This is a genomic window from Alphaproteobacteria bacterium, from assembly GCA_037146715.1.
In the GTDB taxonomy this organism is placed as follows: domain Bacteria; phylum Pseudomonadota; class Alphaproteobacteria; order UBA7879; family UBA5542; genus JBAWWO01.
On record JBAWWO010000001.1, the window covers coordinates 57,672 to 170,957 of the forward strand.

Genomic DNA, 113,286 nt, shown 5'->3' on the forward strand with positions numbered 1-113,286 from the left:
TCTTCCTCTAAAAGCAACACAGTTTTCGTGAATCATTCCCCAGGGGGTGTGCAGGACTTGGCTCAACAAATTCGTGAGACTATGTTTGCGACGGCTTTGAAAGATGAGCAATAAGCTGGATCCCGACGTCGGCCTTATGGCCTCCTCTGGATGACGGGAGGGGTTGGATTTTGTCTATTTTTTAACAGAAGAAATCACGTCCAGCAAAAATCTTGCCGTTTGAGCCCAGAATATGGTAGATAATAGGCAGTCAAATACAAGGAATTCTAAATGCGCGCAGAAATTCAGCAAGTTGTTCAATCAATCGAAGATTCGTTAACCTCGCTGCGGAGGTTTCTTTGATCTGGACCATCTGCGCAGCCGTATTCAAGAAATAGATCAGCTGACGGAAGCCTCTAACTTTTGGTCGGATGGCCAAAAGGCCCAGACGTTGATGCAAGAACGCAACCAATCTGTTGAAAAAATTGAAAGTTTCGAGGCCTTCCATAGGGAACTAGAAGACAATCTGTTGCTGCTTGAAATGGCGGAATCTGAGAAGGATGAGCTTGCTATAGGTGAAGCGGAAGGCGCTCTTATATCCCTGCAAAAGAAAACTTTCAAGAGTCAAATTGATAGCCTTTTGTCGGGGGAGGCAGACGAATCTGAGTGTTTCTTGGAAGTGCACGCGGGGGCCGGGGGAACGGAAGCCCAAGATTGGGCAGAAATGCTAATGCGTATGTACCTGCGATGGGCGGAAGACCATGGGTACAAGGTAGATTGCTTGGATGAAACCCCTGGGGAAGAAGCGGGAATTAAGTCAGTGACTTTGCAGGTTAAGGGTCCGCGGGCTTATGGATGGCTGAAAACGGAAAGTGGCGTTCATCGGTTGGTGCGTATTTCCCCCTTTGATTCAAACGCGAAACGGCACACTAGTTTTGCTTCAATCTGGGTCTATCCCGTTCTGGACGATACCATCTCTATCGAAATTTTAGACAAAGACCTGCGGATTGATACCTATAGGGCGTCCGGGGCAGGGGGGCAACACGTAAACAAGACGGACAGTGCCATTCGCATCACCCACTTGCCTACAGGGATTGTGGTGCAGTGCCAGAATGATAGGTCTCAACATCGCAACCGAGCCCAGGCTTTTGATATGCTGCGTTCCCGTCTTTATGAACTAGAGCTTCAAAAACGAGCCCAGGAAGTGCAGGCTCAATCAGATAGCAAAACGGATATCGGTTGGGGTCACCAAATTAGATCCTATGTGCTGCATCCCTATCAAATGGTCAAAGATCTGCGCACAGGCGTTGAAAAGGGTAATGCTCAAGCTGTTCTAGATGGCAAAATCGATGACTTTCTAGAGGCATCTTTATCCCAGCGGATTGGAATTAAGTAAGTTTTTCCAACACTCTTTTTGCCAAAGGAATTGTGATCTTTTCACGCCGCTCAAGGGCAAGTACGTTTATTTGCTCTAGGGTGTTCAGCAGGTGTTGAATAGATCGATCTGAGTGAGTCATTAGGTAAGCTGCAACTTTGGGGTCCAAAGTGATTTGTAGGTCGGATGCATGTTTATGCAACACACTTTCCAGTAAGCTATCATCTGGTTTTTCTAGCTCGACTGAGAGAAAGCGAGACAGGCGTGATTGCAGGTCAGACAGTTTCAGAGACCATTGAAGGAGAGGCTTATGGGCAGTCATAAGCAGTTTACTGTTTCTTTCATGCAATAAATTCAGCAAATGAAATAATTCGGTTTCGTGCTGGGTATAAAAATCTATAGATTGGTCTAAAATATAATAGGTTTCTGGCTTGACCAAATCTTGGATTTTTAAAGATTCTATGCTTTCCTCAGAATAAAATTCACCCCCATGAGTATGTTGAAAGATATGGGCTAAATGGGTTTTTCCTGTTTTCTCAGCTCCCCACAAAATAATGCCATGAGGCCATTGATCAGCTTGAGCGATCATTTCGTAAGCTTTTTGATTGCAGGGGGCTTGCAGAAAGTCATTCATAGAATAAGTCGGCGCCCCTGCCAGCCTTAATGTAAGTTGTTGTGACATGGGAATAGATATACTAAAAATGTTCGCTTATTTCTAGCACCAAAAAAACAATTGATAATATGGCCTTTCTGTTTTAGAAATAAGACATGTCTTCTGCAAAAGAAAAAGTGTTTTCCTATTATTGCTCCCCCATACGGGAAGGGGTTGATTCTCCCTGCGCTTTTGAGGGATGTAGAGAGCAAGGGCTGCATAAAGCCATAAAGAATCCAAAGATGCCACAACATATGGTTTTACTGTGTGAAGATCATATTCGTATTCATAATCAGGGCCTAGATTATTTTAAGGGCATGTCATCTGCTGATATTGAAAAGGAAATTCAGGCAGATTTTTCATGGCGGCGACCCACATGGCCCCTAGGTAAACAGCGTGAAAAGCTTTCTTTTTATTTTGAGGACCCTTTGGATATTCAAAAGCGTGTAAGGGCAGTCAGAAGTCAACATGCAGACAGAATGCATAAAGCTCACCTTAAAATGCCAGCTAATGTGCAAGAGGCGGTGGAGTGCTTAGGTATCACCTTGCCAATAACTTTGGTAGCTTTGAAAAAAGTTTATAAAACTAAGGTCAAGCTGTTTCATCCGGATGTTAATAAAGGGTCAAAAGCAGCTGAAGAAAAATTCAAACAAGTAAACGAGGCTTATAAGCTTCTAACAAGTTACCTATTCTAATGTTAACTCAGAAACACTATATTCTGTTGGGGCTGTCAATTTTCGTTGGACTCTTTTTGGGGCTGACCTCCTATGGAATTCTAAATAACAACGAAGGACTGTATGCTCAAATTGGCTGGGAAACTTTGAATGATAACCACTGGATTATTCCGCACCTGAATGGTTTGCCTTATATTGAAAAGCCTCCTCTTCTTTACTGGATTTTAGCTTTTTCTTTTAAAATATTTGGCAAAAGCCTTTTTGCGGCCCGTCTTGTGCCGACAATTTTCGGGGCAGGGACCATTTTGTCTTGGATATGGTTTGGATGTCAGATTCAAAAGAAAAATCTGGGATTTTGGTCGGCCTTTCTTTTAAGCACGTCTATTGGGTTTTTGCTATTTTCCCGTATGGTTTTCTTTGATATTGTGCTGACTTTTTTTATGACAGCTGCCCTATTTCATTTTTATCTTTTTTACAAAAAAAAATCCCAAAAAAATCTTATTCTAATGTGGGTTTTTCTAGCTGGCGCCCTTATGACCAAAGGGTTTGTCGCCTTGGTTTTGGCGGGTGGCGTGATAGGTCTTTTCTTGATTGTAGAACAAAAATGGTCTTACTTTCTTAAAGTTCTGGGTCCCTTAGGTCTTGCGCTATTTTTAGCTCTTACGGTCCCCTGGCATTGGTTGGCTGTTTGTGAAAATCCTTATTTCACTTGGTTTTATTTTGTAAATGAACATGTGTTGCGGTTTTTGGATTTGCGCATTCCTAAAGATTATTACACAGGGTCTGTCTTTTATTATGTTCCCCGTTTGATGGCTTATTTGCTGCCCTGGAGTTTGCTATTACCTGTTCTATTTTATAAAAACTTATCCAGTATTTTTACAAAAAAAACCAATTTTTTTGAAGCGTTCAAAACTGGGGACTCTTTGCTTAAATTTCTTGGCCTATGGTTCTTTGTATTTTTTGCATTCTTTTCTGTGTCCCGAGCAAAAGCCAACTATTATCTAATTATTGCAGTTCCTCCCCTATGTGGGATGTTGGCATGGTTTGTGCAGGATAAACTTTCAAAATGGATCCCTTGGTCAGTACTTGCGTTTAATGGGTTGGTTATAGGTTCTACCATATTCATAATTCCAAAATATGAATCTTTGGTATCCACACAGCCGTATTTTAAGCAACATCCTTACCCTGAGAAATTTTATTATTTTAGGCGATTTGAAGAGTTATCTTCTTTTCTATTTTATGCGCCAGGATCTATGCCGATTATTGAAAATGCCAGCCGGGATTTTTGGTTTGCCGAGCAGCATGGCTATGGGAAGAATATTTTCCTGAAGGAATTGCCAATGCAAGTTGGGGCTAACGTGGTTGTTTTAAAAAGAGACTGGGATGATTTTGAAACGAGTTATGGGAAGGTGACAGAGCCTTTTTATGAAGGCACTGGTTATAAGGTTTTTAAAGTTGTAGGATAGGGAAAAAGGATAAAAACATGAACCTTCTAACCCTCTATTTAAAACCAAGGCTTCTGGTAATTCTTTGTTTGGGGTTTTCAAGTGGGTTGCCGCTTTTGCTAACTCTTTCTACTATGTCTTTCTGGTTTGCCAGTGTGGGGGTTGATAAAACCACTATTGGTCTATTTGCCTTAGTTGGCGCGCCCTATGCCTGGAAATTTTTGTGGGCACCCGTGCTGGATAGTACTTCAATCCCATTTCTTTCAAACATTATGGGGCATCGGCGCAGTTGGATGTTAATTGTTCAAGTTCTATTGGCTGGGGCGATTTTTTGGATGGGACATAGCAATCCTGCAGATAATCTTTTTCTAACAGCATGTGCTGCCCTTTCGGTGGCATTTTTTTCAGCTACCCAAGATATTTTGATTGATGCATATCGGATTGAGTCTTTGGATCCGTCAGAATATGCAGCGGGGGGAGGGGCCGAAGTTTTCGGATACCGCCTTGGAATGATCATAGCGGGAGGCATTGCCCTTATGCTATCGGATATATACACATGGAAAACAGTTTATTCGATTATGGCTCTGTGCATGGGGTTGGGGATTGTGACAACCTTGCTCTGTAAGGAGCCCCAATCTATCAAGTGTCAGGTTGACAAGATGCTCTCCTTTTCTAAGCGGGCCAGGCATGCCCTGATTGATCCTTTCTTAGATTTTATTCAAAAGCCTAATTGGGGATTTATCTTATTATTCATTCTGCTATATCGGTTTGGCGATAATCTGATTGGACAAATGTCGACAGTTTTTTATAAGGAATTGGGATTTTCTGGCACAGAAATTGGGATGATCACAAAAGCTTTTGGTGTGTGGATGACAATTCTGGGGGGGCTGCTTGGGGGCGTTATTGCCTTTAGAATAGGCACCATGAAGGCTTTAATGGTGGGGGGTATTATTCATATTTTATGCAATGGATTCTTCATTCTGCTTGCTATTCATGGTCATTCCATTGGATATCTTTATGGAACGGTTATCAGTGAGAACCTTTCCGGGGGATTTATGGCTGCGGCCTTTGTGGCTTATTTGTCGCAGCTTTGTAACAAGGAATTCACAGCGACCCAGTATGCCTGGTTTTCAAGCACTATGGCCATTACACGTGTATTCGTTCAAACTTCTTCAGGGTTTTTAGCAGCAACTTTTGGCTGGATTCCCTTCTTTGTTTTGGCGAGCTTGGGAGCGGTGCCGAGTTTGTTGATTTTGTGGTATTTGATCCGGTCTGAGCGTCGTGGATCACGGACTGCGTAGTTGCCTAGTGTGCCAATAACTCTAACAAATCTTCCATAACCTGTGTGCGTACAGTGTCATGAATGCTCTCTACCATTAGGCGCACAAGAGGTTCCGTGCCCGAGGGCCTAACCACAATGCGTCCGCCCTTAGCCGTTATATAATCTTCAATCTTTTTCAATGCTTTCTTCACAGGGGCTGTTTCCAAAACTGACTTATCTTTCAGGATGATATTTTGATGAAGTTGGGGTACTTTGGTAAAAACTTGCATCAAAACACTGGCTGGCTTCTTAGAGTGTTGCAAAATAGCAAGTACTTGAAGGGCGGCGATCAAACCATCCCCCGTTGTACCATAGTTACGCAAAATAATATGACCAGAGGGTTCTCCCCCGATGTTGCATCCTCTTTTTTCCATTTCAAGGGAAACATAGCGGTCCCCCACGGAGGTGCGATAGACTTCAATTTCCTTGTCTTTCAGATAGTGTTCTAGCCCCAAATTAGACATAATCGTAACGACAACACCATCTGCCTGAAGAAGTTCCCATTTTTTCCACCAGGTGGCAATTAGCGCGATGATTTGGTCACCATCAATCACATTTCCTTTTTCATCCACCACGATCAGACGGTCGGCATCTCCATCAAGAGCGATACCAATATGGGCTCCATGTTCCAAAACAGCCTTTGAGAGGGCCTCAGGTGCCGTTGCTCCACATTCTTTATTAATATTGCAGCCGTCTGGGCTGACACCAATTGCAATAATTTCAGCGCCCAATTCCCATAGGACAGTGGGGGCGATTTTATAAGCAGATCCATTTGCGCAATCGATAACAATTTTCATGCCTTCCAGACGCAGGTGCTTGGGGAATGTTGCTTTGGCGAATTCAATGTAACGGCCAGGGGCGTCATCCAATCTTTTTGCTCGTCCTAATCTTTCAGCAGGAACCAAAAATTCATCCTTAAAATTCTCCATATTCTTTTCAATTTCAAGCTCTAGATCATCGGAAAGTTTATTCCCATTGGGGCCAAACAGTTTAATTCCATTGTCATTGTAGGGGTTATGAGAGGCGGAAATCATAACGCCCAGGTCAGCTCGTAGAGAACTGGTTAACATAGCAATAGCAGGGGTTGGCAGGGGGCCCAACAAAACTACATCCATTCCGACAGAAATAAATCCAGCGGTTAAGGCCGGTTCAATCATATAGCCGGATAGGCGGGTATCTTTTCCAATAACCACTAGGTGGCGATGGGGCCCCCGTTGAAATTTTTGTCCAGTGGCTTGGGCAATTTTTAAAACCATTTGAGGCGTCATAGGCCCTACATTAGCGCGTCCCCGAATGCCGTCTGTACCAAATATTTTTCTGGTCATGCGGGGATCTCACTAGGTTCTGTGGGTTCGGGCAAAATAGGAAGTTCTTCCACAGCTTTTTCTTTGGAGGCGGGTAAAGAAGATGTTTTTGGTTTTCGGGGTGCCTTAGGGGTGGGGCGATCTATTTTCTTGCCTTTGATAAGGGCGTGAATTTCTTCTCCTGTTATGGTTTCAAATTCCAACAAAGCTTGGGCAATCCTTTCCAGGGCTTTTGCATTTTTTGTCAAAATAGATGTAGCTTTTTTGTGGGCTTCATCGATTAACGTCCGAACCTCAACGTCCACCTCTTTCATGGTCGCGCTTGATATGGTTTGTGTTTGGGTGACGGCATGACCCAAGAACACTTCCCTTTCGGGGGCTCCATAAGATAAAAGCCCTAGCTTTTTGCTGAATCCCCATTGAGTAATCATACTGCGGGCCAGGCGGCTCGCCATTTCTATATCAGAGGAAGCGCCCGATGTAATATTTTCCCACCCAAAGATTTTTTCTTCGGCAATTCTGCCGCCCAAAGCGATGGCTAGATCGGACTTGTATTGGGCAAGACTTCTGGAAATTTCACTTGAGGGTAATCGCATGACCATTCCTAAAGCCCGTCCTCGCGGAATAATAGTGGCCTTATGGATAGGGTCTGCGTCTTTCAGAGAGCAAGCAACAAGAGCGTGTCCAGCCTCGTGATAGGCAGTGACTTTCTTTTCTTTTTCGCTCATCACCTGTGAGCGTCTTTCAGCCCCCATCATGACTTTGTCTTTAGCTTCTTCTAATTCGGTCATGCTTACAAATCTGCGACCTTTGCGAGCAGCTAACAGGGCACTTTCATTCACAAGACTTGCCAATTCCGCGCCAGAAAATCCAGGCGTTCCCTTTGCAAGCGTTAAGGCATCAAGATCTGAGGCTGTTGTGATTTTTTTCAAGTGGACATTCAAAATCTGTTGGCGGCCTTTTACATCGGGTAAAGGGACAACAACCTGTCGATCAAAGCGACCGGGACGCAACAAGGCTGAATCTAAAACATCAGGTCGGTTGGTAGCTGCAATCAAAATAATAGTTTCTGAGCTTGAAAAGCCATCCATTTCCACCAAAAGTTGGTTAAGGGTTTGCTCTCTTTCGTCATTTCCGCCCCCCATGCCTGCGCCGCGGTGACGGCCAACGGCATCAATTTCATCAATAAACAAAATACAGGGAACGTTTTTCCGGGCTTGCTCAAACATATCGCGGACACGGCTGGCCCCAACACCCACAAACATTTCCACAAAGTCAGATCCTGAAATGCTGAAAAACGGCACGCTGGCTTCGCCGGCAATAGCCTTTGCAAGCAAAGTTTTTCCGGTACCGGGGGGGCCAATTAACAAAACACCCTTGGGAATTTTTCCGCCCAATCGTTGAAATTTTTGGGGATCTTTTAAGAATTCAATGATTTCTTGAACTTCTTCTTTGGCTTCATCCACACCAGCAACATCTTTGAAGGTTACCTTGGTAGCGCTATCCATCAGCAATTTCGCTTTTGATTTACCAAAACCAAAGGTTTTTCCACTTCCTGCCTGCATTTGACGATAAGAATAAAACATAAGACCAATCAGTAACAAGTAAGGGCCAAAAGATAAAAAGATCGCCCAGAAAGAAGGTTTTCCGTCATCAACGGTGACAGCTTCTACTTGCACACCCTGTTGAGATAAGGCGTTAGCTACGTCTGTATGTTCTGGAACTTGGGTTATGAAAGAGGTACCATCGATCTTTTTGCCCTCAATCATATTTCTTTTCATAATGACGCCTGTAACCTGCTTATCAACAACTGCTTGCTGGAAAGAAGTGTAGGGAATAAGTTGTCCTTTAGTCTGATCTATGCGATCGTTAAATATATTATAGATATATACCAGAACAATAACAGTTCCAATCAAAAGCAAAATATTTTTAGTATGCGTATTCATTTAGAGGCAGGCTCCTTTACATCTAGCGCTATAAATCGTTGACCTAACATAGCATTCAAAGGCTGAAAGTGCAAATAAACTAATGGGCTTTTTTGGTGCAGAATACCTAAGTAAGGAATTTCAATTGCTTTTCCATTCTGCCAAAGGGTAGGTAAGGTTAAGATGCTTTCCCGAAAGAAAGGTTCTGAGATTTTGTCTTTGATTTGAAGCCAGCCTTTTGTCCCCAAGATCCCCAAAGAGATATCTTGGGTTAAAGCTGCGGGGGCAAGAGCAGAGACCCAAAAACGATTATCCCACAAAAAGGGGATTTTGTTTGTTAGGGAAACCGCTGTGACCCGGCCATATTCTCGCAGGGCAACATAGGTGTTATTTCTTTTTAAAATGGTACAGCCGCCGCAGGTTGTTTTTGTAAAATCTGGATTTTTTAAAGATTTAAACAAGGTCTCAATCTGTGTTTGGCTAGGCAGATAATATTTGCCTCCGATTGATCTTAAAACATGGGCCCAGAGGAGATGGTTTTGAAGGGTTGAAGTGTCAATGGATGCCCACCCACTTTCGCTTAAAGTCACTTTTGTGGCCAAATCAACGGCCAAATTAGCTTCCATTAATGGACGCAGGACTGGATCCTTTGGCAAAAGATCTTCCGGGGGGGCAGTCCTTAATCGTGCCCGATGGAATTTGAGATTTTCATTGCTGGGGTCTTGCAGGTAGGGATGATTCTCCAGGACTGATAAAAGTTCATCCTTCGTGAAATTTAACAGGGGTCTTAAGATGCGCAGAAAAGGTTTTTCCAAACAGGCAGAAATTCCAGCCATACCAAAGGGGCCGCTTTTTTTGTCATGCCGCATTTGTAGAGTTTCTTGCTCATCTTGTTTATGGTGGGCCACAAGAAGGTGAAGGACCCCCTGTTCTTTGCAAGAATCTTCTAGCAATGTATAGCGAGCCTTGCGCGCTTGTTCTTGCAGTTTTGTGGTAAGGGTAGAGTGCTTCCACGTCAGAATGTGGCATTTGATGCCCCAATCATCACACCACTTTTTGACTTGTTTAGCTTCACTCGTGGATTCTGGACGCAGTTTATGATCAACGTGCAGGGCTAACACGGTTCCCCCGTGGTCTTTGGTCCATTCAGCAGTTAGTTTTAATAAAGCTAGGCTATCAGGCCCACCAGACAGGGCAACCGCAAGAGTGGGTTTTTTTTCAAAGGGAGCAAACTGGTTTAAATAAAAGAAAAATTTCTTTTTGAGAGAGTGGGGGACATCACGCACATTTAATCTCAACTTTCAGGGCTTCAGCCAAGGTTTTAAATTCGGGTTTCAAATCGGGGGAGACAAGCAACTTTGCCACAACGCTACAGGCCTCGACATCTTTATTCATTTTGTGGAGGACATTTGCCATTTTTAATAAGGCCTGTTGGGCCTCAGCGCTTTGGGGGTCTTTCTTGTAAATATCCATGGCAAAAGCAGCAGCTTCTGGAAATTTTCCTTCATTGTCCATTAGAATAACAAGATCTAGGGTAGCTTGTTTAAAAACAGAGCTTTCTGGGTGGTTGTTGTGAATAGTTGTTAGCAATTTCTCAGCCTCTTCTTTCTTGCCTTCTTTCAGAAGAATTTGCGCTTTTTCGTAAAGTTGTTCGGGTGGCAAGGTTGTTTCAGCCTGATTTTGGGCAGACTTGTGGTGGTCTTCCAGTTGTTTTAAACGATCTTCCAAAAGTTTTTTGTCAGCAAGGGCTTCTTTTTCCAATTGATTTAGTTTTGCTTCAAATTCTTCAAATCGGGAAACAAGCTTGCTGATTTGGGATTGAAAAGACATGAGTTTGTCAAACATTAAGGAAGCTGCATCTTTAGGCATTTCCCTAAGAGCATCTAGAGGGGATTCTTCGCTGCCCAAATGTTTGTAAACGAAGGCTTGCAGGCCTTGCAGGTCGCGCTCTATGCGGCGAAAATTTGATCCTTCTTGCTCAACGGGGGCAGGGGTGTCTTCTGCAGAAGAGAGCAAGCTGACTGTCAAAAGACAGATGGTTAACAGACATTTGATATGGTTGCTCATGTGAGACTCCTTTGCTTATTGTGTACCTGAAAAGCATGGGCTTGGGAAGGTACATTTTCGTCTTCGCGAGCCCCGCAGGGGCGTGGCGATCCAGCTTATTTCTGGGCAGACTATTCGCCCTGGTTGCTTCGCAACAGCTGGATTGCTTCGTCGGGGCTATGCCCCATCCTTGCAAAGACGTTAAAAATTAACCCTTTTTCTTAGGGCTAGCTTTCTTTTTCGCAGGTTTTTTAGCTGCAGAGACTTTCTTAGGAGTCGCCTTCTTGGGCGCTGCTTTTTTCACAACTTTCTTTGCTGCTGTTTTAGGGGCAGGTTTTGCTGCGGGTTTAGCATGAATAACGGCTTTTTTAACGGCTGCTTTCTTGGCTTTTGCAGCGGGCGCAGCTTTGATTGCTTGCGCTGGGGCTTTTTTTGCTTGGGAGGAACTCATTTTTCCCATTAATTCAGCAACTTTTTCTGCTTCCCAATTTTTGTTGATAAAGGGAAGTTTGTTCCGAAATTCAGCGGCCATGTCATAGTAGTTATGACTGATAATGTGAAGTTTAGAAGCTTTCAAAAACAAAAAAACGCCCCATGTTGAAACAACATATAAAAGCCAAGCGGAATCACCACTGGAAAGGTTATACATAACCAGGGCCAAAGCAGCCACCAGAACAAATAGGATCAATTCTACATAGAAATTCTTCGATTTGTGCACGTAACGTTCAACGTCAACTTTTCTTTCTAAATGAATCATGGTGTCTCTCCCTGTTAGACTTTCAGTATATAGCAAGAGTTAGGGGTTCTTCAAGGACAAAAACACAAGGTTTTTCAAGTCGTTGGTCAAACTATGTTTTTTTCGCATGGGGCTTAGGACCTTATTGCCCTAGCGAAGGCATTACTTACGCGCTAAGTATCGGGCTAGTTCATCTATGGAATGTAGATGATGGAGATAAAACATGAATGAGGATAATAAAATGAACAAATTTCTAAAAGCCACTTCTTTTTATGCAGTTGCTTGTATTGCAAGTAACCTGATAGCCGCGGAACCCAAAGCAGAAAATGCTTTTGAAGGAGTATCCCTGAATGCCCTGATTGGCTATGGTCAAGTAGATGCTAAGCATCGGACGGTTTATGGGACTTCTGGTGGTCGTTATCAAGGGACTTTTTCTGGAGGTGCTTTAAATGTTAAGGCGGGTTTGGGGTACGGAAAAAATCTTCGAGATTCTTATAACTGGGGCGCGGAATTATATGGATTCTATAATCCTTTAAGGACAGAAACTTTCTTAGCCAATCCTATTGCTAATGCCATTATAGGGCGGAATTTTGGGGGCGGGGTTAAAACAACTATCGGGTATTTCCTAGCTCAAAGTACATTAGGATATGTGGGGGTTGGGGCGGAAGGATCTGTTTTCAATTTTAAGATGAAAACTCAAAACTTTAATCAGTTAACTAATTCTAGGTTTTTATGGGCTACGGGTCCTGTTGCAGGCGTGAAAGTTGCTCTTTCTTCCGCCACTAGTTTGGTGGTTGAAGGAAACTATATGTTCTATCAAGCGATGCGTATTAGTGGTTTAAATGGGATAAGCCCATTGAGTAGCCGTATCAGTCCCCGAGTTCTTTCGTTGAATCTGGGTCTTTCTATTAACCTGTAATCAGGAGGTTCTATGAAATTCCGTAGAAATAGTTTAATTAGTGTTTTAGGTCTTATTTGTTCTTCGTCAATAGTAATGGCTGCTGCTAAAGGGACTGATGAGTTCTATTCGCCTCTTAGTTCCTCTGAGATGAGATCAATCAGAGAGTATGCTGATCCATGTTCAGTCCATGCAGTTGTTAAGTTAGAACGTTTAAATGATGAATATGCTAGTCTTGTAAAGAGGTATGGACAAGAAGCTACCTTGACAACTCAAATTCATTCTCTGGAAGCTAGAAGTAAGGCTGCAGAAGAAACCCTAGCTGGTGAAAAAGCTAGAAATGCTGCTTTGAAAACAGAAAAGGAGCAAAAAGATATTCTTCTTTTAAAAGTCCAAACTTCCAAGATAAGCCTAGATGCTCAATTAGCTGAATTGACAAAAATACAGGCTGCCAAAGAATCTGAAATTGAGTCTCTTAAAGCACAAGTCGCCCAGAAAGAAACAGAAGCCCAAGGCTTTGCAACTGCAAAAAGTGCATTGAATACTCGATTAGCAGAAACGGAAGAACAACTTACTTCTGCTGAGCGTAAGGTTATAGCCCTTGAGGGGGATCTTTCAAGCTTAAGGAAAGAGATGGCTCTGCTTAAAACTGAGAACGAAATTTTGAACAGTAAGTTAGAAAAGCAGCAAGCAGAACATAATGAAGCAATTAACCTTATGCATAGGCAAACAGCTGACATTATGGATGCCTTAACAGTTCTACAGAAGGAATATGATGCCCTGAAAAAAACAAAGGGTATTTTTTCTACAAGAACTCCACTTCAGGACATAACAGGTGAATCAAAAGGGAAAAAAATAAATCATAAAAACTACAAAGGAGATGCAGAAGAAACAGCTTCTTTGTTTGAGGAAATTGACTTGGATGAAGGTAAAGTAGCTGCGCAAAAAAGTAAGATAGCTGAAGAAGCTCGGGCTGTTGCAGAGAATACAAATGTTACTACAATTGGCAGATTCTTTAGATCTTTCGGTAGTCTTTTCAGAAAGAAAGTGAAGTAGCATACCCTCTCAGGGATTTCCTCGGGCTTGAGCCGAGGGTCCACGGTGCGGTGTGCGCCCCCGTCAGGCTGTGCCCTGCCGTAAGTAAGTCGTGGGTCCTCGGGTCAAGCCCGAGGAAATCAGTTATGGGGTGCCAAGACCGGGGAAGACACTGGGGAATCTTTCTGCCCCACTCGCTCCACCCGTAAAATGCGGTGGCTGATGGATTTAATAACTTCCCTATCGTGGCTGATAAAAACATAGGATGTTTTATAGCGTTGTTGTAGATTCTTTAAAATTTGCAGAATATGGGCCTGGACGGATAGGTCAAGGGCTGAGGTTGGTTCATCCAGAATAATCAACTTAGGTTTCAAGATTAAAGAACGCGCCATGGCCACCCGCTGCCGTTGTCCACCGGATAATTCATGGGGGTAGTGAGAGAGTAGGCTCTCGGGCAAATCCACATCTTTCAAAGCTTTTTTGATGAGTCTCAGCTTGTCTTGAGGCGTGGAGGATAGTTTGTGAACACTAAGCCCTTCTCCCACGATTTCTTGTACTGTTAACTTGGGATTCAAAGAACTGAAAGGATCTTGAAACACAATCTGGATCTCGCGCCGTATTTGGCGCAGTTGTTTTGTGGGTAAGGTTTTTAAATCAACGCCTTCAAATAGCACAGTTCCTTGATAAGAGATCAGCTGAGCTAATACATGCGCGAGGGTTGATTTACCTGATCCACTTTCTCCCACAACTCCCAAAGTTTCACCCTGGTATACCTCCAAGTTTAAATTCTGCAGGATCGATGTTTTTTCTCGTTTAAAAAACGTAGAACTTTTTGAGGGAACCTGCACAGAAATGTTTTCCGCCTTTAACAATAGGGCAGGGGTTTTTGCCAGGGGAACGGGGTCTCCTGAAGGGGCGGAATCCAATAACTTCTGCGTATATTCATGTTGGGGGTCTCGGAATAATTTTGAAACAGAGGCCTGTTCAACAATATGCCCTTTTTGCATGACGGCCACATCATCAGCAATTTTTCGGACTGTATTCAGGTCATGGGTGATCAGCAGCAAAGACATACCCATTTTTGTTTTTAAATCGTTTAGAATCTTCAAAATCTGGGATTGAGTGGTGCTGTCCAGGGCCGTTGTGGGCTCATCCGCAATTAAGATTTCAGGATTATTGGCAATGGCCATGGCAATCATGACCCGCTGGCGTTCGCCGCCGGAAAGTTCAAAGGGATAGGAATGAATTTTTTGCTGGGGGTTTTGAATTTGGGTAGCGTCCATTAGCATCAAAGCCGTTTCAAAGGCCTGTTTTTTTGAAACCCGTTGGTGAATCAAGATCATTTCCTGAATCTGATGGCCCACTGTGTGGAGGGGGTTTAGGGATGAAAGGGGCTCTTGAAAAATCATGCTGATCCTGTCCCCCCGCAGACGTCGCAATTGGGACCCGGGAAATTGGAAAATATCATCCCCATTAAACAAAATTTTGCCCGAGGGATGGGTGGCATGAGGATAAGGGAGCAAGCGTAAAATCGATAAAGCTGTCAAAGTCTTTCCTGACCCACTTTCCCCCACGATTGCAAGGGTTTTTCCTTTGTGAAGATCAAAAGAAATAGAGTGCACCACAGGTTCATTATTGAAAGCAACGGATAGGTTTTGAACAGAAAGAATGGGGGGCGTATTTTTCATAAGCCCTCCATCGGTTGAGGGGTTTGGGTGCGGAAGCCATCGCGGATGCCCTCTCCAATGAAAATAAGGTTGCAGAGCAACAAGGAAAGGGTCGTAAAGCCGGAAATACCAATCCATGGGGCATGAAGGTTGTTCTTGCCCTGATGCAGAATCTCACCCAAAGAAGGTGACCCAAGGGGAAGCCCTATTCCCAAAAAATCTAGGGTGGTTAATAAGCTAATGCTTAGGGTCAGCATAAAAGGAATCAGGCTTAAGGGCGCTCCAATAATGTTCGGTAGAATATGGCCCAAGATAATGGTCAAGGACGGAATGCCCATGGCTTTCGCAGCTTTCACATATTCAAAATTTCGGGTTTTTAAAAATTCTACCCGCACAATGGGAACCAAAATCATCCATTGAAATAGGCTGATAATCAGCAAAAGCCACCCAAAGGTGGGGGCTGTTAAACTAGACAAGATAATCAGAATAAATAGAACAGGAAGGCCCGACCAAATTTCCATGAATCGTTGCAGAATAAGATCAACATAGCCGCCAAAATATCCCTGAACAGCGCCCATAAAAAAGCCAATCAGAGCACTGATGACAATAACAGACAAACCAAAGAAAATGGAAAACTGGGTTCCATAGATAAGGCGAGCCAAAAGGTCGCGCCCCTGGTCATCTGTGCCCAACCAATTGTCAGTGGTTGGAGCTGAGGGGGCTGGCCGATCTAACTCATAATTTACCGTATCGTAACTATAGGGAATAGGGGCCCACAGCATCCATCCTTTTGATTGGATCAGATTTTTTACATGGGGATCTCGGTAATTTGCTTCCGTTTCAAAATCACCCCCAAATTCTTGTTCAGAATAGCTGAAAAACAAAGGGGAATAGAGTTTCTGTTTATAAGACACTAGCAATGGTTTATCGTTCGCAATGAATTTGGCCAAAAGGCTGATGATCAGCAAAAAGGAAAAAATCCACAAACCCCAGACGCTGCGTTTGTTGCTTTTAAACCGGGCTGTGTTGAACTGAATATTCATTGGGCTTTAAAATTAATGCGGGGGTCTAAAACACTGTACAAAATGTCACCCACCAGGTGTAAAAACAGGCTCAGCAAGGTAAATAAATACAAACTACCAAACATAACAGGGTAGTCTCGATTATAGGCTGCGTCAAAGCCAAGAAGACCTAATCCGTCCAGAGAAAACATAATTTCAATCAGTAAATTGCTGCCCAAAATAATCTGCATAAAGGCATGGGGAAACTTGGCAAACAGAGGGATGGACGCATTTCTGAAGATATGTCTATACAGAATCTGTTTGCGGGTCAGCCCCTTTGACCGGGCTGTCACCACGTATTGCTTGCTGATTTCATCCAAAAATGAATTTTTAGTCAGCAAAGTAATACTGGCCAGACCCGTCAAGACAATTGCTGAAATGGGTAATACAATATGCCACAGGTAATCTGTTATTTTATGGAATAGGGAAAAGGACTCCCAGTCTTCTGAAACGAGGCCCCGCAAGGGAAACCAATCAAAATAATTGCCGCCTGCAAAAAACACAATAAACATAATCCCCACTAAAAAACTGGGAATTGCATAAAGGATAATCAAAATGGTGCTGCTGGCCACATCAAAAAGATCGCCGTCTTTCAGGGCCTTCCGAATACCCAGGGGGATGCTAAGGGCATAGATTAGGAAGATAGACCAAAAGCCTAAGGTCAAAGAGGTAGGAAGCTTTGAAAAAATCAAATCTGAGACAGGGACTTCCCGAAAATAACTTTTGCCCAGATTAAAGGTCATATAATCTTTCATCATTTTCCAAAAACGGCTCAAAAAAGGTTGATCAAAGCCATATTGTTTTTCAAGATCGCGAATAAACTCGGGTGGCAATCCCTTTCCCACGGCATATTTTTTGTACAAATCTGCATCTGCTTGAGGAGTTGATTCCTGGGGGTGGTCGGACGTAAAGTTTTCGTCTGCCATACCACGCGTTCTAGCAATCATTTGTTCAATGGGCCCACCAGGGGTCATTTGCACTAACAGGAAGTTAATAAAAAGAACACCCAGCAGGGTGGGGAAAATTAAGAGAAGCCGTTTTAGAATATAGGGAATCACGGGGCCATCCACCAAGTTGTATATTTATAGCGCGCCGCATTTTTTCTTGTTTTCAAAAGATCGACTTGTTTGCAGATAGGATGATCAAGAAAGTCCATGGGGCTGTCTTTGGAAAATTCCGGATATTTAAATTTGCTCCAAAAGGCCACGTTCACGTGCTTGGGGGCCCATAGAGGAATGATATAGGCACTGGATAGAATAATTTTGTCTAACTGATGAGCATACTGTTTTAAAAGATTCTTTGGGGGCATGGCCGCAATTTTATCAACCAAATCATCAACCTTAGGGTCGTGAACACCGGCTATGTTTAGAGTTCCCGGGTCTTTATAGGTTTTGCTGGACCAAAATGTGGTTTGTTCTTCTCCCGGGTTTAGCAGGTGAGGGTGGTAGTGCAAAATCAAATCAAAATCAAAGTTTTCGTACTTATCAGAATAGCTTTGCGTGTTCCCCACAAAAATTGAGGCATCAATTCCGATGTTTTTCAGGGTTTTTATATAATTCTGATAAAGTTTCCCATAGTTTTGAGAAAAGACGACAAGGTTTAAGGTTAAAGGCCCCTTTTTATGAAGCAATGTATCGGTATCTGAATCGAACACAAACCCAGCTTTTCTTAACAGGGCCAGGGCGCATTTTTTGCGGTCCCGTGGTGTTAGCTTTTGCTGTGCTTTCATCGGACAAAAGGCTGTGTCTGAAAAGGTGGGGCCTCCATAAGGAGAATTGGTAAAGATGCTGGTAAGCCGTACATACTGATTATGAAAATATGTTTTATTAATTTGATCAAAGTCAAACAAAACGGTTAAAGCCTTGCGAACTCGGGCGTCATCATAGGGCCACTTTCGTGTGTTGAAAAACAAGGCGGCTAAACCATGGGGATAGACTTTTTCAAACTCAATTCGTTTGATTTTTTTCTGCAGAACAGCGGGGAAGTCGTAGTTTTGAATCCAGCTGCTGATGCGTTGATCAATCCACAGGTCTAATTGCCCCTTTTTGAAGGCTTCAAAGGCGGTCTGCACATTCGCGTAATAGGTGTAGTGAACCTTGTCAAAGTTATAGAACCCTTGGGTTACGGGCAGGTTTTGCCCCCACCAATTTTCAAGGCGCTTATAAGCCACAAAGGTGGGGCGCTGGAACTTGGAGACTGCATAAGGGCCACTGCTAAGGGGTACAAAAAAAGGCTTTGATTCTGAGAAGTTTCTCTTGTAATCAGCATGGGAAAATACAGGCAAAGTGCCTAAGGTCTGTACAAAAGATTTTGAAGGAGTATAGAAAGAAAACTTAATTTTGTCAGGAGCTAAAACGGTAACAGACTTCACGTTTTGAAAAATCAGCTTATAGGTGGATGTTTTGGATTGAATTAAATTAAAGGAAAATTTCACGTCTTCCGCTGTGATGGGGCTGTCGTCTGAAAAAGTTGCATTTGGATTTAAGGTAAAGGTAACTTCTGAAAAATCAGTGCTCGGAAGGGCTTTAAGGGCTACATAGGGAAAAGATTCATCCAAATTGGTTATAGGCGTTTTCATAAGGGTTGCGAACAGAAGGTCACTGCCGTCAGCAGCCGTCCCTTGAATGCCATAGGGAAAAAAGGAGTCGAATTTTTTTAAGGTATGAAGATGAACAGATCCCCCTTTAGGTGCTTTGGGATTCACATAAGAAAATACTTTGCTGGGTGTGGCAAAGGCAGCAGATGTCCAGAGGAACAAAAAACAAATACCCCATCCGCACAAAGACGGTCTATTTTTTAAACAACTCAAATTATTCCCAATTTCTTAGTGGCTTTTAAGAAAATTTACCACATTTAGCAATAATTTTGTACAGCTTTGTTAAGAATTAAACGGTCGTTTCAAAGTCTTCAGAGCGTTGCCTGTTTGGAGTGGCTTCATTAGAGGCATCTACCGAGTTTTGTCCGACAAAAGTGGGAAATTTTTCCATTTGTTCGTGGAGTTCTTTTTTTGTCTTTGTTACAGCTGCCAAAAAAGAAGCTAGCACTTGGTTCAATGAATCGTCTGCCCGTAAAAGGTCATCATAAGATGGGTTAGGTGGCAAATTGAATAGTTCAGCAAACGCTCTTTCAAACATTTCAGTTTCGGGCGGCGGTGTGTGACGTTCTGGTTCTAATTGTTCGTAAGTTGGAGAAAGAGCTCGTTCATTTACAGGCGAGTAAAAGGCGGGGCTAGAGGATTTTTCAGGAGATCCTGAGTCTTTAGAAAAGTTAGGGCCCCATGCGCTGAACGACAAAGGGACGCTGATTGCTAGGGTAAGAAAAACGGCAAGTGTTGTTGTGTGTTTTTTCATAAGATGTCTCCTGACGACACTATCATAGCATTATATGGGTTTAGGGGTAAATCGTTCAATTTGCGTTTGAAGGAATTTCTTTTGATCCTCAAGACATTGTAAGATCTCTGTAGGGCATCCAACTTGTCTCCATACCTCTAATTCTCTTGCAGCAATAGAATAGCGGCCTTTTAAAAAGTCTAGGGTTGAGTGAGAGAGTATCCTTTCCTGTAAAAATAGGGCCATTTCCTTAGAAAGTCGGGGGCCCTCAGAGGTGTCATCTTCACCTTTGGTTGCACCTTGACACGAGAGAAACACTATCAACATGAATAGAATAATCTTAAAAATTTTCATCACGAGTGCTTTCTAAAAAAAACGGCTGAAAGTCTTTCAACTTTCAACCGTTTCAGTGATTCTTATGCCACACATATGGCAAAGAAAAGTTTTTTAGTTAGTTGCTGGTACAACGTCTGTTGACACTGGTGTTGCATCTGGCGCTGGAACAGGTGCAGGTGCAGGTGCAGGTGTTGCAGCTGCTATGGCCGCTGCTACGATTGATGAAACACTAGATAACGCTGTGTTTATCGTTGCGACTTCACCCTGTACAAGTACGGCTTTAGCTTGTTCTGCAGTTAGGGCAGTTTGATAATCAGTTACTGCAGAGTTGAAATTTTGTAAAGCTGACATTTGTCCGCTTACAAATGTAAGAAGTCCTTGCAAAAATGGTTCAGCAAGAGAGTCTGGAACAGATAGAGTTAATTGTTCTGTGCCTAAAAGAGTTGTTATGCTTGAGTTAACAGCAAGTGCTTTAGCGCCAACGGCATCATCTTGATCTAAATCAGTTACAGGAAGAACAATGCTTCCGGTTGCAGGTGCTGAAACAGAGGAAGGTGTAAGTGTGGGCAAAATAGCTGTTACAGCTGCTGAAATGCTAGACAAAACAGCATCTGTTGTTGTGATTTGGCCTTGCAAAAATGTAGATTTAACACCTTCTGCTTGCAATTGAGTAGTGTAATCAGTGAGAGAGCTAACGACATCTTGAAGAGCTGCTGTGCTAGCGGCAACATAATTGCTTAGTCCATTAAAAACAGGAAGAGCAATTTGGTCTGGCAAAGATAGGCCTGCAGCATTTAGAAAAAGGGCTTCACAAGCTACATGAACTTTTTCTGATGCTGTGCTCATAATATCGTTTGCATCTAAATCAGTTGGCAGTGTTGCTGCTAGAACTGAAGGGGCAGCGATTGGGTCTGTTTCATCAATTGCCGCTGCTTGTGCAGTAGCCATGAAGCCAGCTGTTAGTAAAAGTGCAGTTAACGTTCTATTGAATAATTTCATGGTATTTTTTCTCCTGTTGTATAAGATTTTTTATTAGTATGAAAAAATTCTAAGGGATAATTTTGTAAAAAACAAGCTAGAAAAATATTATTTTAACTTCTTCTCTTTAGGAGTAATAACACCCGTAGAAATAACCATTTTCAAACCTTCTTCAACAGACATTTGCAGGATTTCAATATCTTTTTTGGGAACAAAAAGCAAAAAACCTGAGGTTGGATTCGGCGTGGTGGGAATAAATACGTTGACCATGGGTTCTTTAAAACAGCCTTTAACTTCCCCCTCTGTTTGGCCCGTGATAAAGCACAGACACCAGGTATCTTTGCGAGGATATTCAATCAGGCCTACCTCTTTAAAGGAGGAGGACTCTTTATCAAGGACCGCTTGAGATAGCTGTTTAATGGTGCTGTACAGTCCGCGCACAATGGGCATTTTCTCTAACAATTGTTCGCCGTGACGAATAATATAGCGACCCAAAAAACCTTTGGCTAACAAGCCCACTAGGGTTGAGCCTATAAGCAAAATGACAAGCCCATAACCAGGAATGTATTGATGAAAAACTATCCATTCAGAGGGGAATAAGGGGCGCACTAAGCTGTCAGTCATGTCAATAAACCAGACGACTAAATAGAGAGTAAGAATTAGAGGAGTTAGTAATAACAGTCCAGAAAAGAAATATCGCTGCACGCGGGAAAGTAAAGAACGGGGTGGAGTGGTAGCTGTCAAATCATTCATGTCTTTTTCTTAGAAGGTTTAGGGTGCAATACCACCTCGGCCCCAGGGTATAGGTTTGCAATCTTTTTTTCAAGGGATTTTAAAAGGGTGTGGGAATCTTCTATGGTGGTTTTGGCGGGCAGCACAATACTTGCATAAATGTAGTGTTGTTCGCCAGAGGTGCGGGTTTTAAGAGAAAACACCTCACCAACCTGGGGATGATCCTCTAGTATCTTATAGATGGCCTCTCGTTCGTCAGAAGGGATTTCTGCGTCCAATAAAATACGGAAAGATTTGTGCGAAATTGAATAGGCTGCCCAAAAGATATACAAAGCCACCAAACAACCCACCAAGCTATCTAAAAAAGCCCATCCAAGCCATGAATACATGCCCAGGGCAATCAAGCCACCACCATTTAAAAAGATGTCAGATTGGTAGTGGGCGGAATCTGCAATAACAGAAAGGGAGCCTGTCTTTTCAATGACTTGCTTTTGAAATAAAACCAGAACGATGGTGATGCCCAGGGAAAAGATCAGAACTACAATGCCAAGGTTAGGATTTTCTATAGGGGCGGGGTTAAAAAGGCGGTCAACGGATGCTTTCAGAATAAAAATCCCAGAAATAACAATAACAAATGCTTGGGCAATGGCCCCTAGGGATTCAAGCTTCCCAAGGCCAAATTTAAATTCTTCACTAGGGGGGCGCCCCGCATGATATACTGCGCCTAAGGTTATCAGGGACGCTGCTAAGTCTAAGGTAGAATCTGTCAGCGTTGATAAAATACTGATAGAATGAGTGTGGGTCCAGGCAAAGGCTTTGATAAGAATTAAAAGAGTAGCTACAAGAACTGACGCGCAGGTGGCTTTCTTTTTTAAAGCCCTGTTATTTTCTGCTATCATAGCGTTGTCGGATTTTTGGCTTATGACTGACCTCTTTTTCTTTAGTTTGGCCTAAATTTTGATGGAATAGCAAGGAAAATATTAATCGAAGTTTTAAATAAGAGTATACATATGGCTGATTTTCTAACAATTACTGTGAAGGTAAGGCCCAAGTCTCACGAGAATGCAGTGGTCGAAGATGAATTGGATTTATTTCAAGAAAGAACGCTTAAGGTAAAAACAACTCAGCCTCCTGAAGACGGGAAGGCCAATGAAGCCGTTATCAAAATTCTAGCAGATTATTTTAACGTCAAAAAAAGAGATGTTGAGATTTTGTCGGGATTTAAATCAGGTACGAAAATTGTAAGAGTTAAAACATAGGGTCCAAAAATCCAGGTTTTTTCGGTCATTGTGAGGAAAGCTGCAAGAAGTAAGGCGTGGGTCCTCGGGTCAAGCCCGAGGAAAGCAATGGTGAGAGAAGGTCCAAGGGGCGCTGAAAAAAAGGGGTAGATTTTTGCCCTTTTTCATGGGTGGGACCACCTCGGGCCGAAGCCCGAGGGAATCAATAGGGAGGGGATAGTTAAGATTAACGTTTTGAGAACTGGAATCTACGACGAGCCTTCGCACGACCGTATTTCTTACGTTCAACAACGCGGCTGTCGCGGGTCAGGAATCCGCCTGCTTTCAAAACAGCGCGCAACTCTGGGTCGAAATAAGTAATAGCCCGGCTGATGCCATGACGCAAAGCGCCTGCTTGGCCAGATAGTCCGCCACCTGTTACAGTGCAGTGAATATCAAAGGTTCCTTCCCGACCAGCGGCAGTGAAAGGTTGGTTGATGATCATCCGCAGGGTAGGGCGGGCGAAATAAGTGGTGAATTCCCGATCATTAACAATGATTTTTCCAGAGCCAGACTTCAACCAAACCCGGGCAATAGAATTCTTTCTTTTTCCCGTTGCATAAACACGACCATGTTTATCCATTGTTTTCTTTGATTCCCCTTGAACCGCTTTATGGGCCTTTGGGGTAATGTCTTTAATAGACTCTTTTAATTCAGTCAATTCGATTGATTTTGTCATTTGTTAGTCCCTTTTATTTTTGGGGTTCATAGATGCAATATCTAAAACTGCAGGTTGTTGCGCTTCATGAGGGTGATTTGGACCCGCATAAACGAAAAGGTGGCTCATCTGTTGGCGTCCAAGGGGGCCCCGTGTAATCATACGTTGAATAGCTTTAATCACAACGTTTTGAGGACTTTTTCCTGATAGAATTTGCTTCATGTTGCGTTCTTTAATACCGCCAACATAACCTGTGTGGTAGTAGAAAATCTTATCCTGCAACTTATTCCCGGTTAATTTAATTTTCTCAGCATTAATAATGATAATATAGTCACCACAATCCATGTGGGGTGTAAATTCTGGTTTATGTTTTCCGCGCAAATAATTCGCAACGATTGTTGACATGCGCCCAAGAACCAGACCTTCAGCATCAATAATATGCCAGTTCTTCTGGATTTCAGAGGCTTTCATCGAATATGTTTTCATTTTCTTTCACTCAATATTTTTAATTCCTAAAGGTTTCTATAAGATTTTCCGCATAAAATCAAGCAGTTTTTTATGTGGTATTATTATACCGTACTCTTTTTCCTTTTCCTCTTGTTGTTTTTATGGAAAGTGCTATAAACCTAAATGGGGTTGGCCATGGACAAATTGGTTGTGAAGCCGGTCAGATTCGGAAGAAAGCAGCCGTAGCAGTTTTAATTTGGGTCATGCGTCCAGCCTCACTCGTTAATCAAGTATACGTGATGAAATGACGCAACAAGCATCTTCTTATAAAGTACTCGCGCGGACTAAGCGCCCCCTGAAGTTTTCTGAGCTTTTGGGACAGGAGGTTCTGGTTCAAACCATCAAGAATGGTCTTGAGCAAGATCGCTTGCCCCATGCCTTTATTTTGACAGGCATTCGAGGGGTGGGTAAAACCACCACTGCCAGGCTGATTGCGCGCTCTTTAAATTGCACCGGACCAGATGGTAAGGGGGGCATTACGATGGAACCCTGTGGTGTGTGTGAATCGTGCATTTCTATTTCCGAAGACCGCCATATGGATGTGATTGAGGTTGACGCGGCTAGCCGTACGGGCGTGGATGATATGCGGGAACTTATGGAAGGACTTTCCTATAGGCCGGTTATGGGCCGCTATAAGGTTTACATCATCGACGAAGTGCATATGTTGTCTAAGAATGCTTTTAACGCTTTGCTTAAAACATTGGAAGAACCCCCAACCCATGTGAAATTTATTTTTGCCACCACAGAAATTGGTAAAGTTCCCGTAACTATTTTATCGCGCTGCCAACGATTTGACCTGCGTCGCTTTGATGGACATGAAATCACAGAGTATTTTTCCAAACTTTTAAGGGAAGAGAAGATTAAGTTTGAGCTTGAGGCCCTGGAGGTCATTGCTAAGTCCTCAGAAGGATCTATGCGGGATGCTCTTTCTTTGTTAGAGCAAGCTATAACAGTTTCTAATGGAAATTTAACGGAAAAAGCCGTGCGAGACATGTTGGGCTTGGCTGATCAAAGCAAGTTACTAACTTTGTTTGGGCACTTAATGAAAGGCCAGATTGTGGAATCCTTAGCTTTGTCTAGGGAAATTTGCAGCGCTGGGGGAGAGCCTGAAGCGTTAGTTCAAGACCTGATGCGACTGATTCATGAGCTGATGATTATAAAGACAACTCAAAAATCAGTTAAAGACCCCCAGAAAAAAGAGTTGTCTGAAAAGACCTCCGTTCCAGATCTTAGCCAGGCTTGGCAGATTTTGATGAGGGGGCTAGAGGAAATGAAGCTGTCTTCTTTGCCTTTTGAAATGATGGATATTGTTTTGATTCGGGTGGCCTATGTGCAAGAGATGGTGGCTGAAGCTGAAAATATTAAGTCTGAACCTGTTGTAAAGGCTGCGACGGTGGGTGCAGCTGCCCCAAAAACAAAAACGGACCTGAAGAGTTTTGAAGAGGTTGTTTCCTGGTGCGAAGCACAGAAAGAACCCTTAATGGCTGCTTATTTAAAAGAACATGTTAGTTTGATTGAATTTAAACCCAGCTTTATGAAATTGTCTTTGTTAAAGGCAGCGGATACTAATATTCCCCTGAAATTAAAGAAGTTTTTGGTGGAAACTACGGGGGCATCCTGGATTATCGAAACAAGTGCTGTTGCCGGGCAAGAGCCCCTTTTGGCTCAAGAGCAAAAAAAACGACAGAAAGAACTTGAAAAAGTTATGGAAAATCCCGATATTCAAGCAGTAACAGAGATGTTTCCTGGCGCAAAAGTTCAGATAAAGTAAAGGAGCAAACTATGAAAAATTTTGGAAACTTATTGAAACAAGCACAGCAAATGCAAGCCAAAATGGCGGATGCTCAAGCTCAACTTGATGTGTTGGAAATTGAAGGTGCGTCAGGTGGTGGAAAAATTCAGGTGATGCTGAATGGCCATGGGGCCCTAAAAGGCATTAAAATAGACCCATCTTTGATTACACCCGATGATCCAGAAATGCTGGAAGATTTGATTATTGCAGCCTTTAACGATGCTAAGAAAAAGGTGGATGATACATCTAGCAGTCTGATGGGAAAAGTGACGGGTGGCATGGGATTGCCCGGCGGACTTAAACTTCCTTTTTAGGTTTATTCGTTGCATAGTCCAGCCATTCATAGACTGATTCAAATTCTTTCTAAACTCCCTGGTTTAGGGCCTCGATCTGGGAGGCGCCTTAGCCTGCACTTGATTCAAAACAGGAGAACGATTTTGGATCCTTTGATGGTCTCTTTGAAAGACGTCATGGAAACTGTTAAATCTTGTCAAGAATGTGGGAACTTGGACACAGAGGAAGTTTGTACCATCTGTAAGTCTTATGATCGAGACAAAAAAACTCTGTGTGTGTTGGCCGGCGTGGATGATTTGTGGGCCCTTGAGCGAGCAGGGGTCTATAAGGGCCTTTACCATGTGTTGGGGGGTGTTTTATCAGCTCTCGATGGGATGGGGCCAGACCAGCTGCGTATGAAAGAGTTATGCGAGCGCCTGAAAAAAGAGCAAATTGACGAAATTATTATTGCCTTAAGTGCCACCTTAGAAGGGCAAACGACGGCTCATTATCTTGCTGATATGGTGCGCCCCTATGGGGTAAAGGTTACTCGCCTTGCCCATGGGCTGCCCGTGGGGGGGGAATTGGATTATTTAGATGAAGGGACTATTTCTGCAGCTTTGCAAGCCAGAAGTCTTTTTGGAGCATAAAAACAGGGGGTATTTTGACTATAAAAATTTTCTTTTTAATATTGATCACAGTCGTTGCGGGGACTGAATCTAAATCAGATTGCCATGGTGTTAAGTGTGAACAATTCTGCAACATGCGCCCCCCTTGTAAATGGACAAGCTGGGGGTGCGTAGTAGGTAAACGGCCCAATGATGCAGAAACAAGCATTCTAAGCAATTGGGGGATTCATGGTATTGAAATGCCGGCCCCTGAGGAGGACAAGGACAAATGATAGACGTTCTATTTGACCAAAAAAATCATGGGGGCATTATTACTCTGAACCGCCCTCAGGCTTTGAATTCTTTAAGCCATGCTATGATTTTGGCTATTCGCAATCAGCTCCTTAAATGGCGGGAAGATCCCAAAATAAAATTTATTATTCTGAAAAGTAGTGATGACAGAGCCTTTTGTGCGGGAGGAGATCTTAAAGAGTTATATGCTTTGCATCAGCAGAAGCGTATTACGGAATTGGAAAAATTTTTCAAAGATGAATATGAACTCAATAAGCTGATTTTTAACTATCCTAAACCTTATATTTCTTTAATCCATGGTATTAATATGGGTGGGGGTATGGGGGTTTCTATTCATGGGGCTTTTCGAATTGTCTCAGAAAAGGCAACCTTGGCCATGCCAGAGGTTCATATTGGACTGTTCCCAGATGCGGCGGCGGCCCATTTCTTTTGCCAATGTCCAGGAGCGTTAGGATTGTTCTTGAGCTTGACGGGCTATTACATGAATAGCGCAGATGCTTTGTATGCAGGTATTGCAACCCACTATGTGCCCCGCGAAAATTTTGACTTGTTGGCAGAAACTTTAGTCAATGCGCCTCTGTCGGACGACTTTAGGGAAGTTGTTTACGAGGTGATTGAAATGTTTTCAACAGGAGAGCCCCCAGTTTTGTCAGAGGTAGCGCAACATCGTGATTTGATTGAAAAAGTCTTTAGTCAAGGTTTAGATGATGTTTTGACAGAAATGATGCTGACAAAAAATTCTTGGCTTAAGAATGTAGGGCGAAAATTGGCTGAGGCCAGCCCTTTTAGCTTAAAAATTACTTTTAAAATGATCAAAGAATCATATGGCAAAAGCTTTGAAGATATTTTCCAACAAGATTTAAAGTTGGCCCAGTATTTTTCCATGAAACCAGATTTTTATGAGGGAATTCGGGCTGCGTTAATTGACCGGGATTCTAACCCTGCTTGGCAGTTTTCTTCTGTGGATGAAGTGCCGGATGTTGTCGTCTCAAAAGCCTTTAAAGGATAAAAACCCAGATTTTGGGCTAATTTCCCGACCTACGGTCTTTTCAAGAATGAGGGGAGATTTAGAAAAACACTGTTTTTCGTCATTGCCCACAATAGAGGATCTTCAAGACGCCAGCCGGTTTCTGAGTCTGCACCAAGGCTGATTGTAAAAAATTGGGCAGATCTTAAATTCTCTTTTAAAAATCGTAAAAAATTTACGCCCAGGTATGATCCTATAATCCCACTGGTTTCCTGGTGAATTTCTTGCGAATCATTCTGACTTTTCTGAAAAAACACATTGGTTTTGGGCAAAAAAGCCATCATTTTATCCAGGTGGGGCCACAGAACGGCCGTGGGCTTCGACAAAATTTTCTTGGGCATGCCCTGCAAAAAATTAAAAGCGGCCGCACTTTCGTTTTCTTCCAGCATCAGAAAAACACTAGATGAATAAGACATTTTGTCTATATGGGGTGCATCATAGGTATGAACAGAAAATCGTATCCAAAGGCACTTCTTTCCCTGGGCTAATAAAAAGGCCTGTTGTTCGGGGACTTCTTGGACCAAAGTCCAGGAATCTAATCCAAATGTTTTAATGTAATTCGTAAGTTTTTGAACATAGCTTTCGGCCTGTTCTGTTGAAGGCGCTACCAGGCTGATCAAATGAGAAGGGGCTTTGAAATAATCCTTTAGCAAAGGTTGATGACAATGGGGGCATATTTGTTGAGAAGTCTCATAGCAACAATGGGCGCAATTGGCTGCCACATGATTTTTCAAAAGGCTTTTTGAAAAGGCAAGGGGACTTAAAAGGGCAGGGGTCTTGCTTGTGCACACCAAAGCAGGCGAACCGCAAACCAAAGGCGCTTCCCAAAGGCGAAAAACCTTAAAGCAATGGGAACAGGTATGTTTTTTAAAAAAATTAAGCCGCATGGGCTTAGTATATCATGATTTTGGGGGAAGAATATAATTCTTGACAAATATTTGGTGAAGGGTTCAGTTTTAAAGAAGATAATAATGAAATGGAGACTTTGCGAAATGACTATATATAAAAAAACACCCATTCTTTTAGTTGCCTTGTGTGCTTTATTGCCCTTATCTGGGTATGGGGCAGGGCCTGCACCTGCGTCAAAAGGAACCTCAATACAGGAAATTTGGGGTGAACAAATTAAGGGCGGAGATGCTTCAGAGCAAGACAGATATGCTAAAAGATTGGCCAAAATTTCTCAACTTGATTCACAGTCTGGTGAAAAAGATAGTTTTCTTGGTGCTAAAGGGTTTAGACCTCTTTGTTATAAGAATAACCAAGGAGCACCTGTTTCAGACTTGGGTAACATGAGTGGGTTTGATTGTGGAGAGATCGTAAAAATTCTTACAAACAAGGACTATTTTCCAGAAGACATGGATCCTAAAGAAAGGAAAGAAAGAAGAGAAAGTTTAGTTAAGGGTGTTTTAGCTTTAAGGCCTGAGGCCACGAAAGATAATGTAAAGACTATCGTAGAGGCAACTCAATATCTTTTGAAGGAGTTGTTGACTGTTCCTGATGCAGATAGAGCTTCTGTTGTTCATTTTGCATCTGAATGCGCTAAAGCAGCACCTGATCTTATGATGACCGAACGCGAGACATTGGTGGAAATTTTTAGAGATATGGCTCCTGATCTAAGAGAGGCGCGTACTCTTAAGTTCATCAAAGCAGTGAAAGGCCATCCCGACAGACAGCATTCTAGTTTTGATGTGTTGAAAGGAGTACAAGGCGCCCCGCCAGTTGCTTCACGCAGTAAGTAATTAATTTAAAAAGGGATGCCTATAGTAAATTGGCATCCCTTTTTTTTTGCTCTTTTTCCCTCTAGCATAAAAAAATAACTTGTGAAATAATGGCGCAGATTTTAGATTAGGCGACATGAAAAACAAAATAGATATTTTCAACAACCAATCCAAAAAAGAACTTTTGGCATTGTACCATGATATGCTTTTGATTCGGCGTTTTGAAGAAAAGGCGGGCCAATTGTATGGGATGGGTTTGATTGGGGGGTTCTGCCATTTGTACATTGGGCAAGAAGCTGTTGTGGTAGGGCTAAATTCTGTTCAACAAAAACAAGACAGCGTTGTGGCGGCTTACCGAGAGCACGGACATATGATTGCTTGCGGTATGGATCCCAAGGGGATCATGGCGGAATTGACGGGCCGTATTGATGGTTTTTCCAAAGGTAAGGGCGGCTCAATGCACATGTTCAGCCGGGAAAAGAATTTCTTTGGGGGGCATGGTATTGTGGGGGCCTCTGGGTCAATTGGCACAGGATTAGCCTTTGCCCATCAGTACACCAAAGATGAAGGCGTTGCTATTTCCTATATTGGAGATGGGGCTGCCAACCAAGGTCAAGTTGCTGAATCCTACAATATGGCTGCTTTGTGGAAGTTGCCCGTTCTTTATGTGATTGAGAATAACCAATACTCTATGGGAACAGCATTAAAACGTCATGCCATTAATACCCGTTTATACGAGCGTGGGGCGCCCTATGAAATTCCGGGTGAGTTGGTCGATGGAATGGATGTTCTAGCTGTGCAGAGGGCTGCTAAAAAGGCCTTAGACTATGTGCGTTCTGGTAAGGGGCCCTATATTCTGCAGATGGAAACGTACAGGTATCGAGGGCATTCCATGTCTGACCCTGCGAAATATCGTACAAAAGACGAAGTTGAAAAATACAAATTGGATGATCCTTTAACCAATTTGAAAAATATGATTCTTAAGGAAGAAATGGCCAAAGAAGCTGATTTTGAGCACATTGAAGACAAAGTAAAAGAAGTAGTTAGGGAAGCGGCAGAATTTGCCCAAGCCTCCCCGGAACCTGAACCGTCAGAACTGTACACGGATGTACTTGTGGAGGGAGCGTAAATGGCACTGATGACCGTACGTGAAGCCTTGCGTGATGCAATGGCTGAGGAAATGCGCTTAGACCCAAAAGTCTTTGTTATGGGAGAAGAAGTGGCAGAATACCAAGGGGCCTATAAGGTAACTCAAGGGTTGCTGCAAGAATTTGGCCCCCAGCGGGTTATTGATACCCCCATTACAGAATATGGTTTTGCTGGCGTTGGGATTGGAGCGGCCTTTATGGGACTAAAGCCCATCATTGAGTTCATGACCTTTAACTTTTCCATGCAGGCTATTGATCACATTGTGAACTCAGCGGCTAAAACCCTTTATATGTCTGGCGGTCAAATGGGGTCACCTATGGTGTTTCGGGGGCCCAACGGGGCGGCTTCTCGCGTAGGGGCCCAGCATTCTCAATGCTTTGCCAGCTGGTATTCCCATTGCCCAGGGTTGAAAGTTGTAACCCCATACACAGCAGCAGATGCGAAAGGGTTGTTAAAGTCAGCCATTAGGGACCCAAACCCTGTTGTTTTCTTGGAAAATGAGCTTTTGTATGGCCAGTCTTTTGAGGTGCCAGAGGGTGAATACCTAACCCCCATCGGCAAAGGAAGAATCGCCCGAGAAGGGACAGACGTGACTATTACTGCCTTTTCTATCATGGTTGGAAAATCTTTGCAGGCTGCCGAAATTTTGGCGGCTGAGGGTATTGATGCGGAGGTTATTGACCTGCGCACCATGCGCCCTCTAGATACAGATATTATTGTGAACTCTGTTCAAAAAACGAATCGCTTGGTTTCTGTGGAAGAGGGATGGCCCACAAGTGGTATAGGATCAGAAATAGCAGCCCTGATGATGGAACACGCCTTTGACTATTTAGATGCCCCTGTGTTGCGCGTAACGGCCAAAGATGTGCCGCTACCCTATGCAGCAAACCTTGAAAAACTTGCCCTGCCACAGGTAGAGGATATTGTAGCCGCTGTGAAAAAAGTAACTTATAAATAAGAGGGAACCCCATGCCAATTGCCATTTTAATGCCTGCTTTATCGCCAACAATGACCGAGGGCAATCTGCTCAAGTGGCATAAAAAGGTAGGGGACTCTGTGAAAGCCGGTGAGGTGCTAGCAGAAATTGAGACGGATAAAGCCACCATGGAGGTTGAAGCTGTTGATGAAGGCACTCTGGGTAGAATTTTGGTCGAAGAAAAGACTGAAGGCGTTAAAGTAAATACGCCCATTGCAGTGTTGTTGGAAAAAGGCGAAAAACCTGCTGACTTAGATTCCTTTAAGGTAGCTTCAGTAGGTCCAGCGCCAACGCAAGAGGCCGCTCCGCATGTGCCAGAGCCCGTGGCAACACATGAAATTCATGCGCCTGTTTCCTCTCAGGAACGGGTATTTGCATCTCCGTTGGCCAAAAGATTGGCTCAGGAAAAATCCTTAGATTTGCATAGTATCCAAGGGTCCGGTCCCCATGGGCGCATCGTTAAGAAAGATGTTGAGGGTTTTTCGGGGGCAGGGGGACGAAGCTTTGGCAGCTCAACCAGAACCGCAGCCACTGGTCCTGAGTTTCGAGATGTGGCCTTAAGCTCAATGCGTAAAGTGATAGCCAAGCGGTTGCTGGAATCAAAGCAAACCGTTCCCCATTTCTATTTAACAGCCGATTGCCATTTGGATAGCTTAATGGCCATTCGCAAGTCTTTAAATGAATCCATTGAGGGCATCAAACTAACGGTGAACGACTTTATCATCAAGGCGTCGGCCCTGGCGTTGCAAGATGTGCCTGCGGCTAATGCTACCTGGATGGGCGATAGTATTCGTTATTACCGTGATTCAGATGTGGCTGTGGCTGTTGCTTTAGAGGATGGATTGATTACGCCCATTTTGCGCCAAGCCCATGTGAAATCTGTCTTTGATATTTCATCCGAAATGAAGCAACTGGCCAAGAAAGCCAAGGAAAACAAGCTAAGACCCGATGAATTCCAAGGGGGATCTTTCAGCATTTCCAACCTGGGTATGTACAATATTCCCCAATTCGGGGCCATCATTAACCCACCCCAGGCCGGTATTTTGGCTGTGGGGGCAGGGCAACAACGTCCTGTTGTAGAAGATGGTGAGATTTTTGTGGCAACCGTCATGACCTGTACGCTTTCCGTTGATCACCGCGTCATTGATGGCAAAACAGGGGCTGATTTCCTGAATGCCATCAAGAACTATTTGGAAAACCCAGCCCTTATGCTGATATAGGAGCCCACTTTATGACACAAGCTTTTGATTTAATTGTAATAGGGGCGGGCCCAGGGGGCTATGTAGCTGCTATTCGTGGGGCTCAACTGGGTATGAAAGTTGCCATGGTTGAAAAGGAAGCCTTGGGCGGTGTTTGTTTGAATTGGGGCTGTATTCCCACAAAAGCATTGCTGAAAACGGCTGAGGTTTATCACACCCTCCACCGATTGGAAGAATTCGGTCTAAAAGCTACAGGCATTGGCTTTGATCTAGAAAAGATCGTAAAACGTTCTAGAGATGTTTCTAAAAAACTGTCTTCTGGCATCGAACATCTGATGAAAAAAAATAAGGTGACGGTCCTGATGGGCACGGCAAAGTTGTTGGGGCAGAAAAAAGTAGAAGTTTCCGGCGTTGGTACTATAACGGCACCCCATATTATTTTGGCGACGGGTGCGCGCCCTCGTATTCTGCAGGGGTTTGAGCCAGATCATAAGTTTATTTGGACATCCAAAGAAGCCATGGTCCCCGATATTTTCCCTAAACGCCTACTGGTTGTAGGGTCTGGGGCCATTGGGATTGAGTTTGCCAGCTTCTATCGCACCATGGGCGGGGAAGTTACGGTTGTTGAAATACAAGACCGCATTTTGCCCGTTGAGGATGCGGAAATTTCAGCTCTCGCGCGGAAATCCTTTGAAAAGCAAGGTTTTAAAATATATACGTCTGCTAAAATCGAATCCCTGACTAAGGGTTCAAAGGAAGTAACAATTGTATTGTTGGCTGATGGTCAGAAAAAGACTCTGGTCGTTGATCGAGTGTTGGTGGCGGCGGGTATTCAGGGAAATGTGGAGAATTTGGGACTTGAAAACACAAAATGCCGCACGGAAAAAAGCCAGATTCAAACGAACGAATGGTCTGCGACCGATGAACCCGGCCTTTACGCCATTGGTGATGTGGCGGGGGCGCCCTGGCTTGCTCACAAGGCTAGCCATGAAGCCAGTATCTGTGTTGAGAAAATTAAGGGGCTACCTCATGTGCAACCCCTGGACAAAAGTTCTATCCCAGGCTGCACCTATTCCATGCCCCAAATTGCCAGCGTGGGCCTAACAGAAGAAGCTGCTAAAGCAAAAGGGCTGCCCATAAAAGTAGGGCATTTTCCTTATATGGCGAACGGAAAGGCTATTGCCTTGGGTGAAACAGAAGGACTGATAAAAACCATTTTTCATGAAAAAACTGGCGAATTGTTGGGGGCTCATATGATTGGCGCTGAGGTCACTGAATTGGTTCAAGGTTTCACGATCGCCAAAACCTTGGAAACAACGGAAGCTGAGTTGATGCACACGGTTTTCCCCCATCCGACCTTGTCAGAAATGATGCATGAATCCGTTTTGGATGCCTATAAACAAGCCATTCATTTTTAATGACAAAAATAGATCCAAAGCCCTCGTGGATACGCGTAAAAGCCCCAAATTCTAAGGTTTATGAGTCAACCCGTGATTTGATACGGGATGCCAAACTCAACACGGTTTGCGAAGAAGCTGCTTGTCCCAACATCGGGGAATGCTGGGCTAAGAAGCACGCAACCATCATGATTTTGGGGAGTGTCTGTACCCGAGCCTGTGCTTTTTGTAATATCAAAACTGGGCGTCCAGACTTGCTGGACCCCCACGAACCGGAGCGGGTCGCTAGGGCCCTGAAAGACTTGGGGTTGAAGCATGTGGTGATTACCTCTGTTGATCGGGATGATCTGCCTGACGGGGGTGCTCAGCATTTTGCTGAAACGATTCAGGCCATTCGTCAGTCGTCTCCCTCTACTACCATCGAAATTTTAACCCCAGATTTCTTGAGGAAACCAGGGGCCATTGAAACCGTCGTTTATGCGCGGCCTGATGTGTATAACCATAATTTAGAAACTGTGCCGCGGCTTTATGCTTCCGTGCGTCCTGGGGCCCGCTATTTCCATTCTCTGCATTTGCTGAAGAAAGTAAAAGAACTGGACCCCAAAATTTTCACAAAATCAGGCTTGATGGTGGGATTGGGAGAGGATAAATCTGAAATATATCAGGTAATGGATGACTTACGGGCCGCAGACGTTGATTTTCTGACCATCGGTCAATATTTGCGTCCTACACCCACTCATCACGAAGTGGTGCGTTACGTGACGCCAGATGAATTCCAAGATTACGAAAAAATGGCACGGGGGAAGGGGTTTCTAATGGTTTCCGCGTCCCCCCTAACCCGATCTTCCTATCACGCAGGCGATGCCTTTGAGCAGCTGCAAAAGGCGCGGGAAGGCTGTTAACCTCGCCCGCACTCTTTGGGTGAGTTTTCCGACGCTTTACTCAGAATCAGAACTATTAGCGCCTGGATTTTGATCTTTGGAATTTTTGGGCTTGTTTCTATGGGTGCGCCATTTCCACTGATCTTTCGCATGCTCAGCATGGGTGACAGAGTCCATATGCGGACAGCTTGAAACTGGCAATTCTACCAGCCCTGTTGTTTTTCCTTGGAACAATGAGCTTGATTGGTTAAGTACAGGCCAATTCCATGGTTGTGTTGGGGCGGGCGTGCATGATGCTTTGTGATGAGAAACTGGAGGAGTTTCGGATTGTTCTCCAAAGGTTAGATTTTCAAAAAGCGCATCAAGGTCAAAAGGAGAGATATCTTGTTTCGTCTGTTTTTTTACTGATGCAGATTTTCTTTCTGTCGTAGGGAGTACTAAAGGAGGCTCGGGCTTTAGGTAAGAGAATCCTTCTGAAACATAATAGGTATTATGTGCGTCAGGCTTCATGTAAAATTCTTTAGTATCTTTTTCAGAGATGTGACTGCCCCAGGTTGTCTTTTGTTCTGCTGGGTCTTTTTTAGACTTAGAAGCGCCCTCTTGTTCTTGGGGTTCTTGTACTTGTGTGAAACCCCCATCATCTGGATCGTCTTCATATCCATCTTTGTTACGAAAAACGGCATTTGCGTTCAATGTGCTTAGGGCCACAAGGGCGAGTAGGGGTATAAAACTTATCTTCATTTTTGGTCTCCTTTGCAGGAGAATATAGGTATGTGTTTTGCATATTGCAAGGGCAACGATGCTTTTAATTCTGAAGCTTTCCTTATCCCGAACTTCTGAAACAAGTTCAGGATAATCGGAACGAATGGTTTTCAGGGATTTTTTAGCGTTTATAGACTAGAGGGCAAGGCCGAATGAGACGTTGCCCAGCTTCAAAATTCTTCCAACAAAACCTGAAGTGCCTTCAAATCTGGAGGAAGATCCGTTTCAAAATGCATTTCTTCCTCTGTGATGGGGTGAATGAACCGCAATTTTTTGGCGTGCAGGGCGTGACGGTCCTTGGGCCAATTTTTTTCAGCCAACAGACGTACCATGATGGGGTGATGGGCATGACTTTTGCCGTATAAAATATCGCCAATAAGAGGGTGACCGATTGAGGCGAGATGGACCCGAATCTGATGGGTGCGGCCCGTTTCAAGATTACACTCTAACAGGGCTGCTAAGGCCAATTTTTTTCCGTATTTTTCCAGGGTTTTGTAGTGGGTAATGGCTTCGCGACCGCCCTGTTGTACCGACATTTTGACGCGATTTCTTAAGCTGCGGCCAATGTTTTTATGAATGGTTCCCAGGGGAGGCAAAGGAACACCCAACACAAATGCCCAATAAGTGCGGCTTAAAAGACGATCCGCAAACTGGGCGGCTAGGCCCTGGTGGGCTTCATCTGTTTTGGCGACCACCATCAGTCCGCTGGTTTCCTTATCAAGCCGATGAACGATACCGGGGCGAATACCTTCTGGTTGGGATAAATCCGTTCCATAATGATGAATCAGGGCGTTCACTAAGGTTCCTGTGTAGTTGCCGGGGGCAGGGTGTACCACCAAGCCCGCTGGCTTATCAATCACAATCAAATATTCATCTTCATACACAACCGTCAGACTAATATCTTCCCCTTGGGGCAGGGGGTCGTCCCGCAACACTGTATCGGGCAACTGAAAAACGTCCCCCAGGGTGACTGTATGGTTGGGGTCAGTTATGGGCGTTTTGCGCAACCACACTTTACCTTCCATGATCAGGGCTTTTAGGCGGCTGCGGGAAACTGTTGGGCATTTCAGCGCCAAGGCCTTGTCTAGTCTTAAACCATGTTCTGTTTCTTCGATTAAAATGTTCATGGCTGATATTTGAAAAGGGCTGCAATTTCAGCTTGAAGTTCAGGAATGCCGTCTCCATCCCGTGAGGAGGTCATCAGGATCAGGGGAAGGCCTGCGATGTAGGATTCTAAGGTTTTCTGGGTGTTTTTTAAAACGGTTTCTTTCTCAGCAGCAGAGATTTTATCGGTTTTTGTTAAGACGACCTGATAGCTAACTGCGGCTTTGTCGAGGGTTTCAAAAATCTCAAGATCCAGCTTTTTCAAGCCATGGCGCGAATCAATCAACACAAAAACTCGCTGCAGAATAGATCTGCCCTTCAAATAGCTTTGAATCAAATTATTCCAGTTTAGGATTTTTTCTTTTGAGGCTGACGCATAGCCATATCCTGGAAGATCAACTAATATCCCCTGATTCGCTAACTTGAAAAAATTCAGGGTTTGGGTGCGTCCTGGAGTGTTTGAGGTGCGCGCGAGCTTTAAATGGTTGGTTAGTTTGTTGATCAGGGACGACTTCCCCACATTTGAGCGCCCAGCGAAAGCAACCTCAGGCAAGGTTTGAGGAGGCAATTCTTCCAAACGAACAGCAGCCCAATAAAAAGTACAGGGGCGGGCAAACAGGCTTTTCCCCTTTTGAAGCCATTCTTCTTGTTGAGAGGGAAAAAGATTGTTTGCCGTCATCCTATTTTTTTCGCATAGAGGGGATAAAATCCGTCATCACCCATTGTTGAGCCATAGAAAAGATGTTGGTGCAAGTCCAGTACAACACCAAGCCAGCAGGGAACTGGGCAAGCATATAGGTAAACAGAATTGGCATCACCAGAAACATCTTAGCCTGAATAGGATCAACAGGTTGTGGATTCATTTTTTGTTGCAAGAACATGGTGAGCCCCATCAAAAGGGGTAGGGCACCAATCATCAAGAAACTTGGAGGCGCCCAAGGAATCAAGCCAAACAAGTTGAAAATGGTCGTATAGTCTGGGGCGGATAGGTCATGAATCCAGCCAAAGAAGGGAGCATGACGCATTTCAATGCTGATCAGCAAAACCTTGTAGATGGCAAAGAAAACTGGAATCTGCAAGACCATGGGCAGGCACCCTGAAACGGGGTTCACTTTTTCGCGCTTATAAAAGGCCATCATTTCCTGGTTAAACTTCATCTTGTCATCGCCACACTCTTCTTTAATGCGAGCCAGTTCAGGTTGAATAGACTTCATCTTAGCCATAGATTTGAATGATTTGTTGGCCAAGGGGAACATGAGCAGACGAATCAAAAGAGTCAGCAGAATAATCGCAATACCCAGGTTTCCACACAAGTTGTAAAGCCATTTTAGAACGAAGAACAAGGGTTTTGTAATGAAATAGAACCAGCCAAAATCAACGGCCAAATCAAAGTGGGGCACGCCTTCTTTTACTTCGTAGGTATCCAAAATTTCAACAGACTTGGGTCCCGCAAAAAAGCGGAAAGTTTCTTCTGTTTCAGCACCGGATTGAAGAATTTTCGCTGGCGCTAAAAAGTCAGCTTGAAATTTAGGGTCTTGTTCGGTTCCTACAGATCTATAATTTGCCACAATGTTTTCTTTTTGATCGGGCAAGATGGCCGCAAGCCAATATTTACTTTCTGTTATGCCAAGCCATCCACCAGTGCTCTGGAAGGATTTTTTAGCAGAATCGTCTAAATCTTTGAATTTTGTTTCCTCAAGAGATCCGGCTAGATACCCCACCATTCCCTCGTGCAGGGCATAGCTGGTGCTGGCCACATCTGGGCTTGATCGGCTGATCAGGGCATAAAAGGCCAAAGAAAGGGGTTGAGCAGATTTGTTTTTGACCCGATCTTTAATGTAGAACATATAGTTGTCATCCACACTAATGTGGCGTTCAAACAAAACACCTTCTGGGCTTGTCCAGGTCAAAACTAAGGGGGTTTCTGGGGTTAACTTTGTATCAATAGGGGCGCTCCACATGGTTTGAGAAGAGGGCAGTGTCAAGCCGGTTTGAGCAGATACCCAGCCAAAGTCACAGTAATAGGCCTTTTGATTTCCCTTGGGGGCGAGCAAGGTCACATCAGGGCTGGTTGCATCCGTTGTTTCCTTATAGCTTTTCAGGATAAGATCATCGATGCGACCGCCGCGCAGATTCAAAGACCCCTTTAAAGTTGGAGTTTCAATAGAAATGCGGGCATCTTGACTAGTATTCTCAGCTTCAACGACTACGGGTTGTGGCATTGGTAGAATTTCTGTGGCGGGGGCAACAACTGTTGCAGTTTTTCCCTGCTGTTCTTGAACAGCTTGTTCTAGCCGAGGTTTGTCGTAGAAAAAGTGAAAGCCCACCATAATGGCTATAGAGGCCGCAACGGCTAACATTAAATTTCTTTTTTCTGAATCCATTTTTCTTTCCTTTTTACTTAGGGCACTGGATCGTGCCAAGAATGCTTACTGTAGGGATGGCATCTTAGAATTCGTTTTACGGTTAAAGCCGTTCCCTTCCAGGGGCCGTGCTTTTTTAACGCTTCCAAACCATATACAGAACATGTCGGAATATACCGACATTTATCTGATAAGACAATGGAAAAGGTATAGCGATAAAGCTGAATCAAGCTTTGCAGGATAAAAATGACAATCCTATTCTTTTTTTTGGGCATTTTGGTTGCGCGTTTCAGCTTTTTTTAGGGAATAAAGAATGGTTTCTGTAATGGCGGGAAAGGGTTCTGTAATCAAAGTAGGCTTTGCAATAATGACGTAGTGGCCTTGGAAAGGGGTTGTTGTATCAGCTAAAGCATCCAGAGCGCCCCGTAAGCGTCTTTTAATGCGATTGCGCACCACAGCATTCCCCATCTTTTTTGTGACCGTAAGACCAAAATGGGGCGGAGAATCATTTTTGTAGTGGAGGAGGGTAAATAAAGGGGTGTGAACACGCACCCCCCTTGAAGCAGCTTCCATGAAATGGAAACGCTTTTTAAGGTGCAGAAAGCCCATGGCTATGCTGAAAGTTTCTGACGTCCCTTTGAACGGCGGTTGCTCAAAACTTTGCGGCCGCCAACGGTTTGCATACGGCTTCTGAAACCGTGTCTGCGCTTACGAACTAACTTACTTGGTTGATACGTACGTTTCATAATAAACTCTTTTCATTAAAAATCTAATACCTGTATAAGGCCTCTTGGAGGCCGTCGTCAACAAAAAAATCATCTTTTTTGAAGATTTTAGAGAGAATCCGGCTGATTTTGGTAAGATGTTTCTATATCTTCTTTAATCTTCGCACACTAGATGGCTTCGACCCGAAGGCCCATTCCTTAGTCAGCAGGACCAGCACCTTCATTTTGTTTGCGTCTTATTTATGGCAGGGCGGAAGCCTAAAGCAGCTGGATCGCCACGCCCCTGCGGGGCTCGCGAAGACGATTAATTTTACCGTCCTTGCGAGCAGGGACACAGTCCTGACGAAGAAATCCAACTATTCTTCCTTGAAAACCTTCTTAGGCCTTGGCGCAACAGGAGGAGCTTTTTTACGAGGTTTCATCTTCGCAAACTCGGCGGCCAGTGCAGGTTTCAAATGACTGTCTGCATCATCTAAGTCTCCTTCGATTAGTTCGGCAAAAGCATCAGCTTGTCCTTCAAAAGTTTTATTATGCTCCAATCCATATTCTTTTAAAGTCTTTTCCAAGAAAGCCTTGTACAGTTGCCCCATTTCTTCAGGGGTTGTTTGCGGGGTTGCCCCTAATTCCACTAACTTTTTAGCCATCCAGGTTGCATGCTTGGCGCTTTCTCGAAAATTAGATTGGGCCAACAGTATTGTCATTGAGGCGGGGCCCTCAGCTTGACCAAAAAGTTTATCTAGCTCTGGGTCAATTCCGCGCAGGCCGATTACAATACGTTCTGTGATGCCCTTGGTGCAGCTTGCGGCGTTGACTCCATAAGCCGTGATGGATTCCCCTATAAACTGCTTGGCCCATAGCTGTAGTCGAGCCGGGTGGAAATGCCGCACAAAGGCATAGACTTGACACAATTCCCTTTGAGCAGGCCCATTGTCCAATCCTCTGGCTATAGCCGCCTTGGCGGTTGTGAGTTCTTGACCTGTGTAAAGTTTTGCGGCTAAAGCGTTCACTGCTGCAAAAGATCTGGAAAATTCCAGAGTTTTTACTTTGCCGCGTGCAAGTCTTGCTTGTATAGCCTCCAAAACCGCCTCATTGAGTCGTTTAGGAGACTCACATCGCGCCCCGTCAGAAGGCCCTCCATCGGCTGGCCCTGCTACTTGAGTGTCCGCATAGTTGTGCACTTCAAATGCCCGTCCAGAGATGGCAATAGCGGGATGGGAATTAGGTCGTCGATAGACGCCGTTAATCAGGTCTACCATCACGGAAGATTCTGCTCCTTGCGTTTCTCCTCGCGCTTGAGCTTCTCTGTAAAGACGAAGAACTTCCGTGACATGAGTGTTTCTCTGAACAGCAGGTATACGTGCGAGGAAGTATAGTATGTCAGTACGCCTCTCATTATCCGGTATTGCCATCTCAAAGAGTCTTTGAGCCTCGCTAATAAGGTCACCCCTCTCAGAAGCAGGCACAGGTGCGAGAGTCTGTATTAATTGTTTGCTAGGATTTTTCGAAATGCTAACGCTTTGAACATCTCTAATAAAGTCATTCATCTCAGAAGCAGGCACAAGTGAGAGACTTTGTCTCATCCAACCACTTAAATGGCCCCCCGCACTAGGGAAAAACATGTGGCTAGCAACAACCATATGCCTCTCAGAAGCAGGCACAGTGGCGAGATGTTTTATTATAAGGCCACGGCCATCTCCAGACATTTCAGGGGTGATGAGTCTTCGAGCATAATCGCAAACACTTACCCTATCCTGCGCAGAAATTCTATCAATGGAATCAACGATATCTTGACATTCGGCTTTTTTTAAGCCCTTACACAAAGGCTCAGCCAATTCTTGAACAGAAGGCTGATGAGAGTTATCATCCCTATGCGCTGCAAACGCAACGGGCGCGTCCACTAGAATTCCACTTATCAAAATAAAAAATATTTGTCTGAATTTTGTCATTGTTCTACCTTCTTTTTTTTATCTTTGCATTTTTTATAAAGGATGTCAAAAAATTAATTTGAATTGTTTCCCAAAGCCTTATACTATGAAACATAAGGTCAACATGGATGCATAACGTATAATGATAATGCTTAAAGGAATTCTTTTCTTTTTTCTGCTTATGCCCTTGTTTTGCCTAAATACTCAGGCATCGGCTGGGGCGGCTAGGGCAACGGCTGGTCAAACATCGGCTGTTACAGAAAAACTTTTGCCTGATGAAACGGGGCTTGCTGCTTTGGCTTCTAAGCTAGACGCTGAAAAAAAGACTCCCCTTGTTTCTCCTGACACTTATCGAAAGCCAGTTCAGAAAGCTGAGGACACTCCTCTGTTTACCCTAAAAACGGTTACCATTATTGGAAACAGAACTATTCGAGCAAAAGAGCTGTTGCCTTGTTGGGCACATTACGTAGGCCAAAAGATTGGCTTTAATGAGCTATCTGATATTGCCTATTGCATGACTAAAGCTTATCGGAAGGAAGGGTATTTTTTAAGCTATGCTGTTATTCCCGTCCAAGATATTGACACCAATGTGGGGCAAGTCACTTTCAAAGTGATTGAAGGATACGTTGATCAAATTGAAATTCAGAAACAAGATCATAAGGAAATTTCGCCCCGCATACGGGCTCTTTCAGAGTATTTTAGGGGCCTTCCTTTGCGCATGGATAATTTTGAGCGGGGACTTCTTTTGGTTCGGGATTTGTATCCCAACGCCAAGGCTTTTTTTGAGCCGTCCCCCGTCAACGCTGAGGGCGCCACGCGTGTTAGGCTTGTGATCCCACCCAAACAAGCACTGCAGGGCTTAGCTGGCGTTAATAACTATGGTACTGATGCAGTTGGTCCCATCACCTATAACGTTGGCATGTCTTGGGCGCCTAAATGGCAAGAAGAACACAAAGTAGATTTGTCCTACCAACAGTCTCTTTTGCCTAGGGAATTAAAAGCTGCTGTGGCGGGTTATACAGCGCCCATTGGGAATGATGGTATTACAGTCTCATTACAGGGGATTGTTTTGGCGTCTCATCCTACTACAACATTAAAAATCGATAAACATCAGGCAACCATAATAGGAACTCTTTTAGACCCATTGATACGCTCACAAGAGCTTAATCTTTATGGGGGGGTAGAGCTACGATATGCGAACCAAAAACAAACTGTGGCTGATTTTTCGCAACTTATAAGAGAACGAGTTCGCCAGGTGAAGGTATTGGCTTTAGTGGATTGGGCTGATGGGTGGGCGGGGCAGAACTCTTTTCAATTTAAGGGAACATCTGGGTTGAATGTGTTGAATCCCATATCAAAAAATGACCCTCACAAAAGTCGGGCTTTTGGCAGTGGTGTGCCCCTTTATTTTGAGGTGAACTTTACAAGACTTCAAAGGCTTATGGGGCCATTTTCTGTGAAGTTTCAGGCCGACACTCAATATGCAGCTAGAGAGCTTTTGGCCATTGATAGGTTCTATTCCAATGGCCCCCCCATGGACGGAGCGTACCCAGCAGCGTCCATGTCAGGAGACAGTGGATTTGAAGGTAAAATCGAATTGATTTATCACTTGGAAGCGCTACTAGGGTTACAAGATATTCAATTCTTTACATACATGTCGAAGATCAATATTTGGAACCGCAGCCCTATCCTAGGAGTTGAGACTTTCTCAGCCACAGGCCGTGGTGCAGGTATAGGTGTGCGAGCCAACTACAGAAACCTGACGGGATCCTTGGAATATGGCTACCCCATTCTTCATCCCGTTTGTGGCAACAGCGTAACACCGCAGATTCTATTTAGTGTGATGGGTCGAGTTTAGGGAGCTTAACGCTTTGGGGGAATGCCCGAGAGGGAAGGCACCGGAGAGGAATCTACCGCTGCATATACCAATACAAAGGCATACCGAGTGCAATAAGGCCAATACCCAAAAGGGCGCTTTCCCAACCAACGCCGATGATGGCCAGAACTGTGTAGGAAAGGGCAAGCAGGCTGATCGCAAGGGGCAGAATGAATTTCTTAAAGTCTCGCGCAGGCTGTTTTAAAAGTAATCGTAATTCTGCCAAACTGCATCCAAAATAAGGGAGTAAAATGGAAAAGGACGTTAGGTTGATGATTAGGGTGAATTGATTGACCAAACTGGACTGATAATTCATGAAAACTAGGCCACTCATTAGAATCGTTGAGGTCAACAGGGCAAAAACAGGGGCCCCTTTTTTAGTGACTTTCCCGAATATTTTGGGCAGCAACCCATCACGAGCGGCCGCCATCGGAAGTTGCCCCTGAAGAAGCATCCAGCCATTTAAGGTGCTGAAAGTTGCAAAGGCAGCAATGATCGCAATGAGGGTGCCGACCTGATCACCAAATATCTTGCTGGCAGCTTGAGCGAAGGGGGCGGGGGATGTGGCCAGGGTTTCTGTTCCTAAAATTCCCATAATGACTAGGTGGATCCACATATAAATAACGGCGGCAATAGATGTTCCTAAAATAGTGGCGAGTGCAATTACTTTTTTGGGATTTTTTATGTTTTCTGAGGGGATTGTGGCAGATTCAATGCCAATGAATGAAAAAATACTTAAAGAAATAGTCGAAAGAATGACAGTTTTAACTGAATAACCCGCGCTTATTTGAAAAGGGTAAACATTATTCCAATCCACATAAAAAATGCCCACAGCCCCAATAAAAATTAAAGGAATGATTTTGGCCAGAGTCATCAACACTTGTAGCCTGGCAAAGATCGCGAGCCCTAAACAATTCAAAAGCATCACAAGCCAGATACAGCCAAGAGATATTAAAAATCCATACAAAGGGGTTTCTGCGATTTCAGGAAAAACAGTTGATAAATAGCTTACAAAGGCAATCGCGATACCGATATTGCTGATTGTGTTCGCAAGCCAATAAATCCAAGCGGTTTGAAAGCCTGCAAATTTTCCAAAAACTTCTTTGACATAAGTATAGGGGCCACCAGTTTTAGTAAAGTGTTGACTTAAGCTGGCAAATACAAGCCCTAACATGATAGCCCCTAGGGAAGTTATCATCCACCCAAAAATACCGAAACTTCCATAAACTGCCAAAGAAGCAGGCAACATCAGAATGCCAGCTCCTACAACATTTCCAACAACCAAAGATGTGGATTGTATTAGGCTAAATTTATACTTCATCAAAACGTACTATTTAGGAGCGTTAGTCTTTTTCAAGCGTTCAGAAGCCAATGTCTTTTTGATCGTTTCCAAGTCAATAGCCCCAGGAAGCAAGGTTCCCCCAATGATAAAGCAGGGGGTGCCGGAAATTTCTAAGGATTCTCCGAGCGCTAAGTTGTCTTTCAGTTCCTTTTCAATGGCAGGACTATTCATATCTTTCACGAATTTTGCCCCATCCATACCCAAAGAACGCGCCAAACCTACCAGAGAGTCTTCTGAAAGATTAGCCTCAGCATTCATCAAAGACGTATGGAATTCTTTATATTTCTTTTGCTTATTGGCAGCTAAAGCCGCTTTTGCAAGGGTGGCATCCCCAAAGATTGGATATTCTTTGAATACGATGCGCACTGAATGATCTGTTTTCAAAAGCTCTTCAATGATGGGGTCAACCTTGCGGCAATATCCACAATGGTAGTCAAAAAATTGGGTGATAACCATGTCTCCATTAGGGTTTCCAATAAAAGGGGAAACAGAATTGGTTTCAAGTTCTGCTTGTTTTTCCTTTATTTTCTTTTGCTTACGCACTAAATCAGCATTTTCCGCCTTTTGCTGAAGATTTCTCATCCCCTGTACGGTAATTTCTGCAATAACTTCGGGCTTTTTGTTGAATTCTTCTAGGATAGTTTCCATCAACCGTTCGGATGAAGGACCAACGGACGCACGCCACAAAGCAACACAGGATAGAGCAAAGCTTGCCAAAACAATGATGATAAAAGATTTATTCCACATTTTTACTACCTTATAATAGTTAAGAGACCATCCTAACAAAAAAAAATAAATTTTCTATCACTTTATCGTAATTTATGAAAAATTATTTTTTTCTTAAAAAATTATCGACTTAAATCCCTTAATTTGGTATACAGGCGTCGGTGGGGCACTTAGCTCAGTTGGTAGAGCAGCTGACTCTTAATCAGCGGGCCACAGGTTCGAGCCCTGTAGTGCCCACCAGTTTTACAGCCAATTTCTGAGAAATCATAAAATCTCATTTTTCCTCCGTGCTACCCTGGTGCTACCTTTAGAGGGAGATGCCATAATCTAGGTTCTTCTTAGATTGTGTTGTTTTTTGAAGACAATCAAATTTTAATCCATAGTTCGACTAAGATAGGTTGCACAGAACTCTACAGTAGGTTATTCTAAGTGTAACCTAATGCGGAGTGGTTAGTTTATGCAGCCCATGAGAATTTTAAGTAACTGGCTTCAACAAAATGCTAGTAACGAACATTATTTGTTTTCACTTCAAGACTTGAGTGCTCTTTGTCCTGACTTATCGGACTCAACTTTCAAAGCCTTACTGAGTAGAACTGTGCATGCTGGATATTTGCAGAGAGTATGCCGAGGACTATATGTTTATAAAAAAGCTATTCCCGCCAACGGTCTCTTATTATTTCATGCAGCAACTCATTTAAAGAATAATAAGTTTAATTATATTAGCCTTGAAACAGTTTTAAGTGATGCAGGAGTTATTTCGCAGGCTCCCATAAATCGGATATCAATTATGTCATCAGGTCGAAGCAATATAATCTCTTGCGGAGAATTTGGCACAATAGAATTTATTCATACTAACCAGAAGCCAATCAGCATCATGGACCAACTGACCTATGATGCTGATTGTAAACTATGGCGAGCGAGTATTGCTTTAGCCCTTAGGGATATGAAAACAACTCACAGAAATTGTGACTTAATAGATTGGAATATGGCAAATGAACTTATTTGATAAACTCGTAACAGAAGCTTTAAAAAATCAGCCAAATTTGTCTCCCTTAAGAATAGTAGTCGAAAAGGAGTTGTTACATCACGATATATTACGAGTGCTAAGCACTGAAAATTTACTGAAGAATCTTACTTTTATAGGGGGAACGTGCTTGAGATGTTGTTATGGCGGGGTGAGATTAAGCGAAGACTTGGATTTTACTGGAGGAAGTGATTTTTCTCGCACTAGTCTATCTGCGATGGGTGAGCTACTAACGGAAAGCCTTCAAGATAAATATGGGCTACAGGTCAGAGTTGACGCTCCTATAAAAGATAATCACAACAAAGACAATCCAAATGTAGATACATGGAAGATCAAAATAGAAACCAGACCTCAATCTAAGAATTTACCTGCTCAGCGCATTAACATCGATATTTGTGCTATACCTTCCTATGAAAAGCGTCCTATGATGTTATTAAATCCTTATGATATTGATATGGGTACGAGTGGACTTATTATTCAGGCACAAAGCCGTGAAGAGATTTATACGGATAAATTGATGGCATTTGCCTTTAGAAATCGTATTAAATACCGTGATTTGTGGGATATCCTATGGCTTCATGGTCAAGGATTAAAACCCAATTTCGCATTAATCCCTCGTAAGATCAAAGACCGAAATTATACCCCAGACTATTTTTTGAATTTATTTGATGAACATAAAAGATTGCTTACAGTTAAATCTGAAATTGAAACAGAATTTAAACAAGAAATGCAGCGGTTTTTACCACAAGAGTCAATTAAAAAAATCTTAGAACAAGAGAATTTGTGGGGGTTTTTGACTTACTTAATGGAAGATCTAACTAACCAGATGACGGGGGTTCTTGGCGTTCAAAAATAGCCCAAAATTGTGTTTTGGATACTATTAAATTTACGCATATGTCTTTTCGTTTGATTCCAGAAATTCTCTATCACATTGATGTAAAAGTTCAAATAGAAGTGAGACTGAGCAAGAGGGATAAGCGGAGCCATAAGTAGAGAAGCGAATCGCTCTTGCGAATAAGAAAAAAGACCTTCAGGATGAGTTTGTTAAACAACCAACCTAGGAGGTCTTTTTTATGCAGATAAAATGTCTACACAAGAATATTTATAAACTAGAACGATATGCTCGTACACAAGAATCATTATCCCAACAAGCGCTGGATCGTCAGAAACACCTTGGGGATTGGGATCTCCTAAAATCCAAGGGGATAAAAGATACAGAGATAGCTGGTATCACAGGCATCAGCCGGGCCACCTATTATAGACGTAAGAAGGGCATCAGGATTTATGGCATCAAGGGCTTGGAATATAGAAGTAGACGACCCCATCATAAAAGGCAAAGCAAAGTGCTTGCTGCACATAAAGATATGGTCCTAAAGATAAGACTAGAGAATCCAACCTATGGAAAGGCTAAGATCAAGATTATTCTGCAAAGAGACCATCATATTATCTTGAGCGAAAGTACCGTAGGACGTATCCTTAAAAGCCTTATGGGTAAGGGAGTTGTGCGGGGTCTTACTCGGCCATTAGACACAAGGCTCATGCCCGACGATTCCAACGCCATGCGCAACGCTGGAAGTATGGGATGAAGGGGAAAGAGCCGGGACAACTCATACAGGTAGATCATATGACTGTCACCCAGAATAATTTGTATATGAAGCACTTCCAGGCCTGGGATCCTGTAACCAAGACTATTGCTGCAGAGGTATATCCTAATGCCAAAAGTGCTACTGCTCGACAATTCTTACACAAGCTTATACGAGACCTACCTTTCCACATTCAATCCATACAGGTGGATGGGGGTTCCGAGTTTATGAAGGACTTTGAGGAAGCTTGTGGGGAATTGGGTATACCTCTTTTTGTTCTGCCTCCTAGGAGACCTCAATGGAATGGGGGTGTAGAACGAGGTAATCGCACTTTCCGAGAAGAATTCTATGCCAAACCTTATCTGTTAGCCAATAATATCTTTGAGATGAGTTGCGAGCTTCAGAAAGCTGTCCATAAATACAACACTTACAGACCTCATTTTAACTTGAAAGGCATGACCCCTTATGACTATTATACTTCCATTCTGAAGACTGCTTGATTTGTCTCATATCTTATGAACCTATACAACCCCAATAAAAATCTTTACATTTGGCCCGTATTTTTCTACCCTTGACCTATGACTGAATCAAAAGTTCCTTATCTGATATCTTCCTTTCTTTATGGGGTGCGCCATGGATTTTTTACGCGGCAGGGTGGGGTGAGTACGGGGCTGTTAAGCTCACTGAACTGCTCTTTAAGGGAAACGGACGATCCAAAGAATGTTTTTAAAAACAGAGCCCTAGCCATGGAAGCCTTGGGCATGCCCGCAAATAGTTTGCAAACCTTAAGGCAAGAGCATGGGAATAAGGCAATCGAATTGACTGAGCCTTGGGGGCAGGGGGAGGAGGTCCCCATTGCGGATGCAGTTGTGACAAAACGTACAGACGTGACCCTGGGCATTCAAACGGGGGATTGTGTGCCTGTGCTGATTGCAGACCCAGAAAATAAAATCATTGGGGCTGTTCATGCAGGCTGGCGCAGTGCCCTAAGCGGGGTGATTCAAAATACCCTTGAGCTAATGCAAAAAAGAGGGGCAGATTTTGCGACAACAGTTGCCGTTATTGGACCCTGTATCCATCAGGATTCCTATGAGGTTGGTTCAGAATTAAGAGACGCTTTCTTACAAAAAGATGAAACCAACGAACAGTTCTTTTTAGAACAATATACGCCCTCTAAAATTCTTTTTGATTTACCTGGATATGTGAAGCACCAGCTGGAAAAATTTAACTTGCAAACAGTTGAAGTTTTGCCCTATGACACTTATGAAAACGAAGATTTGTTTTTCAGTTGTCGACGGGCCTTTCATAGACAAGAAGAAATCTTTGGGTGCCATCTGTCAGCCATTTCTTTGAAGGGACTTTAAATGAAAAGTCGCGGTATTTTGCTTATTTTATCGTCTCCATCCGGGGCAGGGAAGACAACTCTGTGTAAACTTTTGCTTAAGTCTTTGCCCAATACGGTTTTGTCAGTATCTGTGACGACGCGCCCCCAACGGCCGGGTGAAGTGCCTAACAAAGACTATATTTTTGTCTCCACAAAAGAATTTAAAAAAATGATTCAAGAAGGTCTTTTCTTGGAATATGCAGAGGTCTTTGGAAATTACTATGGAACTCTTAAAACCACCGTTGAGGAAGCGCTTGCGCAGGGACATGATGTGTTGTTTGATGTAGATTGGCAGGGGACCCAGCAGTTGACTCAAAAAATGGACAAAGACGTAGTTTCAATCTTTATTTTGCCCCCATCACTGGAAGAATTAGAGAGGCGTCTGTATCGCCGTGCCCAGGATGACGAATATGTGATTTTAGACCGGATGAGCCGCGCTATCCAAGAAATTAGCCACTGGGCGGAATATGATTATGTTCTTGTAAACGAAACTCTGGACCAAACCTTAGCTCGACTTATTTCAATTATTCAAGGCGAAAAACTAAAAAAACACCGTCAGATAGGCCTGGGTGACTTTTTAAAAGGGTTGATTGAGTAGGCTATAACTTATTTCTGAATTTTTCGTCGATAAGCCTGAAAAAAGGTGCCCAAATGAATGTAAATATTCGTGGAAAATTGGCTCTGACCCAGTTCGTAAATTTATAGTCTTCGTAGACAGGCAGAATGGTGTTTTTCATGACAATGCCTTCTTTTTCAAGAAATGGCGCTGTGGCACGCACAAAATACCCAGAATTGGCGGCATTTAAGAATTTAATGGGATCATTTTGAGCAGTCAGGGCTAAAAAGGGGTTTAAGACCCCTTGGCTGCGAATAGTCGCATTTCGTTCAAAGGCCCAGGCGTCCTCATCTTCCTTTATAAGCCATGCAAAAATTTTTGTGTTCCAAAGAGCAGATTGAAGACTTGTTCTATAAGAATCATACTTACCCTTTATCTCCGTTCCTTTAATAGCTGGATAATCACTTTCTCCCTTTCCACTGTTCAATTGAATGTAGGGCACATCTTGTTCCTTCATTTTTGTCAGCAAATAATATAAATAGGCTTCATTTACAGGATCCGATAGGAAATAATCTTCCTGCATATACAATACATATTTTGTCTTAACTTGAGCTAAAGCCATCAACATATTTTTCGACCATCCATAGTCTTCCCCTGTGTTGAAGATGTGGATGCGGTCAAAAGAAAAAGGTTTTTTGTTGGAAATGATAATAATGGGAATATGTTTGTTATAAGTTTTTAAAGAGGGCCAATAGCGGAACAGCAAAATACCAAAGGGTCGCCAAAATTCAGAATATTTATCGCAAGAAGAAACAATAATAGTTACATCATCCAATCTGGGTTGGTCTGGAATGACAACATTATCAATGCGAGAATTAATGGGCTTTATAGAGGGCATCTCAGAGGGGTTGGCATAGCAAGAGAAAGAAATAAAAAGTAACGACAGAAGTATTTTATACATAGGATTTCTCAAATTAATTACATGCTTGTTGTACAGAATTTTTTGTATCCCTACAACGCCTTAATGATATGTTCACACATCTTTTTAGCGTCGCCGAATAGCATCATGGTGTTATCTTTAAAGAACAAACTATTTTCAACGCCCGCATAGCCGGACGCCATGGATCGTTTTACGAACAGAACGGTTTTTGCGTTGGCCACATCCAGAATGGGCATGCCGTAAATAGGGCTCTGGGGGTCTGTTTTGGCTGCAGGGTTGGTTACGTCGTTGGCTCCAATAACAAAAGCAATGTCAGTGGATGAGAAATCGCGATTAATTTCATCCAGTTCTAATACGTCTTCATAGGGAATGTTAGCCTCGGCCAACAGAACGTTCATATGGCCAGGCATGCGACCGGCTACGGGGTGAATCGCAAAACGTACTTTCACACCCTGGTTTTTCAACAATTCTGTCATTTCTTTCAGGGCGTGCTGTGCTTGAGCCACAGCCATCCCATATCCCGGAACAATAATGACTGAGCTGGCGTTTTTCATTAAAAAGGCTGCATCATCAGCACTGCCTGATTTTATAGGTTGATCAGAAGATGAGGCCGTCACAGCAGCGGAGGCTGCGTCTGTTCCAAATCCACCCAAAATAACGTTAAAGATGGATCGGTTCATGCCTTTGCACATGATGTAGCTTAGGATGGCGCCTGATGATCCCACCAAAGCTCCTGTAATAATCAGTAAGTTGTTTTGCAGGGTAAACCCAATGCCACAGGCAGCCCAGCCAGAATAAGAATTTAAAATGGAAACAATAACGGGCATATCAGCGCCGCCAATAGGCAGAATCAATAAAAATCCTAAGACAAAAGAAAGAACGGTCAGCATCCAAAAGGCAACAAATTCCCCTGTTGTGACAAGCCAAATGCCACACACGACAATGCACACCAACAAAAAGGCGTTAAAGAGATGTTGCCCAGAAAAGGTTAAAGGTTTGCTGGAAAAAATACCCTGAAGTTTTCCAAAGGCAATCAGAGATCCTGTAAAAGTGACGGCCCCAATGGCTGTTCCAATCCCCATCTCAACAAGAGCGCTTAATTTAATGCCCTGCATGCCCCCAATCCCAAAGGTGTCGGGCGAATAAAGGGCAGCGCCTGAAACACACACAGCGGCAAGCCCCACTAAACTGTGGAACCCGGCAACCAGTTGAGGCAACGCAGTCATTTTTATTTTACGTGCAATAATCGTTCCGACGGTTCCCCCCACCAAAATTCCCCCAATGATGGTGTCAAAGCTTTCAATGGCACCAAAAAACAAAGTGGTTCCAATTGCTAGAACCATTCCAAGGATGCCATATAAATTGCCCTGGCGGGCAGTTTCAGGTGATGACAGCCCTTTTAAAGACAGAATGAAACAAACTGACGCAACTAAATATAAAAGTGATGATACGTTTCCGTTCACGAAGATCCCCTTATTTCTTTTTCTTAAACATTTGTAGCATGCGGTTAGTGACAATAAATCCACCAAAAATATTAACGGATGCTAAAGTAACTGCAATGAACCCCATCACTTTCGAAAAGTCAAAACCTTCACTGCCTGCCACCACAAGGGCGCCCACAATAATCACGCTGGAAATAGCATTTGTAACAGCCATTAGGGGAGAGTGCAAAGCAGGGGTCACACGCCAAACCACGTAGTATCCAACGAAAGCAGCCAAAGTAAAAACGGTCAGACTGATCATCAGAGGGTCCATATCAGCACTATTCTTTAATACGTCTACGGAATAACTTTCCGCAGGCAGAATCTTATGCACCAGGACACTGGTTTTTTCAACAACTTGAGTACTTAAAGTGAGCATATTTTTCCTCGTCTATTCTTTCATCAGGTCAGTTCTTAGAATTTCGCCCTCTTTAACCAATAGGGCCCCCTTAATAATATCATCATCAAGAGGCAAGTGAACTTTCTTTTCTGTTTCGTTGTATAGAAGCTTCATCAAATTAAAGATGTTTCTGGCATATAGGTCCGTTGCATCCCGGGCAAGTTTTGAAACCAGATCTTGGGGGGCATAAATTTTGACCCCATTCACGTCGACCACTTTGCCGAATTTGCTGAGTGCACAGTTGCCCCCGTTTTCGCCAGCTAAATCAATCACAACAGATCCAGATTTCATGCTGTGGACCATGTCTTCTGTAATAAGCAGTGGGGCAGGGCGCCCAGGAATCAAAGCTGTCGTGATAACAATGTCTGCTTGCTTCACAACTTCGGCTAGCTTTTCTTTTTCCTGTTTTTTGTAATCATCCGTCATTTCCTTGGCGTAGCCAGAGGTTGTTTCTGTAGGGCCCCGTACAGCAACTTCCACAAAAGTGCCTCCCAGGCTTTCTACTTGTTCCTTGGTTGCAGGACGCACGTCATAGGCAGATACAACAGCACCAAGTCTTTTGGCTGTGGCAATAGCTTGAAGCCCGGCAACGCCCGCACCAATGATGAAAACTTTTGCAGGCAACAGCGTTCCTGCTGCGGTCATCATCATGGGGAAAATACGTTGAAATAAGGTTGCAGCCTCAAGCACGGCCCGATAGCCCGACAAATTGCTTTGAGACGATAAAACGTCCATAGCTTGGGCCCGGGTAATGCGGGGGATCATTTCTAAAGCTAATACAGATAGACCATGTTTTTCATAGGCCTTCAGATGCTTAGGGTGTTGCAAAATATCGCAAAGACAAATCAACAAGGACCCTTTGGGAAAATCTTTAAGCTCAGTTTCCTCAGTAAGGGGAGATCGTACTTTCAGGATTACCTGAGACCCCTCTAAAAGGTCGGATCTACTTTTGACAATATGAGCGCCTACTTCTTCATACTGTTGATCGGGGATTGAGGCCGCAAGTCCCGCAGATTTTTCTAAAAATACAGAAAATCCAAGACCAACAAGCTTCTTAACCGTTTCTGGCGACGCCGCCACACGATGTTCAGTTGAAATTGTTTCTTTTAAAATTGCAATTTTCATAATTAAACCTTTAAATCCGACACAATCATGAATCTTATCGGGAAGAAATGCAATAGTTTTTCTTTTAGTTTTCCCCTATATTCATTATGCTAGATGCTTAAATGCAGGATTTACTATGACGCTTATTCTATCCCTTGAAACCTCGGCCCAGATGTGTTCGGTAGCACTGACTGACAATGGGAACGTTATAGCTGAGGTGTCGGAAGAGCTTTCCCATGGGCAGTCTGCAGTGCTTATGGATTTTATTGGGCGTGTCTTTGAAAAATCGGGATGCAAGGCCCAGCAGTTAACCCATGTAGCCGTTAATCGAGGGCCTGGGTCTTTTACTGGAATTCGGCTGGGTCTTGCGGCGGCTTATGGATTTTCTGTGGCAGGAAAACTGCCCATTCTGGGACTTAGTTCATTTCAGATTCATCGATATTTGGCAGGGCAGGGGGCTATGCTGATTGCCTTAGATACGCGACGGGATGATTTCTATGGATGCTTTTATGGAGAAAAAGATGTCCAGCCTCAATGGACTAAAATAATGACGGTTCAGGATATAAAGGGCGAAAAAGTGCAGCTGATCACAGATAAGCTTATTTCCGGAACCCAGGGTGAATTTCATGAGAAAGTTCAACAGCTGACTGCAAAAAATGGGGGCCTGGCTGCCTGGCATTTCCTGCAACAGGGCAAGATAGATGTATTTTCTAAAGAGCCTTTTTACTTAAGACCGGCAGCAGTTTATGAGAAGTAAAGAGATAAAATTACGTCCCTTTATTGAACTGGATTCAATGCTTTTAGAATATCTTCTTTTTCTATTCTGTATAAAATTTCTTTTCTGTTTAAATGGGAAGGTGTTTTTTCTGCCAAGAACCCTTTGTCCCATTCTTTTGCACCAAAACTTTCAAGCCCTTTAACTACTTCAAGAGCCTTTAAATTTTTGGGGCTGAGGGCGGCAAATGTATATTCATAGTTTGTAAGTCGCGCCAAATCATTTGCAAAGTATCCTGTGATGGCCTCAGTTGCATAGCCATTCGACCAGTACTCTGGACTTATGGCGCATATGACTTCTACAGCGCCACTATGGTCCTTTGAGGAATTGTCGGGATATCTATGGGCACCTATAAATCCTACAAAGGATTTTGGGTTTTCTGCGGCTGCATCAGCTTCTGGAGCAACAAGAGGGAGAATTGACGTGGTTAGATAAAGGGCTCTCCAACTTAATAGGTTGGCAGTCGTTCTGTTTTGCAATGCTGTTAGAATTTCCTGCCACGCAGCTATATTTTTTCACTAGCTGTTCTTGGGCCTGCCCAGTTTGCTAAAACATCAGGGTTAGAAAAAAGGGTTTTTCCAGATTCAAAAACAGCTGTGAAATTCGCCGAGGTAATGGGCTCAGCTGTTAAGCGGTCGGTGGCAAAAGAAACTTGAGACTTCTCGGGTTCAGCCAGGCGATAAGGGGTCCATTTTGGGGAGTCGAATTTCTCTGAGGAAGGGCTAGACAGCCCAAGCATAGGAATACTTATAGCTAAGAGTAAAAATTTCATAAAATTCATAAAAAAATCCTTTTTGATAAAATTTAAATGATTAACTTATTTTGTGCTTTTGGACAGACTTTCTTGTAGACGTCCTTTTATGGTTTCTAATAGGTCTGGGGTTACAAAATCGCCTCTGTATAAATTAAGTTGAGATCTTAAATGAGGAGGCAATTGAAGCCTCTTTTCCATTTTTTCTCTAACCAATTGCAGTCTTTCCAGTTTTGGCAGGGAGCCTGCAGGATTAGGTAGCTTTGGTTCCGCTGCCTGGGGCAGTTGAGATGCGGGATCCCATGCGACATAACCAAGTTTTGTCACAAGCCTAATAGCCCCTGGATTGTCACCATTTATTCCCACAAGTCTGTATTGATAGTTCGCAAGGCGACACAAATCATTTTCTAAAATCCCAACACTGGCTTCAAATGCATAGTTCTGTCTTTGGAAAGCTGGTTCAAAAGCTGAAAAGTATTCAACTGCCCCATCAGAGCTATGGCCGCTATCCATATGCCTATGACATCCTATAAAGCCCACAAAAGTTTCAGGGCTACTCTTCAAATAAAATGATCGCAAACTCAAAAGGTTCGCAGCACACTTTTCTTGCTCTTTCACAAGATAGTTCCTCCATTTTTGTACATCTTCTGGGGTTTCTGTTTTGTTGCCGGGCCAGGTGGTTAAAATTTGAGAATTTGAAAAAAGAGCAGATCCAGACGCAACTAAAGATTCTAAAGATTCTGCGGTAACAGGCTTGGCAACTAAGCGCTCTGTTTCAAATGAGAGTTGAGATTTTTCTGGAGAAGATAAACGGTAAGGTTCCCAGGCTTTTGAAGAAAAAGCTGAGAAGCCTGTATGATGAATAAGAATTGCTAACAAGAAAATTTTTACTGAATGCATTTACCGCCCCTTTATTTTTTATCTATATGGTTAGTCTATAAAAAGCATCTTTTTTTGTCAAAGGTTATGTCTTTTTTTATCTGTTGCTCCATCCTCCAAAATTGTTATACCCATAAGGATTCCCATAGGGTCGGTAAGGGGGAACTGCTCTGGAAGAAGAGGATGCCGAACTTTGGGTGTTACCCAAAGCATCTTTATAGTCCCGTTGGCATGCCCTTGTTTCAATGTCTAAATTTTTATTAGCTCGACAAAGGGCGCACGCAACGCCTATGCCAGGTTCCCTTCCACAAAGGCCGCTTTGGCAGGCCGTCTTTTGACAGAGAAAGGAGAGAAAATCACGGCAAGGGCAGGTGACCAGCATAATTTCATGATTTCCCATGATATTTCTTATAACAGTGGAAAATTTGACCCACGTATTGGCATTTTCACTATTTTCACAAAAGAAGGCAGCCGTAATGGTCGACAGGCTAATTTTTTTGTTGCGAGACAAACTAACATCTTTCGGATCCATATCAAATGTGACAGGATTCGCCTGGCTGCGTCCTTTCTGATAATGGATTTGGGGCTCTATCGTAAAGGGAAAATAATCTGAAAGATACCAATTCCTAAGTTTTCCGATGGCTGCCCCAATTTGATTATTGGCCCTTGGGTCCAAAGAATACTTTCCTAAAGTTTCAGCATGAGGAGTTGATGGAGCAGGGGTGATGGAGGCGATATGGGGCGCAATTGGAAGAGAGGGGGTATGCGCAGCAACAGGGGCCGTAACTGTCGCAGAAGTGGGGTGTGTGTTAAAAAAGTCATCAGGGAGATAAGGTTTTATTCGGTCAAGTTCTTTGATATTTTTTTTAAGAAGAGGAATTTTTTGCTCTAGTTTATTGATCTCATGTTTTAACTTGTCAATTTTCTTACTGTTCTGCTGGCTGGCTTCTCTAAGGCTCTCAATTTGAGTCCTTTTTTTTACGGTGCTTAAAGCTTTCTCTATTCCTTTGTTGGCTACTTGAAGGGCCTTAATTTCCTCTTTATGTTTTTTGATAAAGCTTTCACTTTTTTCCAGGTCTTTTACTAATTTTTGATGATGTTCTTTTACAGTTTTTTTGTCTATGAAAGTGGCGTCTCCCTCTTCTCGAACTCCGGGGATTTTTTTGTCATGATGACCGCGAGTATTTTCTTCTTCAGTCTGATCCTCATCATCTTCATCCGTATTTCTAAAATTATATCTATAAGTTTTCATAAAATCATCTTCATCTGCTAAGTCTGTATCAATGTTTTTTTCATCTTCGTCCTCGTCTTCATTGTCCTCGTCTGCATTTTGACCCTCATCCTCATCGATTTCAGATATGTCATCATCATCGTTGTCACTCACTGTTGAGGGAGTGCGAACACCATGGACAGCATAGGCTGGCATAGATAGGGACACACAAAAACAGCCCAGAAAAATAAACAGAAAAAATCGTGGGAGTATGATCATATTTTATAGCCTCTCTTTAGACAATATCAGATCATAAGAGAAAGCCAGTTTCAAGGGTTTTCTAATCAATGAATCCGCGGGGCTTCAACCCGAGTGGTCATTCTAGGGCCCTGTTTAGTCATGTTTCTTGACATAAGCAATAACATAAACACCCACAGCAACCATAGGAATGCACAGGGCTTGTCCCGTTGTGAAAATCGAAATCCAGCTTTCTGGTTCGCGAAAGAACTCAACAAAGAATCGGGAGGCTCCATAAATGACTAAGAATAATCCCGAAAGAATACCTGGCTTTTTTAAAGCATCTTTTTTCAGAATAAAATAAAGCAGCACTCCAAACAGCACCGCTCCCTCAAAGAAAGCTTCATACAGTTGGCTGGGGTGCCGGGGTGCATAGCCGCCTGAGGGAAATAGAACCGCCCAGGGAACATCGGTTGGTCTGCCGTATAACTCATCATTAATAAAATTGGCAATCCTTCCAAAGAATAACCCTATGGGCGCGGCTGCTGCGGCTAAATCCAGAAGACGGGGCAGGGGGATCTTATATTTCTTATGAAAAATATAGAATGAAACGATCAATCCCATCATTCCCCCGTGGAAGGACATGCCACCCTCCCAAGTTTTCAAAATATTCAAAGGGTTTGCCAAAAAAATACTGGGTTCATAAAACAAAATATGGCCCAAGCGCCCCCCAATAAAAATCCCTATAAGCGACCAAACCAGCAAATCATCTAGATTTTTTAAAGTAATAGTTGAAGGACTTAGGCGAATCAGCTGCCGGCAATAGGCCCAACCCAGCATCAACCCCAGCATATAGGCCAAATTATACCATCGTAAAGCAATAGGGCCATAAATGGTAAAGATCACTGGGTCAATGTGTGGAAAGGCTATAAAGTTCATGCTTTTGAAAATACTATAGGGAGATCGATTCGTCCATAGGGTTTAGTGTTTTTAGATCGACACGCGCGTCTCAATTCGTTATAAGAAATTATCATGATGAGGATTGAAAAAATATCAAAGTCCTATGCGGACCGGGTTATTCTGCGAAATCTCACCTACCATTTTCCTCTTAAAGAGCGTATTGCTCTGATTGGGGCCAATGGTCAGGGCAAGACAACTTTACTTAAAATTATGTCGAATTTAGAAGAATCCGATGGTGGGCAGGTTATTAGACCTAAAGACATGCGCCTGTCTGTTTTGCCCCAATCTCCCAATGAAAATCCTCAGGCCACTATTTTGGAAGAATGCTTATCTGGTCATCAAGAACTCTTTTCCCTGAAACAAAAGGTGGATGAAGCAGGGGCAAAACTAGAACTAGGCTATACAGAAGAAGTTTATGAAGAATACGAGCAAGCGCTTGAGCAGTATCAGCGCCTGGAAGGACACCAACTAGAGGGCGTTGCTGAAAAAGTTTTGTTAGGTATGGGGTTTAAGCCAGCTCAGTTGGGTCTTTCCCCAACAGTTTTGTCTGGTGGGTGGCGCATGCGCTTGGAACTAGCCAAAATTCTGGTGTCTAAGCCAGATTTCCTGATCCTGGACGAACCCACAAACCATCTGGATCTTCCCAGCATTGAGTGGTTAGAATCTTACCTGATGAAATTTCCAGGAACCCTATTGTTTGTATCGCATGACAAATCTTTTTTGAACAATGTCTCAACTATTACTTTGTACCTAAACCAAGGAAATTTAGCTGTTTACAAGGGGAACTTTGACGACTTTATGGAGCAAAAAGATCAAAATCAAGCAACCCAAGAAAACACTATCAAGAATATCACCAAGAAAAAAGAGCATATGCAGCGCTTTGTGGATAGATTCAAAGCTAAAGCATCAAAGGCAACCCAGGCCAAAAGCCGCATGAAAATGATTGAAAAGCTGGAAGGGGTTTTGTCTGGTATTCAGGCTGAAACGGGCCCAGTGTCTTTTCACATTCCCAATTTCATTTTTCCTAAAAGCGGTAAAGAAGTGGCCCGCCTAGACAAAGTCGACATTGGCTATGACAAGCCATTGATCAAGAAATTTTCTCTGCCCATTATGCGGGAAGAAAAAATTGCTATCATTGGGGCGAATGGTATTGGAAAAAGTACGCTTTTGAAAACTATTAGTGGCCTGGTGCCGCCTTTGTCTGGAACGGTGACCTTGGGTCAGAATGTTCATCTGGGTCACTATACTCAAGACATTGCCGACAATCTGGATAAAACTAAGTCGGTTTTAGAGACCATCCAACAACAGAATCCTGAGCTTAGCAACCAGACTCAGCGGGCTTTGTTAGGGACGTTTCTATTTAAAGGTACGGCCTTGAGCCAACCTGTTCGGGTTTTATCGGGCGGTGAGAAATCTCGTCTGGCTTTGTGCTGTCTTCTTTCAAAACAACCGAATTTCCTGCTGCTGGATGAACCCACCAATCATTTGGACATTCTAAGCACCGAGGTTTTGGGCGAAATGCTGAAATCCTATCCAGGCACTCTGGTCTTCATTTCGCATGATCGTGATTTTGTGGAAAACGTGGCGACCTCTGTCATCGAAATCGGTGCTGACGGAACTGTGCAAGGCTAGAGAGTTTTCTTGTTTTTGTTCTAACTAATACTTAATATATCTATCAGGTTCATTTTTATAGGAGACAAAAGATGAAGAAATTTTTAATTATTCTGGCATTAGGGGCCGCAAACTGGACATGCTCTTATGGGGCAACAGCAGATGATGGCGCCAGACCCGCAAGTGCAATGACAAGATCTCAATTCCCTTCAGCCGGGAGTCCTCAAGAAGATGTGGCATCAGAAAAGCCGGATTATGTTCAAGCTCTTTTGGATGGCAGGTCTGAGCCTTGGAGGCAAGCCATCATTTCTTTCTTGGCGACCAAATCCAAAAAAGATCACGAGTATTTTTGCAAAATGTTTGGAACAAAAGCAGTTGGAGGCAATCTGCAGAATCTATTAGATCTCATTACTGATCTAAGGCAAAAATCGGCTAAACAGGTACAAAATGAATATTGTATTTCTAGTCTGATGGAGAGATGCTCTAACATTAAAGCTAGCTTGAGCGGTTGTTCTCAAAAACACGTAGATGTTATTGCGAATATGTCGTTAGATAAAGTAGCAGATCATCAAGCCTGTATTAAAATTATTCAAAAGATAAAAGACTGCGATCAAGATCGTATGAATGAATATTTTATAGAATGTGTAACCAATTTATCCCGATATGACAAAACAGGGAAAATTAAACAAGAAGTTATTGTTGCCCTAAAAATCTTACCAGAGAAAAAATGGAAAGTGCTTAGAAAGGCGGTCAATGAAAAATACAAAGAACATGCTCCAGAGGATGAGGAAGATTTTGTACTTAGCGTTAGAACACAACGAGAAATACTAAGGGTGCCGTCGACAGATTCTAAATGATCGCCGTGAGGAGTGTATCCCCGGAAAATGATATTTAACTTATCATGGATTGACCAATTTATCTTCTTAGGGATATACTTTAGCTATAATCAAATAAACACCAGGGAAGCATGTTTGTTCTATTTTTAAGTTTCATATTACTATTTTCAACGGTAGAGGCTGCTGCTCTGGAAAAGCCCCTGACCAAAATTAATTCATTTTTTACAGATACGACAGAACCTTTTTTGCGCCATGTTTCTTGTTATACCTCGTGCAATCAGGTGTTTGGAAAAAGCTTTGGTAGGGAACTATCTGCCTGTTTTGCAGGCAACCAATGTTTAAAGGCTGACATTATAAAAGGGGTGTTAAGCCGTACGCCCAACAAGCAAGCCAATCCTGTGCTTTCAAAAGGGTATTTTTGCATCAGAAGTTGCCGCATCAAAACTTGTTATAAGTTTTTGTGTCAAGTTTTGGGACAGACCAATAATTCCTCAGCTATTGAGGGGCTGGCTCTTTCTTTAATGCAGTTGCAGCAGTCTTGGAAAGATTCAAAAATAACAACACTGCAAGATCAAAATATTCTTCATTCAAACATGCTGAAAGATTTTTTAGATAATCCAAAATTCCACAAAAGATGCACTAAACTTTTCAGGCATGATCGAAAGATGCGTGAAAATTACATTCGTAATCGGGAGATTTTAGAAAAAGTAAATGATGGTGCCCCCAGGGAGAATCGAACTCCCACGTCCTTGCGGACAGTAGATTTTGAGTCTACCGCGTCTACCAATTCCACCACAGGGGCCAGTGAATAGCGTGTTCACATATTACAAAGAACAAAACTTTCGTCAACCCTAATAATCAACTTTTATAAAATAAAGTGCATGGGCAGGGGCCGTGGGGCCAGCCAAGGCCCGATCTTTAGATTCCAAAATCTTTTTCACATATAGGGGCGCGTACTTTCCACGACCCACATCAACCAGTGTTCCCACCATATTTCGCACCTGATGATGCAGAAAAGAGGGGGCTTCCACATAAAATTCTATCTGATCCCCTATTTTTCGTACTTCCAGTTTCTCAAGGGTCCGCACAGGGTTCTTTGCCTGACAATGTACCGTTCGAAAAGCGGAAAAATCATGGCATCCCAAAAGAGCCAAGGCCCCCTGCTGCATTTTTTCAATATCTAAGGCAAAGGGCACATGCCAAGCCCGCATACAGTCCAAAGCCAGCTTGTCTGGGCGATTCACAATACGGTACAGATAGGTTCTTTTCTTCGCAGAAAATCTGGCATGAAATTCAGGACCTACCTTTTCTGCTTTTATAATGCTAATAGAGAATTGATCCAGATAAAAATTCAGGGCCCGCCTTACAGTTGTTTCCGTCACATTTTCTGGAAGATCCACATGGGCTACCTGGCCCAGGGCATGAACACCCGCATCCGTGCGCCCCGCCACTTGCAAGCTTTCCGCCTGAAAGGCAGGCATAAACTTAGCTAAGGCCTCTTCAACAGCTTGCTGAACTGATGGGGCATTTTCTTGCCGTTGCCACCCGGCAAAAGCGGTCCCATCGTATTCTATGGTTAACTTAAAGCGCTGCAGGGTCATTTAAACGGTCGCCCACGTTAAAAGAAAAGCCATTTAAGAATGTTTCTATAGGCAAAACTTTGCCTCCTGGTTTTTGTAAGATTTTGGGGTACAAAACACCTTCCCCACAGGCAACGCCAAACTGTTCATCCACAATCGTTCCGCTAGCTGCCAAAGGGCCCGGCGTTAAAGTGGCCTCTAACACTTTAATGCGCATATTATGATAATTGAAATAAGCCCCAGGAAATGGATTAAGCCCCCGAATTTTGCGTTCCAAAGCAACAGCACTCTCCTTAAAATCAAGCTGAGCCTCTTCTTTTTTAATTTTCTTTGCAATGATAGAACCAGCGGCGGATTGCGGCATTGGTTTTAAGTTCCCAGACATATAATCTGGCAAGTATTTTATCAGTGTTCTTGCGCCCAAATCAGCCAGTAATTCAAAAAGCTTCCCCGATGTCATGTGGGGGGAAAGGGACAGGGGTGCCATTGCAATCACAGGACCCGTATCAACGCCCTCATCCATTTTCATCAATGCAACACCAGATTCTTTGTCTCCAGCCATAATACAACGCTGGATGGGGGCAGCGCCTCGCCATTGGGGCAACAAAGAGGCATGGATGTTCAAGCATCCCAAGACAGGTATTTCTAAGAATGCCCTTGAAAGAATCATGCCGTAAGCCACGACGATTGCTAAATCTGGCTTGAGATCTTGAAATTTAGCAAGTTCTTCTGCAGTTTTCAAAGTATCTGGCGTATAGACAGGAATATGATGCTGTTTGGCAAATTCATGAACGGGGGAGGGAACCACATCATAGCCCCGACCCGCAGGTCTTGGGGGCTGGGTATAAACAGCAACCACATGATAAGCATTTTCCAACAAGGCTTTTAAGGGAGCAACGGAAAACTGGGGGGTTCCCATAAAGATAATTCTGGGGGGCATGGAAACCATAGGCAATCTAAGCTGTGGCTTGCAAACGTTCATCTCGCTTGATTCTATTCAAGATGCGCGTTCGTTGAATGGGTGACAAGTAATCAATGTTTAACTTGCCTTTTAAATGATCTATTTCATGTTGCAGAACGTGGGCCAGTAACTCTGTTGCATGAATGTCATGGGCTTTTCCTGTTTCATCTTGAAACTTTACTTTGATTTCTGTATGGCGTTCAATTTTTAGCCTAACTCCTGGTACGGAAAGGCATCCTTCATCAAAGATGTCCATTTCTTCAGAGCGCCAATAAATTTGGGGATTTATAAAGAATTGGGCACCATTATCATCAATATCAATCACAATAATCTGTTTGCTGACTCCAATTTGCGGGGCGGCAAGGCCAGCGCCTTCTTCCGTGTACATGATTTCAGCCATTTCTTTAAGCAAAGGCAATAGGGCAGCATCCACCTGAACAGGTTCAGCAACCTTTCTTAAGGCCGGGTGAGTACACGATAATACCTTTCGCATGGTCAAAATCCTCTCTTTGATTACAATATAATGTCTACCCTTGAATAAAACAAGAACCTCTAAAAGCAAAATAGATTTTTAACGTTTTTTGCGACCCATTGGTTAAGAGTTTACCCTGTCTCGCAAAAATGAAAAAACCCAAAGATGACAAGGTGCGTCAAAAATGATATGGGTAGAGGATGATCTCCTTAAAGATACATTTTTTTGCCGATAAAACAGCCCGTGCGCAACAGGCGCTGAAAGAGTTACATCGTTTTCACAAACCGGTTCCTATTGAGGATGCTGACTACTGGGTTGTGTTGGGGGGGGATGGATTTCTGCTGCGGCACCTTCATATAGGTTTGAATCATAATTCCGTGAAGATTTTCGGCATTAATTGCGGGACCCTCGGGTTTCTGATGAATGAATTTAATCTAAAAAAACTGGAAGAACGTCTTCTGAAAGCAACGGTAATCAAGCTGAATCCCTTGGTGATGGAGGCTATAGATACAGATGATGTGTCCCACGTTTACCATGCTATCAACGAAGTGTCCATGCTGCGGCACAGCTCGCAAGCGGCCCACTTGAAAATCAGCGTTGATAGTAAAGTGCAGTTGCGCCGTCTTATTTGTGATGGTGTTTTGGTTGCAACACCCGCAGGCAGTACCGCTTATAACTATTCAGCCCATGGGCCCATTATTCCCTTGCGGGCCAATGTCTTGGCTATGACTCCCTTATCTCCCTTTCGGCCGCGACGGTGGCGAGGAGCTTTGCTAGAGCAATCAGCCTGTGTGGAGGTTTATATTCTAGACCCTAAAAAAAGACCAGTTTCTGCGGTGGCTGACTTTAATGAAGTCAAGAATGTGAAAAAAGTGACAATTCAGCAATCTAAAGAAAAAAGTCTAAGCCTATTGTTTGATCAAGAAAGCAGTCTGGATGCCCGAATTCTTAAGGAACAGTTCGGGGAGTAGGATTCTATTGCTTCAGCAAAGACTCCAAATAGGTCAGCGCCTCGGTTTCGGTCATCTTTTTGGTCAGGGAAATTTCTTGAATCATGCGGTCCATGGCCTTTTTATACAGAATACGCTTGCTGTAGCTTCCTTCAGTTTGGGAAAGTTCATGATTTAAATCACGTAAAGCCTCAGCCAGTTTGTCAACGCGACCAGAATTAATTTTTTCTTCATATTGTTCGTGACGACGAACCCAAGGAAGTTTGGATGCTTTTGTGGGAAGCCCCAATACTTTAAAGGCTTGTTCAATTTCCTGGCCTGAGGAAATAGCCCGCATGCCAGAATCTTTTACCTTTTTTAAAGGGATCGTGATATTCATTTTTGATTCCTCAAAATAAATAACCACGACGTCTAAAGCATGGCCAGCAATGTGTTGCTGAGTAATTGATGAAATAACCCCAATGCCTTGACCGGGGTAAACGACGGAAGTTCCTTCTGTTAAGTAGGCTAACTCTTTTGTATGCATTCCCATTTCTATCACATTTTTATCAGATAACCTATAGGTAGGTACGAAAATCATTTTTTCAAGGGGGAAGAGCAGAAAAATTTAATGGATGAGGAGAAAGAACTCTTATAGGTTCTCCCGGTCTCTGAGCAAAACTTCATTCTTGCGAGAAAGGTGCAGTCCGACGAAGCAATCCAACTGGTGCGTAGCAGCCATGGCGGTACGCCATATGCAAAAAGAAAGATGGGAATTTCTTTTTGCGCAATGACGGTAATGGTGTGAGGTTTTTAAACCGCAGGCGCTATTTCCATCCCATGGGGACGAGAAGTGACAATCTCGTCAATCAGACCGAATGCCTTGGCTTCTTCGGGGCTTAGGAAATTATCACGCTCCATAGATTCTTCGATCGTCTTGAAAGACTGTCCTGTGCAGGTTACATAAATGTCATACATACGTTTTCTGATAGACAGAATCTCACGGGCCTGAATTTCAATGTCTGTTGCTTGCCCCCGAGCACCCCCTAAAGGCTGATGAATCATGACGCGGGAATTAGGCAAAGCATATCTTTTTCCTTTTGCCCCAGCCATCAACAGAAAAGATCCCATAGAAGCTGCTTGGCCCATGCACACGGTTGCCACATCGGGCTTGATATAGTTCATTGTATCAAAAACGGCGAAACCCGCTGTCACATGTCCGCCGGGAGAATTGATATAAAAATTGATATCTTTCTTAGGATTTTCCGCCTCTAAAAACAGCAGCTGAGCACACAACAAACTAGAGGTATAGTCATTAATCTCACCCGTCAAAAAGATAATTCGTTCTTTGAGTAGGCGTGAATAAATATCATAAGATCTTTCGCCCCGGGCTGTCTGTTCAACAACCATGGGGATTAGAGTGTTCATCTGTGTCGGGTCAAAGTCTGCCATGTTTTTCCTACTTTTTTGATCTTTTTGCGAAAGCTAATTCACGGGCTTCTTCTATTTTTTTAAGTTCTTCCCGCGTTACTTCCTTAGGAGAAAGTTTAGCATTTTTCACAATAAAGTCGATGACTTTATTTTCAAGTAAAGATGCGCGCAAATAAGATAGAGCATCTTGATTGGTTTTGTAATAATCAATCACCTGCTTTTCTTGGCCTGGGTAAGATTGAGCTTCTTGCAAAATAGCATTGCTTAAATCCCTGGGATCCACACCAACTTTGTGATGGTTAGAAATATCTGCTAAAATCAGCCCTAGTCTTACGCGGCGGTCAGCAACGGGTTGATATTCTTTTTTCCAATCTTCAAAGTTATTTTTGCGATGCTCTTCTTGCTCTTTTTCGGGCAGCTCGGCTTCCAACTGACGGCAAATGTTTTCAAATTCAATGCGCGCCATACGAGGAGGCACCTCAAAGTCATACAGCTTATCCAGTGTGTCCAAGACTTCTTGCTTGATAGATTCCATCGCAACTTTTTTGTTGGCACCTTCTGCCATGCGTTGATGTTCCAGTTCAAGCTCAGCCAGGTCTTTGTATCCAAGGCTTTTAGCGAAGTCATCGTTAACTTCTTGAGCAACCTGTTGGCTTATTTCCTTGATTTGAACCGTAAATTCAACAACTTTTCCAGCTAAATCTTTGCTGTGGTAAGCCTTTGGGAAAGTAAGATTCAAAACAACCTCATCCCCCGCGGAATGGTTCAACAACCCTTCTTCAAAGCCTTCAATAAAGCTCTTTGAGCCCAATTCTAGGTCGTAACTGTCAGCTGTGGCTTGGGGCAATACTTTGCCATTCAGTTTTCCTGTGAAAGCAATGGTTAGAACATCCCCCAGTTGGGATTTATGTTTAGGAGAGCACGCTTCCTTCTTTTTGCGAGAGTCAGCTAAGATCTTATTCATCGTCTGGATGTCTTCTGCATTGGCCTTGATTTTGTATTCAGTGATTTCCAAAGATTTCACATCAACAGGCTTGATAGAGGGCATAATTTCAAAGTGAAGTCTGTAGGCGAAGTCTTTACCAGCTTCATATTCCTTTTCCATATGATAGTGAGGGTGAGTTGCGGGCTTCAGTTTTTTCTCGCCCAAAACTTCCTCAGAAACATGACCTAGAACATTGTTCAGGGTCTCATCAATAATTTCTGCTCCGTACCGCTGACGGACGATAGGAAGGGGCGCTTTACCTGGGCGGAAGCCGGGCAAAGAAACAGTCGTCGCTTTTGCTTTCAGGGCTGCCTCAATTTTCTCTTCAATAAAATGGCCAGCGATTGTAATTTCAAACTCTTTTTCCAATCCATTAGAACGAGTTTCTTTAATATTCAGAATATGTTTCATTATTTTTACTGCTTTCAGTTATCAATATTATTGGTGCGGGTGGAGGGACTTGAACCCCCACAGCGTGAGCCGCTAGAACCTAAATCTAGTGTGTCTACCAATTTCACCACACCCGCATTATGTTGACTTCCCTAAGATTCGAGGAGTCGGCTTTTTTGCCTTATTTTGTTAAAGCGATTTTCTTCGATCTCGTCAAGAGTTACTTCAATAAAAATATCATCTTCTTTTTGAGAAATACTCAAAACCTGCCCATGTTTATACAGCCAAGACAGCAAATTCCCTTCATTTGCGTGTAGTTTGATCTTTATTTTATGGTGACTTTGGGAAAGCAGATGATCTAACTTTTTCAAAAGAACATCACAGTTCAGACCAGTTGCGGCTGAAATGGCTGCAGCGTTCTTCAGGCGCTTAGCACGTCCTAGGAAGCGGGCGCCCTTTAGTTCATCCAAGCAATCTATTTTATTATAGACGGTAATGATTTTGGGATTTTTATGTGTAGAAATGCCCAAACTTTCCAAAACTTGATTCACATCTTTCTCTTGGGCCAAATATTCTGGATGAGATACATCTTGTACATGCAAAATAATATCGGCCAGGGTTACTTCCTCTAAGGTGGCGTGGAAAGCGGTTACCAGTTGGGTTGGTAAGTCAGAAATAAACCCCACAGTATCAGATAAAATAGCATTGCGAGTTGAGGGTAATTTCATAAGTCGCAGGGTTGGGTCTAAGGTGGCAAACAATTTGTCTTCTGCCAACACATTGGCCCCCGTCAACCGATTAAAAAGAGTTGATTTGCCAGCATTTGTATATCCTACAAGCGCCACAACAGGGTAAGATTTTTGCCGGTTTTTTCTGTGAAGGCCCCGGGTTTTTTTTACTTTTTCCAGAGATTTAGTAATGTTTTCAATGCGGGTTTCTAGCATCCGTCGATCAAGTTCTAGCTGAGACTCTCCAGGGCCTCCAACAAACCCAAATCCGCCCCTCTGACGCTCTAAGTGGGTCCATGATCTAACCAGTCGACTTCGTTGATAATTTAGGGCAGCCAGCTCAACCTGTAAGGATCCCTCACTGGTTTTGGCCCGAGCGCCAAAAATTTCTAAAATTAGATTGGTGCGGTCAATAACCTTTGTATTCCAACTTTTCTCAAGATTCCGTTGTTGAGCAGGGCTTAGGGGAGCATTGATGATGACAAGATTTATGTCAAAGGAGGATATAATGCCCTTTAAGCGATCAACATTTCCTTTTCCCAGAAAAGTACCTGGATGAACTTTGGAAAGATTGATGATTTCTGCGCCCTCTGAGTCTAAGTCAATAGATTTAGCGAGGTTTTCCAGCTCAGCCAATTTACCATCAGCAGTTCTGGTGCTTAAGGAAGATTTTTCCTTGGGGCCAACAACAGGGTGAATAAGATAGGTTAATGTCATCCGCAAAAGACGGATAACATCAGAACTTTATAAGCTTGCTTCGTCAACTTCATAAAGTTTTACAGGTTCATTAGGCATAATCGTTGATATAGCATGCTTGTAAACAACCTGGATAAAACCATCTTTTTTAAGGATAACGATAAAAGTATCGAAACCTGTTATGATTCCCTGCAGCTTAATGCCATTCATCAAGAACATTGTAATGGGAGTTTTATTCTTTCGAACAAAATTCAAGAACACGTCTTGGGCATTTTGTTTTTTTTCTGTCGTTTTTTCTACTGTCATAATAGTCTCTCTTCTTCATTCATTATAGTTGAGTTAGAATTTTTTTCAACTCTTTGCAGTCATTAATATAGAAATCAAATCTATAAGGCAAGTCTTTTTTGTCTTTTAGGACAGGGTTATTAAACAAAATGGCAAATAGGTGGGATCTGTGAGCACATTCCAGATCCGTCATCCAGTCCCCAACAAACCAGGTATTATGATCCATGGGGGCATTAAGCCCCTCAACAGCAGCGGTAATCGTTTTGGGGGAGGGTTTATCTTCTGGACAATCTTTTGACCCTATTGTCTTATGAAAAAAACCTGTCCAATCTAAAAATTCTAATTCTTTTCGTAAAATATCACCCCGTTTGTTGCTAACGATCGAGCAGGGGATGTCTCTTTTTTTAAGATAACCCAGTAACTCTTCAGATCCCTCGGTTGTTTTAAGAGCCTTCAAATGGTTTTCATTCACATAAGCATAAAAAAAACGCTCAGCTTTTTTTGCATCCTCTCCAAAAATTTTAGGAAAATAATCCCGCAAGGATGTGCCAGGCAGCTGATGAAGCATATCCATTTCAGGTAAAGGCTTTCCAAGGCTTAGAAATGTGTGGAAATAGGCGGCTGCAATCAATTCCTTTGTGTCAACCAACACCCCATCCCAGTCAAAAATAATGCATTTGGGTAAGGAAAGAATTTGCTTCATTTTGTGCGCTCACTCTTAACAAAACCTAAGTAAAGATCATGCAGTTTTTGAACGAAGGGGCCTATTTTGCCATTCCCAATTGAGTGGTTATTTATCTTGATCACAGGAGTAATGGGTGAGTTAGTGCTGGTAATGAAGGCCTCTTGGGCTGATAGGGCTTCTTTTACGGTAAAAGATTGCTCTAAAACCTTTATGTCGTTCTTTTTAGCCAGCTGAATTAACCGTTGCCGTGTAATCCCATTCAAAATATTCATAGTTGTTGGCGCTGTATAGAGCGTATCATTTTTAACAATCCATGCATTTGACAAAGTACCTTCTGAAACCTGATCTTTTTCATCCACAAACCAAGTTTCATAAGCCCCAGCATCCGCTGCTTCTTGTTTAGCTAATACATTGGGCAACAGATTAATAGACTTTACTTGACATTTGGCCCATCGAGTATCCGGACCCGTGATGACAGAAACACCTTTGAAATCTTGAAAAGGCATTCTTTTTATAAACAAGAAAAGACTCGGGCGAACAGACGAATCTGGAAATAAATGGTTGCGGGGGGCAATGCCCCGGGAAAGTTGAATGTAAACAAATCCCTCATCGATGCGATTTAAAGAAATAAGCTTGTCGATCAGAAAGGGCAGGGGGGTAAGGGTAGATGAAGATATGCGAATTTCTTTGGCAGACCCAACTAAGCGGTCTAAATGTTTTTGCCCATCAACTAAGTTTTTGCCAACAAAGTGAATAACGTCGTAAACGCCATCTCCAAAAAGATAAGCCCGGTCTTCCACAGACACAACTGCCTCTTCAAAAGCCAGAAATTCCCCATTGATGTAAACGTATCTGCTCATGGGGCTTACGTTCTAAACATTGCTTCGATTTTGGGAATAAATTTGCTGGCTAGAACAAGGATCAGCTGATCGCCTTCCTCGATAATGTCGGCCGAATGAGGCATGGAAAACACATGATCACGAATAAGACCAGCCACCATCGATTGTTTGTCGTGCTCTAAAACAGAAATGGGCGACCCAATAACTTCAGACCCATGAGCAACAGTTGCTTCAAAAATTTCTCCAGACCCTCCTTGTAAAACGTGCACAGATTGAATCAGTCCGCGCCGCACATGGTTAAGAACCTTGGAAATGGTCACGAAACTAGGGTTCAAAATGCTATCGATGCCTAAAGACGGCAAAAACTTGGGATACATAATATTGCTGACGAGGGTAGATACTCTTAAACAACCAAAATTTTTAGCCAATAAGGAAGATAAAATATTAGTGGCATCATCATTGGTGATGGCCACAAACATATCCGATTGGGCAACATTCGCTTCTTTTAGTACATTAATATCTACAGCGCTTCCATGCAGCACCACAGCAGATTCCAGGGATTGTGCTAACAATTGGGCCCGGTCCTTATTGCTTTCAATAATTTTTAAATCCACATTGGGCATGCTTTGCTGAATACCTTGAGCCAGGTAAAACCCCACATTTCCACCCCCAGCCACAACAAGACGTTGAATGGGTTCAGAATTGATGGCAAACACAGAAAGAAATTTCTGAAGCTTTACCTTTTCAATCAAAATGTAGACCATGTCATTGGCTTGCAAGTAATCTTTTGCTTGCGGAATAATAAAATGATCATGCCGAATGATTGTAAGTGCCCGAAAGGGCATTTGTGGAAACTGCTCGCCAATTTGTTGCAAAGGGATATTGTTCATAGGGCAGTGGGCATTCATGTGAATAGAAATTACTACCGTATGAGAATTTGTTAAAGATACAACCTCCATCGTACCAGGCACCTGTAGATTTGATAAAATAACTCGTGCAACCTGTTGCTCTGGGGAAATAATATAGTCGATGGGGATTTTATATTCCGGTTTTTTGATCCAGACGGAATTCAAATAACTTTGATTGCGAATATGGGCTATTTTTTTTGGGATTTTGAACAAAGAATCCGCAATCTGGCAACTGATAATATTTTGTTCATCTGATTGCATAACAGCAATCAGCAAATCCGCTGAGGCTGCCCCTAAACTTTCAAGCAAATCGGGGTGCGCTCCACAACCCTGTATGGCTTGTACATCCAAGGTTTCCTGAACATAAGCAATGCGTTCTGCTGATTCATCAATGACAATAATATCATTTTCTTTGGCGGCTAAATAGGCTGCGATACTATATCCAATTTGGGTGGCTCCACAAATAATTGCTTTCATGATTTCCCTATTGTTCTGTTGCTGGAAGATTCAACATTTTTATCTTACGATGCAAGGCTGTTCTTTCCATTCCCACCGCTTGAGCTGTTTTAGAAATATTCCCGTTAAATCTTTTAATGTGAAGGTCGAGATAGTTTTTTTCAAATTCTTCTCGTGCCTGCTTGATAGGCAGAGCAATAAATGAAGAAGACATCACGCTTGCATCTTGCTGAGGCATCTCAGACCCCTGAAGCTCTGTTGGCAACATTTTCAAGGTAATTGCTTCTGCTTCAGGATGCATAATAGAAAGCCATTCGACAATATTACGCATTTGGCGAACATTCCCGGGCCACGAATAAGTTTCTAAAAGAAATTTAGCGTCTTCTGCAAAATATCGCTTCACTTTTTCATTGTTACTAAAGAATTTTTTAACGAAATAATTCGCGAGCTCCATAACATCATCCCGTCTCTGGTATAAAGAAGGAACAATCAAGGGCACAACATTAAGCCTATAGAATAAATCTTCCCGGAAGGTTTCTTTCTTTATTTTTTCAGCTAAAGAACCGTTATGAGATGAAATAAACCGGATATCTACCTGAATGGGCTTCGTGCCCCCCACCCGATAAAATTTCTGATCGTGAAGAACTTGCAGAATTTTACCCTGGGTTTCTAATGGCATTTCGTGAATGCCATCCAAAAATAAAGTGCCACGATCTGCTTTTTCAAGCAATCCAAGTTTCAGATCTGTTTCAATGGAGCCAATTCGGGTTTCTTTGCCAAAAAGTTCTTCCTCAAATCGCGTAGGTGACAAATTGGCACAGTTTACCAGAACAAAAGGGTTTTGAGCGCGGCTAGAGTGCTTATGAACCAGGCGAGCAACAATTTCTTTTCCAACCCCTGCAGGGCCCTCAATCATAATACGGCTATTGGTTTTTGAAACACGTTCAACAGCTTGTTTCAAGGCTGAAATCTGGGGGGAGTGACCCGTAAGGTCACTGACCCGTTCGGTGTCTTGTTTTAAGGACTGAATTTCTTGCTGCAACTGAGAAAGCTCTAGTCCCCGACGAACAACATTTAACAAGCGCTCTGTTTTGAAAGGTTTTTCAATGAAGTCATAGGCCCCTTTTTTCAAGGCACAGACCGCCGTTTCAATGGTTCCATGACCACTGATCATAACAACAGGAACGGTTGCATGAAGTTGTTTGATAAGCTCTAAGCTTTTTAGACCATCTAAGCGGCTATCATCAAGCCAAATATCAAGAATAACAAGGTGAGGACGTCTAAGTTTCAGTTGATCTAGGGCTTCATGGCCACTTGAGGCTTGTCTGGTTTGGTACCCTTCGTCTTTTAGAATGGTGGCCAGCATTTGCCGAATATCTTCTTGATCGTCAACAATTAAAATATCATGAGCCATTTCCTGACATACTCTCTTTTTTCTGTGGTAACTATATCACGGCTTGTTACTTTTAGGAAACACTAAACGTACAATCGCTCCAGAAGATTTTGTCTGATTTAACAGGTAAATTTGCCCCTTATGATCTTCGATAATTTTTTGAACAATGGCAAGGCCAAGCCCTGTTCCCTTAGATCGGGTGGTTGTATAGGGGTCTAGTAATTTATCTTTTTGGTCTAAAGGAAATCCTGGCCCATTATCTTTAATAAAAATCTCGATAGAATTTTCCGTAGTTTCTATAGAAAGATTAATTTGAGGATTGGCTTTTGGATGCTCATTTTCAGAAATAGCTTCTGATGAGTTTTTTAAAAGGTTCGATAAAGCTTGGCTGATTTGCTCTTCATCACACTGCATGTAAACCGGCTCTTTTGGTAGATCAATTGTAAAGTTGATTAAGGAGTGGGCGTTTTTTTGCAAGGAAACAGACTGTTCACAGATATGGTTTAGATTGTTTCTGCTTAAAATAGGGGAGGGCATTCTAGCAAAGGCAGAAAATTCTGAAACAAGATGTCCAATGAAATTAACCTGACGTGTAATAATATCAACGCATTCTAAGAAGGAATCGGGATCTGTTTTGATTTCTTTAAAATACTTTCGCTTTAAGCGTTCTGCTGACAAATGGATAGGAGTTAAAGGATTTTTAATTTCATGGGCCACTCGTTGGGCCACATCGGACCAGGCAGCTTGTTTTTGAGCGGCAATCAGGTTAGTGATATCGTCCAGGGTCAAAACATATCCCCTCACTTCAGTATCTGTCTTTTCTGGCACAATATGAACGGTGAACACTCTAAGATTCCCTTTCAAGTTGATCTGCATATGCCCTTCTGTGATAGCCAACTGGGATTTAGATGCTTTTTTTAGGATCGGTTTCATTTCAGGAATCAGTTGCCCAATCTTAACACCCTTATAATGTTGAAGATTCAATCCAATAAGCTTTGAAGCCATCTGATTTGGGTAGACGATTTTTTCCGCAAGATCCAAGCCAATAACCCCTGAGGATACGCCGGACAGGGTTGATTCAATAAAGCGACGCCGTTCATCTAGCACTTTGTTGGCTTCCAATAATTCTGTTTGTTGGGTTTTTAAACGACTAGCCATCCGGTTAAAAGAGCGACTTAAAATATGAAGTTCATCTTTTTGGTCCCGTTCGGGTAAATTAATGTTCAAATTACCGCTTCTAATTTGCTCTGAAGCCTCTATCAGTTCTTTGATGGGTTGCACAAGCTTGCGAGCCATGACAAGACCGATCCAGATGGAAACCAGAAGCAAGAGCAGGGCAATCACGAAAAAGAGCCCAATCACCACAATTTCAAAACCAAGTCGTTTGCCTTCTAGGATGCCATATTCATCAAAAATAGTTTGGGCTTTCTGCAAATGCTTTAAAACCGTGGGATCAACAGATCTGCCCACAAACAGATAAATGTTGGGGTTAGACGGCAAGCTAACTAAAGCTCGCATACGATCTTTGTGCGAGCTGCTCAAGAGAGATACTTTTCCATTTTTAGCATCTTCAATGGATTTTAAAGGAATGGGTTCAAATTGCAGGGCAAAGGTTAAATTTGAACGACCTAGAAGATTTTGATTAGCGTCAAAGACAATAGCTTCTGATAAGGAACGCAGCGATGACATGATTGTTAGATAATTATCAACTTCTTGCCGGGTTCTAAGATGGCCAAATTGCTTATCTAAATCATAGGCCATTAGGCTTGCATCTTTTGAAACCGTTCGTTTGTGCTCCTCTAAATAGGACTCAGCCACCAAAACAGACTCTCCTAGAGCACTTTTGACACGATCGCTAAACCAATCTTGAACCCCAAAATGAAAGAATAGAACAGATAAAAGAGTCATGGTAATAGCAGGAGCAATAGCAAGTCCGCCGAAAATCAAAGAAAGGCGAACGTGTATTTTTGAACCGGCCAATCCCTTTTTGCGTTCTATCCATAATTCAACCAATTTTCGGGCAATTAGAATTCCCAAAACCAAAAAAACAACTACATCTGTGACTAAAAGATAAAGGACAAGCTTTGGATTTGTGCTAAAAACAGAAAAACCACTTAAAATACTAAGGGTAATAACCGTTAAGGCTAAGGCAAAAACAAAGAATAGAACAGAAATATTATGGCGAAGATAGCCTCGTTTAAACTTTGGAAAAGTGCTTTTAAGAGGCTTTGCAAAGCTCCAAAAATTTTTAGGATGGTTTGGATTCATGTTTAATTTTAATCCCCAGTTCATCCATTTTTTTTCTTAGTGTGTTTCGGTTAAGACCTAAAATTTCCGCGGTTTTACTTTGATTGTAACAGGTCTTTTGCAGAATCAAGGTAATCAGGGGTTTTTCAACCGCCTTTAGAATAGTTGCGTGCATATTGTGAAGATAAAGAACATTTTGACTTTCAAAGTATTCATCTAAATAAGCTTCAAATAATGCAGAAAGGGCAGGGGGTTTCATGTTAAATTTCTTTTTCTATAAGGGATCCATAAAAGGATTGGACACATTCTTTTAGTTCTCTTTCTGTTTCTATTCTGTTTACGCGAACCCGAAAGTCTGCTGAAGATTCCAGTCCTTTACTGTACCATCCCAAATGTTTTCTGGCCATATGTGTTCCTGTATATTCTCCATAATGCTCAATCAAGAGATCAATGTGCTCTAACACAACAGATAGTTGCTCGGTCAAAACTGGATCGGGCAAGGTAGTGCCTGTTTTCAAAAATTCAATAGCTTGCGCTAAAAACCAAGGGCGGCCATAGGCTCCACGGCCAATCATCACTGCATCCGCACCAGATTGACCAAATAGATCAGTCACATCTTCCATAGTTTTTACATCCCCATTACCAACAACGGGGATAGATACGGCTTCCTTCACTTGGCGAATAAATGCCCAGTCGGCTTTACCATTATAAAGTTGAGATCTTGTTCTTCCATGAATAGTGATCATTTGAATGCCAGCATTTTCAGCAATTTTTGCGAGGCGCGGGGCGTTTTTATTATTATCATCCCATCCGGTTCTCATTTTCAAAGTAACCGGCAAATTGACAGCCTTGACTGTGGCCTCAATGATTTTTGTGGCTAGGTCTTCATCCCTCATCAAAGCTGACCCAGCGTAGCCATTCGTGACCTTTTTCATAGGGCATCCCATATTGATATCAATAATTTGGGCGCCCATATCTGCATTTAATTTTGCGGCCTCAGCCATAACTTCTGGTTCACACCCTGCCAACTGAACAGCCATAGGGAATTCATCTGTTGTGTGTTTTGCCTTCAAAAGGGATTGCCTAGTTTCCATAATCATGGCCCGGCTTGCGATCATTTCAGACACCACAAGCCCCGCCCCGTACTTCTTTACAAGGCGTCGAAAAGGCAGATCCGTTACCCCTGACATGGGAGCCAGAATAACGGGTGCGTCTATTTTTATGGGTCCAATCTGTAAGCTCATAATGGCTTAAGGTAGGGTTAATTCAAAAAAAAAGCAAGAACGCTATTGAAAACTCAAAAATTGTACCTACATCTGCAAAAGAATTTTTTATAGGTTTATGAAATGAAGAAGATTATTATTGGTTTGTTTGGGGTTTTGGGTCTGTTTTCCTTTGAAAGCAAAGGGGTTGTGCAGGAATATCTTGATCAAATGCTACAGGTCACAGCGGCTTATAGCTCTGCTAATCAAGATGCAGATCAATTTAACACAGAAATTGATATGTTAAGTGTAGAAGAAGATGTGAAAGAAATTAACGCTCTTCACCAAAGGTTTATTATGGGAGTGGTGGATAAACACAGAAGTGTGGCACAAAAAAAAGTTGAACTAAAGGCAGTATTCGGACTGAATAGAGCATTGTTTATGCAAGATGCTGAGGCTATCAGCACTATGCGACAAAAGATAGGGATATTACAATCTTGCTATTTAGAGCATGGTGCTGATATCACTTTCTATTCTTGCCAATCTTCTATGCTTGAGGGCAATTTGGGAGGTCTTTTTAACAAGCTTTCCGGAGAACTCCCCTTTCATAAGACAAGTTATCTTCCTGAGCACGTCAAGACTTATCCAGAACCTGTGCAAGCACAAATATTCTGCAATCTAAACGCATATGAATATGAAGTATCCATTTTAAAAGAAATTTATTCTATTATGAAGACTTATGATGCCCCTTCTGCAACACAGACCCTTAATAACATTTTTCAAAACATCTATGGAAAATTTTTTACCAAACCTGAATATGAATCTTTGCGCCTTTATTTTGGAGCCTTAGAGGGGTACCTTTTAGGAATAATCGATGAGATTCCAAATCCTGAATTATGTTTTGTGCAAAAAAAAATAAAGGGGCTTTCTCCACAAGAAGCTAAGCAAAAATCGCTTCAAGCAGAGATAAAGGTCTTAGAAGAAACTATCAAAGAGCTAAAAGAGAAAAAATATTCTGCTAGAAAACCAGAAACTCCGCCAAAAACCAGAGCAGCGTTAATGAAAGAAAAAGAACTTCTTCAGGAACAGTTAGACTGTCTAAACGATCCTAGTAAAGATCTTGAAATATTAAGAAAATATCAAGCTGATGCCGAGAGGGCTATTGGCACAACAAAAACTTTTTTAGAGTCAGGCATTTTGCCAGAACTGGTCAAAGTTGAAGCTGCTTCTGCAGTTAAAAAAACCAAAAAGAAGAAGAAAAAGAAGACGAAAAATACACATGGCACAGAAGAGCGAGAATACTCAGATGACGAAGAAGTCCCTATTTTTCAAACAGGTGAACTAAAAGAGGTTGGGGTTCCCAATATTGTTGAGGAAGCTCAGCCAGCAGATGAGCTACAGATTGTTCAAGAAAAAACAGATTCCCCAGAAACAGTCTCTCTAGAGGGAGAAACAGACTTTTCAGAAGAAGTCGCTCAAGGATTAGAAGAGGCAGCAAGACAATACGCTCTAGGTCGCACAAAGAAAGAAAAGGGGAAAAAACCTGAAGAAGAAGTTGTTATTCCTACAGAAGCTGTGGCAGACATTGGCACAAAGGTTCTCCATGCACAGCGCATGAAGAATATTGAGCGATTTTGGAACCCCACAACAAGACGAATAGCTTGGAATGATTTTTTAAGCTTTATCAAGGAAGTGCCAGGCTTTGCGAGATATGATGGATTAGGGGGATCTATCGTCGGCTTTTTGTTCCAAAAGGATGCTGCTCTCATAAAGATTAATGTTCACAAGGCCCATTATCCCTATGACAGCCTTGGGATAGAAACAATCAGTCGCGTAAAAAGATTGCTTGCAGAAAAGCTTGGGATACTTGGGCCCACAGCATAGGGTTTGAATTTTTTAAAAGGGTTGAAATTGAAAAAATTACACCTATATGTATTATAGTTTTTTTATAAAGGAGGAGGATGATGAAGAAGAAGATTATTATTGGTTTTTTCGGGGTTTTGTTTCTAATTTCTTTTAGTAGCAAAAGTACGGTTCAAGATCATCTTGAGGAGATAAGAGATCTCACGAATGCTCGTATCGCTACATTTATGGACGATCGGCAATTCAGCGCAGACTTTCTTGCAGAACTCGATAATTTAAACGCAATAAGTGATGCTAAAAAAATTAATGATTTTTACAAAACACTTTGTCTAGATGCGCCCGTCATGATGCCGAAAAGTCAGTTGGAAATAGAACAAAGAAAGCAAGATCTTCAAACATTCCTTCAAACCAACTGGACTATTTCCAATGAAAATATTAAATCATTCGAGACCATAATTCAAAGGATAGATGATTGTCATAAAGATTGTATGGGCTACATTTCATTTATGCTTTTATATTTTTTGAAGGGTGATTGGGAAGGTCTTGTTGAAGACAAAGATTTACAAGCTACTACCCCCAACAAATTAAGATATTGGCCTCATATAAGTAAAACTTATACAGATACTGTTCAGTCACGGGTGGAGTTTCTTTTAAGCTCATATCAATACACAGCAAATATTTCTCGGGAATTTTATTCTATTCTTTTACTTGTTGATGAAAGTTCTGCAAAACACACTTTTCATAATATATTTTTGAAATTCTTTAAGGAGTTTTTATCTCATTCTCAAAATAGAATTTTTGTGCCTTATTTTGAAATGTTGGAAGGCTACAGTTTGGGAATAACAGATCAATTTCCTAACCCAGATTTAGTGTGTCTTCAAGAGCAAATGCAAGAATTTGAACAAGAAGAACTTCGTAGAGTAAAAATTCAAACTGAAATAGAGGAAACTCAAGCCCATCTAAAAAGATTGGAAGAAAGCAAAAAATCACGAGAAGACGTGGTTAAAAAAAAGGGGATATTGAGTGTTGCTCAACCTCTATCAGAAAAGGCATCATTAATAAAACGCAAAGGAGCGCTGGAAGATACTCTGAAAGCACTTGAAACCTCTTTAAAAGCGCTTGAATTCTTGAAAGCCCATCAGGCCGACCTCGACGAAACTATTAGAAAAACAAAAATATTTTTGGAGGCAGAGCCTACTTCGAAAGAAGTGATAGCTATTGAACCTGTTTTAGATGAAGCAGTAAAAAAGACTAAAAAGAGAAATAAGAAGAAAAAGAAAGCCGCTATCGATGCTCTTGATTATGCAGACGATGAAGATGTTACAATGATCGAAACGTTTGAAAAGGCTGTTGTGATCGAAGCTAAAACAGACGCTGCCCCAACAGCAGAGGTGGCTCCGCTTACTCGTTCCCTATCATCAGAGGCAGAGCAATTGGAAATACAGGCAGAGCTTGCGAAAGCTGAAGACTTACACCGACAAGATCGTAAAGCTAAAGCTAAGGTAAAGAAAGCTGTTGAACCCCAGGTTGTCAACCCTGCAGAGGAAGTTGCCCCTGCAAAACAAAATTCTCCTCTTCATGCAAGGCGCGCACAATATGTTGATCAATTTTGGCACCCAACAACAAGACAAATGGCTTGGGATGATTTTTTAAGCTTTATCAAAGAAGTTCCTGGATTTGCCAAAATCGAAACTCCAACAGGGTCTATGGTTAGATTTGTGTTCGAAAAAGATGGGGGTTCCCGGAAATTTATTGTTCATAAACCCCACTATCCCTACGATAGCCTTGGAATATCAACAATTAATCGTGTGAAGAAATTGCTTGAGGAAAAGCTGGGAATCACTCATCCATAAATCCGGCCAAAAACCCTGGAGAAAGTTTCTTTCAAGAGCGCATCAACTTCGTCCATAGATACAAGGATGCCCTGTTCTTTTAGAGAGGTTACCCCAAAGTCTTTCAGGCCACAGGGAACGATAGAATCATAGGGTTTTAGATCGTTTGAAACGTTCAAGGAAATGCCGTGGCTGGTGATCCACTGGTGCAGGTGCACCCCCAAGGCGGCGATTTTCTTTTCGCCATCGGGCGTGACAACCCACACACCAATGCGTCCTGCGCGCCGTTCCCCTGAAATTCCAAGCTGAGAGAGCGTTTCAATGATCCATTCTTCCAAAAAGAAAACATATTTTTTGATGTCGCAGGCATAGGGCTTCAGATTCATCATGACATAGACAACCCGTTGCCCAGGCCCATGATAGGTGATCTGGCCCCCGCGATTTGTGGGAAACATGGGCAATTCACTTGAAAAATGGTCTTCCGGTTTTGATTGAAGCCCTTTGGTGAAAAGGGGAGGGTGCTCTAAAAACCAGCCCAGGTTAGGAGTACCTGTTTTTATGCTTTCAACGTAAGTGTCCATAAATTCCAGAGCTTCAGGATAGGAAACAAAATTGGTGGACCGCTTCCATTCCATGGGGATCTAAGGTTTTGAAATACTGGGATAGGGGTCGATTGACAAACTAAGGTATTGAACAAAAATTTCGCCAATATCAATGGAACCATCCCGGCCCAGAGGAATGGTTTCCACTGCATCCTCATTCACCTCAAGATCTTCTTCCTTTGGAACTGATGATTTTGGAGCCAAAACCAAAACTATGGTTTCCGCAATAGACTGGGAGAATTCCTCAGTTGTCGCGATGTCATTTTGCAAAACTTCAGCTTTCAGAGAGGCTTTTACCTGAAAAAACCCGTCAGGCAATTTTTGAATAACGCCCGTTATTTTAAAGCTTTTTATGGCCAAAATCTGGAAGCGATCGGCTATTTTTCGGCACTCATTGGGGGTGGCTTCATAGGCAAGGGGTTTTTCCGCAATCCCTAATCCATGGGTTTGCAGAATGCGGGAAAATTCATTTTCTATTTCTGTCGTCATGTTAAATACTCGTTATAATCCTTGGAAAAAGAGGTTCTGGTTTGGTAAGGGTAATCCCTTGTTTTACAGCATAGGCTGCTGATAAAAAGGTAAGGTCTCGTTCATTTTGGGGAACGGAAAGATAATCTAAAAGCTTGCCCGCTGATTCAGGAATCATGGGTTGCAGCAAAATGGCCAAACATCTGAGCAATTCAGCCACTGCATATAACACAACCTCCATTCGTTCTGGATCAGTTTTGGCAAGTGCCCAGGGGGCTTGCTCGTCAACGTATTTGTTGGCTTGTGTTACCAGTGTCCACACAAGGTCTGCATATTTATGGATTGCCTGTTGGTCAATGAAAGAGCGCAGTTCCGGCAGCATCTGATAGGCCTGGTTCAAAAGGTCTTCGTCGATTTTTTCCAGTTTCTTTGTCAGGGTTGGAATGCGGGCATCACAGTTTTTCCAAGCCATGCTAAGGGTCCGCTGGGCCAGGTTGCCAAATTCATTAGAAAGTTGGCTGTTGATGCGTTGGATTAAGGCCTGTTCGGAATAATCCCCATCATTACCAAAGGGAATTTCCCGCAGCAGAAAATATCGTACAGGATCAACCCCAAAACGATCCGCCAAATCAAAGGGATCAATGGTATTGCCTAGGGATTTAGAGATTTTGTCCCCCCGGTTTGTCCACCAGCCATGAGCAAAAATACGTTTGGGAAGAGGGAGTCCTGCAGCCATCAAAAAGGCCGGCCAGTAAACCGCATGAAAGCGCAGAATATCTTTGCCCACCATATGAACATCAGCGGGCCAAAAGTTCTTATAATCAGAAGTCTGAGTATCAGGATAGCCAAGGGCCGTAATATAATTGCTAAGGGCATCCAACCAAACATACATAATGTGATCGGGATGCGAGGGCAGGGGGATGCCCCAGGAAAAGGATGTGCGCGAAACGGATAGGTCTTTCAGGCCGCCTTTTACAAAACTGATGACTTCGTTACGGCGGGAAGCAGGGGCAATGAAATCCGGGTTTTGATCGTAAAATTCCAACAGTTTTTCTTGCCAGGCGGAAAGATTAAAGAAATAGCTGGGTTCTTCCACCCATTCCACGGGGGCGCCTGTGGGGGCCTTACCGTCAACCAGATCCGTTTCTGTGTAAAAGGATTCGTCCCGAACGGAATACCAGCCCGCATAATTGGCCAGGTAGATGTGGCCTTTATCTTCTAAGGTCTTCCAAAAGGCCAGAGCGCCCTTTTTGTGACGATCTTCCGTGGTTCTGATGAAATCACTGCAGGAAAAATTATAGACCTCTAAAACCTTTCGAAAAGAGGCCGAAAGAGTATCCACAAATTCTTGAGGGGTTTCATGGTTGTCTTCTGCTGCTTTTTCAATCTTTTGGCCATGTTCATCTGTGCCGGTCAAAAACTTTACAGTGTAGCCATCCAGCTTCTTGAAGCGCGCAATCATGTCGCAGCACAGGGTCGTGTAAACAGACCCAATGTGGGGAACACTGTTGGGATAGTAAATAGGTGTTGTGATGTAGAAATGCTTTTCCATAAGGAATTTTTTAGCATAAAAAAGATTTAAAAGAAAGCTGGATTGCTTCGTCGAATCGTTGATTCTCCTCGCAAGGACGACTCTTTCTCGTCTTCGCGAGCCCGGCAGGGCGTGGCGATCCAGCTATTTTATTATTCAAATATTTTTGCTTCGATATCTTTCAAGCTTAGGCGAGCTGGGTCCACGTGCAAAGCCTTGTAGACAGTCACATGAGCCAGTTCCTTTTCCATATCTTCCCGCAGCAAGCCAAGCATCTTGGGCTCAGCCACCAGAATGACTTCTGTGTGAGAGGGAGATAGCTCTAATATTCTTTTTAATTCGTGGCAAATTTGGTGGGAGAATTTCTCTTTTTCAATGCAACGCTCATGGGTGCGGTGTTCTGCCTCGTCATGAGTTCCCACATGCTCATTATGCAATTCAGCCAAAACACCGTGAACAACAATCCCCTGGCTTTCAATAAAGCGGGCACCTTTGTAATGGGCGGCAACGATGATTCTTTTGACGGAATTAATCATGATGGTATTCTCCTGTTTACTTTTTTCACAAATTAACGATTACCTCGCAAAACCGCGGCATCTCAGGCTTCTCGTGTAGTCAGTACAGGTCGAAGCCATCGCCCCTAGTTTCACTCGTACTCCTTAATTTCTGAAAAAAAGTGTCTCCCTAAATTAAGGTGTTTCTTATATCTTTTTTGACAGGAAAATCGCCGCCTTGCAAGCTATTTTAATGCCAAAAGTAAGGGGGACGTAGGCTTTTGATTCCCGGGCGCCGCTTTCAAGGGCAATGGACCTGTGGTCTAATTCCTCTTGGCGACAGGTCTCAATAAGGGTTTCCAGGGGTTTCTGAGAGGGGTCTTGGGATAACTGGACCAGCTGACTGCGGTAGTGTTCGTCAATGACTTCCTCAACGGCAACGGTGCAAGCCATGGCAGCTTTCTTGCCCAGCAAAGCTGTTCCAAGGCCCAGCAAGAAAGCGCCCTTGTCCCACAGGGGTTGCAGCAAGGTGGGAGCGGTGTTGTGGAGTTTTAATTGATCTTCAAAGGCTTTTAAATGGGCTTGTTCTTGGGTCAACATATGTTGCAAGTCCTGGGCTACAGTAGAATCACCCAAAACCTTCAGCTGGCCTTGGTAAATGCGTAAGGCTCCATATTCACCCGCATGGTTAACCCGCACCATGGATTGAATGGTTTTTTTAGGCAGCGTCATGCTTTTTGTTCTTGATGAAATATGCGGTCAAGCCCAGCAAAGCCGCAGACAAAAAGAAATTCCATTCCGCCAAAGAATGTCCCAAAACCTTAAGCAAAACAATGTCGCACCGAACAATTTGGGTTTGTTCAGAAAGATAGGCTTTCAGGGCCTCAACATTTTCAAAATGGCCCGGATCTCCACCCCCACAGAAATGGGGAAGGTTAAAGAAGTGATATTCAAGCCCCACATGATAAAAACTAAGCCCCAAACTGGTAAGCAAGGTTAGAATAATACCAGCCTGAACCAGAGGCGCTATTTTGTGCAAGGGAAAGAAATAACTGATCATGGAAAGGATAAGGAGGGCACTATAAGGGTAGCGCTCTAAAATACACATCTGACAAGGGAACATTTGAAAGCCATGCTCCAGGGTGAAATTCACTATCAAAACTGCTGTGGACAGAATGAAGAGAAACAACATAAAAAAGCGCTGGGAGAGGATAAAATTTTTCATGTGACAATAGTAATGGCGGAGAGATTCTTTGTCTATAAGGAAACGGAAAAAAGGATTGAAGGGGGTTTTAAATGAAAGACTGCGTAAACACGAGAAGTCTCATTATGGAAAATGATAAGGGCTTGAGAAAGCTGAGAAATGAGATCGGAAAATATTGTTTGGCAGGAACCAAGGGATTTCCCTCCCCTAATTAGAAAGATTGAAAATTAAATTGATTCCCTCGGGCTTCGACCCGAGGGTCTAAGGGTGCGGAACGCACCCCGGTTGGGATGCCGCAAGAAGTAAGGCGTGGGCCCTCGGGTCAAGCCCGAGGAAAGCAAAAAAAGAGAGCCCGAGGAAAGCAAAAAATGGGACTGAGGAAGGTAATAAGACGAACTACTCCGTGGTAGAAAATATAGTGTCTAAAGCGGCGCGATCCTTAGCAGGATAGCCGACGGAGGGCTTTTGGGATTTTTGAGAGGGAGCATGGGAGAATTTCTGCATAAGTCTTTCCCGTGCGGCCCGATTTTCAGCGGCCGTTGGTCCCTCGTCCAACTTTGGTAATTTTACGGGAATCAGCCTTTCAACATAGGTGCTTCCAATTGCCACAAAAGGCCAGATCTTGGACTTGTTTAAAGATTCTGGATAAGAGGTAGCAGACAAGGAACACTGCAACCCTAGATAGACAGCGATCAGGAATAAAAATCCAGTAAATGCTCCAAAAAGAATGCCTAACCCCCGATCCAAACTACCCAGGGGGCTGTCTTTCACGCTTTTGGATAAAAAGCTTACGCCCAGTTTAAAGGTAATCAATAGAACCAGGAAAACCGCCGCAATGGTCACAATTGCCGCCAAAAAATTTTGATCAATGAAAGAACCCACCCAAGGACGCAAATAGGGGTAAAGATGTAGGGTCAAGAGCCCCGCCCCTACCCAGCTTAAGGCTGAAAAAAATTTATCTGTGAATCCAGTCAGGAAGCCAAAGACAGCTGACCCCACCAAAAGGATTACCATCGCAATATCAAACCAATTTATATTTTCAAACATGACCTTAGCATACCGAAGGGGGAAAATAATTTCCAGACAATTTTTTGCTAGACAGACGGCTGCGATGGATTTAGACTCGGGGTCAATTTTAAAGGGATTTTAATACATTTGATGATAAAAAAGACACGCATACTTTTCGCCAGCATTATCGGTACAGCCCTAGAATTCTATGACTTCATGCTTTATGCTGTTTTCCTGGAAGCCATCGCCCAATCTTACTTTCCCAATGATGACGTCATGACGAATCAAATCTTTGGCCATGTAGGGTTTGTAGCCGCCTTTTTGATGCGCCCCTTTGGGGCCTCTGTCTTTGGGTATATTGGGGATAGGTGGGGCCGTCGCAAGGCGCTGATTCTATCAATTTCTTTGATGGGCATTCCCACACTGATTATCGGTATTTTGCCAACCTATACGCAAATTGGGGTGTGGGCGTCAGTTATTTTAATTGCAAGCCGTCTTTTCCAAGGCCTTTGTACCGGCGGAGAATATAACGGATCAGCCATTTTTGCGCTGGAACATGTGGGTAAAAGATATCCGGGCATGACCGGTGGTCTTATTACAGGCGCCAGTGTGATTGGGGCCCTATTTGCGACCCTGATGGGGCTTTTGCTGAAACAAGAGGGCATGCCAAGTTGGGGATGGCGCTTGGCTTTCGTTCTAGGCGGCGTGGTTAGTCTGGTTGGACTTTACATAAGACTTTATACGTCTGAAAGCCCGGCTTTCCAAAAGATGAAAAAAGAACACAAAACTGAGCGGGCACCGTTGATGTCAGCCATTACGCGGGATTGGTCCTCTTCTTTGACCACCATTGTTATTGGAACCTTAAATGGTGTTTTATCTTATACTCTGTTTAAGTTTTTAGACATTTACTTGTGTCACCACCTGTGCATGGATCAGCGAGAAGTTTTGAAATTTAGCTCAGTCGGCATTATTGTCTACATATTTTCAGCCCCTACCATGGGGTTCCTTCTGGATAAAATGGGGGGGCCAAAAATGTTAACGCGGGCCTGTATTTTTGTGTTTATTGCCGCCCTGCCCTTGTATTATTTATTACAGCAAAAATCACCAGGATCGTTACTAGCGGCGCAAATTTTGTTGGGGCTTTGTGTGGCCAGCATTGCGGGCCCTCAACATGCCTTTGTGCAGACTATTTTCCCCGTTGCAGACAGGTACAGCGGCGTTTCCTTTAACTATTGCGTAGGCATGGCTTTAGGCGGCGGTGGGGGGCCCCTGTTGATGGAATTAGCAGTCACTTATTTCGGAAACCTTTATCTTCCTGCATTTTTCTTGATGACCGTAAGTTTCATTGGGTTCTGGGCCATTTACCTAAGAAGCCGGCAAAACAGATTTTATAGTTGATTCATGCGCCCTTTGCTTCAATGTCACTTTATTGCACCTGCCAAGAAAGCAACCGTTGACGACCTTGATTTAGTGACTCTTCCTGGTGATCAGGGAGAATTTGGCGTGCTACCCCACCACGCCCCCATGCTTGTGGCTTTGACTAAGGGTATTGTGCGCTTGCACAGAAAACAGGATGTCTTTCAATATTACTTTATAGAGTCTGGTTTTGCCTCAATTTCTAAGAAAACTTGCACGATCTCTTGCGAAAACTTTTCTTTGCTGAATGATTTGGATCCAAAAGTATTGGAAGCTGATCTAAAGCGATACCATGATGACCTTGCAGGGCTTACTATTGAAGATGATCGTCGTTCCCTGCAGAATAAGATCGTTATGGTAGAAGAAATGCTGGAAGCCTGGAAAAAACAAAGCATGAACAAATAAAGAACTAAACATGATACATTACGACCCCGAAAATATTTTTGCCAAGATCTTGCGGTCTGAAATTCCTTGCAAAAAAGTGTACGAGGATGACTATGCTCTTGCCTTTGCGGATATTTTTCCGAAGGCGCCCCTTCATATATTGGTGATTCCAAAGGGGGCTTATACGTGCTTCTCTGACTTTAGCCAACGAGCCTCTGACCCAGAAATTGTAGGGTTTTTTAAAGCCGTTGAATGTGTCACCCAACAAACCGGCGCTCACAAGGATGGATACCGACTTATTTCCAACAAGGGTGCTAATGCTCATCAAGAAGTACCTCACTTCCACGTACATGTTCTGGGAGGCAAATCTTTGGGGGGATTCTAGCGCTATCTTTCCTAGAAATTAACTTGGACTATGGTTATTTTCTAGAAATGGTTGTGACAAACTAGAAAAACCCCTGTAGGATAAACTCTATAATGATCACCGTAAATTGGGACTGGATTTTGCTTGTTAGACGGTTTTTCCAAGCGTTTGGAAGAACGTTCTCGCATATTTTTAAACGCAAAGTCACCCTTAATTATCCTTTTGAAAAGGCCCCTTTGAGCCCCAGATTCCGGGGAGAGCTTGCCCTGCGCCGTTATGAAAGTGGCCAAGAACGCTGTATCGCTTGCAAATTGTGTGAAGCCGCCTGCCCCGCCCAAGCTATTACCATCGAAAGCGCTGTTCGGGAAGACGGGCACCCCTATGCCGCCCGATTTGATTTAGATATGACAAAATGTATCTATTGTGGCATGTGTGAGGAAGCTTGCCCCGTTGAGGCCATCGTTATGGGCCCCAACTATGAATTTTCGACAGAAACTAAGGAAGAACTGATGTACACCAAGGAAAAATTGTTATCCAACGGTGACCAATGGGAAAATGCCTTGGCGGAACGCCTAAAGAGCCAGGAGCCCCAATGAATTTCTTGACAGATTATTTTATAGATGGTGTGTTTTATACCTTTGCTTTCGGTATTATCGCCAGTTGTACGCTTTTAATTTTTTCCAAAACAACCCTTTATGCGGCCCTATCTCTTATTGCGGTTTTCTTTAATGCCAGTGCTCTTTTAATTTTGATGGAGGCTGACTTCATGGGGCTTATCTTGCTGCTTATGTATGTGGGGGCTATTGCTGTTCTGTTTCTGTTTGGCATGATGATGACAACGGGTCCTAATTCAGAGGATCTTCGGCTAAAACTTTCTGAAAAAATTTTGCTACTGATAGTCAGTTTACTTATGGTGACAGAATTTGGGTTTCTGCTACTGGTTAAGGCGGGGAACCCTTCACAAAAATTCTTGCAGACTTCCTCAACCGAGGTTTTAAAGATTCAATCTTTGGGAGAAGTTTTGTATACGGATTACTTCCTAATTTTTCAGCTTTTGGGGGTTGTTTTGTTCATTGCTATGGTTTCGGTGGTTGCCCTTCTAAACCCAGATAAAGAGGGATCACCCAAAAAACAGGGCATTTTTAAAGATCCTGGCCGCAGCCGTATTACCTTGCATGGCAAGGAGAGTCCGGTAAAGGGAGAAGAATAGAGGGTTTTCCCCTTTCTTTTTTTCAAAAAGATTGATATTACGTAAGATGAGAGGTAATAGAAAATAATGACTTATAAGAAATTGAGATGAATACATACCATTATTTTGATAATATTGTTCTTTTTACTTTTATTGTCTGGAGTAGTGACACTAGGGGGTGCGAGTGTTGGAAGCTACTTTGAAAATACTTTAGAAGAGGTTAGAGAGATCGAAAAAAAGGGTCTTTTGAAATCACCTCCTGCTTCGGCTTCCTTTGAAGCAAAGGATGCGATTGAGTTTCTTGGAAATTCAGAAAATATCGCAAAATATGTACAAAGCACACTATCATTGTTTAAGTGGTGTGGAGTTATTTTTGTAGGACTTGTGCTTGGATTTTTCCTCACGCTATTTCGCAGAATATATTATAGGAAAAGCAAGTTCCCAGATGACGTTCAAGCACCCTAAGCTAAAGATACATAAAGCAATCTAAGGCTGTCCGGCCATAAGTAAGGCGTGGGTCCTCGGGGGAAGGCAAGAAAAGAAAAAGCTGGATTGCTTCGCTCATTCCTTCTTTTCAAGGAAGCTCATCAGTTCGGCGTTTTTAAGAGCCCAGCCCAACATAAGGGCTCCTAAAAAGACAAAAACTATCATAAGCAGACCTATGCTTTTAAAAGAACCAGAATAGACGTATCCGGCCAATTGAAGGCTAATAGCCGTGCAAACCAGATGGGTGCCCCGCAAAGCCGCAGACACCCGTCCTTTTGCTTGGGGCATGAAATTCAGACATATGGGGTAAAGCAGTATATTAGGTATGATTCCCGCCACAATATAGGGCAACATAGAAAGGGTAATAAATAAGGGATTTGTGCTATTCGAAAAGGTAATAACAGCAATACTCAGCAGAGATCCCCATTCCAGACACAAAGAAATCCGCAACATTTTCTTTTGATCAAACCGATTGACCAGCATGGTTGAAAGCAACGTCCCCACGGCAAATAAAAGGGCTAAAGCCCCCTGATAGTAGCCGAAATAGGCCAAACTTACCCCCAGCTCCTCCATATACAGTAAAGGTGACATACCCACAAAAATCCAATAAGGAGTATAGGCAAAAACGAAATGCAACATGATCAAAAGCAAGGGTTTTGACTTAAATATGGGCAGGTATTCTTTCAGGGAAAAGGGTTCCTTATGATCAGCAGCTTTTGCAGTCGGAATAAAGGGTATAGTCATTAACAAGGTAGCCACCCCTAACAACAAAAGAGCCACAAAATTCCCCTGCCAATGGAAATACAAACTGATATAACTACCCAGAACAGGTGCTATGCCAACGGCAGCATTCATAACCCCATTAAGAACCGCATACAAAGACTGTTGCTGCTTAAGGGGGTAAATATCTGCAATGATTAAAAAGCTCAGAATTGCTGGGGCAGCCACCCCTACCCCCTGGAAAAACCGACCAATCAACAGAACGGCATAGGAGGGCGAATATAAACACATAATGCTCCCCAGAATGAAGATCACAAGCCCCAGAACGATAATGGGTTTGCGCCCGTATCGGTCTGCTAGACTGCCTACAGCAAATAAACTTAGAAAATAGCCTATGAAGTTGACAGACAACAGAGCCTCAACCCAAAATGGGGTCAGGTTAAACTGTTGTTGCAACTCAGGAAAACTGGGGGCAAACAGGTCAAATTCCATCCCCGCCAGCAAATCCATCAAAAGAATTGCGGCCAGGATTAAACTTTTAGCGATAAGTTGCTTCATGTTTTTTTATGGCACTGGGGCAGTTGTGGGGGCATTGGGGTCATCTGGAATTGTTTGCCCAATTGTATTCAGATTCAATCTACCCGTTGAATAGGAACCCAAATTCTTGAAGCCCAGAGTCAACATAACGGTTTTAGATGGCCGCAGATCACGATCTTGGTAGAAAGTTCTAAAGGCTTCAAGGTGTGTGAAAAAACAGTCATTTTGGTACTTAAGCCCCGCACCATGCTCTAGATCTCCGGGTTGGTAGCTCCCTAATTCTTTTGTAACCCTAAGATAGGTGCTCCATTCCTCATGGAATTGACTACTAAGGGCTGTTGTGAGCTGTTTGCGCTCAACATACTGGTTGTTCACAAATTGGCGTGCAATCATCACGTAATCCAAATTGAGGGTCAGAATAGGTGGCCCCGCAACAACTTGGATCAAATTCTTATTTACTTTCAGATCTTTTCTATCGAATCTGGCTATCCAATTGGCTGTTAAATATTTATGAGGCATAACACCCAAAGAACTTACATAATCTGATTTTCCTTTATACACACCACTGTACTGGGGAAATTGCCGCTCTTTTGAAAAGCTATAGCTTTGCCCCACAAAACCTTTAACAAGCTGATCAGATTTTCCATTATAAAAGTTGAAATTTACGCCATAACTGACCCGTTGCCCCCCATCCACCAAGTCAAATCCAGGGAAGCGATCTGTTTTCAAAAGATTGGTTGTATCAAATTCAAAGTCTTGGCTATCTTCGTTGGGCAACTTGATATTATTCATGTTGTTGGGGGCTAAAACCCCCTTTACTGTGGGTTCCAAAACAAAAGAATTTTTCCCGAAATACTGAATCAAAGGATACCCATTACTCAAAGAAAGAGTCGGAATAACCCGCCCTTTTGTCTGCTTCACAGCTGGATCGCTGCTACCGGCATATTGAAAGTTGCGAATATCATAAACATCCCCACGCACTTCCGCTTCTAAAAGGTGTGATGTGCCAATTGAGGAAATGTAGGGCAGATTATAGTTTCCCCAGGTAGAGACACGGCCCACCTTTGTTCCTAAAGTACGCGTAATATAGTTTTGATCCCAGCCCCCATGCCACGTGCCGCCCAAAGAATCTGTGTCAGACCGAAGATCCATTTCAACAACAGGCGCTATTAAAGGTGCTGTCTTATTGCTGACCGTAGCACTTAAATTTTGAAAGTCATAGGCCCCCACGGCAATGTAGTTTTTGTCATAAAATCCTTCGAAAAATCCCTGACTATCCAAGGTGCTGTTGCCATAATACCGGCCATTTTCTATGAAAAAATATTTACGGAAATAGGTGGGTGTTGAAACCCGCGCCATATCACCCTTAAACCGCCAATGATCTGTTAAATCAAAGCGGGTTGATCCCAAAAAGTGCCCGTGCTGCTCTGAGGGATTTGTTTTTTGGGTTGTGGGTGTTCCCGTAATATCATTCGTTTTGGTCGTACTTCCAGAAAGATTAATAAATCCCTTCGTAAAAAGGCCGCGATATTCTCCACTAACCAGGGGTCCTTGCTTAGACATATAAGTCGGTTGCAAGGTAATATCATTTTGGGGGTTTATCGTCCAGTAAAGGGGAACAATAACCGTACTCCCCAGCTCGCTGTTATTTGAAAAAGATGGCATTAAAATACCAGATCTTCTTTCAACACTAGGGTCGGGATGCTTAAAGTAAGGCATATAAAAGACTGGCACACCCTTAAAATCTAGAACTAAATTCCGATAGGAAATATCCATGCTCTCTTCATCACGAATGATTTTAGAAGCCCTTACCTGCCATGTAAGCGATCTATGCTTATCTTTCTTACAAAGTTCACAGGGAGAATAAATAGCATTTTCCATGGTAATAATTTTGTCGTCTTTATACCCCTTATCTGCCGCAAATCTTTCTTCAAAGGGCGTTACAAGGTAAATTTTGTCGATAAATCCCTTTTTCATAGCGTCGCTAAGTTCGGCGTAATTTCCCGTAATCAATTCACCCGTTTGTTTATAAAGGCGCACATTGCCTGAGGCAGAAACCGTATTGAGCTTTTTGTTATAAGTGACAGTATCGGCCCGTAAAACCTCTTCCCCGTCAGAAATTTGCACATTTCCCCGGGCAATCACCAGACTTAGCTCGTCTTCATAGGTCACATCATCCGCGTGAACCAACACATCTTGATCCTTAAGCTTTTTCTTTTCATCCGAGTGAGTCACATTAGAAAGTGTACTGATAGGATCTCGCTGCTTTGCATGGGCAGACAGGCTGCACATAAGAATGATTAGGAGATACAGAACTGGCTTCATTTTGGACGTTCCTCTAGATGTAACAATAAAATAATAGCAACAAGCAAACTAATAAAGGTAGGGGCACACGCTGAAATCCAAATAGGAACTGCAGATGTTTTGCCCAGGGAATAGAACAAATAGTGCAATAAATAAAGGCCAAAGCCCATAAAAAGGCCTGTGATAATCAGCCGAAGACCGTTTTGTCGCCTTGAGTTTTGAAAGGCCACAATCCCACCCAGTAACACCATGCTTATAAAAAGTATGGGCTTAAGAAGCAGAGTATAAAAATGCAGTTTATACTCATGGCTTAAAAAACCAGACTCTTCCATCAAAGTGATAAAACCTGGTAATTTCCATACAGACATTGAGTAAGGAGAATCAAGACTTTGCTGCAGTTTTGTCATGGTCAGATCTGTTGACCACAGGTAATCGCCCACATCCTCAATCAGTTCATTGGACTCAGAAAGAGACGCATTCTTCAAAAGCCAGCCCTCTTCCGTCAAAAAAGCCTGGGGGCTATCGATTCTATGAAAAAAGTCACTGTCTTGGGAAAAATTGTACAAGGTAATGTTTTTGAAACTTTTTGTGTTTTCTACCGTTCCAATATGCACAATGGTATAGGAATTTTCTTCCGACTGTCGCAACCACACGCCCGTCTTGGAAAGCGCAGATAGATCGCGAGATTGCCCAAAAACCTTGCCAAAAACGCGGTCAGCCTCTCGATGCGTCAGGGAAATAAAGGGGTTCAACAAAATAAGATACAAAACCCCATAAACAGCCGCAGACAAAGCCAGGGGATTTAAAACAGACCAAATTGAAAAGCCAGCCGCCCTGACCACCACCAGTTCCGACTTACGGCTTAGATTCCATAAAACAAACATGGTTGCAAAAAGGAACATGAATGGGGTCAATTGATCCAGTAAATTAGGAAGTTCCATCAAGCTAATAGGTAAGATTTTTCTTAAAGTAATATGGCTATGGTTGTGCGTACGTCGCAACAATTCTATTGTATTAAAAAGAAGGATAATAAAGGAAAAAGCAAAAGCTAAAATACCAAACCAAGAACTAAGCAGTTTAGCAAGATACCTAGGAAAAACATAAGATTTCATATCTTCGGTTCCCGCAAGGCGAATAGGCACCCCGTAATGGCCATCCCCATCAAAGCATAAGCCCCCCAAAGAGCCTGCCAATAATGGGTTCCTAAATTAATCAAAAAAATACAAGATACTTGCAATGCTAAAACCGCCATAACACTTTTGAAGATAGCCCCCGTTTGCGCTTGCCGTCGAAAAGGTGTCAGCAGCAGAAAACTTAAGACCACACTAATAAACCCAAAAGCGTACCATGGTGTCAACAGTCTTTGATAGCCTTCAGCGTATAAACGTTGTTTTGAGGCAAAATTTACAACAAAGTCGGGCGCCAAAAGTTCCCCCAAAGTCAGCTCATAGGGCTTCTTGGGTCTAGCCGCCTGATTCAGCTGTTCTTCGAATAGAGAAACCACGGTCTGATCAAAATAAAGCACAGACAAACTTTTATTTTGGGGATCAAACTCTTGACGAGACCCATCTACCATCACAATTTGAGGTGTTTGCCCCATAAATACAAGGCGCCCTTCTTTGGCCAGAAAGGTTGATGGGCGTCCACCGTCTTTTTGCATGTACGCAAGCACGCCTTTTAAATCATTCCCCTGCTTTTCATGCACATAGATGGTGATATCGTTAAACGAGTTAAAAACCCCCTCTTGCAACAAAATGCCCGGCAAGGATTTCTTTAAATCATATTCCAGATCTCTCATCTTTTGAAAAGACCAGGGCAAAACAAAAATATTAATGGCATAAATCAAGAAAGTGGCCGTCAATCCAAACTTTAAGGCAGGCTTTGCCAAAACCCAGGGGCTAAAACCCGCTGCCGATAATACAGATAATTCCCGATCACTATGCAGCTTATTATACACAAACAAAACCGCAACAAAGCAGGCCAATGGGATAATGATGACTAACAAGTCTGGCAAGGCATAAAGCATTAAAGAAAGGAAAGAAGATAAAGACTCTTGAGTTTTCAAAACAAGATCGAAGAATTTCAAAGACTGTACAATCCATAGGGTTCCAACCAAAATGGCAGACACAAGGAATGCGCTCACAAAAAGCTGACGCAGAATGTAACGTGAAAATTTTCTTACGGATCGCATTAATTACACACTAAAAATATTTGACTTCATGTCATAGGTTCAATATAGATATATTTGTAGCTGGTTTGTGGCTTTTTTCCAAGAGACTATGAGAACATATCATAAAAAAATTTTAATTCCACTGTATTCGATCCTAATAGGAACCTTTGCCCTATGGGCCCAGGCTTCTTTAGAGCTCCCTCCCCTTCAGCAAGAAATGGATCTTATGGAGGCAGCTGAAGATGATCTTCCTTTGTCACCCATCGGGGAAGATCCTAAGTCAGCTCCCCTTTTGAATGTTCATATTAATACAGTCGCCTCACAGAAAGTGCACACAAAAAAAGGTGAAAGAAAAATAGAAATCGCCGCCGTTGTGAATGACGACATTATCAGCACAAAAGATTTGGAAGATCGCTTAAGGTTGGTTCTGGGCGATCGTTTTAAGGCCCTTTCCTCCGAATCTGACGACTATAAGAAGATAAGATCTATCATTTTGAAGCAATTGATTGATGAACGCCTTCAAATTCAAGTTGCCAAAAAAAGCGGCTTGAGTGTTTCTGACAAAGAAATTGATGAAACAATCCGCAATATTGAAAAACAAAATAGTTTGTCCCCCGGTGGCCTGAAAAGAAAACTGGTCCACGACAAGGTTCCTTTTGAGACCCTGCGAGAAAAGATTTGGGCACAAATTGCCTGGAGCAACCTAATTGGTGCAAGCTATCGTGATGTTTTCCGGGTTAGCAAGCTAGATGAACAAGAAACTATTCGCAAACTTGCCAAGAAGACACCTCAATTTCAATTGGCCGAAATTGTTGTGTATGTGGATGATCCCTCGGAAGAAGATTCAGCCTTTGCTAAAATTAATGCAGCCCTTGAGGCCCTAAAGAAAGGCCAGCCCTTTATAGTGGTGGCTCAGCAGTTATCAGATTCTCCTTCAGCCCTACGTGGGGGCGATATTGGTTGGATTGCCGAAGATCAGTTGGATGATCAGATTCTTGAGGTCCTAAGGTCTATTTCCTTGAACCACTCCACAGCTATTTTGCGGACAGAAGATGGCTATCAGATCTTGTTTTTAAGAGATCGCATTAACTTTGAGCAAATGGAAGAAGTAATTACAGCGCGTCAGTTAGAAATTAAAATTTCAGACGACATTGCTGAAAACCCAGAAAAATTGGCTGCTGAGAAAAAACGCTTGGATGACCTGGTAAGTACCATTAAAAATTGTCAAGATTTTGACCAATTGACAGAGCAAATTGAAAATTCAAACATCAATATCTATAAGAATGTACGCATTGAGGATTTATCCCCTGATCTGCAGATGGTCTTGGCTAATCTTCGGGTGAATGAACCAAGTTCGGGCATTATCAACAACAATGTCATTGTATACTTTATAATTTGCCATAAGGGTCATTTGCACCCTGAATCTATGACTAAGGAGCAAACCTTGGATCAAATCTCTAACCAACGGTTTGAAGCTATTGCCCAACAAAAAATACGGGATTTAAGGCGAGTAGCCGCCATAGATATTCGTGTCTAGAATTATTCCCAAGAAAAAGCTTGGGCAACATTTTTTGCAAGACCAGGATGTTGTAGATAGAACCGTTGCCGCAGCGAACCTAAGTTCTTCTGACGTTGTTTTGGAAATTGGCCCAGGACCTGGTATTCTGACCAAAACTTTACTCAAAAGTCCTATCAAAAAGTTGTACTCTCTTGAAATTGACCCCCAATTTTTCTCTCGGCTAAAGCCCCTGGAATCTGAATACCCTGATCGTTTTCAGCTGATTATGAGTGATGCATTGCAGTTTCCCTTGTCTAAACTTGATGAACCCAAAATAAAAATCATCGCTAATTTGCCCTATAACATAGGAACAACTTTGATTATTCGATGGCTTGGGGAGCTCAACAAAATCACCTCTATGACTCTTATGGTCCAAAAAGAAGTGGCTGAGCGCATTGCAGGGGCTCCCAGCACCAAATCCTATGGGAGTCTGTCAATCTTGTGCCAAATCAAATGTGAGGTGCAGAAGCTTTTTGACGTACCGCCCCAGGCTTTTAATCCACCCCCGCAGGTTATGTCTAGCGTTTTGCAACTTGTTCCCAAAGATCAGACCCTTTCTGACGAAGAGTTGACTAACTTGGAAAATCTAACTCAGTTGGTGTTTCAACAACGTCGTAAAATGATTCGGGTTTCCTTGAAACAGCTTAATATAGAAAATCTTGAAAGCCTTTTAGAGAAAAATGGTTTTAACCCTATGGACAGACCTGAAGATCTGTCTATTGAGCAGTTTGTTAGGTTGTCGCGTCTTTTCGAAAAATCTGTAAGCTGACGACGACTAGTTGCGTTGCTCAACGGTTAATTTATGGAAGAAATATTAGGGTTTTATCTTCTTTTGTACATACATATTAACCCGTTCCTTCATCAGGCGGGAGACGCGGAATCCTACAACTTTGCGGGCAGAAATTTTATGAGCTTCCATGGTTTTGGGATTACGGCCTATTCTTTCTTTCTTCATGCGTGCAAAAAATACACCAAAAAAAGGGATTTTAACTTCCTTGCTGTTTTTCAAAGCATCTGTAAGCTCAGAAAACACATGATCAATCAATTTCAGAGATTCGGTCTTAGTAAAACGAAGTTTAGCATTCAAAGCCTGAGCAAGATCGGCTCTTGTTACATTGCGCTCGCGCATTTTTACTCTCCCTAGATTTTTTTATATTTATAGGTATAGATTATCTGGTCGCCCCCATTGGGTCAAGTTGAAATTTCCCATCTAATTCTCTTCAAAAAGAATCAGTTGATGGGTTGAACCGCAGTGGGCGCAGACCCTGCCCCAGGTGCTGTTGGCTTAGCTTCATCCTCAATCTTTCTTGCGCCCGCTAAGCAAGCAGCAATACCAGTTCCTGCAGCAGCAATAGGTAGAACGGGGCCCCCAGCTGCCGCCACCACTGTTACTGCCGCACTAACAAGAAGCCCCATGATTTTCAAGGGAAGCTCTATCGCATGTAGGGTGCTAAAACAGCCTGATGTTAAATATTTGGCCATGCTTTCACAGTTATGAGTTGTTGATATGCCGCATAAACAACAGTTAATGCCCACTCCGCCTTTTAAAAAGGCAGAGGGGCCACATCCGCAGCAAGCCCGTAATTTTTGATCACAAGATTCAGCGTCCTGACAATTGGGAATACACCACCAGCACTCAGCTGAATCGAAAAATTGATCCTCATCTTTCCAATTGCTAGGGACCCCAACTTGAGCATCCACATGCCCTAATTGAGCTGCAAGAACCCAATATTTTATGCTCTCACTGTTAGAGGGATCAGCTGTTGGAACAAGAAGATCATCGTCATCATCTTCAGTTGGGGTTACAGAAATCTTTGATAGAAGATAAGCCGCATGCTTTTGAGAAGGCCTTGTTTTATCTGCAATCTTCTTTAAAATTGCTCTTCCCGTGTCGGCACTGCGAGGATCTGAAAATAAATCCGCATAGGAAGCTGGAAAAGTTTGCCCATCGAGCATCTTATTAACATGCCACAAAGCTTTTATAAGGGAATAAGCATGATTTTTAGGGCTAGCTGCCCAAGTCACTGTTATCAATTGCTTCACATTCGCTATAAACTGAGTTTTAGCTGTACCGTCGGTTGGCAAAATCAAAGTAGATTGCCCCGCGGCCAGCATTAAGGCTGCAAATTTTTGATGATCTAGATTGTCTGGATTCACGGGAACTACCCCAAGATATTCCTGAACAGTTAGAGAAAAAGTTTTATAGGCACCTCGATCATAGGCATCTTCTAGCAAGTTAACCATTGCCGCCTTAGATTGAAATGAATACCCTAAAACGACTAGTGAAAGAATGATTTTTATCATGATGGCGCCCCCATTTTTTATTGTCTTTATTTTATTAAGCGACAAGATTAGAAAAAAATCAAACATCTATTTGCATGAATGTTTTTAAAGTGATAAAAGATCTGCAATAGTAAAAATTGAGGAGCCACCCTAATGAATATCGTATTTTCTTCTAGTAAACTGCCTACTCAAGGATCCATTTTCGTTGGTATTTTTGAGGAAGGAACTTTTACTGCTGCCGCCGAACTTTTGAACGAAAAAACCTCTGGTTTGATCAAAAAATCCCTTACCTGCACCCATTTTTCTGGCAAAAAAGGAGAATTTTTATCCATGATTGCCCCCGCAGGCATTTCATTGCAACGCATCGTTTTGTTTGGACTTGGAAAACAAGAGCATCTAAAAGCGCTGGATGCTATGGAAATTGGCGCTCACATTATCGTTGAAGCAAAAAAAATCCCCGATAAAAACATCACAATTATGCTCGATTTGGTTGAAAGTGACCACCTGAAGAACCCAAAACTGGCCGCTCTGGTAGGTAGTGGGTTGTTGTTGCGCTCTTATGAGTTCACCAAATACAAAACTCAACTAAAAGAAAAAGACAAAACCCACATTAAGGACGTTTCTATTGTAACCGATTCCCCAAAAGTGGCGACTGATCTGTTTGCTGAAGAAGAAAAAATTGCCGAAGGCGTCTTTTTTGCCAGAACCTTAGCCATAGAACCCCCCAATGTTTTGTACCCTGAAACCTTTGTGAAGGAACTTAAAACCCTAACAAAGCTGGGGGTAAAACTTGAAGTTCTTGATACAGAATATATGGAGAAAATGGGGATGCATGCCTTGCTGGGTGTTGGCCAGGGAAGCACAAAACCATCCTATTTGGCTATTATGATGTGGAACGGCGCTGAAAAGGATGAAGCCCCCATTGCCTTCGTTGGAAAAGGGGTAACCTTTGATTCCGGGGGAATTTCGATAAAACCTTCCGCTAGGATGGATGAAATGAAGATGGATATGTGCGGCGCTGCCGCCGTTTCAGGATTGATGCATGTACTAGCCAGCCGCCAAGCCAAGGTGAATGTGGTGGGTGTGGTTGGGTTGACTGAAAATATGCCTGACGGAAACGCTCAACGCCCTGGGGATATTGTGAAATCAATGTCTGGACAAACCATTGAGATTTTGAATACGGACGCAGAAGGCCGCCTGGTGTTGGCTGATGCCCTATGGTACACCCAAGACCGTTTCAAACCCAAGGCTATGATTGACTTGGCGACCCTTACAAACGCCATTGTTGTATCCCTGGGCAGTAAATTCGCTGGCTTATTTTCAAATGATGAAGGCCTTGCCCACAAAATCAAACAAGCGGGTGAAGAAACGAAAGAACAAGTCTGGCAACTGCCTATGGATGAACGGTATGATCGGGACATAGACTCTAAAATCGCTGACGTGAAGAATGTTGGTGATAACGGAGCAAGCAGCATCACCGCCGCTCACTTCTTGCAGCGCTTTGTGAATAAAACACCTTGGGCTCATTTGGACATCGCTGGAACTTCCTGGAACCATGAAAAAAATATATTTTCAGGATGCTACCCCATTCCAACGGGTTTTGGTGTTCGGTTGTTGAATACATTGGTGCATAAGTTCTACGAAAAACACTAGGTGTTTTAAAAAGAGGTATCTAAAGCGTGCAAATTAGCTTCTACCACCTCACTCGCCTCAGTCTTGGGAAGTCATTGCCCAAGCTGCTAGAAAAGGTTCTACAGCAGAATCTGCGGTGTGTGGTGGTAGCCTCAACTGAAGCTGATGTGCAAATTTTGAATGACCAATTGTGGACCTATCACCCCGAAGGCTTCCTTCCCCACGGCACAAAAAAAGAGGGGCGCCCGAAGGACCAACCTGTTTGGATATCAACAGCGCAAGAAAATCCTAATGAGTCAAAGGTCTTGGTTCTAACCTGGCCCATTCCTGTTGAAAACTTTGATGGCTTTGAACGCATTGCCTATATTTTTGATGGCAACAAAGATGATGATCTGACTGCTGCTCGATCCCTATGGAAAGAATATAACACGCCTGATCATACCCTTGCCTATTGGCAGCAGGATGAGTCCGGTCAGTGGACTCAGAAGGGGTAATACCACTTTCCTTAAATCCATTTTGCATCTTCGAACGCTTTCTTAACTGCAGACCTCCAGAAAGCAGTAATATCATAGCTTCCATCTGGCCGATGGGGAGCATGATAAAACCGGGTAATAAATTTATCCATCTGCCCATTAATAGGGATTCTAACCCGCACATTACTGCCATTAATTTCAGGAATAACGTTTAGACGATTTAAAATAGGATTAAGAGCTTCATATTTCGCAGTTTTTCCCATAACAAACCCTCTGATGTCCTCTTTAAGTCGGTCTTCTTTAGCTTTAAGGGCAAATGCAAGCTGATCTTCTCGAGATAGTGTCGTCACTATTTTTTTAGCTGCTCCACCCAGTTTTTTCAGAGCCTCAATAGGCTGCTCAGTTATTCCTGCATTGGACTTTTCATCGGCACCTACTCGCCTTGAAAGTTCTGCTGTCGTTGCCTCCAAAATTTCTTCTGGAGCGCCAGCTAGATTTCGGTTAGCTTCTTCTAAGATTTCATCAGCAGGGCCTCCTCCTGCAGAAACTACAGTCCTATCTGTATTTCGGGGTACATCTATTAACTCTAACTGATTTGACTTAACTTTTTCTAACAAAAGTTCTAATTCTAGCTGCACCCATATAAATTTTTGTAACCCAGCTGTAAGAGCTTTAAAAGCTTTTAGCACAATTTCTTCTCTTACCATTGCAGGAATCTCTAGCGCCTCTTCTACCTTTGTTTTAGGGGCTCCACAATACTCCTGAATTTTAACATTTGTTTCTATATCCCAGTTTATTTTCTTTATAGCCGCTGCATAATGTTGAACTTCAGGAACAACCTTTCCTGCGCCCACAGAAATTTTCAAAATCTCTTTTGTGTAATAATTAGTTTTCTCTGTCATGCTGGTCACTACCTTTCGATAGTAGGAGGGTTTCGGAAGTATTGTGGTAAAGCTACCCCTATACATTTCAATGTCTTCATCACAAATCTGTGGGCAAAAAAGCGGTTTTAATAGTGTTAAACACTGTCTTAAATAAATTACTTCATTGGCCTCGTTTTGAATAGTAATTATAGGTTTCTTTCTATCAGCTCGTCTTTGCTTTCGACTTGACAAGTTATCTTCTGCAGACAAAAGCCTCTCTCTTATATAATACCTCAAGGTGACGTCTAACGTACTAACTTGCTTGAGGTCTATGAAAGTTATAATGCCCTCCCACAGACGACAGTCATTACGTATTACTGGGATCATGTCGTCCAGCTTTTGCCTACCTTCCGTTGGATTGATATCGATGTTAAAAACTGTATCTGAAATAAACTTTATTTTTTCATTTAATGGCACTTGTGACTCCAAATATTCTATTAAATGATTGTTATACTGGGCTCTTCCCACAGCAATCTCCGATATTTCATCCATGTGTTTAAGATAACAGGAGCCCACATCATCTATATTTCTAGCGTAAAGAAAGTCCATATCTACAGCCTCTTCACTTTTAGATGCACCTTGGGAATAAGGCTGACCACACAACAATCCAAACAATCCTAAGTACAAATATTTCTTCATCTTTCAATTCTCCTTAATGGTGTTGACACCTCCCATATGTAGGAAGTTTTTTTTTAATTTCAAGGAGAAAAACAAACGTCAGATAGAAGATAACAAAAGGGCAAGTTTTACAAATACTTAAGCATCCAAACGCCCACCACCAACGCCACCAGAAACCCAACAAACATCAGCATAATATTTTTTTGAATGATATTATTGAGCTTAGGACCAAATTTCCATAGCAGGAAAGCTTCAACAAAGAAACGCACCCCTCGGGACAGAATAGACGCCCCCAAAAAAGACCAGAAAGAAAACTTAATAGCCCCACAGGTAATGGTGACCAACTTAAAGGGAATGGGTGTGAATCCCTTTAAAATAATGGCCCAAACGCCCCATTTATGAAACCAGTTTTGAAAAGCCGCCAACTCTGGCAAAAGACCATAGGTTTTTAAAATGGGAATTCCTATTACATCAAATAAATAAAATCCAATAGCATACCCTAAAATGCCCCCTGCTGCCGAAGACATGGTCGTTACAAAGGCCAAAAACCAGGCCTTAGAACGATTAGCCACAACCATAGGAATCAACATAGGATCTGGCGGCAAGAAGGAAACTGAGCTTTCTAAAAACGCAATTGCCCCCAAATACCACACAGCATAGGGATGCTTTGATTTTTCTATAAGCCAATTGTAAATTTTACCTAACACGATTTAAAATCCTTTTTCTATAATTTGCATGGATGATTTTTTATCATCATCCCCCATGGGCTCAACCGCGCCCCCTAAAAATTTACCTAGAAAACTTTCTGTCACCCCATAAAAGGAAATTTTGTTTTCTGGCCTAACAAATCCATGCCCTTCATCTGGGTATATCACATAGTGTACGGGAATATTCTTCTGTTTCATAGCTTTAACAATTTGATCTGATTCGGCTTGTTTAACCCGGGGATCATTAGCCCCCTGAAAAATAAGCAAAGGCTTCTTGATATTATCTACGTAATAAAGCGGAGACCTCTCACGCAGCAACTTGCGTCCCTGAGGCGTATTGGGGTTCCCCACCTTTGCATACCAACTGCTAATGATGGGCTTCCAATAAGGGGGGATCGACTGCATCAAGGTTTCCAGGTTCGACATGCCTACAATATCAACACCACAAACAAAAACATCCGGCGTCATGGTCATACCCACCAGAGTCGCATACCCACCATAACTGCCCCCTAAAATGGCAACCTTTTTGGGGTCTGCAATTTTCTGCTGCACGGCCCAATCCACCCCATCCAATAAGTCTGTATGCATGGCCCGGGCAAACTGTTTGTTGCCTGCTGCCACGAAAGATTTGCCAAACCCAGAAGACCCTCGATAATTAATACTCAAACAAGCATATCCCCGATTAGTAAGCCACTGGGCCATGGCAGAATATCCCCAATAGTCACGGGATTCCGGTCCCCCATGCACTACCAAAACCAGAGGCAATGGTTTATTCGGGCGCCCTGTATTGTTTAGATCTGATGCCTTGGGTAAAGATAAATAACCAACCAAATTCAATCCATCCCGGGATTTTATTTCCATAGGATGCATGGGAACCAGAGGCAGTCCTTCTAAACTTTTGCGATTGGTAAAAAGATACTTAGCTGTTTTATTTTTACGATCATACAGATAATAAGATGTGGGCCCATTATCTAGGACAAACGTCACCAACCAAGTGTTGAAATCAAGGGAAGTTGAAGCGATTCCCATTTCTCCTTTGTGCTGCGTTTGCAGGAATTCATAATCTTCCTTGACTGATGTTATAGGGTTATCAATAAAGAAATGCTCTGGTTTTAAATAATGTTCCTCCAGCACCAAAGGTACATTTTCTGTGGGATGAAAAACCACAGACCCAAGGGTAGCTTTCTGCGCCCCATAAACAATCTGGTTTTTTCCTGTCTTAAGATTCGTCTTTTTCAAAACGCCCTTGTCTGTTTTGCTGCCATCAACCCAGTACAGATTTTCCGCCGTTTTATCCAATTCCAGAATGTTTGTAATGTGCGTATCTATCGCATTGAATTTTTTCCACAAAACCCAATCTTTTCCTTCTGTTTTGTAAATATTTAGACCGCCATCTTGGCCCATATCCACAGCAAGCTTTAACTGCAACTCTTCATCAAAAGAAAACCCGGCAAATTTATTATTCTCATAAACCTTTTCCATTTTTCCCGTGGGCACATGGATACGGTAAACATCATGATACTGGGGGTTGCGATTATTAAGACCAATCAAAAGATCTTCAGGTTTTTTGTATGAATTTGCCAAAACCTGAACCTGAACATTTTTAATATCTGTAAGGGTTTTGATTTCTTTTGTGTTCACGTTAACAGAAAAAAGACGCCAGTTTTCATCCCCATTCGCATCTTGCAAAAAAATAATATTTTCCCCGTCAAACATCCATTGCACACCTTGAATACCGCGGCCCTTATCATGGGTTAGCACAACCGGTTCCTCAGATAAATCAGCCTGTTGCACCCATACGTTCATCACCCCTTCATAGGCCGCCAAATAGCTTAGATATTTTCCGTTAGGGCTTAGGCGAACAAGACTTTTATCGGGGTTGCCAAAAAGGATTTGGCGAGAAATTAATTGTGTGTCTTTTGACATGTCACAAGCTCCAATCATCAAAATTATTAAAAAACTAAAGAATATTTTAGGCATTCTTGCCGATCTTTAAAAAGCTTTCAGCTTCTAGGGAAGCGCCCCCAACTAATACACCATCCACAGTTTCAAGGGCTAAAATCTCTGCGCTATTCATGGGGGTGACCGATCCTCCATATAAAACTTTTGGTTTATAGCCTGTTAAACTTTGCACCTTGGCTTTAATAAAATCATGAATTCTGCCAATCTCAGCCCACGAAGGCGTCTTCCCCGATCCAATAGCCCACAAGGGTTCATAAGCAATGAATTGCACAGGCAAATTCCCCAGGCATTCTGTTAATTCTTTTTCTAAAACTTTATTGGTCAGCCCTTGAGCATAATCTTTGGCGCTTTCTCCAACGCACAAAACAGGATGCACCCCTCCCTCTAAAGCAGCTTTCAACTTGGCATGAATTTGGGATGCCCCCTCCCCCATTTGGCGCCGTTCAGAATGCCCTATCAGGACGTGCGTCACGCCAATATCAGACAAAATCCCAACACTGACCTCGCCCGTATGGGCGCCCTGTACAAAAGCAGAACAATCTTGTGCGCCCGCCAAAATAGAGCTTTGTTTTTTCTGTATAAGATCAACCACTTCTCGCAAAATTGTATAGGGCGGACATATAATTACCTTACAAGACGTAGTGGCCTCTTGAACAATTTTTTTCAAAAGAGCAATTCCATCTGCCCCCCCCTTGTTCATTTTCCAGTTACCAATAATTATTTTACCCATAGCGAAACCCTTTAGAATATGATATGCATGGCTAATAGTTATGACATAACTAGGTAAAAAACGTCTAACTAATTTTGGAAAAACTTTTAGGGGCTACTATGCTACAATTTTTAAGAAACATGTCTTCTTCCTGGATTATGAAAATCATTTTAGGAATTTTGGTCCTAAGCTTTGGCTTATTTTGGGGCATTTCAGATGTTTTCAGAAGTCGAAATTATGATGAAATCGTGGCGGTTGTAGGCGGCATTGATATTTCGAAAAAAGCTTTAGAAGATGCTGTTCAGAACCAAATCAAGGCCATGAATGCGGAACTTAAAGGGAAAGCAATTTCTCTAAAACAATTTGACCAACTCATCGGTATCAATAAGGTTTTAGACCGAATGATTGATAATGTGCTGCTTGATCAATTTGCTAAAGACGCGGGCATTAATACGCCAAATTTGGTCATCACGAATATGTTGCTAAATCAACCAGAATTTAAAGATGCTCAAGGAAAATTTGATCGTCAAAAGTTTACAAGCCTGTTGCAAAGCAACGCCCTAGATGAAGCGACTTTTATCAACAACATTCAACGCTCTCACAATCGAGTTCAGCTTATGTCAGCTTTGCTGGCGGGGACTGCGGCACCAGCCATTGAAGCCCTGAAAATTTTTGAATACTTCACGTCGCAGCGAACCTTTACCTTGCTTGATAACTTATCCATAAATATTTCTTATAGTGAACAAGCTCTTAAGGACTATTTTGAAGCCAATAAAGCGCAATTTACACTGCCTGAACAACGGAAGATCTTTTTGGTTTCTTTGGACCCACAAGATATGGCAAGAAAATTCAGCTTTACCCCCCTTCAAGTCAAAGAAGCCTATGGGGAAAATCTAGATTCCTATATGCAGCCGGAAAAAAGGACTGTAACGATTGCTGGGGCAAAAACACAAGAAGCAGCGGCTGAGCTTGCAAAAAAGTTGCATTCAAAGCAGCCTCTATCCAAAGAAACAGCCATTATGTTAGAAAATGTTGCTGAGCAGGAAGTACCCGTGGCCCTGCGCGGTTTAATTTTTGGGGCGAAAAAAGGTCACGCAGCAGAGCCTGCCCTTTTAAATGGCCAATATGTTGTGATCTATGTGCATAGCATTACCCCCTCTCAAACACTCTCTTTGGCAAAAGCGCATGATCAAATTGTAGCCGATTTGCGCCGTCAGAAAGCACTGGACGAAATCTCTAAAAAGACAGAGGCCATTGAAGCTCTTTTGAACAAAGGCCTTACAATTGTTGAGGTGGCCCAACAACTAAAACTAGCCACTTCTCGTGCAACAATTGATTCCCAGGGGCGCGTGACAGAGGGCTTCCTAAACCATGCCACGCCTGAGATACTGAAAGATGCCCTGTCCTTTGCGGAAGGGGAGGAAACCCCCATTACCGAATCTGCTGATGACCTGTCTTATGTCTTGAAAGTTGAAAAAATAATGCCCGCACGGGTGCCATCTTTCGAAGAGTCAAAACCAAAAGTGATGGCCGCTTGGCAAGCTTACGAAAAGAAGCGTGTAGCCAAAACCCTTTATGAAGCTGTGCAAGTTAAAGCACAAGCTGCAGGAAGTCTTAAAAAGGTTTCTTCTGGAACTAGAACGATGGGTCCCCTCAGTTTATCCCACTATGATCCCAAGAAGTACAATTTGAGCCAACCTTTGCTTAAAGCTATTTTTGCAGCTCAGCAAGGTGACATTGTTTTGGTTGATATGGGTAGTGGGTATGCGCTTGTCCAGATCGACGCTGTAGCAAAAATGCCTGTTGAAAAAAACATAGGCCTTTATAAAGTATTTAAGGAAAGCTTGGCAGGCTCTTTGAACCAAGCCTTAGCTGGCCAATTCCTGCAGGCCTTACGCGCCAAGTACAAGGTTGAAATTCACCAAAACGTTGTAAAAAGCCTGGGGAACTAGAAACCGGAACTCACGAAGAAATTCAGCTCGGAATGAGATATAAATTTATGTATAAAATTATTGTATTCCTATTTTGTTTGCTGGGCTTTTCAGCCCAGGCGATAAGTCGTATTGACGACACCACAATTCCTGATGAGCCCCGGCTTACAGATATAACCATTATTGTGTCATCTTGTGATCGATATTCAGAATTCTGGGCGCCTTTTAGTGAACTGTTGATGAGGTATTGGCCCTCTCTTAAAACCTATAATAAAGATATCCCTATTCTATTCATTGTAAACAAAAAACCTTTTTCTTTTGATCGAGTTCAGGTCGTTAGTACAGGAGAAGATGGAGGCTGGTCTCGCAATATGCTGCAAGCCCTGAAACAGGTTAAAACTAAATATGTGCTGTATATGCAGGAAGATTATTTCTTGTCTCAAACTGTAGACGAAAAATACCTATCCTATCTGTTGACGAAAATGAAGCAGCAAGACATCGCCTACATCGAAACCAATAATGGTAGTTTCTATGCGGAGAAATACCCATACCCGCTAGTCAAAGGTACGGAAATCAAGGGAAAGCATGTTGCGTTTAGGGCATCCCTTCAATCAGCCCTGTGGAATAAAGATATCCTGGAATGGTTGATCAAACCCAAAGAAAATGCCTGGGATTTTGAGGCTAATGCCAGTATCAGAAGTGAAGGCTTGCAAAATCCCTTTTTAGTGGTGACGCCAGGATATTTCCCCATTACATTTGTGAATGCCTGCCACGTGGGATTTTGGAATGCTGGCGCCTTGGATTTGCTAAAGAAAGAGGGCATTCCCGTTCAAGTTCAAATGCCTGTAGATTCGAACTATGAGTTTACTCTGTGGCTCATGAACAAGCACAGAAAGATTTATAAACAGTGGATTAAAGTGTTGCGTTTGTTCGACCCTAAACTGCGGCGGAAGAAGACTTAGCCTCCTTCAAAATATCTTCAAATAGTTCATGCCAATTAAGATTAGCTTTCAACCGAATAAAGGCTGATCCTAGCCCTACGGCTGCTCGATCCATAAAGACAAATTCCTTCGGGGGCTTCACCCCTCCCAATTCCTTAAGCCGTTTATGCACCGTTTTTGCAATTTCTTTGCCGGCTAATCCATCAGAATCGATAAGTCGCACTCTATCTTCCAATAAGGGGCCATAAAGATACCGAGCCCATAAATTCAGTACCTCCAGAACCTCAGGACGCTGATCTTGGAAACCCCATAAGTCATAGGCTTCCTGCATTTTTTTGGGATTGTTTTCTAAAAAGGATCGATATAAAAGAACGACCCCTTCAATAAAAGTTTTATCAAAAATCCGCACACACCCGAAATCCATCATGTTGATAGATCCAGTGTCTGCCACAGAATAATTCCCAAAATGAGGATCGCCGTGCAACACGCCAGCTCGATAAAAGGGCATATACCAAGCATAAAAAAGCTTTTGGGCAATCTGATTGCGCGCCCCCTGGGGCGCTTCATAAAATTCCTGAATCTTCTTCCCCTGCAAAAAAGATAAGGTCAACAGCCGTTTGGTTGATAAATTGTCGACCACTTTGGGGATGTTCACAAAAGGGCAATCTTCAAAAAGGCCACGGAAAATTTGAATGTTTTTGGCTTCGTGATAATAATCACATTCTTCCCGCAGATGCTGGGTGATTTCATCAAAAATTTCATCCGTATTCAGGGCACCACTATAGTTTTTGTATAACTTTAAAAGCAATTTCAATTGCCCTAAATCTGCTTCAACCGCTGATTCCATGTCTGGATATTGCAGTTTGCAGGCAAGCTTTTCTCCACTCAGAGACTCAGCCTCATGAACTTGCCCCAAAGAGGCTGCTGCAAAGGGTTTCAGGTTAAACGATTTGAACAACTGTTCCCATTTTGTTCCAAGTTCGCCCCTCATGCGACGACGCACAAAAAGCTCTCCCATAGGGGGGGCATTCGACTGCAGATTTTGTAATTCTTTGGCGTAGTGTTCGGGCAAGATATCAGGAACCATAGACAAAATTTGTCCGATCTTCATCAACGGCCCCTTCAGGTTCCCCAAGATCAGATACAAGGACTCTGCATAGGATTCCGTTGAATTCCCCAAAAGCTTTGCCCCCGCCAATTTTGTCGCAAATCCTGATAAGGAAAGGGATGTTTGGGCATAGCGACCCAAGCGATTTCCCAGGGTGTTTTGGTCCATTAGGGCAAGCTTTCCAGTTCGTCTAAATACTCAACAATCAAGTCCAGGCCTTGTCTCCAGAATTTTGGATCCGCCGTGTTCAATCCAAAGGGTTTCAGCAATTCCTGATGATGCAATGTTCCCCCAGCTTTCAAAAGGTCTAAGTATTTTTCTTCAAAATTGGGCAACCCCTTTTGATAGGTGGCATACAGAGAGTTTACAAGGCAATTCCCAAAAGCATAGGCATACACATAAAACGGTACATGGAAAAAGTGAGAAATATAAGACCAATAATGGCTATATTCCGGGTCAAAGGAAAGAACAGGGCCCAAGCTTTCCCTCTGCACTTCTAACCATATTTGGCCAATTTGGTCAGCACTTAACTCACCTTTTTTACGGGCAGCGTGAATCTTCTTTTCAAACAAACAAAAGGCTACTTGCCGCACAATACTGTTCAGCATATCACTCACTTTGCTAGCCAGAAGAATTTTTCGTTCCTTGGGGGAAGAAGATTCCAATAAGCTTTGGAAGGTCAGCATTTCCCCAAAGATTGAGGCCGTTTCCGCAAGGGTCAAAGGCGTATCAGACATCAAATATCCTCGACGAGCTGACAAAACCTGATGAATGCCATGCCCCAATTCATGGGCTAAAGTCATCACATCCAAAATCTTGCCGTGGTAGTTTTGCAAAATATAAGGATGGACTGAGGGAATACACGGGTGCGAAAAAGCCCCCGTATCTTTTCCAGGCCTTAGGGCCGCATCAATCCAGTGCTTATCAAAAAATTCCTGGCCAATAGTCGCCATTTCTGGGGAGAATTTACCATAAGCTGTAAGTACAATTTCTTTGGCCTCCTCCCATGGAATATGTCGATCTTCTGCCTCAGGCAGGGGTGCATTTCTATCCCAATAGGGCAGAACCTTTTTCCCCATCCATTCAGCTTTCAAGCCATAGTACCGGTGACTGATTTTGGGAAAGTACTCTTGAACTGTTGTCAACAATGCCTCAACGACCTCGTCCTCAACGAAGTTTTCCTTGTTCCGATAGGAAATAGGCGCCGGATACTTGCGCCATTTATCCTCAACTTCCTTATCTTTCATCAATGTATTCATGATTAGGGTTAAAAGAGATGAATTCTTCTCTAATCCCTCCCCAAAGGCCTTCGCTGCCTTCTTTCTTTTTTCTTCACTGGGGTCCGTCAGTTGGTTAATGATTTGGCTTACATCTTGTTCAACCCCATCCACTAAAAACCGCATATGGGAAAAAGTTTCATCATAAAGCCGTACCCAATTGTTTGAGGAAGATATAGCCTTCTCATGCAGTATTTTTTCCATATCTTTTGAAAGCTGGTGATCTTTGAACACCCTCACCTGCCCCAGCCAAGATTTATAGCGCTGAAGATCAGCGCTTTTGGCCAAAAGATGCTTCATTTGCTCATCTGTAATTTCGTTTAGTTCTAGTGTGAAAAACAAAAGTGCTGTGGAAAGATCTGACGCTTTTTCCTTAATGCGTTGATAAAATAAAGGGCCCTCAGCATGGCTCATATCCTGGGCGAAAATCAAATGGGCAAAGGTATAAGGCCGCCCCAATTTTTCATTAATCTGTTCATAAGAACCAATAGCTTGGGCCAAATGAGAGGCAGATAAACTAGCCACTTTGCCTTCATATTGCTTGGCAAAAACTTGAATTAATTCTTCGATATGGTTTAGATCTT

The 113,286-nt window shown here is 42.8% G+C and carries 114 protein-coding genes, 3 tRNA genes, 1 other RNA gene and 2 pseudogenes (2 of these 120 running past the window's edge); 46 read left to right on the top strand and 74 right to left on the bottom strand.

Features of this window, described 5'->3' with window-relative positions; genetic code table 11:
• Both WCG05_00295 and prfB read left to right on the top strand, forming a co-directional pair.
• Positions 1–114, top strand: partial view of an SPFH domain-containing protein gene (locus tag WCG05_00295; protein ID MEI8320441.1) — the 3' portion only. 795 nt of this gene lie to the left of the window's left edge; the window shows 114 of its 909 coding nt (coding positions 796–909); its start codon lies off the left edge, out of view; it ends in the stop codon at positions 112–114.
• A gap of 156 nt (positions 115–270) precedes the next feature.
• A protein-coding gene (gene prfB / locus WCG05_00300; protein MEI8320442.1) for a peptide chain release factor 2 occupies positions 271–1,375 on the top strand; the annotation gives its coding sequence in 2 pieces (ribosomal slippage) (positions 271–339 and positions 341–1,375; 1,104 coding nt in all).
• Here the strand turns inward: prfB and WCG05_00305 are convergent.
• Positions 1,368–2,036 (bottom strand): DnaA/Hda family protein, encoded by a 669-nt coding sequence (locus tag WCG05_00305; GenBank protein MEI8320443.1) that lies wholly within the window; start codon positions 2,034–2,036, stop codon positions 1,368–1,370. The two genes, prfB and WCG05_00305, sit on opposite strands and share 8 nt — an antisense overlap.
• A gap of 86 nt (positions 2,037–2,122) precedes the next feature.
• Between WCG05_00305 and WCG05_00310 the strand changes: the two genes are divergently transcribed.
• From WCG05_00310 to WCG05_00320, 3 genes are read left to right on the top strand one after another with little or no spacing between them, the layout of a single operon-like run.
• A complete protein-coding gene (locus WCG05_00310; GenBank protein ID MEI8320444.1) occupies positions 2,123–2,701 on the top strand; it encodes a J domain-containing protein in 579 nt (192 codons plus the stop codon).
• Entirely contained in the window at positions 2,701–4,146 is a 1,446-nt protein-coding gene (locus WCG05_00315; protein ID MEI8320445.1) for a glycosyltransferase family 39 protein, read from the top strand. Before WCG05_00310 ends, WCG05_00315 begins: the two co-directional genes overlap by 1 nt.
• A 17-nt stretch (positions 4,147–4,163) precedes the next feature.
• Complete coding sequence (locus WCG05_00320; protein MEI8320446.1) at positions 4,164–5,426, top strand: AmpG family muropeptide MFS transporter; 1,263 nt, start codon at positions 4,164–4,166, stop codon at positions 5,424–5,426.
• Between the two features lie 4 nt (positions 5,427–5,430).
• On the opposite strand, the gene glmM is transcribed toward WCG05_00320, so the two are convergent.
• The 5 genes from glmM to WCG05_00345 all read right to left on the bottom strand — a co-directional run bounded on the left by glmM (position 5,431) and on the right by WCG05_00345 (position 11,478).
• Positions 5,431–6,771, bottom strand: a complete 1,341-nt coding sequence (glmM, locus tag WCG05_00325) for a phosphoglucosamine mutase (protein MEI8320447.1) — start codon at positions 6,769–6,771, stop codon at positions 5,431–5,433.
• Positions 6,768–8,696, bottom strand: coding sequence for an ATP-dependent zinc metalloprotease FtsH (gene ftsH / locus WCG05_00330; protein MEI8320448.1), 1,929 nt, complete (start codon positions 8,694–8,696; stop codon positions 6,768–6,770). Before ftsH ends, glmM begins: the two co-directional genes overlap by 4 nt.
• Positions 8,693–9,961, bottom strand: a complete 1,269-nt coding sequence (gene tilS, locus WCG05_00335) for a tRNA lysidine(34) synthetase TilS (protein ID MEI8320449.1) — start codon at positions 9,959–9,961, stop codon at positions 8,693–8,695. Before tilS ends, ftsH begins: the two co-directional genes overlap by 4 nt.
• Positions 9,954–10,742, bottom strand: coding sequence for an outer membrane protein assembly factor BamD (gene bamD, locus WCG05_00340; protein MEI8320450.1), 789 nt, complete (start codon positions 10,740–10,742; stop codon positions 9,954–9,956). The genes tilS and bamD overlap by 8 nt, the downstream gene beginning before the upstream one ends.
• A 187-nt stretch (positions 10,743–10,929) precedes the next feature.
• A complete protein-coding gene (locus tag WCG05_00345) occupies positions 10,930–11,478 on the bottom strand; it encodes a 2TM domain-containing protein (protein MEI8320451.1) in 549 nt (182 codons plus the stop codon).
• Positions 11,479–11,698: 220 nt separating this feature from the next.
• Between WCG05_00345 and WCG05_00350 the strand changes: the two genes are divergently transcribed.
• Both WCG05_00350 and WCG05_00355 read left to right on the top strand, forming a co-directional pair.
• Positions 11,699–12,376, top strand: a complete 678-nt coding sequence (locus WCG05_00350; protein ID MEI8320452.1) for a hypothetical protein — start codon at positions 11,699–11,701, stop codon at positions 12,374–12,376.
• A 12-nt stretch (positions 12,377–12,388) separates the two neighbouring features.
• On the top strand, positions 12,389–13,411 hold the full coding sequence (locus WCG05_00355; protein MEI8320453.1) for a hypothetical protein: 1,023 nt from the start codon (positions 12,389–12,391) through the stop codon (positions 13,409–13,411).
• 119 nt (positions 13,412–13,530) lie between these two features.
• Here the strand turns inward: WCG05_00355 and WCG05_00360 are convergent, their stop codons facing one another.
• From WCG05_00360 to WCG05_00400, 9 genes are all read right to left on the bottom strand, one after another.
• The gene (locus WCG05_00360; protein ID MEI8320454.1) at positions 13,531–15,078 is read right to left on the bottom strand and encodes a dipeptide ABC transporter ATP-binding protein; all 1,548 of its coding nucleotides are present in this window, start codon (positions 15,076–15,078) and stop codon (positions 13,531–13,533) included.
• Entirely contained in the window at positions 15,075–16,100 is a 1,026-nt protein-coding gene (locus WCG05_00365; protein ID MEI8320455.1) for an ABC transporter permease, read from the bottom strand. The genes WCG05_00360 and WCG05_00365 overlap by 4 nt, the downstream gene beginning before the upstream one ends.
• Positions 16,097–17,176, bottom strand: a complete 1,080-nt coding sequence (gene yejB, locus WCG05_00370) for a microcin C ABC transporter permease YejB (GenBank protein MEI8320456.1) — start codon at positions 17,174–17,176, stop codon at positions 16,097–16,099. Before yejB ends, WCG05_00365 begins: the two co-directional genes overlap by 4 nt.
• Positions 17,173–18,876: an extracellular solute-binding protein gene (locus WCG05_00375; protein MEI8320457.1), complete on the bottom strand. Its 1,704-nt coding sequence runs from the start codon at positions 18,874–18,876 to the stop codon at positions 17,173–17,175. Before WCG05_00375 ends, yejB begins: the two co-directional genes overlap by 4 nt.
• Positions 18,877–19,003: 127 nt before the next feature.
• On the bottom strand, positions 19,004–19,468 hold the full coding sequence (locus WCG05_00380) for a hypothetical protein (protein ID MEI8320458.1): 465 nt from the start codon (positions 19,466–19,468) through the stop codon (positions 19,004–19,006).
• Between the two features lie 30 nt (positions 19,469–19,498).
• The gene (locus tag WCG05_00385) at positions 19,499–19,804 is read right to left on the bottom strand and encodes a hypothetical protein (GenBank protein MEI8320459.1); all 306 of its coding nucleotides are present in this window, start codon (positions 19,802–19,804) and stop codon (positions 19,499–19,501) included.
• 90 nt (positions 19,805–19,894) lie between these two features.
• Complete coding sequence (locus WCG05_00390) at positions 19,895–20,782, bottom strand: hypothetical protein (protein ID MEI8320460.1); 888 nt, start codon at positions 20,780–20,782, stop codon at positions 19,895–19,897.
• 87 nt (positions 20,783–20,869) lie between these two features.
• Positions 20,870–21,514, bottom strand: a complete 645-nt coding sequence (locus tag WCG05_00395; protein MEI8320461.1) for a DUF502 domain-containing protein — start codon at positions 21,512–21,514, stop codon at positions 20,870–20,872.
• Positions 21,511–22,392: a cation diffusion facilitator family transporter gene (locus WCG05_00400; protein ID MEI8320462.1), complete on the bottom strand. Its 882-nt coding sequence runs from the start codon at positions 22,390–22,392 to the stop codon at positions 21,511–21,513. The genes WCG05_00395 and WCG05_00400 overlap by 4 nt, the downstream gene beginning before the upstream one ends.
• Before the next feature lie 111 nt (positions 22,393–22,503).
• On the opposite strand from WCG05_00400, the gene WCG05_00405 reads away from it, so the two are divergent.
• Complete coding sequence (locus WCG05_00405; protein MEI8320463.1) at positions 22,504–22,752, top strand: DUF167 domain-containing protein; 249 nt, start codon at positions 22,504–22,506, stop codon at positions 22,750–22,752.
• Between the two features lie 205 nt (positions 22,753–22,957).
• On the opposite strand, the gene rpsI is transcribed toward WCG05_00405, so the two are convergent.
• Complete coding sequence (gene rpsI / locus WCG05_00410; GenBank protein MEI8320464.1) at positions 22,958–23,449, bottom strand: 30S ribosomal protein S9; 492 nt, start codon at positions 23,447–23,449, stop codon at positions 22,958–22,960.
• A 3-nt stretch (positions 23,450–23,452) separates the two neighbouring features.
• Entirely contained in the window at positions 23,453–23,914 is a 462-nt protein-coding gene (gene rplM, locus WCG05_00415) for a 50S ribosomal protein L13 (protein ID MEI8320465.1), read from the bottom strand.
• Positions 23,915–24,059: 145 nt separating this feature from the next.
• Between rplM and ffs the strand changes: the two genes are divergently transcribed.
• From ffs to WCG05_00445, 6 genes are all read left to right on the top strand, one after another.
• Positions 24,060–24,156: signal recognition particle sRNA small type (gene ffs, locus WCG05_00420), an RNA gene on the top strand.
• A 23-nt stretch (positions 24,157–24,179) separates the two neighbouring features.
• The gene (dnaX, locus tag WCG05_00425; GenBank protein ID MEI8320466.1) at positions 24,180–25,706 is read left to right on the top strand and encodes a DNA polymerase III subunit gamma/tau; all 1,527 of its coding nucleotides are present in this window, start codon (positions 24,180–24,182) and stop codon (positions 25,704–25,706) included.
• An 11-nt stretch (positions 25,707–25,717) separates the two neighbouring features.
• Positions 25,718–26,041, top strand: coding sequence for a YbaB/EbfC family nucleoid-associated protein (locus WCG05_00430; GenBank protein ID MEI8320467.1), 324 nt, complete (start codon positions 25,718–25,720; stop codon positions 26,039–26,041).
• A gap of 9 nt (positions 26,042–26,050) precedes the next feature.
• On the top strand, positions 26,051–26,650 hold the full coding sequence (recR, locus tag WCG05_00435; GenBank protein MEI8320468.1) for a recombination mediator RecR: 600 nt from the start codon (positions 26,051–26,053) through the stop codon (positions 26,648–26,650).
• A gap of 14 nt (positions 26,651–26,664) precedes the next feature.
• Complete coding sequence (locus WCG05_00440) at positions 26,665–26,901, top strand: hypothetical protein (protein MEI8320469.1); 237 nt, start codon at positions 26,665–26,667, stop codon at positions 26,899–26,901.
• A complete protein-coding gene (locus tag WCG05_00445) occupies positions 26,898–27,929 on the top strand; it encodes an enoyl-CoA hydratase/isomerase family protein (GenBank protein MEI8320470.1) in 1,032 nt (343 codons plus the stop codon). Before WCG05_00440 ends, WCG05_00445 begins: the two co-directional genes overlap by 4 nt.
• A gap of 29 nt (positions 27,930–27,958) precedes the next feature.
• Here the strand turns inward: WCG05_00445 and WCG05_00450 are convergent, their stop codons facing one another.
• Positions 27,959–28,834 (bottom strand): hypothetical protein, encoded by an 876-nt coding sequence (locus WCG05_00450; GenBank protein MEI8320471.1) that lies wholly within the window; start codon positions 28,832–28,834, stop codon positions 27,959–27,961.
• Positions 28,835–28,939: 105 nt separating this feature from the next.
• On the opposite strand from WCG05_00450, the gene WCG05_00455 reads away from it, so the two are divergent.
• The 6 genes and pseudogenes from WCG05_00455 to lipA all read left to right on the top strand — a co-directional run bounded on the left by WCG05_00455 (position 28,940) and on the right by lipA (position 35,288).
• A complete protein-coding gene (locus tag WCG05_00455; GenBank protein ID MEI8320472.1) occupies positions 28,940–29,686 on the top strand; it encodes a hypothetical protein in 747 nt (248 codons plus the stop codon).
• 115 nt (positions 29,687–29,801) lie between these two features.
• Positions 29,802–30,794, top strand: a complete 993-nt coding sequence (gene pdhA, locus WCG05_00460) for a pyruvate dehydrogenase (acetyl-transferring) E1 component subunit alpha (protein MEI8320473.1) — start codon at positions 29,802–29,804, stop codon at positions 30,792–30,794.
• A gap of 12 nt (positions 30,795–30,806) precedes the next feature.
• Positions 30,807–31,772, top strand: a pseudogene (locus tag WCG05_00465) (pyruvate dehydrogenase complex E1 component subunit beta).
• 11 nt (positions 31,773–31,783) lie between these two features.
• Positions 31,784–33,010, top strand: coding sequence for a pyruvate dehydrogenase complex dihydrolipoamide acetyltransferase (locus WCG05_00470; protein ID MEI8320474.1), 1,227 nt, complete (start codon positions 31,784–31,786; stop codon positions 33,008–33,010).
• An 11-nt stretch (positions 33,011–33,021) separates the two neighbouring features.
• A complete protein-coding gene (gene lpdA / locus WCG05_00475; GenBank protein MEI8320475.1) occupies positions 33,022–34,407 on the top strand; it encodes a dihydrolipoyl dehydrogenase in 1,386 nt (461 codons plus the stop codon).
• Positions 34,407–35,288, top strand: a complete 882-nt coding sequence (gene lipA / locus WCG05_00480; protein MEI8320476.1) for a lipoyl synthase — start codon at positions 34,407–34,409, stop codon at positions 35,286–35,288. The genes lpdA and lipA overlap by 1 nt, the downstream gene beginning before the upstream one ends.
• A 36-nt stretch (positions 35,289–35,324) precedes the next feature.
• Here the strand turns inward: lipA and WCG05_00485 are convergent, their stop codons facing one another.
• The 8 genes from WCG05_00485 to WCG05_00520 form a co-directional block, all read right to left on the bottom strand.
• Positions 35,325–36,008 carry a hypothetical protein gene (locus WCG05_00485; protein MEI8320477.1) on the bottom strand — a complete coding sequence of 228 codons (684 nt, stop codon included), beginning with the start codon at positions 36,006–36,008 and terminating at the stop codon, positions 35,325–35,327.
• 191 nt (positions 36,009–36,199) lie between these two features.
• Positions 36,200–37,156 (bottom strand): RluA family pseudouridine synthase, encoded by a 957-nt coding sequence (locus WCG05_00490; protein MEI8320478.1) that lies wholly within the window; start codon positions 37,154–37,156, stop codon positions 36,200–36,202.
• A complete protein-coding gene (yihA, locus tag WCG05_00495; GenBank protein ID MEI8320479.1) occupies positions 37,153–37,812 on the bottom strand; it encodes a ribosome biogenesis GTP-binding protein YihA/YsxC in 660 nt (219 codons plus the stop codon). The genes WCG05_00490 and yihA overlap by 4 nt, the downstream gene beginning before the upstream one ends.
• A 1-nt stretch (position 37,813) precedes the next feature.
• Positions 37,814–39,517, bottom strand: a complete 1,704-nt coding sequence (gene yidC, locus WCG05_00500; protein ID MEI8320480.1) for a membrane protein insertase YidC — start codon at positions 39,515–39,517, stop codon at positions 37,814–37,816.
• Between the two features lie 17 nt (positions 39,518–39,534).
• Positions 39,535–39,771, bottom strand: a complete 237-nt coding sequence (yidD, locus tag WCG05_00505) for a membrane protein insertion efficiency factor YidD (GenBank protein MEI8320481.1) — start codon at positions 39,769–39,771, stop codon at positions 39,535–39,537.
• The gene (gene rnpA / locus WCG05_00510) at positions 39,752–40,105 is read right to left on the bottom strand and encodes a ribonuclease P protein component (protein ID MEI8320482.1); all 354 of its coding nucleotides are present in this window, start codon (positions 40,103–40,105) and stop codon (positions 39,752–39,754) included. Before rnpA ends, yidD begins: the two co-directional genes overlap by 20 nt.
• 2 nt (positions 40,106–40,107) lie before the next feature.
• Positions 40,108–40,242 (bottom strand): 50S ribosomal protein L34, encoded by a 135-nt coding sequence (gene rpmH / locus WCG05_00515; GenBank protein ID MEI8320483.1) that lies wholly within the window; start codon positions 40,240–40,242, stop codon positions 40,108–40,110.
• Positions 40,243–40,577: 335 nt separating this feature from the next.
• Positions 40,578–42,167, bottom strand: a complete 1,590-nt coding sequence (locus tag WCG05_00520) for a hypothetical protein (protein MEI8320484.1) — start codon at positions 42,165–42,167, stop codon at positions 40,578–40,580.
• A gap of 121 nt (positions 42,168–42,288) precedes the next feature.
• On the opposite strand from WCG05_00520, the gene WCG05_00525 reads away from it, so the two are divergent.
• Positions 42,289–44,004, top strand: a complete 1,716-nt coding sequence (locus WCG05_00525) for a POTRA domain-containing protein (protein MEI8320485.1) — start codon at positions 42,289–42,291, stop codon at positions 44,002–44,004.
• Positions 44,005–44,056: 52 nt separating this feature from the next.
• On the opposite strand, the gene WCG05_00530 is transcribed toward WCG05_00525, so the two are convergent.
• Together WCG05_00530 and WCG05_00535 are read right to left on the bottom strand one after the other, a co-directional pair.
• Entirely contained in the window at positions 44,057–45,343 is a 1,287-nt protein-coding gene (locus WCG05_00530) for an amino acid permease (GenBank protein MEI8320486.1), read from the bottom strand.
• 9 nt (positions 45,344–45,352) lie between these two features.
• The gene (locus WCG05_00535) at positions 45,353–46,111 is read right to left on the bottom strand and encodes a DsbA family protein (GenBank protein MEI8320487.1); all 759 of its coding nucleotides are present in this window, start codon (positions 46,109–46,111) and stop codon (positions 45,353–45,355) included.
• Positions 46,112–46,254: 143 nt separating this feature from the next.
• On the opposite strand from WCG05_00535, the gene WCG05_00540 reads away from it, so the two are divergent.
• The 3 genes from WCG05_00540 to WCG05_00550 all read left to right on the top strand — a co-directional run bounded on the left by WCG05_00540 (position 46,255) and on the right by WCG05_00550 (position 47,970).
• A tRNA-Lys gene (locus tag WCG05_00540) sits at positions 46,255–46,330 on the top strand.
• Positions 46,331–46,547: 217 nt separating this feature from the next.
• Positions 46,548–47,096, top strand: a complete 549-nt coding sequence (locus tag WCG05_00545) for a hypothetical protein (protein ID MEI8320488.1) — start codon at positions 46,548–46,550, stop codon at positions 47,094–47,096.
• Entirely contained in the window at positions 47,083–47,970 is an 888-nt protein-coding gene (locus WCG05_00550; protein ID MEI8320489.1) for a nucleotidyl transferase AbiEii/AbiGii toxin family protein, read from the top strand. The genes WCG05_00545 and WCG05_00550 overlap by 14 nt, the downstream gene beginning before the upstream one ends.
• On the opposite strand, the pseudogene WCG05_00555 reads toward WCG05_00550, so the two are convergent.
• Positions 47,962–48,050, bottom strand: a pseudogene (locus tag WCG05_00555) (IS1595 family transposase). The gene WCG05_00550 and the pseudogene WCG05_00555 sit on opposite strands and share 9 nt — an antisense overlap.
• A gap of 137 nt (positions 48,051–48,187) precedes the next feature.
• On the opposite strand from WCG05_00555, the gene WCG05_00560 reads away from it, so the two are divergent.
• The 4 genes from WCG05_00560 (at position 48,188) to gmk (ending at position 50,679) form a co-directional block, all read left to right on the top strand.
• On the top strand, positions 48,188–48,700 hold the full coding sequence (locus WCG05_00560; protein MEI8320490.1) for a hypothetical protein: 513 nt from the start codon (positions 48,188–48,190) through the stop codon (positions 48,698–48,700).
• Positions 48,697–49,197, top strand: a complete 501-nt coding sequence (locus WCG05_00565; GenBank protein ID MEI8320491.1) for an integrase core domain-containing protein — start codon at positions 48,697–48,699, stop codon at positions 49,195–49,197. Before WCG05_00560 ends, WCG05_00565 begins: the two co-directional genes overlap by 4 nt.
• Before the next feature lie 78 nt (positions 49,198–49,275).
• Positions 49,276–50,061 carry a peptidoglycan editing factor PgeF gene (gene pgeF / locus WCG05_00570; protein MEI8320492.1) on the top strand — a complete coding sequence of 262 codons (786 nt, stop codon included), beginning with the start codon at positions 49,276–49,278 and terminating at the stop codon, positions 50,059–50,061.
• Positions 50,062–50,679 (top strand): guanylate kinase, encoded by a 618-nt coding sequence (gene gmk, locus WCG05_00575; protein MEI8320493.1) that lies wholly within the window; start codon positions 50,062–50,064, stop codon positions 50,677–50,679. It abuts the gene before it with no gap.
• A 1-nt stretch (position 50,680) separates the two neighbouring features.
• Here the strand turns inward: gmk and WCG05_00580 are convergent, their stop codons facing one another.
• From WCG05_00580 to WCG05_00595, 4 genes are read right to left on the bottom strand one after another with little or no spacing between them, the layout of a single operon-like run.
• A complete protein-coding gene (locus tag WCG05_00580) occupies positions 50,681–51,598 on the bottom strand; it encodes a hypothetical protein (protein MEI8320494.1) in 918 nt (305 codons plus the stop codon).
• Between the two features lie 50 nt (positions 51,599–51,648).
• On the bottom strand, positions 51,649–53,040 hold the full coding sequence (locus WCG05_00585; GenBank protein MEI8320495.1) for an NAD(P)(+) transhydrogenase (Re/Si-specific) subunit beta: 1,392 nt from the start codon (positions 53,038–53,040) through the stop codon (positions 51,649–51,651).
• A gap of 10 nt (positions 53,041–53,050) precedes the next feature.
• The gene (locus WCG05_00590) at positions 53,051–53,437 is read right to left on the bottom strand and encodes an NAD(P) transhydrogenase subunit alpha (protein MEI8320496.1); all 387 of its coding nucleotides are present in this window, start codon (positions 53,435–53,437) and stop codon (positions 53,051–53,053) included.
• A gap of 12 nt (positions 53,438–53,449) precedes the next feature.
• On the bottom strand, positions 53,450–54,583 hold the full coding sequence (locus WCG05_00595; protein ID MEI8320497.1) for a Re/Si-specific NAD(P)(+) transhydrogenase subunit alpha: 1,134 nt from the start codon (positions 54,581–54,583) through the stop codon (positions 53,450–53,452).
• A 115-nt stretch (positions 54,584–54,698) separates the two neighbouring features.
• Here WCG05_00595 and tsaB point away from each other — a divergent pair, with 115 nt between their 5' ends.
• On the top strand, positions 54,699–55,319 hold the full coding sequence (gene tsaB / locus WCG05_00600; protein MEI8320498.1) for a tRNA (adenosine(37)-N6)-threonylcarbamoyltransferase complex dimerization subunit type 1 TsaB: 621 nt from the start codon (positions 54,699–54,701) through the stop codon (positions 55,317–55,319).
• Positions 55,320–55,339: 20 nt separating this feature from the next.
• Here the strand turns inward: tsaB and WCG05_00605 are convergent, their stop codons facing one another.
• The 5 genes from WCG05_00605 to lgt all read right to left on the bottom strand — a co-directional run bounded on the left by WCG05_00605 (position 55,340) and on the right by lgt (position 59,353).
• Positions 55,340–55,816 carry a GNAT family N-acetyltransferase gene (locus tag WCG05_00605; protein ID MEI8320499.1) on the bottom strand — a complete coding sequence of 159 codons (477 nt, stop codon included), beginning with the start codon at positions 55,814–55,816 and terminating at the stop codon, positions 55,340–55,342.
• Between the two features lie 26 nt (positions 55,817–55,842).
• The gene (locus WCG05_00610) at positions 55,843–56,118 is read right to left on the bottom strand and encodes a hypothetical protein (GenBank protein MEI8320500.1); all 276 of its coding nucleotides are present in this window, start codon (positions 56,116–56,118) and stop codon (positions 55,843–55,845) included.
• 36 nt (positions 56,119–56,154) lie between these two features.
• Positions 56,155–56,988 (bottom strand): GNAT family N-acetyltransferase, encoded by an 834-nt coding sequence (locus WCG05_00615; GenBank protein MEI8320501.1) that lies wholly within the window; start codon positions 56,986–56,988, stop codon positions 56,155–56,157.
• 76 nt (positions 56,989–57,064) lie between these two features.
• Positions 57,065–58,456 carry a hypothetical protein gene (locus tag WCG05_00620; GenBank protein ID MEI8320502.1) on the bottom strand — a complete coding sequence of 464 codons (1,392 nt, stop codon included), beginning with the start codon at positions 58,454–58,456 and terminating at the stop codon, positions 57,065–57,067.
• Positions 58,457–58,570: 114 nt separating this feature from the next.
• On the bottom strand, positions 58,571–59,353 hold the full coding sequence (gene lgt / locus WCG05_00625; GenBank protein ID MEI8320503.1) for a prolipoprotein diacylglyceryl transferase: 783 nt from the start codon (positions 59,351–59,353) through the stop codon (positions 58,571–58,573).
• A gap of 93 nt (positions 59,354–59,446) precedes the next feature.
• Here lgt and WCG05_00630 point away from each other — a divergent pair, with 93 nt between their 5' ends.
• Both WCG05_00630 and WCG05_00635 read left to right on the top strand, forming a co-directional pair.
• Positions 59,447–61,006 carry an ABC-F family ATP-binding cassette domain-containing protein gene (locus WCG05_00630; GenBank protein MEI8320504.1) on the top strand — a complete coding sequence of 520 codons (1,560 nt, stop codon included), beginning with the start codon at positions 59,447–59,449 and terminating at the stop codon, positions 61,004–61,006.
• Positions 61,007–61,077: 71 nt separating this feature from the next.
• Positions 61,078–61,842 (top strand): hypothetical protein, encoded by a 765-nt coding sequence (locus WCG05_00635; GenBank protein ID MEI8320505.1) that lies wholly within the window; start codon positions 61,078–61,080, stop codon positions 61,840–61,842.
• Positions 61,843–62,536: 694 nt separating this feature from the next.
• Here the strand turns inward: WCG05_00635 and WCG05_00640 are convergent.
• The 4 genes from WCG05_00640 to def form a co-directional block, all read right to left on the bottom strand.
• Positions 62,537–62,623, bottom strand: a tRNA-Leu gene (locus WCG05_00640).
• Positions 62,624–62,672: 49 nt separating this feature from the next.
• On the bottom strand, positions 62,673–63,422 hold the full coding sequence (gene truA / locus WCG05_00645) for a tRNA pseudouridine(38-40) synthase TruA (protein ID MEI8320506.1): 750 nt from the start codon (positions 63,420–63,422) through the stop codon (positions 62,673–62,675).
• Positions 63,403–64,341 (bottom strand): methionyl-tRNA formyltransferase, encoded by a 939-nt coding sequence (gene fmt, locus WCG05_00650; protein MEI8320507.1) that lies wholly within the window; start codon positions 64,339–64,341, stop codon positions 63,403–63,405. The genes truA and fmt overlap by 20 nt, the downstream gene beginning before the upstream one ends.
• 16 nt (positions 64,342–64,357) lie before the next feature.
• Entirely contained in the window at positions 64,358–64,855 is a 498-nt protein-coding gene (gene def, locus WCG05_00655) for a peptide deformylase (GenBank protein MEI8320508.1), read from the bottom strand.
• Positions 64,856–65,034: 179 nt separating this feature from the next.
• On the opposite strand from def, the gene WCG05_00660 reads away from it, so the two are divergent.
• Complete coding sequence (locus tag WCG05_00660) at positions 65,035–65,805, top strand: NAD kinase (GenBank protein ID MEI8320509.1); 771 nt, start codon at positions 65,035–65,037, stop codon at positions 65,803–65,805.
• 4 nt (positions 65,806–65,809) lie between these two features.
• On the opposite strand, the gene WCG05_00665 is transcribed toward WCG05_00660, so the two are convergent.
• From WCG05_00665 to dusB, 13 genes are all read right to left on the bottom strand, one after another.
• On the bottom strand, positions 65,810–66,316 hold the full coding sequence (locus tag WCG05_00665; GenBank protein MEI8320510.1) for a CarD family transcriptional regulator: 507 nt from the start codon (positions 66,314–66,316) through the stop codon (positions 65,810–65,812).
• 260 nt (positions 66,317–66,576) lie between these two features.
• Complete coding sequence (gene clpP, locus WCG05_00670) at positions 66,577–67,215, bottom strand: ATP-dependent Clp endopeptidase proteolytic subunit ClpP (GenBank protein ID MEI8320511.1); 639 nt, start codon at positions 67,213–67,215, stop codon at positions 66,577–66,579.
• 7 nt (positions 67,216–67,222) lie between these two features.
• A complete protein-coding gene (tig, locus tag WCG05_00675) occupies positions 67,223–68,590 on the bottom strand; it encodes a trigger factor (protein ID MEI8320512.1) in 1,368 nt (455 codons plus the stop codon).
• Positions 68,591–68,621: 31 nt separating this feature from the next.
• A tRNA-Leu gene (locus WCG05_00680) sits at positions 68,622–68,706 on the bottom strand.
• A gap of 15 nt (positions 68,707–68,721) precedes the next feature.
• A complete protein-coding gene (gene hflX / locus WCG05_00685) occupies positions 68,722–70,014 on the bottom strand; it encodes a GTPase HflX (protein ID MEI8320513.1) in 1,293 nt (430 codons plus the stop codon).
• A 27-nt stretch (positions 70,015–70,041) separates the two neighbouring features.
• The gene (hfq, locus tag WCG05_00690) at positions 70,042–70,299 is read right to left on the bottom strand and encodes an RNA chaperone Hfq (protein MEI8320514.1); all 258 of its coding nucleotides are present in this window, start codon (positions 70,297–70,299) and stop codon (positions 70,042–70,044) included.
• 22 nt (positions 70,300–70,321) lie between these two features.
• Positions 70,322–70,981 (bottom strand): HAD hydrolase-like protein, encoded by a 660-nt coding sequence (locus WCG05_00695; protein MEI8320515.1) that lies wholly within the window; start codon positions 70,979–70,981, stop codon positions 70,322–70,324.
• Positions 70,978–71,823: a D-amino acid aminotransferase gene (locus WCG05_00700; GenBank protein MEI8320516.1), complete on the bottom strand. Its 846-nt coding sequence runs from the start codon at positions 71,821–71,823 to the stop codon at positions 70,978–70,980. Before WCG05_00700 ends, WCG05_00695 begins: the two co-directional genes overlap by 4 nt.
• 5 nt (positions 71,824–71,828) lie before the next feature.
• Positions 71,829–73,187: a Trk system potassium transporter TrkA gene (trkA, locus tag WCG05_00705; GenBank protein ID MEI8320517.1), complete on the bottom strand. Its 1,359-nt coding sequence runs from the start codon at positions 73,185–73,187 to the stop codon at positions 71,829–71,831.
• A gap of 7 nt (positions 73,188–73,194) precedes the next feature.
• Positions 73,195–74,580, bottom strand: coding sequence for a sigma-54 dependent transcriptional regulator (locus WCG05_00710; GenBank protein ID MEI8320518.1), 1,386 nt, complete (start codon positions 74,578–74,580; stop codon positions 73,195–73,197).
• A 36-nt stretch (positions 74,581–74,616) separates the two neighbouring features.
• Positions 74,617–76,827: a PAS domain-containing sensor histidine kinase gene (locus tag WCG05_00715; protein MEI8320519.1), complete on the bottom strand. Its 2,211-nt coding sequence runs from the start codon at positions 76,825–76,827 to the stop codon at positions 74,617–74,619.
• Positions 76,808–77,065 (bottom strand): helix-turn-helix domain-containing protein, encoded by a 258-nt coding sequence (locus WCG05_00720; protein MEI8320520.1) that lies wholly within the window; start codon positions 77,063–77,065, stop codon positions 76,808–76,810. Before WCG05_00720 ends, WCG05_00715 begins: the two co-directional genes overlap by 20 nt.
• A 1-nt stretch (position 77,066) precedes the next feature.
• The gene (dusB, locus tag WCG05_00725; protein ID MEI8320521.1) at positions 77,067–78,050 is read right to left on the bottom strand and encodes a tRNA dihydrouridine synthase DusB; all 984 of its coding nucleotides are present in this window, start codon (positions 78,048–78,050) and stop codon (positions 77,067–77,069) included.
• A gap of 102 nt (positions 78,051–78,152) precedes the next feature.
• On the opposite strand from dusB, the gene WCG05_00730 reads away from it, so the two are divergent.
• The gene (locus WCG05_00730; GenBank protein ID MEI8320522.1) at positions 78,153–79,892 is read left to right on the top strand and encodes a hypothetical protein; all 1,740 of its coding nucleotides are present in this window, start codon (positions 78,153–78,155) and stop codon (positions 79,890–79,892) included.
• 77 nt (positions 79,893–79,969) lie between these two features.
• Complete coding sequence (locus WCG05_00735) at positions 79,970–81,724, top strand: hypothetical protein (GenBank protein ID MEI8320523.1); 1,755 nt, start codon at positions 79,970–79,972, stop codon at positions 81,722–81,724.
• Here the strand turns inward: WCG05_00735 and lipB are convergent.
• The 7 genes from lipB to WCG05_00770 form a co-directional block, all read right to left on the bottom strand.
• A complete protein-coding gene (gene lipB, locus WCG05_00740; protein ID MEI8320524.1) occupies positions 81,715–82,338 on the bottom strand; it encodes a lipoyl(octanoyl) transferase LipB in 624 nt (207 codons plus the stop codon). The two genes, WCG05_00735 and lipB, sit on opposite strands and share 10 nt — an antisense overlap.
• A 6-nt stretch (positions 82,339–82,344) precedes the next feature.
• Complete coding sequence (locus WCG05_00745) at positions 82,345–82,794, bottom strand: hypothetical protein (GenBank protein MEI8320525.1); 450 nt, start codon at positions 82,792–82,794, stop codon at positions 82,345–82,347.
• Between the two features lies 1 nt (position 82,795).
• Entirely contained in the window at positions 82,796–84,325 is a 1,530-nt protein-coding gene (gene metG, locus WCG05_00750) for a methionine--tRNA ligase (GenBank protein ID MEI8320526.1), read from the bottom strand.
• A gap of 131 nt (positions 84,326–84,456) precedes the next feature.
• Positions 84,457–84,840, bottom strand: a complete 384-nt coding sequence (locus WCG05_00755; protein ID MEI8320527.1) for a host attachment protein — start codon at positions 84,838–84,840, stop codon at positions 84,457–84,459.
• 165 nt (positions 84,841–85,005) lie between these two features.
• The gene (locus WCG05_00760; protein MEI8320528.1) at positions 85,006–85,530 is read right to left on the bottom strand and encodes a demethoxyubiquinone hydroxylase family protein; all 525 of its coding nucleotides are present in this window, start codon (positions 85,528–85,530) and stop codon (positions 85,006–85,008) included.
• On the bottom strand, positions 85,517–86,023 hold the full coding sequence (locus WCG05_00765; GenBank protein ID MEI8320529.1) for a disulfide bond formation protein B: 507 nt from the start codon (positions 86,021–86,023) through the stop codon (positions 85,517–85,519). The genes WCG05_00760 and WCG05_00765 overlap by 14 nt, the downstream gene beginning before the upstream one ends.
• A 375-nt stretch (positions 86,024–86,398) precedes the next feature.
• A complete protein-coding gene (locus WCG05_00770; GenBank protein MEI8320530.1) occupies positions 86,399–87,049 on the bottom strand; it encodes a CvpA family protein in 651 nt (216 codons plus the stop codon).
• 111 nt (positions 87,050–87,160) lie between these two features.
• Here WCG05_00770 and WCG05_00775 point away from each other — a divergent pair, with 111 nt between their 5' ends.
• The 6 genes from WCG05_00775 to WCG05_00800 all read left to right on the top strand — a co-directional run bounded on the left by WCG05_00775 (position 87,161) and on the right by WCG05_00800 (position 90,828).
• Entirely contained in the window at positions 87,161–88,408 is a 1,248-nt protein-coding gene (locus tag WCG05_00775) for an MFS transporter (protein ID MEI8320531.1), read from the top strand.
• A gap of 3 nt (positions 88,409–88,411) precedes the next feature.
• Positions 88,412–88,831 carry a F0F1 ATP synthase subunit epsilon gene (locus WCG05_00780; protein ID MEI8320532.1) on the top strand — a complete coding sequence of 140 codons (420 nt, stop codon included), beginning with the start codon at positions 88,412–88,414 and terminating at the stop codon, positions 88,829–88,831.
• A 10-nt stretch (positions 88,832–88,841) separates the two neighbouring features.
• Positions 88,842–89,195, top strand: a complete 354-nt coding sequence (locus tag WCG05_00785; protein MEI8320533.1) for an HIT domain-containing protein — start codon at positions 88,842–88,844, stop codon at positions 89,193–89,195.
• A gap of 92 nt (positions 89,196–89,287) precedes the next feature.
• Positions 89,288–89,770: an NADH-quinone oxidoreductase subunit NuoI gene (gene nuoI / locus WCG05_00790; GenBank protein ID MEI8320534.1), complete on the top strand. Its 483-nt coding sequence runs from the start codon at positions 89,288–89,290 to the stop codon at positions 89,768–89,770.
• Positions 89,767–90,384, top strand: a complete 618-nt coding sequence (locus WCG05_00795; protein ID MEI8320535.1) for an NADH-quinone oxidoreductase subunit J — start codon at positions 89,767–89,769, stop codon at positions 90,382–90,384. The genes nuoI and WCG05_00795 overlap by 4 nt, the downstream gene beginning before the upstream one ends.
• 105 nt (positions 90,385–90,489) lie before the next feature.
• Positions 90,490–90,828 carry a hypothetical protein gene (locus tag WCG05_00800; GenBank protein MEI8320536.1) on the top strand — a complete coding sequence of 113 codons (339 nt, stop codon included), beginning with the start codon at positions 90,490–90,492 and terminating at the stop codon, positions 90,826–90,828.
• Positions 90,829–90,924: 96 nt separating this feature from the next.
• On the opposite strand, the gene WCG05_00805 is transcribed toward WCG05_00800, so the two are convergent.
• From WCG05_00805 to WCG05_00820, 4 genes are read right to left on the bottom strand one after another with little or no spacing between them, the layout of a single operon-like run.
• A complete protein-coding gene (locus WCG05_00805; GenBank protein MEI8320537.1) occupies positions 90,925–92,127 on the bottom strand; it encodes an MFS transporter in 1,203 nt (400 codons plus the stop codon).
• Positions 92,128–92,133: 6 nt separating this feature from the next.
• Positions 92,134–94,431, bottom strand: coding sequence for an LPS assembly protein LptD (gene lptD / locus WCG05_00810; protein ID MEI8320538.1), 2,298 nt, complete (start codon positions 94,429–94,431; stop codon positions 92,134–92,136).
• Positions 94,428–95,522: an LptF/LptG family permease gene (locus WCG05_00815; protein MEI8320539.1), complete on the bottom strand. Its 1,095-nt coding sequence runs from the start codon at positions 95,520–95,522 to the stop codon at positions 94,428–94,430. Before WCG05_00815 ends, lptD begins: the two co-directional genes overlap by 4 nt.
• Positions 95,519–96,601 carry an LptF/LptG family permease gene (locus WCG05_00820; GenBank protein ID MEI8320540.1) on the bottom strand — a complete coding sequence of 361 codons (1,083 nt, stop codon included), beginning with the start codon at positions 96,599–96,601 and terminating at the stop codon, positions 95,519–95,521. Before WCG05_00820 ends, WCG05_00815 begins: the two co-directional genes overlap by 4 nt.
• 88 nt (positions 96,602–96,689) lie before the next feature.
• Between WCG05_00820 and WCG05_00825 the strand changes: the two genes are divergently transcribed.
• Positions 96,690–98,117: a peptidylprolyl isomerase gene (locus WCG05_00825; protein ID MEI8320541.1), complete on the top strand. Its 1,428-nt coding sequence runs from the start codon at positions 96,690–96,692 to the stop codon at positions 98,115–98,117.
• Positions 98,110–98,907: a 16S rRNA (adenine(1518)-N(6)/adenine(1519)-N(6))-dimethyltransferase RsmA gene (gene rsmA, locus WCG05_00830; GenBank protein ID MEI8320542.1), complete on the top strand. Its 798-nt coding sequence runs from the start codon at positions 98,110–98,112 to the stop codon at positions 98,905–98,907. Before WCG05_00825 ends, rsmA begins: the two co-directional genes overlap by 8 nt.
• Positions 98,908–98,952: 45 nt before the next feature.
• Here the strand turns inward: rsmA and WCG05_00835 are convergent, their stop codons facing one another.
• Positions 98,953–99,267 (bottom strand): HU family DNA-binding protein, encoded by a 315-nt coding sequence (locus WCG05_00835; protein ID MEI8320543.1) that lies wholly within the window; start codon positions 99,265–99,267, stop codon positions 98,953–98,955.
• A gap of 101 nt (positions 99,268–99,368) precedes the next feature.
• Positions 99,369–100,442, bottom strand: a complete 1,074-nt coding sequence (locus WCG05_00840; GenBank protein MEI8320544.1) for a hypothetical protein — start codon at positions 100,440–100,442, stop codon at positions 99,369–99,371.
• Between the two features lie 132 nt (positions 100,443–100,574).
• On the opposite strand from WCG05_00840, the gene WCG05_00845 reads away from it, so the two are divergent.
• Positions 100,575–102,074, top strand: a complete 1,500-nt coding sequence (locus tag WCG05_00845; GenBank protein ID MEI8320545.1) for a leucyl aminopeptidase — start codon at positions 100,575–100,577, stop codon at positions 102,072–102,074.
• A 26-nt stretch (positions 102,075–102,100) separates the two neighbouring features.
• Positions 102,101–102,547 carry a DNA polymerase III subunit chi gene (locus WCG05_00850; GenBank protein ID MEI8320546.1) on the top strand — a complete coding sequence of 149 codons (447 nt, stop codon included), beginning with the start codon at positions 102,101–102,103 and terminating at the stop codon, positions 102,545–102,547.
• A gap of 11 nt (positions 102,548–102,558) precedes the next feature.
• Here WCG05_00850 and WCG05_00855 read toward each other — a convergent pair whose 3' ends face one another.
• From WCG05_00855 to tpiA, 4 genes are all read right to left on the bottom strand, one after another.
• Complete coding sequence (locus WCG05_00855; protein MEI8320547.1) at positions 102,559–104,088, bottom strand: hypothetical protein; 1,530 nt, start codon at positions 104,086–104,088, stop codon at positions 102,559–102,561.
• Between the two features lie 107 nt (positions 104,089–104,195).
• On the bottom strand, positions 104,196–104,774 hold the full coding sequence (locus WCG05_00860) for a YqaA family protein (GenBank protein MEI8320548.1): 579 nt from the start codon (positions 104,772–104,774) through the stop codon (positions 104,196–104,198).
• Positions 104,775–104,777: 3 nt separating this feature from the next.
• Positions 104,778–106,700 carry a S9 family peptidase gene (locus tag WCG05_00865; protein MEI8320549.1) on the bottom strand — a complete coding sequence of 641 codons (1,923 nt, stop codon included), beginning with the start codon at positions 106,698–106,700 and terminating at the stop codon, positions 104,778–104,780.
• Positions 106,701–106,746: 46 nt separating this feature from the next.
• Positions 106,747–107,466: a triose-phosphate isomerase gene (gene tpiA, locus WCG05_00870; GenBank protein MEI8320550.1), complete on the bottom strand. Its 720-nt coding sequence runs from the start codon at positions 107,464–107,466 to the stop codon at positions 106,747–106,749.
• Between the two features lie 98 nt (positions 107,467–107,564).
• On the opposite strand from tpiA, the gene WCG05_00875 reads away from it, so the two are divergent.
• A complete protein-coding gene (locus WCG05_00875; protein MEI8320551.1) occupies positions 107,565–109,397 on the top strand; it encodes a SurA N-terminal domain-containing protein in 1,833 nt (610 codons plus the stop codon).
• Positions 109,398–109,444: 47 nt separating this feature from the next.
• On the top strand, positions 109,445–110,338 hold the full coding sequence (locus WCG05_00880) for a hypothetical protein (GenBank protein ID MEI8320552.1): 894 nt from the start codon (positions 109,445–109,447) through the stop codon (positions 110,336–110,338).
• Here WCG05_00880 and WCG05_00885 read toward each other — a convergent pair.
• Positions 110,313–111,593 (bottom strand): AarF/ABC1/UbiB kinase family protein, encoded by a 1,281-nt coding sequence (locus WCG05_00885; protein ID MEI8320553.1) that lies wholly within the window; start codon positions 111,591–111,593, stop codon positions 110,313–110,315. The genes WCG05_00880 and WCG05_00885 overlap by 26 nt on opposite strands.
• Positions 111,593–113,286 carry the 3' portion of a M3 family oligoendopeptidase gene (locus tag WCG05_00890; protein MEI8320554.1) on the bottom strand. The gene runs 67 nt beyond the window's last position, so 1,694 of the gene's 1,761 nt are visible here — the last part of the coding sequence; the start codon falls outside the window, past its right edge; the stop codon is at positions 111,593–111,595. Before WCG05_00890 ends, WCG05_00885 begins: the two co-directional genes overlap by 1 nt.

Excerpts from the sequence above, each read along its gene's own strand:
- WCG05_00305 (MEI8320443.1), bottom strand. The coding sequence starts at position 2,036 with ATGTCACAACAACTTACATTAAGGCTGGCAGGGGCGCCGACTTATTCT.
- WCG05_00310 (MEI8320444.1), top strand. The coding sequence starts at position 2,123 with ATGTCTTCTGCAAAAGAAAAAGTGTTTTCCTATTATTGCTCCCCCATA.
- WCG05_00315 (MEI8320445.1), top strand. The coding sequence starts at position 2,701 with ATGTTAACTCAGAAACACTATATTCTGTTGGGGCTGTCAATTTTCGTT.
- WCG05_00320 (MEI8320446.1), top strand. The coding sequence starts at position 4,164 with ATGAACCTTCTAACCCTCTATTTAAAACCAAGGCTTCTGGTAATTCTT.
- glmM (MEI8320447.1), bottom strand. The coding sequence starts at position 6,771 with ATGACCAGAAAAATATTTGGTACAGACGGCATTCGGGGACGCGCTAAT.
- ftsH (MEI8320448.1), bottom strand. The coding sequence starts at position 8,696 with ATGAATACGCATACTAAAAATATTTTGCTTTTGATTGGAACTGTTATT.
- bamD (MEI8320450.1), bottom strand. The coding sequence starts at position 10,742 with ATGAGCAACCATATCAAATGTCTGTTAACCATCTGTCTTTTGACAGTC.
- WCG05_00345 (MEI8320451.1), bottom strand. The coding sequence starts at position 11,478 with ATGATTCATTTAGAAAGAAAAGTTGACGTTGAACGTTACGTGCACAAA.
- WCG05_00350 (MEI8320452.1), top strand. The coding sequence starts at position 11,699 with ATGAACAAATTTCTAAAAGCCACTTCTTTTTATGCAGTTGCTTGTATT.
- WCG05_00355 (MEI8320453.1), top strand. The coding sequence starts at position 12,389 with ATGAAATTCCGTAGAAATAGTTTAATTAGTGTTTTAGGTCTTATTTGT.
- WCG05_00360 (MEI8320454.1), bottom strand. The coding sequence starts at position 15,078 with ATGAAAAATACGCCCCCCATTCTTTCTGTTCAAAACCTATCCGTTGCT.
- WCG05_00365 (MEI8320455.1), bottom strand. The coding sequence starts at position 16,100 with ATGAATATTCAGTTCAACACAGCCCGGTTTAAAAGCAACAAACGCAGC.
- WCG05_00380 (MEI8320458.1), bottom strand. The coding sequence starts at position 19,468 with ATGAAAAAACACACAACAACACTTGCCGTTTTTCTTACCCTAGCAATC.
- WCG05_00390 (MEI8320460.1), bottom strand. The coding sequence starts at position 20,782 with ATGAAATTATTCAATAGAACGTTAACTGCACTTTTACTAACAGCTGGC.
- WCG05_00395 (MEI8320461.1), bottom strand. The coding sequence starts at position 21,514 with ATGAATGATTTGACAGCTACCACTCCACCCCGTTCTTTACTTTCCCGC.
- WCG05_00400 (MEI8320462.1), bottom strand. The coding sequence starts at position 22,392 with ATGATAGCAGAAAATAACAGGGCTTTAAAAAAGAAAGCCACCTGCGCG.
- WCG05_00405 (MEI8320463.1), top strand. The coding sequence starts at position 22,504 with ATGGCTGATTTTCTAACAATTACTGTGAAGGTAAGGCCCAAGTCTCAC.
- rpsI (MEI8320464.1), bottom strand. The coding sequence starts at position 23,449 with ATGACAAAATCAATCGAATTGACTGAATTAAAAGAGTCTATTAAAGAC.
- rplM (MEI8320465.1), bottom strand. The coding sequence starts at position 23,914 with ATGAAAACATATTCGATGAAAGCCTCTGAAATCCAGAAGAACTGGCAT.
- dnaX (MEI8320466.1), top strand. The coding sequence starts at position 24,180 with ATGACGCAACAAGCATCTTCTTATAAAGTACTCGCGCGGACTAAGCGC.
- WCG05_00430 (MEI8320467.1), top strand. The coding sequence starts at position 25,718 with ATGAAAAATTTTGGAAACTTATTGAAACAAGCACAGCAAATGCAAGCC.
- WCG05_00445 (MEI8320470.1), top strand. The coding sequence starts at position 26,898 with ATGATAGACGTTCTATTTGACCAAAAAAATCATGGGGGCATTATTACT.
- WCG05_00450 (MEI8320471.1), bottom strand. The coding sequence starts at position 28,834 with ATGCGGCTTAATTTTTTTAAAAAACATACCTGTTCCCATTGCTTTAAG.
- WCG05_00455 (MEI8320472.1), top strand. The coding sequence starts at position 28,940 with ATGACTATATATAAAAAAACACCCATTCTTTTAGTTGCCTTGTGTGCT.
- pdhA (MEI8320473.1), top strand. The coding sequence starts at position 29,802 with ATGAAAAACAAAATAGATATTTTCAACAACCAATCCAAAAAAGAACTT.
- WCG05_00470 (MEI8320474.1), top strand. The coding sequence starts at position 31,784 with ATGCCAATTGCCATTTTAATGCCTGCTTTATCGCCAACAATGACCGAG.
- lpdA (MEI8320475.1), top strand. The coding sequence starts at position 33,022 with ATGACACAAGCTTTTGATTTAATTGTAATAGGGGCGGGCCCAGGGGGC.
- lipA (MEI8320476.1), top strand. The coding sequence starts at position 34,407 with ATGACAAAAATAGATCCAAAGCCCTCGTGGATACGCGTAAAAGCCCCA.
- WCG05_00485 (MEI8320477.1), bottom strand. The coding sequence starts at position 36,008 with ATGAAGATAAGTTTTATACCCCTACTCGCCCTTGTGGCCCTAAGCACA.
- WCG05_00490 (MEI8320478.1), bottom strand. The coding sequence starts at position 37,156 with ATGAACATTTTAATCGAAGAAACAGAACATGGTTTAAGACTAGACAAG.
- yihA (MEI8320479.1), bottom strand. The coding sequence starts at position 37,812 with ATGACGGCAAACAATCTTTTTCCCTCTCAACAAGAAGAATGGCTTCAA.
- yidC (MEI8320480.1), bottom strand. The coding sequence starts at position 39,517 with ATGGATTCAGAAAAAAGAAATTTAATGTTAGCCGTTGCGGCCTCTATA.
- yidD (MEI8320481.1), bottom strand. The coding sequence starts at position 39,771 with ATGCCCAAAAAAAAGAATAGGATTGTCATTTTTATCCTGCAAAGCTTG.
- rnpA (MEI8320482.1), bottom strand. The coding sequence starts at position 40,105 with ATGGGCTTTCTGCACCTTAAAAAGCGTTTCCATTTCATGGAAGCTGCT.
- rpmH (MEI8320483.1), bottom strand. The coding sequence starts at position 40,242 with ATGAAACGTACGTATCAACCAAGTAAGTTAGTTCGTAAGCGCAGACAC.
- WCG05_00520 (MEI8320484.1), bottom strand. The coding sequence starts at position 42,167 with ATGACAAAATTCAGACAAATATTTTTTATTTTGATAAGTGGAATTCTA.
- WCG05_00525 (MEI8320485.1), top strand. The coding sequence starts at position 42,289 with ATGATAATGCTTAAAGGAATTCTTTTCTTTTTTCTGCTTATGCCCTTG.
- WCG05_00530 (MEI8320486.1), bottom strand. The coding sequence starts at position 45,343 with ATGAAGTATAAATTTAGCCTAATACAATCCACATCTTTGGTTGTTGGA.
- WCG05_00535 (MEI8320487.1), bottom strand. The coding sequence starts at position 46,111 with ATGTGGAATAAATCTTTTATCATCATTGTTTTGGCAAGCTTTGCTCTA.
- WCG05_00545 (MEI8320488.1), top strand. The coding sequence starts at position 46,548 with ATGCAGCCCATGAGAATTTTAAGTAACTGGCTTCAACAAAATGCTAGT.
- WCG05_00550 (MEI8320489.1), top strand. The coding sequence starts at position 47,083 with ATGAACTTATTTGATAAACTCGTAACAGAAGCTTTAAAAAATCAGCCA.
- WCG05_00560 (MEI8320490.1), top strand. The coding sequence starts at position 48,188 with ATGCAGATAAAATGTCTACACAAGAATATTTATAAACTAGAACGATAT.
- WCG05_00565 (MEI8320491.1), top strand. The coding sequence starts at position 48,697 with ATGAAGGGGAAAGAGCCGGGACAACTCATACAGGTAGATCATATGACT.
- pgeF (MEI8320492.1), top strand. The coding sequence starts at position 49,276 with ATGACTGAATCAAAAGTTCCTTATCTGATATCTTCCTTTCTTTATGGG.
- gmk (MEI8320493.1), top strand. The coding sequence starts at position 50,062 with ATGAAAAGTCGCGGTATTTTGCTTATTTTATCGTCTCCATCCGGGGCA.
- WCG05_00580 (MEI8320494.1), bottom strand. The coding sequence starts at position 51,598 with ATGTATAAAATACTTCTGTCGTTACTTTTTATTTCTTTCTCTTGCTAT.
- WCG05_00590 (MEI8320496.1), bottom strand. The coding sequence starts at position 53,437 with ATGCTCACTTTAAGTACTCAAGTTGTTGAAAAAACCAGTGTCCTGGTG.
- WCG05_00595 (MEI8320497.1), bottom strand. The coding sequence starts at position 54,583 with ATGAAAATTGCAATTTTAAAAGAAACAATTTCAACTGAACATCGTGTG.
- tsaB (MEI8320498.1), top strand. The coding sequence starts at position 54,699 with ATGACGCTTATTCTATCCCTTGAAACCTCGGCCCAGATGTGTTCGGTA.
- WCG05_00610 (MEI8320500.1), bottom strand. The coding sequence starts at position 56,118 with ATGAATTTTATGAAATTTTTACTCTTAGCTATAAGTATTCCTATGCTT.
- WCG05_00615 (MEI8320501.1), bottom strand. The coding sequence starts at position 56,988 with ATGCATTCAGTAAAAATTTTCTTGTTAGCAATTCTTATTCATCATACA.
- WCG05_00620 (MEI8320502.1), bottom strand. The coding sequence starts at position 58,456 with ATGATCATACTCCCACGATTTTTTCTGTTTATTTTTCTGGGCTGTTTT.
- lgt (MEI8320503.1), bottom strand. The coding sequence starts at position 59,353 with ATGAACTTTATAGCCTTTCCACACATTGACCCAGTGATCTTTACCATT.
- WCG05_00630 (MEI8320504.1), top strand. The coding sequence starts at position 59,447 with ATGATGAGGATTGAAAAAATATCAAAGTCCTATGCGGACCGGGTTATT.
- WCG05_00635 (MEI8320505.1), top strand. The coding sequence starts at position 61,078 with ATGAAGAAATTTTTAATTATTCTGGCATTAGGGGCCGCAAACTGGACA.
- truA (MEI8320506.1), bottom strand. The coding sequence starts at position 63,422 with ATGACCCTGCAGCGCTTTAAGTTAACCATAGAATACGATGGGACCGCT.
- fmt (MEI8320507.1), bottom strand. The coding sequence starts at position 64,341 with ATGCCCCCCAGAATTATCTTTATGGGAACCCCCCAGTTTTCCGTTGCT.
- def (MEI8320508.1), bottom strand. The coding sequence starts at position 64,855 with ATGCGAAAGGTATTATCGTGTACTCACCCGGCCTTAAGAAAGGTTGCT.
- WCG05_00660 (MEI8320509.1), top strand. The coding sequence starts at position 65,035 with ATGATCTCCTTAAAGATACATTTTTTTGCCGATAAAACAGCCCGTGCG.
- WCG05_00665 (MEI8320510.1), bottom strand. The coding sequence starts at position 66,316 with ATGGGAATGCATACAAAAGAGTTAGCCTACTTAACAGAAGGAACTTCC.
- clpP (MEI8320511.1), bottom strand. The coding sequence starts at position 67,215 with ATGGCAGACTTTGACCCGACACAGATGAACACTCTAATCCCCATGGTT.
- tig (MEI8320512.1), bottom strand. The coding sequence starts at position 68,590 with ATGAAACATATTCTGAATATTAAAGAAACTCGTTCTAATGGATTGGAA.
- hflX (MEI8320513.1), bottom strand. The coding sequence starts at position 70,014 with ATGACATTAACCTATCTTATTCACCCTGTTGTTGGCCCCAAGGAAAAA.
- hfq (MEI8320514.1), bottom strand. The coding sequence starts at position 70,299 with ATGACAGTAGAAAAAACGACAGAAAAAAAACAAAATGCCCAAGACGTG.
- WCG05_00695 (MEI8320515.1), bottom strand. The coding sequence starts at position 70,981 with ATGAAGCAAATTCTTTCCTTACCCAAATGCATTATTTTTGACTGGGAT.
- WCG05_00700 (MEI8320516.1), bottom strand. The coding sequence starts at position 71,823 with ATGAGCAGATACGTTTACATCAATGGGGAATTTCTGGCTTTTGAAGAG.
- trkA (MEI8320517.1), bottom strand. The coding sequence starts at position 73,187 with ATGAAAGCAATTATTTGTGGAGCCACCCAAATTGGATATAGTATCGCA.
- WCG05_00710 (MEI8320518.1), bottom strand. The coding sequence starts at position 74,580 with ATGGCTCATGATATTTTAATTGTTGACGATCAAGAAGATATTCGGCAA.
- WCG05_00715 (MEI8320519.1), bottom strand. The coding sequence starts at position 76,827 with ATGAATCCAAACCATCCTAAAAATTTTTGGAGCTTTGCAAAGCCTCTT.
- WCG05_00720 (MEI8320520.1), bottom strand. The coding sequence starts at position 77,065 with ATGAAACCCCCTGCCCTTTCTGCATTATTTGAAGCTTATTTAGATGAA.
- dusB (MEI8320521.1), bottom strand. The coding sequence starts at position 78,050 with ATGAGCTTACAGATTGGACCCATAAAAATAGACGCACCCGTTATTCTG.
- WCG05_00730 (MEI8320522.1), top strand. The coding sequence starts at position 78,153 with ATGAAGAAGATTATTATTGGTTTGTTTGGGGTTTTGGGTCTGTTTTCC.
- WCG05_00735 (MEI8320523.1), top strand. The coding sequence starts at position 79,970 with ATGATGAAGAAGAAGATTATTATTGGTTTTTTCGGGGTTTTGTTTCTA.
- lipB (MEI8320524.1), bottom strand. The coding sequence starts at position 82,338 with ATGGAATGGAAGCGGTCCACCAATTTTGTTTCCTATCCTGAAGCTCTG.
- WCG05_00745 (MEI8320525.1), bottom strand. The coding sequence starts at position 82,794 with ATGACGACAGAAATAGAAAATGAATTTTCCCGCATTCTGCAAACCCAT.
- metG (MEI8320526.1), bottom strand. The coding sequence starts at position 84,325 with ATGGAAAAGCATTTCTACATCACAACACCTATTTACTATCCCAACAGT.
- WCG05_00755 (MEI8320527.1), bottom strand. The coding sequence starts at position 84,840 with ATGATTAATTCCGTCAAAAGAATCATCGTTGCCGCCCATTACAAAGGT.
- WCG05_00760 (MEI8320528.1), bottom strand. The coding sequence starts at position 85,530 with ATGACGCTGCCTAAAAAAACCATTCAATCCATGGTGCGGGTTAACCAT.
- WCG05_00765 (MEI8320529.1), bottom strand. The coding sequence starts at position 86,023 with ATGAAAAATTTTATCCTCTCCCAGCGCTTTTTTATGTTGTTTCTCTTC.
- WCG05_00770 (MEI8320530.1), bottom strand. The coding sequence starts at position 87,049 with ATGTTTGAAAATATAAATTGGTTTGATATTGCGATGGTAATCCTTTTG.
- WCG05_00775 (MEI8320531.1), top strand. The coding sequence starts at position 87,161 with ATGATAAAAAAGACACGCATACTTTTCGCCAGCATTATCGGTACAGCC.
- WCG05_00780 (MEI8320532.1), top strand. The coding sequence starts at position 88,412 with ATGCGCCCTTTGCTTCAATGTCACTTTATTGCACCTGCCAAGAAAGCA.
- WCG05_00785 (MEI8320533.1), top strand. The coding sequence starts at position 88,842 with ATGATACATTACGACCCCGAAAATATTTTTGCCAAGATCTTGCGGTCT.
- nuoI (MEI8320534.1), top strand. The coding sequence starts at position 89,288 with ATGATCACCGTAAATTGGGACTGGATTTTGCTTGTTAGACGGTTTTTC.
- WCG05_00795 (MEI8320535.1), top strand. The coding sequence starts at position 89,767 with ATGAATTTCTTGACAGATTATTTTATAGATGGTGTGTTTTATACCTTT.
- WCG05_00805 (MEI8320537.1), bottom strand. The coding sequence starts at position 92,127 with ATGAAGCAACTTATCGCTAAAAGTTTAATCCTGGCCGCAATTCTTTTG.
- lptD (MEI8320538.1), bottom strand. The coding sequence starts at position 94,431 with ATGAAGCCAGTTCTGTATCTCCTAATCATTCTTATGTGCAGCCTGTCT.
- WCG05_00815 (MEI8320539.1), bottom strand. The coding sequence starts at position 95,522 with ATGAAATCTTATGTTTTTCCTAGGTATCTTGCTAAACTGCTTAGTTCT.
- WCG05_00820 (MEI8320540.1), bottom strand. The coding sequence starts at position 96,601 with ATGCGATCCGTAAGAAAATTTTCACGTTACATTCTGCGTCAGCTTTTT.
- WCG05_00825 (MEI8320541.1), top strand. The coding sequence starts at position 96,690 with ATGAGAACATATCATAAAAAAATTTTAATTCCACTGTATTCGATCCTA.
- WCG05_00835 (MEI8320543.1), bottom strand. The coding sequence starts at position 99,267 with ATGCGCGAGCGCAATGTAACAAGAGCCGATCTTGCTCAGGCTTTGAAT.
- WCG05_00840 (MEI8320544.1), bottom strand. The coding sequence starts at position 100,442 with ATGATAAAAATCATTCTTTCACTAGTCGTTTTAGGGTATTCATTTCAA.
- WCG05_00845 (MEI8320545.1), top strand. The coding sequence starts at position 100,575 with ATGAATATCGTATTTTCTTCTAGTAAACTGCCTACTCAAGGATCCATT.
- WCG05_00855 (MEI8320547.1), bottom strand. The coding sequence starts at position 104,088 with ATGAAGAAATATTTGTACTTAGGATTGTTTGGATTGTTGTGTGGTCAG.
- WCG05_00865 (MEI8320549.1), bottom strand. The coding sequence starts at position 106,700 with ATGTCAAAAGACACACAATTAATTTCTCGCCAAATCCTTTTTGGCAAC.
- tpiA (MEI8320550.1), bottom strand. The coding sequence starts at position 107,466 with ATGGGTAAAATAATTATTGGTAACTGGAAAATGAACAAGGGGGGGGCA.
- WCG05_00875 (MEI8320551.1), top strand. The coding sequence starts at position 107,565 with ATGCTACAATTTTTAAGAAACATGTCTTCTTCCTGGATTATGAAAATC.
- WCG05_00880 (MEI8320552.1), top strand. The coding sequence starts at position 109,445 with ATGTATAAAATTATTGTATTCCTATTTTGTTTGCTGGGCTTTTCAGCC.
- WCG05_00885 (MEI8320553.1), bottom strand. The coding sequence starts at position 111,593 with ATGGACCAAAACACCCTGGGAAATCGCTTGGGTCGCTATGCCCAAACA.